The organism is Geomicrobium halophilum (genome assembly GCF_014207655.1).
Lineage (GTDB): Bacteria > Bacillota > Bacilli > Bacillales > Marinococcaceae > Geomicrobium > Geomicrobium halophilum.
The window spans coordinates 57,672-173,014 of record NZ_JACHHJ010000001.1; the positions used below are offsets into that span (position 1 = coordinate 57,672).

Sequence of the window (115,343 nt, forward strand, 5' to 3'; positions counted from 1 at the left end):
TGCGCAGTGATCCTCTCATTATTAACCCCTTTGATTCTGCTTTTATTGTAAGAGGGGGGCAAAAGTCTGGGAGGCTTCCTTGGTACTTTCTTGTGCGAGGGGGTGCTTATGAATAAATGAGCTTGGTGGTCTAGACTTAGTTTTCCCGAATGACTCTACTCTTTTTGTCCTCTTAATTGAGCACGTACTGTAATGAACTGGAGAGGAAGAAGCTCTATGGCCCATCTCGTGAAATTAGAAGACTACATCTCTCGCTATGAGGTTGATATTCAGCGGTACCCGAGTCAACTTACCCGTTTGAAACGACGGCGCTGGACCAGGTTGCAAAAATCATGGATTGAAGTGAATCAAAGCGTTGACCATGATTTTCATGAGGAAGAAGACTGGTTTGCGGATGCAAATAAAAGTCTTTTTAGACGTGCGTTTGAGAGAGTGTATAAACGCAAGACCTCTTCTGTTCAGGTTGTGAACCTACGAGATCAGCATTTGATTGGGAAAAGTCGCGAATCTTTACGTGCCTTTTTTTACTATGAATGGCTTCAGACCCAGCTAAAATGGGCCTCTTCTTCACTGTCCGAAGAGTCTGCTCTTGATAGCAAATATCGCTATGACAGTCGTTTGCGTGAAATTTTACAGGTGTTTCCGGATAATTATATGGTTTTTTATTACCCGATTTTTAAAATTCAGAAGGCAGATATACAATTGGATGTTCTTTTGTTATCCCCGTCTGATATTTATTGTGTCACTTTCATAGAAACGCCGCTACATACGCTGCTTGAAGTTGGCTCTAAACGATTTTGGGGTGAATGTAGAGGGGAAAGTGAACGTAAACGTTTGAATCCTTTATTATCTGTGAATAGAATGGAAGATGTTGTTCGATCTGTTCTTAAGAGCAATGATCTATCGTTTTCGACGAAACGTGTAATTCTTGCACCTGATGCCATCATTGATGACATTCATTACGCTCATAATGTTACAATGGTAGATCAGCGTAATTATAAGCAGTGGATCGATCAAGTAAGGAGGCATTCATCACCGATGAAGAAACGTCAATTCCAGGTAGCGGACGTATTGCTGCGGCAGGGAAAAACGAAGGCCTATAAAAGAATAAGGGAAGTGGACAATCGTCTGATTGATAAGGAATATATTGACTAGTGTGTCATTCCTTGGCCCTTTGGGTTTGCATTGACTGTACTTTCATCCATCTGCTATGATAGTTCAAGATTATAAGAGACGGAGATAAACACCGCTGGATGTTTCTATTCACGGAGCGGGTTACAGAATTGATGAACTTCATTACAAGGTGCACATGTTGTTGGAATAGGTGCACCTATTTTAATTAAAACACCTTTAGGAGCAATCATTTATATCTAGCGGAACGGCGCGTATTCTACAAATGCATGTTCAAATAGAAGGACTAAAAAGGTTGGCTAGAATCGGACATCCTGTTACTACGTCGACCCTGGAACGTCTTTTCGTCGAGTGCAAAGAGGTGGAGCTTAGACCGTAGGATATCCCTTGTACGAAGAAAAGCGTTCTGTTTTTTCGAGCACAGAACATGAGGGCATTTAGGGGCTTTTTGAACATCCTCTTTTACTTCGAATGTTCTGCTCATATGACCCAAGCATTTTTATTTTCATCTACAATCGCAGCTAGAGTAATATCTCAACTGATATTGTTACGAGCGTTAGAATCGACCAGTGATTGAATGGATGAGCTTCGTAACGTATGGCTCAAATTTTTAAAAGGATACCGCCCATGAAACATTTGGATATTCACAAAAAGGTAAAACGGAAAAAGTGGCTGGAAATGCTTTTGGGGAGTGATTGGGATTTAAAACCGGCCGGAGGTGCAACCGGTGAGGCCTTTTCGGCTCGAGATGGTGACCGCAAATTGTTTCTAAAATGCAATTCGTCTCCGTTTTTAGCCGTCCTATCAGCCGAGGGGATCGTACCCAAACTTCTCTGGACGAAACGACTGACAAATGGTGATGTCATTACTGCCCAACAATGGGTAAATGGACGCAGACTGCGATATACGGAAATGAATCAACCGAAAGTAGCCTCTCTCCTAAGTCAAATTCACCGATCCGCAGAGCTGTTAGAAATGTTGAAGCGCATTGAAAACGAAATTCTAACTCCAGAACGATTGTTGCAACAACTACGGCATAAGGCCATGTTTTTTGAAGAGCACTATCCGTTGATCTACAAAGCATTTACGTTTTTAGAATCATGGAAGGCAGCCGTTTACCATGACGAATTTGTCGTATGTCACTGTGATCTAAATCATAACAACTGGATTATTGACGAGAATGAACGATTATATCTTGTTGATTGGGATGGCGCTTCGGTTGCTGATCCAGCGTTGGATATAAGTATTCTTCTTCATTGGTATGTTCCGAAGGAAGATTGGAAGGCATGGTTGGAGGAGTATCATCTAACCCTTGATAACTCCTTATTGAGAAGAATGCATTGGTATATTGTTATGCACACACTGGACTGGATTTTAAATGAAAGCAATCATGAACATGGAGAGCAACTAGAAGGATGGTTAAGTTATTTGGAGACATTAATTACAGAAGACCGTTCTTCCTATTGTTAGCCGTGAATGAATGGGGGCAGACGCTTTCTGGTCTGCTCTTTTTTTGGATAAAAGCACTTGGAGGAAAAGAAATGAGATTAAGAAAGCGCTCTGATGCATTAGATGTGCTGCGGGCTCAACCTGAGTTGGTACCGCAACAACCGGAAACAACTTGTGGACAATGGAGTAAAGGATCGCCGCTGCACGTGGAGTTAGGCACAGGGAAAGGTCAGTTTTTGAATCAATTAGCTGAAAAATATCCATCGATACAGTTTGTGGGGATGGAAAAATATGAAAGTGTCCTTGCAACCGCAGTTGAACGAAATGATGGCCACGAGCAAAATCTTCGTTTCATTCATGGAGATGTCGCGCATGTTGAGGATTACTTCTCAGAAGGTGAAATCGATCGTATTTATTTAAATTTTACCGACCCCTGGCCGAAAAAAAAGCATGCAAAACGTCGCCTTACATTTCCAACATTTTTATACCTGTACAAAAGGGTTTTATCTCCCACGGGTGATATTCATCTGAAAACGGATAATGAGGATTTCTTTACCTATTCTTTGATGAGTTTCTCACAACATGGGTACCATCTAAGAAACCTCACATTCAATCTCCACGAAAATGAGCCTGAGGATAATGTTCGGACGGAATATGAACAAAAATTCGCGGCTCGCGGACAACGAATTTTTCGGGTAGAGGCTTATCCAGCAAATGAATGCTAGCGAAAAAACGGATCCATGCAGCGATGGATCCGTTTTTTTTATTGCTTATCCAATTCTAGAATCGTGCCGGTTTTTGCGTCTACGACGAAGTCCAATTGTTTGGTTTGTCCTTCTTCAGTGCTGGAAAGTCCTCCGCGATACACATCATATTGGAGGTGGTTTTTCTCGAGGTGTTCAGGGTTCATATGAATCCAGGATCCGCTGACAGGAATCTGGTTTTGCACATTTGACTTGACATGTTTCAGTGCTTTCTCTGGGGAGACGGTTTTGACTGCGCATGCTTCCTTGACCGCATAGCCTGCTGCAAAACCGACAGCAGCACCGATGATTAAGTCTCTAATTTTCATCGTCATCCCTCCGTCCTCTTCATAAAATATACCTCTAGTATAGCGGATATTACTAATTTGTCCAATCGTTCTTTCGGTGATTCAATGTAGAAATTGATGATGGGATCCGCTACAATTGAGGGATGAGGATGAGAGGAGAAAGGGGAATCTTATGGACAAGCAAACAGAGAACATGTTTCGTACATTGACGGAGATGCCAGGACCTCCAGGTCATGAACATCAGGTGCGTGCGTTTATGAAGGGGGAGCTTGAACAATATGCCGATGAAATCCTTCAGGATAAACTAGGCAGCGTATTCGGGGTGAAAAAGGGAAAAGCTAAGGATCCCAAAGTGATGGTGGCCGGCCATATGGATGAAGTCGGTTTCATGGTGAAGTCTATCAATAAAAAAGGTTTGCTTAAGTTTCAAACCCTCGGGGGCTGGTGGAGTCAAGTATTGCTCGCTCAGCAAGTAACAGTCCTCACTGACAATGGACCGATCCCCGGAGTTGTTGGTTCAACGCCTCCCCATTTGCTAGATGAAAATACGCGAAAAAAACCGATGGCGATTGAAAAAATGTACATTGATATCGGCGCTGATGATGAAAAAGATGCTAAACGGATGGGGGTTCACCCCGGTACGCCTATTGTTCCGGTATGTTCGTTCACACCTATGGGTAACGAGAAGAAAATCATGGCAAAATCTTGGGACAACCGTTACGGGGTAGGTTTATCAATGGAACTATTAAAAGAAGTGAAAGACGAGACGTTACCCAATACATTGTATTCAGGAGCAACGGTACAGGAAGAGGTTGGCCTTCGAGGGGCTCAGACGGCTGCAAATATGATCCAGCCGGATATTTTCTTTGCTCTGGATGCCAGTCCGGCAAGTGATACAATTAAGAGTCAGGCTGAATTTGGGCAGCTTGGCAGCGGAGCTCTCTTACGTATATTTGATGGTACCATGATTACTCATCGCGGTATGCGTGAATTTGTGTTAGATACAGCGGAGAGCGGGGATATTCCCTATCAGTATTTTGTCTCACCAGGGGGGACGGATGCAGGTAAAGTTCATATCTCAGGAGATGGCGTTCCCTCGGCCGTTGTAGGCGTATGTGCACGTTACATTCATACAGGCGCTTCCATTCTGCATGTCGATGATTATGAAGCGGCGAAGGAACTGATCACCACATTGGTTCGCAAAGCTGATCGTCAAACCGTCGAGGCGATCCACAACCAAAGTTAATAAAAAACCGATCAGTGGATGAGGGGTGCCTCTCTCTGATCGGTTCAGATTTATTTTTTTTGGAAGATATAAGCAATCGCTTCCATGGCTTGATCCAGATTTTCAACGACGACTTGCGCTTGATTGGCCATTTCTTTTGCTGGATGATGTAATGATTCAGGTCGAACTAAAATTAGCGGCTTATTGAGCGCTGTTGCTGCACCTACATCCATGGCTGCGTTCCACTGTTTGTATTGATCGCCGAATAAGGCAATAACAATATCCGACTTATGCATCAATACATTCGTGCGTAAGTTGTTTAAGGCGGAAGCAGCTTCGTCTTTAAAAATCGCATTCGGTTGTTCTCCGAGAATTTCTTCGCCAATATGATCGGATCGATCATGATTAGTCATTGGCTCGAAAAACTGAATGGGGAGCTCCTTTTCCATTGCTTTCTTCTTGGCTGTTTCTCTCCAGTCATCATGAATTTGTCCGGCTAAATACACGGTAAGTTCCATCTGATCACCTCATGTTTGATTGTCCTTTATGTTATATCCCCTAGCACGTTGAAATTTAAACGGATTTTTGAAAATAGAGAGGTTGGTGATGGGATGCGGACTTTTCTTGCAAAAAAAGGGATTGAGTTATCTTGGCGTACATATGTGCTGACGGCTTTAAGTTATATGGCTCTGGGGTTGTTTTCTTCACTGATCGTTGGACTCATTATCGAAACGATAGGAGACCAGGTGGGTGTTCTTTTTCTTGAAGAGATGGGAGCACTTGCCATGAGTCTCCTTGGCCCTGCCATTGGTGTGGCTGTTGCGTATGCCTTGGGGGCACCACCGTTAGTGATGTTTTCAGCGGTGGTTAGCGGCGCCGCCGGTGAAAGTATGGGCGGTCCAGCTGGGGCGTTTATTGCTGTCTTAGTTTCTGTAGAATTTGGAAAACTGGTCTCAAAGGAAACGAAATTTGACATTCTCTTAACGCCTTTTGTTACGATCGTTATAGGATATATAATGGCAACGTCTGTCGGACCGGTTATTGCTAATGGATTACAGGCATTTGGTACGCTCATTAACTGGGCAACCGAACAAGAGCCTTTAACGATGAGCATTCTCGTGTCTGCCCTGATGGGGATCGCACTTACGACTCCTTTTTCTAGCGCGGCGATCGCGATCATGCTTGATCTCGATGGCTTGGCTGCCGGTGCTGCAACTATCGGGTGCAGCGCACAGATGGTCGGCTTTGCCATCAGTAGTTTTCGTGATAACCGCTTTAGTGGCCTTGTATCTCTTGGAATTGGAACGTCCATGTTACAAGTTCCAAACATTATTCGTAACCCATGGATATTGATTCCTCCTACCGTCGCGGGAATGATATTAGCCCCTATAGGTACAATCTTTTTTCAGATGTCCAGCAATGCAGAAGGGGCTGGGATGGGAACAAGTGGATTTGTCGGGCAGATCATGACGTTGACGACAATGGGATTTACGACGCAAGTTCTGCTTTTAATACTCGTATTTCATATCGTTCTACCAGGAATATTGTCATATGTGATCGCTGAAGCCTTACGCAAAATGGGTCGGATTCACGATGATGATATGACGGTTAAACAAGGATAATTTTAGGAGGAGAGCCAATATGAAAAATATAGAAAATCAGGAAACATTTGAGCAAGCGATTCAGGGTGACAGGGTTGTCGTGATGTTTAGCGCCGATTGGTGCCCGGATTGCCGTGTCATCGAACCTGTCCTTCCGCGTATTGAAGCAGATTACCCCGAAGTGGAATTTCTATATGCGGATCGGGATCAATTCATAGACGTTTGCAAGCAGTATGACATATTTGGTATACCGAGTTTCATCGGATTTAAAGACGGTGAAGAAATCGAACGTTTTGCTGATCGAAATCGAAAAACCGAAGAAGAAATCACGGAATTTCTCGATCGTTATTTAGCAAAATAATAATGTTTCTCTTAAAAAGGAGGACAGCCCTGTGGCTAAGAAATCGAAAGTACTCGAACGAATCAAACAACAGTTTTCGGATCATAAAGTAAGCTTCGATGAAGATAACCAGCAGATCCGTATTGAACACGAGCAGCTGGGAAAAGGATTAACCCTTGACCTCCCGCGCCTTGAATCAAAATATGAGAACAAGGGGGAGGATGGTTTTAAAGAAACGGTCAACTATATTCAAGAAACATTTCGGGCGATGGAAAAACAAAAATCACTTTCAGGCAAAGAACAGATGATATTTCCGGTCGTTCGCTCTACCTCTTTTCCAAAGGAAACCGAGGACGGGCGTGCTTTAATATCTGAGGAGCATACTGCAGAAACACGGATTTATTATGCCCTTGATCAAGGAGAGACGTATGCGCTCATCGATGAAGACCTGCTTGAGCGTGAAGGAATGAGCGAGCAAAGAATGAAGGAAGCCGCTCGTTTTAACATTCGCTCATTACCAGCCCCCCTCAAAGCTGATGACGTGGCAGGCAATCGATTTTACTTCGTCAATACGAATGATGGCTATGATGCCAGTCGAATTTTAAATGAAGCATGGTTAAAGGAGATGTCAGCAAGCATTGATGGCGAGCTAGCACTTGCTGTTCCCCACCAAGATGTTCTCATCCTTGCAGATGTTCAAAATGAACATGGCTACGACGTATTAGGACAGATGACCTTTCGTTTTTTCGGGGACGGACGAGTACCTATAACCGCATTACCGTTTATGTATGAGGAAGGCAAACTCGACCCCATTTTTATTCTTGCCCGCAAGAAACCTAAGCAAGATCGAAAATCATAATTAAGGAGCATATCCATGAACGTTTTCTATAATCAGGAAGGTTTAGGTGATACATTACTTGTCACCTTTCGAGAGATCAACACGAGTAAACGTAAGTTAGAGACAAAGGGAGATATTGTACGGCTGCTTGATATTGATAGCGGAGAGACAGCAGGATTTCATATTTTTAACGTCAGCAAGTATGGAACCGTCACAGGGACAGGGATGTTAGCAGTGACGGAGGATTTGATTGACGTGATTAATCAAGCGCTCAAAGCCAATGATTGGGAAACGCAATTAAATCTTCCAGAGGAATCCCCGTTTGTCGTTGGGTACGTTCAAAGTGTAGAAGCCCATCCGGATGCCGATAAACTGCGGGTATGCCAGGTGGATGTAGGTCCTGATACTGAACAACTGCAAATCGTTTGTGGAGCTAAAAATGTTCAAGAAGGACTACGAGTAGTTGTGGCCCGAGAAGGTGCCTTTATGCCAAGTGGGATGGAAATTCGTGTATCAAAATTAAGGGGAGTGCCATCAAACGGAATGATATGTTCGATCAAAGAACTAGCTATCCCTGAAAAACAGGAAATGCCAGGCATTCTGTCCCTTGATGAGGGCTACCAGGTGGGCGAAGATTTTTTAAAGCAATACCATTCTGAGTGACAAAGAAAAGGACCATAGGGTTTAGAGGCCCTATGGTTTTTTGTTGCTCGTTATTTTACCGAAAACCAAGTCTTTCTAAAAAATACAAGACCATTGCAGGAGTTGTTCGTTTGAAAAAGAATTTTGCCTGAAAATGCTAGTTGTTTTTTCAGTGCTTCTGTACAATAGAAAATGGTCAAGCATTAAAAGAAAAGAAGGGGATTGCTGATGTCCAGAAAGTGGAGCAATATATTTAGAAAGCTCAACCGTTACTTTTTCGGCGAGCAATCAGAAAAAGAAGATTTATACGATCCACCTGTAAACCATAATCAAAGAAGGAAGCGGGAGATTACGAGTCTTCAGGAGGACTCCGGTCCCAGGGTGATTCACCGATACCCTAAAGGCGGCAATTTTCACTTCCCAATGGATATACAAGCTACGCCAAGAAGGCGACGTGAGTATAAAGAGCGGAAAATGGATCAAGTGGAAGAAAAAAGGGAGTCTTACGGTAACTACCGGCAGTCTCATGGTAATTACACACAGAAAGAGGATTCTCCAAGACAAGAAGAGGAAAGGCAGTACTTTTCGAATTCATACTTTTCACCAGAACACATCCCATCTCCGGTTTACGGCTTTCAGACGCAACGTTCCTTAATCAAACAGGAAGAGGACGAAAGTGAAACCCAGTCGGAAGAAAATTCTTATGGAATGATCTCGGAATCATTGACTATTGTTGGTGAAAACGAACCTCAGTGGGATGAGGATGGGGAGGAAAAAGAAGAGGAGACAAAAAGATCCACGGATATTGAGGAGACTAACTCTTTTTCCATACCTGAAACAGATACTGCCAGTGAGCAGCATAAGGAAGAGCAGAATACGACTAATCCCCAACCCCAAGCTTCCAATCATGTACGTGAGCAGTCTCAAGCGTCCCAACACCAACAGATGAAGCACTCGTCCACGGAAGATAAAAGACGCGAGAAAAAGCAGCGTCGTGCCATGCGCTCCCAGTCTAGGGATAAGAAACGAACCGTAACGCCCTATAATGTTATGATGACTCCTTTCGATCGCTTAAACTATGAGCGTAGAAAGGCACGTGAGAAGGAGCAAGCTGAAAGGATCGAGCGGGAGCAGCAGGAAAGCGAATGGAACGGAAAAGGGGAGGGAAACGAACCAACCTCACACATTCCCGAAGACAACCGGGAAAGTAGAACGGAAACCTCAACGCCTGCCGTACAACCATCGAAGAATAGCACCTATGAATTACCGCCGCTAGATTTATTAGCGAAAACCAATGAAACTACGAATACGCATGATGGTATGCTGCAAGAACAGCAGGAGCAGCTGGAAGCCACTCTTCATCAGTTTCATGTGGATGCTAAAGTAACGAACGTGACGGAAGGACCTTCGATTATCCGTTTTGAAGTACAGCCGGCCCCGGGTGTTAAGGTGAATAAGATCACGAATTTAAATGACGATATAAAACTAGCAATGGCAGCAACGGATTTGCGGATTGAAGCACCCATTCCTGGTAAGAACGCGATTGGAATTGAAGTTCCAAAGCAAAACCGGGCCCCTGTCGCTTTGCGGGACCTTCTTGAAACGGAGGCTTTTCAAAGCCATACAAGCCCTCTTGCTGTCGCCTTGGGACTTGATATCACCGGCGACCCAAGTATTATAGATCTCGGGAGTATGCCACATGGTTTAATTGCAGGTGCGACAGGTTCTGGGAAAAGTGTCTGTATTAACTCCATCTTGTTAAGTCTATTGTATAAAGCGGATCCTGAAGAAGTAAAATTATTACTGATTGATCCTAAGGTTGTAGAACTTGCGTTTTACAAAGATATCCCTCACCTTGCCGCGCCAGTCGTCACCGACCCGAAAGAAGCAACCATGTCATTAAAATGGAGCGTTGCAGAGATGGAACGGCGATACCAAGCATTTGCGGAGGCCGGGGTAAGGGATATTCGCGGGTATAATAAAAAGGCCGATGAACCCATGCCTTATCTCGTGATTGTGATTGATGAATTGGCCGACCTTATGATGGTGGCTCCCCAAGATGTAGAATCATCGATTAGCCGAATTGCTCAAAAAGCAAGGGCATGCGGCATCCATTTACTCGTTGCTACCCAGCGGCCATCTGTTGATGTCATCACAGGCCTGATAAAAGCCAATATCCCGACACGTGCTGCTTTTGCGGTTTCCTCCATGGTGGATTCGAGAACCATTTTGGATACTGGGGGAGCTGAGCGCCTCATCGGAAAAGGCGATATGTTATTGAGTGAAAACGGCGCTTCAAAAGTCGTCCGTTTGCAAGGAACCTTTGTTTCTGACCAGGAGATTGACGATGTTGCTTCTTTTGTTCGTCAACAAAAAGCACCAAAGTATCTATTTACAAAAGAAGAAGTTTCTAAAGACATTTCGCGTTCGGAAGAAGATGATTTAATTGAGGAAGTTTCCTATTTTGTTGTACAGCAAGGAAATGCGTCTACATCACTGATTCAACGACGTTTTCATATTGGCTACAACCGTGCGGCTAGGTTAATGGACATGATGGAATCGAAAGGGATTGTATCGGAAGCTGTGGGTACAAAGTCCCGGCATGTACTTATGAATGCCGAACAACTTTCCGAGCTTTTTGGAAAATGACGGTGATTTTTCAAATTAAACACGCGGTCTTTACTTGTGAAAATTCACACGATCTAATATGATAATTCATAACCTTACTCTAAATTGTACGAGGAGCATTGACATGAAGGAAATCGATTTAAAATTACAAGGGAAGATCAAACGACTAACCAATCAAACGTTTAAATTTGATAAGCGTGTAGGAGAAGGTTGGTTTTCAGCGGTTTATTTTTTAAAAACAAAAGAAATCATTAAGAAATATAAACCGGACGACATTGTTACCATGCAATTTTTCCAAAAAAAGAATGCGGTATTATGCGGCACGGATGAAGTCATTGCGCTCTTGAAGACATTTGCTGATTACCCAGATGAACTGGAAATCCATTCATTGGAGGATGGAGATAAGATTGAGCCTTATGAGACAGTGTTGACGATTACAGGTCCTTATCAGCACTTTGGCTATTTAGAAGGCGTCATTGATGGAATCCTTGCTCGTCGGTCTTCAGTAGCCACGAATGTTTATGAAGTTGTCAAGGCGGCAGGAAGCTCGGGCGTGGAAAAGCCGGTGATTTTTATGGGGGATCGTGATGATCATTTTACCCAGCAGGCAGGAGATGGGTACTCTGCCTATATCGGTGGTTCGAAGGCGCAATCTACCCATGCGATGAACGAATGGTGGGGAAGGGAAGGTATGGGCACGATGCCTCATGCACTCATTCAAATGTATCACGGTGATCTCGTGGCTGCCAGCCATGCTTATCTGGATATGTATCCTGATGATCGTTTAATGGCATTGGTGGATTATAATAATGATGTTATTACCGATTCACTGCGTGTGGCTCGCGAATTTAATCAACAGCTGGATTCTGTAAGAGTGGATACGTCAGGTAGCATGGTCGATCAATACTTTTGTCGAAACCCGGAAAAAATGGGAGACTTTGACCCTACGGGTGTGAATGCTCCTTTAATTAAAGCTCTGAGGAGGGCGCTCGATGCCGAAGGCTTTCAACATGTTAAAATTACAGTAAGCGGTGGTTTTAATGCTGAAAGGATCGAAGCTTATGAGGATGCGAATGTTCCCGTTGATTCCTATGGAGTGGGTAGCAGTTTGTTGGAAAAAACCATTAGCTTTACAGGCGATAATGTCCTATTGAATGGTCACCATGAAGCAAAAGCAGGGCGTGAATATCGTCACAACCCAAGATTAGAACGTATTGATCAAATGTAGATCAATCAGGTATAAAGGAAACATAAGGAAACTTGGAAAGACAATCTCTTTTCATTATCATTCGCATAGAATATTGTTAGGCGACCCCCCTAACTTCATTTCTTTGTAAAATGATTGATATTTTGTTTCATTGACGTATTTGGTATAATAAGGCAGCATGAATTGATGGCTTGCCCCAGAAAGCGTCCGGATGAGGGGCAATTTAATTTTGGAGGTCCGGCGGAATGACTAGTTACCACTTTATAGGTATAAAAGGATCCGGGATGAGTGCATTGGCACAGATTCTTCATGATATGGATGAACCAGTTCAAGGTTCAGACGTCGAAAAGTATTTTTTTACACAAAAACCTCTCGAAGAACGAAACATCCCGATTTATTCGTTTAATAAAAGGAATATAACGCCTGAGCATACGATTGTTGCTTCGGCAGCCTACAATTCCGACAATGAAGAAATTAAAGAAGCGGAGTCAGAGGATCTAACGGTGAAGCCTTATCCTACTTTTCTTGGAGAGTTCGCTTCTCAATTTACATCCATTGCTGTAACAGGGAGCCATGGAAAAACCTCAACGACTGGTTTGCTTTCCCATGTACTAGGCTCTTACCGCCCAACATCTTATCTTATTGGTGATGGGACTGGAAAAGGAGAAAAAAATAGCACATTTTTCGTTTTTGAAGCATGTGAATATCGAAGACATTTTCTTAACTATCATCCTGACTACGCGATTATAACGAATATTGATTACGATCATCCCGATTACTTCAAGGATATTAATGATGTTGTGGATGCTTTCGATGAGATGGCCTCACAAGTGAATAAAGCCATTATTGCTTGTGGGGATGATGAATATTTGCAAACTCTTAATGCCCCTGTACCTATTGTTTATTATGGAATTGAAGGAAAATACGACTTTAACGCCGAAAATATCGAAAGCGGAGAAAATGGCACCAGTTTTGATGTCACCATTCGGGGCGATTTTTACGACAACTTTACGGTTCCCGGATTTGGGGAGCACAATGTACTAAATGCACTGGCAGTGATTGCACTCGCTCACTATGAGCAGGTTCCATCAGGGACGATAAAGGAACGGTTGGCTGACTTCCCTGGTGTGAAAAGACGTTTTACTGACAAAGAGTGGAGGTCGCAAATCCTCATCGATGATTATGCCCATCATCCCACTGAGATAAAGGCAACGATTGAAGCTGCAAGATCGAAGTATCCTGATCGGGAAATCGTTGCTGTTTTTCAGCCCCATACGTTTACCAGGACGGTGACATTTCTTCAGGAATTTGCGGCTGTCTTAAAGCTTGCTGACCAAGTGTATCTGTGTGACATTTTTGGTTCCACAAGAGAACAGGAAGGGCAGCTGACCATCGACGATTTGCTTGATTTAATCCCAGATGCTCGCTTACTTCAAGAGCCTGATGTTGGTATACTCGCCGGTCATAAAGATAGTGTGTTGCTGTTTATGGGGGCAGGGGATATTCAGAAATACCAAAAAGCGTACGAAGAACGTTTTACAGGGCTTTAGCGAGAAAGCCCCTTCCCATAGGGGGGTGAAGGCTGTTTTTTTACTTCCCCTAGTGTATACTAACGCTAAGAGGAAGAAAGAACGTTGGTATTTTGCGGTTTCCATCTCCTATAGTTAGGTAAAGGGACCCTTCTGCTCAAAGTGCAATGGACGTCGATGCCGGCCTAAACAATGTTGCTGTTCATCAGTAGGAAGGAGGCCGCTTTTCGACGTCGCACATTCGCTTCCTGCCGAAGAAGCATATGCAAAGCGGCTCACTTAAAGAAAGACGCTGGGCGAAACCTTTACAGTTGCTCCCCTTATCAACTGCAGTAATTGATTGAGAACGTTCATCCTAAAACACCTCAAAGCAGTGGAGGTGCGGAGATGTACACAAGAAAAACCGCTGCCGTCATCTCTTTCGCTTTACATTCTACTACTATACGGCTCACTCATGCCATGAGCGGGCTCCCGCCGAAAAAGAGGAAAGAAGCATCGAATGCAGAAGCTGCCCTTTTGGGACAGCCCCTTGTCAAACCCAATACGTAAAGAGATGAATAAGGCACTCGTGTAAGTTGGTCGTCCCTTAAACCTTGGACAAGACCTCTTCTTCATTAAAATGGCTAAAAATTTGGTAAAAACACTCGGTCTGCGCTCGTATTTTTACTCCTTGGAGTTTTAAGTTTAGGCCTTCTCGAATGGTTCGGCTTTTGGTCCTCCTTTTTCAACTCGTACGGATAAATGTTTGAAAGAATATGGTTTCGGGAATAATGTGAATTATATTAGGAGGTGATGTTCGTGGTTATTGTATACATAAGCGTAGCGATTGTGGCTATAGCAATCGTTGTACTTATCTTTTATATTATCCAAACGCTTAAGTCTGCACAGGGGGTGGTTACACAGTTGGGAAACACAGCAGAAGCTGTGGAAAAACAACTGCAAGGTATCACTACTGAAACTGAGCATCTCGTCAAAACGACGAATCGGCTTGCTGAGGATTTTGAGTCTAAGTCAGGATCACTGGATGGGCTTTTTTCAACCGCTGAGGAGTTAAGTGAAGCTACCGAACGGGTAACAGGCTCCATTCAAAATATATCCACAACTGTATCTGAGGAAACAGAGCGCAATGCTGGGCAAGTTGCAAAAGCTGTCCAATGGGGCAGTGCATGCCTGGAGCTTTATGACAAGTGGAAGAGCCGGAGAAATCAAGAAGAGCATGAAGAGCGTAACTAAAATAAGGAGGTTTTAACATGGGAGACATGAATACAAAAGATCTTTTAATTGGAACATTTATTGGTGGAATTGTAGGTGCATCAACTGCACTCTTATTGGCGCCTAAGTCCGGTAAGGAATTACGAGGAGATATTAGTGAAGGGGCATCCACGGCTAAAGACAAGACGTACGAACTGTCAAATAAAGCTTATGACAAAGGCAACCATTTTGCCAATACAGCTATGGATAAAACCCAGAATGTAGCTAAAACTGTATCGGATCAATCGACCCAAATGGTTGACCGCATCAAAGACGCTGCTGAGCAAATCAAGACGGATACTGACGATGCAAAGAAATCGGCTCAAGAACTTGCGGATGACTTATCTGATGAATTTCAATCTTCAAGTGAACAAGTCAAGGATTCGGTCAAACAAGAAGTCACAGATCTAAAAGATGAATCCAAAAATCAATAAATTCCCGAGCATTAAAGGAATTGTAGGGAGGGAAGGGAGCATTGCAACACGTATATGAGCAAAAGGAACTAATGGATGCCATCGAAGAACATGGGGAAATCCTCTTGTTCAAAAACAGTACAACCTGCCCGATTAGTGCGAATGCGTTTGATGAGTTAAAGGCATTTGCAACCGAGCATCCAGAAGTTCCTGTTTATTATTTAAATGTACAAGATGAAAGGCCACTGTCTGAATATGTTGCAACCTTTTGGGATGTAAAACATGAAAGCCCTCAAGCATTGCTTTTAACTTCTTCGGAGGCAAAATGGCACACTTCACATAGTAAAATTACTGAACAAGTACTGGAGAAAGCTTTAGTATAATGTTCAAAAAGCCATCACGATGTTTTAAGCGGCGTGATGGCTTTTTACTATAGGATGTTTAAATAAGGTCAGTGTTCTAATATAGAAACAGCTGCTGTTTCCTCGCAGCTCCCAAAAATTCTTTAACACTTAAAAGCGTTTAAGAATTAAAGAAAAAGGCGTGACATAACGTATAGGATCAGTTATAATGGCTCTACTCATAATAGAAGGTTAGAGAAATACGAAACAGAATAGGAGTGGATGATCGGTGAGTAATGAAGAATTAGAGCAGTTACGTGCATCCCTTGATGAAAAAAACAAGGATTTATTAAAGCTCATTAACGAGCGCGCAGAAATTGTTCAAAAAATCGGTAACGTAAAAAGTAAGTCAGGCACAAAACGTTATGACCCGGTGCGTGAGCGGAGGATGCTTGACTTGATTGCAGATGAGAATGAAGGACCATTTGAAACGAGCACGCTGCAACATCTCTTCAAACAAATTTTCAAGGCAAGTTTGGAGCTTATGGGAGATGATGAGCAAAAAGCATTACTCGTTTCAAGGAAAAAGCACCCGGATAATACCGTGGTCGATGTAAAAGGGGAAAAAATTGGCGATGGTTTACAGCGTCTTATTGCAGGTCCTTGTTCTGTGGAAAGTGAAGAACAAGTCTTCGCCGTTGCCGAAGCTTTAAAGAAACGCGGTGTCAATCTGCTTCGCGGTGGTGCTTACAAGCCAAGATCATCTCCATATGATTTCCAGGGGCTGGGCGTTGAAGGCTTAGAGATTCTTAAAAAAGCTGGCGACCGTTACGATATGGCTGTTATTAGTGAAATTGTGACACCTACAGATGTGGAAAAAGCTGTTGATTATCTCGATGTCATTCAAATTGGGGCCCGTAATATGCAAAACTTTGAATTATTGAAAGAAGTTGGGTCTACAAAAAAACCTATCCTGCTTAAACGCGGGCTATCAGCCTCCATTTCTGAGTTTATACATGCTGCTGAATACGTAATGTCCAGAGGAAACACAAATCTCATGCTTTGTGAACGCGGCATTCGCACGTACGAAACGGCGACACGGAATACCCTAGACATTTCTGCAGTTCCCATATTAAAACAGGAGACACACCTCCCTGTACTTGCAGATGTTACCCATTCCACCGGTAGAAGAGATTTGCTGTTACCGGCTGCTAAAGCTGCTCTTGCCATTGGTGCAGACGCCGTAATGGCAGAAGTGCACCCTGACCCAGCAGTTGCACTTTCAGACTCCGCCCAACAAATGGATATTGAACAATTCAACACCTTCATTAGCACCTTACGTGATGCGCAATTGCTAAAAGACGGTGTAGAAGATAAAACAACGTTATAGGAGATCATAACCCAAACGTCACCCTTTGATGGTGGCGTTTTTATAAGCACGGCTTCCACGGCTTTATGGATATCGATAGATCTATTGGTATTCGTTAAGATGGAGACAGGCGCCTAAAAAATAGGAACAATGGAAGGGATGCCCTCTGTCTGGTATCCTTTCCATTCGTTGTCCCTAAATCCACCCACGAGCTTTTATAGCTTGATCGATATTTTGCAGGGCAAAAATAATAGCTGCATTTCGGTGCGTGGTCTGATATTGTTGAAGTTTGATGTTAATTTCTTTTTCTTCAAAGTAATGGTGAGTATGATTTTGTACAGATTCTAAATAGGAAACGATGACACCACCGGCATTAACCAGGATATCTGGGAAAACGTGTTGGTGATTTTGCGCAAGAATATCATCTGCCTCTGGAGCTGTTGGTCCGTTTGCGATTTCCATAATATGGTGCGCTCGAATCTTCGTGGCGTTTTCTTTTGTGATGACATTCCCAAGAGCCGCTGGAATTAAAAAATCCACCTCTATATAGAGGACATCCTCGTTATTCTCCAGCTTCTCTTTTTCGCCATAGGAGGACAGATTTCTATCCTTTTTAGCCAAAATTGCACAATCAATGTCCAAACCTTCTTTATCGTGTAACGCAACTTTAGAGTCACTAACCGCGACCACCTTGCAGCCGATATCAGATAGAAGCTCGCTGCGGTGAGGCCGCACTACCAAAACCCTGAATAGCGATAGAGACATCTTTCTCTTCTCTTTCGATACTTTCTAAGATTTGCTGAATAATATATACACACCCTCTGGCGGTTCCCTCTTGCCTTCCTTTTGATCCTCCAATAACCGGTGGTTTTCCAGTTATAGAACCGGGAGTATACATACCTTCCATTTCCGAATATGTGCCCATCATATCTCCCATCAAGGCAGCGTCTGTATGAACATCCGGGGCCATGACATCTTTGGCAGGCCCAACAATGTGATATAGCGCTTTCATATATTCGCGGCTTATGCGCACCTTTTCCTTTTTTGATAAGCGGCTGGCATCACTTCAGGGTCATCCATTTGGCAAGTGCCTTTATCTCATCCGCAGTCACATCTGGATGATAACGAATTCCTCCCTTGTAAGGGCCGAGAGCATCCAAGTGTTGGGCTCGATATCCTTCAAAAATGTGAGTAGTGCCATCTTCCATCTTCACTGGAAAAGCAACCTCTACCATTCGCTTGTGTGCTTTAATAAGTTTAAAGTGGAGGTTTCAAGGTCAATATAGGATGCAGCAGCTTGCATTTGCTGGTGAACACTGTCTAATGCAGGTGATACTTGTTTTTGGCTCATTGATGATACCTCCATAAATACTGAAGAATATATTAATAGATGATGTTCAAAAAAGAATCCAAAATGACTCAAGCTCTCAGCTTGTTACGTCTTAACGTATAAACTCCTCACGGTGGAAAAGAGGTTTTTTTCCGAGGAGTCATAGAAGCCGACGTCGTTGCCACAGGATGCAGCGGTATTCGTCGGCTTTCACGGGGTTATGCCTGTTGTTTTCCGGGTTTTTTGAACAACCTTAATAAAATTTTCGAATAAAAGCTGATAACTGGATTCCTGCCATCATTGTTATTAAATAAATTGCAAAGTAAAGCCAGGTTTGCCAAGTGTCAAAGCTTAAATGATTAATCATGACAATGAATAAGAAAAATAAAACGGTCACAATGATCCCCGCTACCCATTTGTAAGGTTTCGTTTGCATTAGATTGCCGATAATAAAACCAAGCATGAGAGTAATGATGGGATTAAAAAAAGCTATTAAAACGAATACGTCGATGTTGATCACCTCAATTTCCGTATTTTTTTTATATCGTTCATAGGCATGAATGTCAAATTTTGGGGAGGTTTGTAACCAAGAAAGAACGGGGATAATAATAAAGGTGTACGTTTCGGTCCTCCGAAAAGTGAGTGCTTCCATGGTGCAAGCAAGTCCTTTTTGTACATGCACGTGATGAACAATGTTTTACAAAAACTAAACAATAATGGTCATCTGTCGATATTAAGGGTAGGAATGATTTGCGGACCTCCCTCAGTTATCGTATGATGGCGATATATCATATGAAAATAAATGAAAGCCAATATAAGGGAGGAACATTTCAATGAGTACCACCATTTATGACGTTGCCGAGGAAGCTAGTGTATCTATGGCAACGGTATCAAGGGTTGTTAATGGTAACCCGAATGTAAAGCCGGCTACCCGTAAAAAAGTGTTAGACGCAATCGAGAGGTTGGAATACCGTCCAAATGCCGTTGCACGGGGGTTAGCTAGTAAAAAGACGACAACCGTAGGCGTGATTATCCCTGATATTTCCAGCATTTTCTTCTCGGAGCTTGCTCGCGGTATTGAAGATATTGCGACGATGTACAACTATAATATCATTCTCTGTAACTCCGACAAGAACAAAGATAAAGAAATTCATCTGCTCAATACATTATTGGAAAAACAGGTGGATGGAATCTTATTCTTAGGAGGGGAAATTACAGAAGAACATGCTGAGCATCTCCGGCGTTCCTCTGTGCCTGTGGTCCTTGCGGCCACGTTCCATGAAGAGGGTGAGTTTCCAGCGATTAATATTGATTATGCTCAGGCTGCATTTGATGCGGTCGATCATTTGTTGAAAAAAGATCACAAACACGTTGGGATGTTAACGGGAACATTAGAGGATCCTGTGAACGGATATCAGAAATTCAAAGGGTATAAGGAAGCGCTGGAAAACAACAATGTGGCCTTTGATGAATCATTGGTGGCGGTGTGTGATTATACCTATGACTCTGCGATTGAATCGTTAGAAGGGCTGCTACAATCCAACAACAAGCCAACAGCGATCTTTTCAGCAACCGATGAGATGGCGCTTGGTGCTATTCATGGTTTGCAAGATCGGGGGATTCGTGTTCCGGAGGATGTTGAAGTGATCGGCTTTGACAATACGAGGTTGGCAACGATGGTTCGCCCTACCCTAACAACGGTTGTACAACCCATGTATGACATTGGTGCTGTTTCTATGAGACTGCTTACGAAATATATGGATAATGAAGATATTGATGAGCAAAACGTTGTGCTCCCTCACCGTATCGCATATCGAAACACAACCAAATGATAAGAAAATGGTAGCTTGGCTAACTCAACGGCTTACGCCTCGTGGCGTAAAGCCATGAGTTATGGCCAATGGAAAAACAAAGAACAAGAATGTGTACAGGAGGAGGCGTTTTAGGTGAAAAAATTAGATATGTTAACTCCTGTAGGACTCATACTTGGGCTTGTCGTTGTAGGATTAGCTATATATTTTAATGCCGGTATAGACGCTGTCGTATTATTTATACAACTCTCTTCCGTTTTTATTGTCATTGGCGGCGTTGCAGCAGCGTTACTTATTAATTTTTCAACAAAGGAATTAAGACGTCTCCCAACCATTATCAGAACGGCTTTTCAGGATACGGATTATGATTTAGAGGAGCTTAATAAAACCTTTGTGAATCTTTCAAAAAAAGCAAGAAGAGATGGGTTGTTAGCCTTAGATACACAATTGGATGAGGAAGTTAAAGATCCCTTTATTCGAAAGGGTGTCCGTTTGGCTGTCGACGGCATCGAACGGGAATTGATCCAGGATATACTGATGGCAGAAGTTGTATCCATGGAAGAGCGCCATAAACGGGGGCGGCAGATGATTGAACGGGCAGGGGATTATGCACCGGCGTGGGGGATGGTTGGAACGATCATCGCGCTTGTGATTATGCTTAATGATTTGAACGACCCTGCTACTCTCGGACCGAGCATGGCACTTGCGATGTTAACGACATTATATGGTGCACTAATGGCGAATTTATTTTTTAATCCAATGGCAAGCAAATTAGAAAATAAAACCGAAACTGAAACCTTTGTCAATCAAATGATGATTGAAGGTGTCATTGGTATTCAGTCTGGACAGAGTCCGAAAGTATTAGAAGAAAAATTGGGGGCTTTTGTACGTAAAGAACGAAAACCAAAGCACGAGGGACGTGAAGCAGGGGAACTTGCCAATGAGGCTTAGGAGGTCTTCAGGCAACACACGTAATGAAAAGAAGTGGCTTGTGACTTTCTCGGATATGATCCTTATTATGCTCGTTTTCTTTATTATGCTCTTTTCGATGTCGGTCGTTGATGCTGCCCGATTTCAAGCACTGATGGATTCATTTCAAGGCCAGAACCTATTTAATCATTCTTCAGCAGACGTCGTCGAAGATATGGAAAAATTAAGCGTGAATGATGATTTTCGTCTTGAACAGGAAAAACAAATCCTAAAGGAAGACGAGCTTGAAACCCTTATGGCAGAGGTGCAAGGGTACATAGAAGAAAATGATCTTGGAGATATGATTACAGCCACACGAAAAGAGCGTGGGGTTGAACTGGTTTTGCAAGATCAATTGTTGTTTGATAGCGGAGAAGCTTACATCGTGGATGAGGCTGAAGCATTTCTAGACGAAATGATTATTATCCTTGGTAAATTGCCCAATCATGTCGAGGTAGAAGGCCATACCGATGACCGACCGATTGATACCTATCGATATCCTTCCAATTGGGAGTTATCCAGTGCCCGTGCAAGCAGTGTTATTCGTTATCTTATTGAAGAGGGTGACCTGGAAAGCTCTCGGTTTTTGGCAACGGGCTATGGAGATACAAGACCGATCGTTTCAAATGATACTACCGAAAATATGCAGCAGAATCGCCGTGTTGTTGTATTGATTACTGATCCAGGATATAACGGCGAGGGATCATAATATGTAAAAAAGGCAGGCCCGATGAGGGGCTTGCCTTTTTCTAGGATTGTCAATGGGTCAACGTTTACCATAGTTTAGCTCCAGCGAGTCGCTTCTTCCCCCTGGACTTAGAACGCCTCTTAACTTCGGCGTACGTGGGAATACCTCAATTCACGCTGTATATAATAGAGTGATTTTTCCAATGTCTGAGCATTTTTTTCGTTAATTTCTGGCCGGCGTGGAACACAAGGTACAAGATCCTTTCGTTCTTCCCAGTATTCAGGGAGTGGATCACTCGCCTTGGTCATCCAATGATTGCGCCATTCTTGCGGCAATGCGCCTTGTGCTAATTCCGAACAGCCGCTCATCTCCAGCCAAACATAAGACCATGCAAGAGGAACGACACGCCAGATGTCGTAACCACCGCCACCAACTGCGACCCACCTACCCTCACAATAAGTATGCGCCATCTGATGAGCAAGTTTAGGAATCATTTTAAAAGTGTGAAGTGTGGAGGCTAAATGGGTGAGCGGGTCTAAATAGTGAGCATCGGCGCCATTTTGCGTAACGATTACGTCTGGTTGAAAGAATGCACACGCTTCCTCGACAGCGATTTTATAACATTCTAGAAAAGATTCATCTTCAGTAAAGGCATCAAGTGGTATATTGAGCGTATACCCATACCCAGCCCCTGTTCCTTTCTCAGTAATGGCTCCTGTCCCTGGGAATAAATACCGCCCGGTTTCGTGAATCGATAGCGTCATCACGCTTGGATCATCATAGAAGGCCCATTGTACCCCGTCCCCGTGATGAGCATCTGTATCGATATAAAGGACACGTGCGTCATAATATTTACGAAGATACTGGATGGCAATGGCACTGTCGTTATAGATACAAAACCCGGAGGCTTTTCCGCGAAACCCATGGTGAAGTCCGCCTCCTAAGTTTGCTGCATGTTTGTAACGGCCTTCCATTACCTCTTCTACCGCTTGAATCGTGCCGCCAACGAGAAGAGATGAGGCCTCATGCATATTTGCAAAGATCGGGGTATCATCTGTTCCAAGACCATAGTTATCGGCGGTTCCTGGTGGCAGTTCTCCACGGCCTCCTTTTTTGACAGCTTCAACATAATTTTTTTCGTGAAACAAACAGATTTCCTGATCTACTGCCTTTCGGGGGGCAATCATTTCTTCACTCGGCAATGCTCCTAATGTTTGCAACAAATCAACGGTTAATTCCAGCCTTGTTGGGTTAAAGGGATGCGTATCGCTGAACTTGTAGGCTAACTGCTCTTGGTTAAAAATAAAGGCTGCGTTCTTCTTTGTCATGTTCCCCACTCCGGAATTGACGGGCCCGCAAGCTCATAGCCTTTCTCCTTGAGTGAAGCGATTGCTGGTCGGGCATCCATCGTCTGTATTCGAAATGCGAGGATCTTGCTGCTCGACTTTTTGTCAGGATAGATAAGCATGCTCGTTACATTGATCCGGTGATCTTTGAAAACCGTTGCTACATCCGCTAGTTGACCGCTGACATCGGAAACTTTCACTTCCAGCTGGGTGCTTGGTTGATCAGCACCTGTGAGTTGTACGAGTGTATCAAGCAAATCACGGCCTGTAATCATCCCTACTAGCTTGCGGTCAACGGTTACAGGGGCCCCGTTGATTCTTTTTTCGCTTAGCATAGAAGCTACATCAGAGACAAATTCAAGCGGGTGCGTTGTAAAGACTTCTGTCTTCATAATGAGCTTAACCGGCTTTTGCAGTACGTCGGGAAGGGGGTTATCGCTAAAAATCGAGTATCTTGCATCACGGACATCCCGGTCAGAAATGATACCAATCAAGGTGTCATCATTCTCGACGATCGGAATATGACGAAGACGTTCTTTCTCCATCATATGGACGGCTTGTTCAATCGTGTCTGCGGGTGTTAGCTTATAAATGTTTGTTCTCATCATATCTTCTACAATCATTACGACAATGCCACCTCCTTGATTTAAAACATGAATCGGTTGCTAAAACGGACGTTGTCAAAGGTTTGTATATCTTCCATCGTTACACGGCTTCCAATTCTCACCATCAAACAGTTAGCTGGGTGGGCACTGATTTCAGGATCATCTGTTGCCATCCACTGTAAGCCGCCCTTATTCATCATTTTTTCCATCACTTTACGGTACTCCCAAACAGAAAGTCCGCTATTTTTCAAGTCCCAATGCCAATAATATTCAGTTGTGATGATGATATAATCTTCCATTGCATCATCATACATCGACAGCTCTAATAGGTGGCTGCCAATTTTACTGCTTCGGTATTCATGAGCGACTTCAATCGCACCGAGCTCAAGCAAGTTCTCTAATGGGCTTTCCGACCAACGTTCAAGTGGATCAGGGTAAACAAACGTAATGTAGCCAATGATCATTCCGTCTTCGACGGCAACGTTAATTCGTCCTTCCGGTAGATCTGCGATCCCCATCAACGCCTTTTTTTGATCTTTTGGCTGGCGAAATGCTGTAAGTCCTGGGTGGTAATCATAGCGATCGATTTGTTCACTTGAAATCGGTCCTTCAAGCAAAAGTTTTCTCCCATTAATGTGAATTTCCTCGCTATAATACGTTTGGATATGCTTCATCAAGGACCACCTTTACATTGAATGCGTTAACATCAGTATACATGAAGAGCTGGGGAAACGGGAAACGTTTTTTGTCACGAAAGAGTGAAGAAAGGGAATTGAATGAAATTCTTATACGTCTTGTGTTGGTAAGAACGTTGAGGAATCACTGAGATTTTTTCAGCGAAAGATAGGATATAAGAGGACGTTCAAAAAGTCCGGGAAAAATAGCCGTCGTACCCCTTCGTCGTTTGCTTCTGTGCTCATCACGTATGAAACCATATCCTCGAAAAAGAAACGATTCATTCTCATACATAGTGGGAGCCGCGAAGCGTCTTGAGTGTTTTTGTGCCCACGTTTTGAACATCTTTCTATAAATGGAAAATTTAATAAATTATCTAACCATAATAAATTGATTCATTTTTCATAAACTAGTATACTATCTTTAGCGTTAATTTTGGAGGTGAAGAGATTTGTCTATCGAATTGCAACCGCTTCCGCCCAAGGGTGGAGATTATAACCTTGAAAACTATGAAGAAACAGCAAAACATTTTGATTGGTCAGAGGTCGAGAAAGCATTTACGTTCCACAAAACTGGGAAAGTGAACTTGGCTTATGAAGCAATCGATCGATTTGCTGAAGATGAAAACAAAAAAGATCAAATTGCTCTCTATTACAGCGATGCAAGCCGGGATGAATCTTATACGTTTGCAGAAATGAAGAAAATGTCAGATAAGTCTGCGAACGTATTGAAAGAGGCAGGTATTGAAAAAGGGGATCGCGTCTTTATTTTCATGCCGCGTTCACCTGAATTATATTTTGCGGCGCTCGGTGCTATTAAGATTGGCGCCATTATTGGTCCGTTATTTGAAGCCTTTATGGAGGGGGCAGTAAAAGATCGTCTGGAAAATAGTGAGGCTAAGGCGATCGTAACGACGCCAGCTCTATTGGAGCGCGTCCCTGTATCGGATTTGCCTGCCTTGGAAAAGGTGTTTATTCAAGGAGACGATGTGAAAGAAGATGGAGTGTACCTCGATTTTCAATCACGTTTGGAGCAGGCATCAGAGACGCACGATATTACGTGGGTCGATCGCGAGGACGGACTGATTTTGCACTATACTTCCGGATCCACAGGCATGCCGAAAGGGGTGCTTCACGTACATGGGGCAATGCTTCAGCATTATCAAACGGGTAAATGGGCCCTTGATTTGAAGGAAGGTGACGTTTACTGGTGTACAGCCGACCCAGGGTGGGTCACCGGGACTTCCTATGGGATCTTCGCTCCTTGGTTAAATGGTGTCACAAATGTCGTGCGCGGTGGGCGGTTCAGCCCTGAGGATTGGTACGCCACGTTGGAAAAATATAAAGTATCCGTTTGGTATAGTGCCCCGACAGCATTTAGAATGCTGGCGAGTGCAGGGGATGAAGTCGTAAAAAATTATGATCTTTCTAACTTAAGACATATATTAAGCGTCGGTGAACCGCTAAATCCTGAAGTCGTGCGTTGGGGTGAACAAGTGTATGGATTGCGTATTCACGATTCATGGTGGATGACAGAAACGGGCGCAATCATGATTACAAACTTTCCAACCATGACCGTGAAGCCCGGATCCATGGGGAAACCATTCCCGGGAATTACAGCAGCCATTCTTGATGACCAAGGGAACGAATTACCTCCAAATCGCATGGGGAACCTGGCATTACGTGAAGGCTGGCCTTCTATGATGCGCTCGATCTGGAATAACGAGGAAAAGTATAAAGGCTATTTTGAATTTCCAGGCTGGTATGTATCCGGAGATTCTGCGTATAAAGACGAGGACGGATATTACTGGTTCCAAGGCCGGGTCGATGATGTCATTATGACTTCCGGTGAACGTGTTGGACCATTTGAAGTAGAAAGCAAGCTTGTGGAACACCCGGCCGTAGGAGAAGCTGGTGTGATCGGTAAACCGGATCCGGTACGCGGGGAAATTATTAAAGCCTTTGTCTCCCTTCGTGAAGGATATGAAGTTTCCGATGAATTGAAAGAAGATATACGAGTATTTGTCAAAAACGGCTTGGCTGCCCATGCAGCTCCGCGAGAGATAGACTTCCGCGATAAGCTGCCGAAGACAAGAAGTGGAAAGATTATGCGCCGTGTTCTCAAAGCATGGGAGCTTGATTTACCGACAGGTGATTTATCAACCATGGATGATGATTAAGGGTGAATTGACCGATAGAGCTATATTCAAGCTTTATCGGTTATTTCATTGGGTACAACGTAAAGAACCGTTGTACCAAAACATTAGGGAATTTTTCGTTATTCATAAGTGAAAAGGCAAATGGGTAAATGTCCGCAGTTGACACTTTGTTTCTTCTTATGGTATAAAAAAACCATTCATAAATATACAACGTTGAAGGTAACGAAGTAGCTATTTTGACTAGGCTCAGAGAATCGACGGTTGCTGCGAGTCGATCCGGTCATCAGCGGCGAATTACATTACTGGAGTTTTCTGCATGATAAACGGACGTATACTCTGCGTTAAAGAGCCGAGTGGAAGACTTATGTCTTCAACAAGGGTGGTACCGCGACAAAGCTCGTCCCTTACGGGGCGAGCTTTTTTGCGTCCAAAAATAGAGGAGGAATTCAAATGTCAGAGGAATTAAAGGCAACACCTGAACAGGAAAAAGAAATTGATCGGCAAGTTGAGGCGTTGCAACGAGGAATCGTAGAAATCGTTCCAGAGGAGGCATTTCGCGAAAAAATTAAAAAAGCGGTAGTGACTGATCAGCCGCTTAAAATTAAGCTGGGAATGGATCCGTCAGCGCCAGACGTACACGTTGGCCATACAGTTGTCCTTCACAAGCTGCGCCAATTCCAGGAATTCGGTCATGAAATTCAAATGCTTATCGGAGACTTCACGGGTAAAATTGGAGATCCTAGCGGGAAGAGTGAAACGCGCAAGCCTTTGTCTACAGAAGAAGTGGAAGCGAACGCGCGGACGTACGTGGAGCAATATGGAAAAGTGTTAGATATGGATAAAGCGACCCTTTATTACAATTCGGAATGGCTTAGTGAGTTAACATTCGAGGATGTTATTAAATTAGCCGGGAATCTTACGGTTGCCCGTATGCTCGAACGGGAAGATTTTCATAACCGCTATACGTCGAATAAACCGATCTCTGTTCATGAATTTTTCTATCCATTGATGCAAGGGTACGATTCCATAGCGATGGATAGCGATATCGAGGTAGGCGGTACAGACCAAACCTTTAACTTAATGATGGGACGCCAGCTCCAGGAAGCTTATGGAAAAGAAAAGCAAGTGGCCCTTACACTACCGCTTATTGAAGGTTTGGACGGCGTACGTAAGATGTCGAAGTCCTTGAATAATTACATTGGTGTTGATGAAGATCCAAATGAAATTTTTGGAAAATCAATGTCGATTCCAGACGAACTAATGATCAAGTACTACAAACTCGCAACAGATGTCCCGCTTACAGAGATTAACAAATTGGAAAAAGATATTGCTGATGGTTCCGTTCATCCCCGTGATGCGAAACAAGCGTTGGGACGTAAGTTTGTGTCCATGTATCATGGTGAGGAAGCCGCAGACGAGGCCCAGCGTTACTTTCAAACCGTCTTTCAGAAACGGGCGCTGCCTGAGGATATTCCAGAGGTTGAATGGAAGGGCGAAGCAACGGCTTCTATCATTGACCTCCTCGTTGAATTAGGCATGCAGCCTTCCAAAGGAGAAGCCCGCAAAATGATTAAAAATGGCGGAGTAAAAATAAACGAAGAGAAAGTGAGTGACATTAAAACGGAGGTCACCATTGAGGATGGGATGATTGTCCAAGTTGGTAAGCGGAAGTTTACGAAACTAAGCGTATAAAAGGAACCGCGTTTTTTTGATCCCTATATGGCAAAGGGCCCATATGGGGATTTTATATGGAGAATCGTAAAGAGGGCGAAGGAAATGACAACCCAAAATGAAATACGGCGCCTATTACATAGGGCTTTGATGATGGAAGGGAAGCTGGTGTGAAGGGGAGAGCATTAAAAAAACAACCCCCAAAAGGAGGTTGTTCGCCCCGCTGATATTAACGGGAATACCACTCAACGATGAGGGCTTCAGTAACTTCGGATGGGAGCTCGGAACGTTCTGGTAAACGTGTATAAGTCCCTTCCAATTGGTCACCATCGAAGTTGATATACTCAGGTGTAAAAGCCAATGCTTCACGAGCATCTGCGATGACATCCAAGTTGCGGGATTTTTCACGTACACCAAAGATTTGGCCCGGCTTTAGGGTATAAGATGGAATGTCTACACGGCCACCGTCTACAGTGATGTGGCCATGATTAACCAATTGACGGGCACCACGACGGGTACGTGCAAGACCAGCACGGTAAACGAGGTTGTCCAAGCGACTTTCAAGCAAGATCATAAAGTTCTCACCGTGAACACCTTTCATTTTACCGGCTTTTTCAAATGTGCGTACGAATTGACGCTCATTTAAACCGTACATATATCGAAGTTTTTGCTTCTCTTGAAGTTGTGCACCATATTCTGATAGTTTCTTACGTTGTGTTGGGCCGTGCTCACCCGGCGGGTAAGGGCGCTTTTCTAATTCTTTTCCCGTTCCGCTAAGTGAAACACCAAGACGGCGGGACTTTTTCCAGGTTGGACCTGTATAGCGAGCCATTATAGCTCCTCCTTTATCACGTTTATTGCGTGAAAAAGAACAACGGTAGGCAATCTCCTATAACGCTCATTTTGCTTTCACACATCTTCGCTCCGACAGCAGGGAGTTACGGGATGCACCTCGAAGTTTCAGCCGCGGTCGAGGAACAAAATGATAGAGTGCACGCTATAAGTTCACCATTGCTGTCTTTTAACACAACCTACATTGTATAGTGAAAAAGAGGGAAAGTCAACTGACGGTTTGTCTTGAACATGGTAAAATACTCTAAAAGGAAAAGAAAGGTTGAGATCATCTATGAATAAACAGGAGCTAGCTTCCTATATTGATCATACACTGTTAAAACCGGAAGCTACAAAAGAGGATATACTGATCCTTTGCCAAGAGGCGAAAGAGCATCAATTTGCGACGGTCTGTATTCACCCATATTGGATGACAGCCGCTGTACAAGCCTTAGAAGGTAGTGGTGTCGGTGTAACAACGGTTATTGGTTTCCCGCATGGGATGAACACGTCAGCTGTAAAAGCGCATGAGACAGAGAAAGCGATTGCAGAAGGTGTAGCTGATGTTGACATGGTAATAAACGCTGGGGCGTTGAAATCAGGAGATGATGAAGCTGTACAAGAAGACATTGCCGAGGTCGTTAAGGCAAGCGGGGGACGAGCCCTCGTTAAAGTCATTATTGAAACGAGCAGGCTTACCGATGAGGAAAAAAGAAAAGCCAGTCAACTCGCTGTTGCAGCAGGTGCTGACTATGTAAAAACATCAACTGGTTTTCACACCGGCGGCGCGACTCTTGAGGATATCAAATTAATGAAGGAAGCCGTAGCGGGAAATACCAAGCTAAAAGCGGCCGGCGGTGTAAAGAACGAAGAAGACGCCAAAGCCTATATCGAAGCAGGAACCGATCGAATTGGCACCAGTTCAGGTATTGCCATTGTTACAGGGGCCGATGGAGGAAACGCTTATTAATTCGTATGTATCAAAGACCGGTACGTGATCCGCACCGGTCTTTATCTTTATCGAACGGTAGAAGGCGGCTCGGTTTTAAGCATTTCGACAATACGGTTCTCTTCATTCAAGATGGCTACTCTGGGTTGATGCCTTCTTGCCTCTTCATCTTCTAATTGAACAAAAGATAAAATAATGATCACATCATCTGGCTGAACGAGCCGGGCGGCTGCACCATTTAGGCAGATATCGCGCTTCCCCCGTTCCCCCTTGATGACATAGGTTTCAAAACGTTCACCATTGTTATTATTGACGATCTGAACTTTCTCATTTTCCAACAGATCCACAGCATCCATTAAGTCTTCATCAATAGTGATGCTGCCCACGTATTCAAGATTTGATTCGGTGACACGTGCCCGGTGAAGCTTGGCTTTCATCATCGTACGCTCCATCAATTTCCCTCCCCAACGAAGCGACCGCTATATAGCTCTTGCAGCTGATCTTCTTTCATTGTGTACGTGTGCTTTTGTTGTGGAAACGCGCATTCTTTTACGTCATTTACATATCTTGCTAGGCCTTGCTCAATTAAAGAGGAAATATTCGTATATTGGTGAACGAACTTAGGGACGTTTTCAGATTCATAGCCAATCACATCATGATAAACAAGGACTTGACCGTCTGTATCTGCCCCTGCACCGATTCCAATGACTGGGATGTTCAACCTCTCTGTCATTACCTGGCCAAGCTGGCGTGGCACGCATTCAATTACAATAGCAAAAGCTCCTGCATCTTCAAGTGCTTGAGCTTCACGGATGAGCTTCTCAGCGTCAGGAGACTGTTTGCCTTGTACTTTGTATCCTCCAAGTACACCTACAGATTGCGGCGTTAAGCCGAGATGCCCCATAACAGGAACACCCGCTTGTACGAGCTTCTTCACTGTTTCTGTAACTTCCATTCCGCCTTCCAGTTTTACAGCATCAGCCCCGGCTTCCTGGGTCAAACGTTTGACATATCCTGCTGTCTCAGAAAAATCTGAATGGTAGGAAAGGAAGGGGAGATCAGTGACGACAAAGGTTTCACGAGCACCCCTTTTGACTGCTTTCGTATGAAGCACCATATCGTCGACGGTAACAGGAATGGTAGAATCATAGCCAAGGACAACCATTCCTAAGGAGTCTCCGACTAAAAGCAAGTCGACACCTGCCCGCTCAGCTAAACGTGCAGACGGAGCATCATAAGCAGTGAGCATAGCAATCGGGTCATTGTCTCGTTTCATTTTCCTGAAATTCGCTGTTGTTTTCACATTCTTTCCCTCCAGTTTCATGTGTTCGAAGAACTGCATGAAACGGCAAAAAACCTTCTTCCAAGGGAATGAAGGCAGAAAAATAGCGCATGCGGAAAAAAGCGTTATTGTGCTGTCCTGGTTCATGGCAGAATCCAGGCTGCTTAGCTTTTTTTGCATAGTTCACTACAATTGGTGCCGTTCTTAAAGATACAGCCCTTGTGACATAAGTATAGCACAAAGTGAAAAAACAGAAAACGATGGAGGATGGCCATCACTTTCTGTTCCTAATCCCATTTAGCCTTGGATATATGGTTTGATTCCATTTACAAACGTCTCCAGTAATGCTCCTTCCTCTTGAGAAAAACGACCTTTCTCCGGAGAGTCAATGTCGAGCACCCCAAAAAGTTGATCATTGACCACAATGGGGACTACCACTTCAGATTCGGACTGGGCATCACACGCAATGTGTCCTGGAAATTGATGAACGTCTTCAACGACTTGGGTTTCCCTTGTTTCGGCTGCTGTTCCACAAACCCCTTTACCCAGCGGGATACGGATGCATGCAGGTAATCCCTGGAAAGGGCCGAGAACGAGTTCACCTTCTTTATAAATGTAAAAGCCGACCCAATTCGTACGGTCGAGAAACTGATTCAAAAGAGCCGCTACGTTAGACAAATTGGCGACCTGATCACTTTCGTCGGCAAGCAATGCTTCTGCTTGTTTCAATAACAGTTCGTATTTTTCCTGCAAATTACCTTTATAACTGACAGGTTCAAACATCTATATTCGCTCTCCTTTTTTAGTCACTGTCTGCTTTTATTATAACATGCCGAATCTCCTTATTAGTAGTCGAGAAGTATTTGCAGGAAAGTAAAAGATCGAGAAGAATCATAGAAATATACCCTAATAGAAACAAGGAGGCGACGAAGATGGCAAAGAATCAAGGAACCAAAGACAGGGTCGCCGAAGCAGCTATTGATTTGTTTATGACGAAAGGATTTAGTGGAACTTCTGTACGTGCAGTTGCGGATCGCGCGGGTGTGAACGTTGCCCTTATCTCCTATTATTTTGGCGGAAAAAAGGGACTGCTTGAGCACTTGCTCAATCGTTATCTCGAAGGGTATTTAGCCGAACTTGAAAAAGCGTATAACACGATGGGAGGTAGCCTGCAGCGCTTGCTGAACATCGTGGAATCAGCGTTAGTTTATCAGCAAGAACAGCATCGAATGGCCCGGCTTGTTTTACGGGAATTAACGCTTGATTCAGTCCTCGTTCGTGAAGTGATGGCGAGCTATTATATGAAGGAAAAACATCTATTTACACAAATATTAGAAACCGGTAGAAAAGAAGGTGAATTTAAGGGGATACGTAAAGAATGGGCGATTCTCCATTTACGTGGGATGATTACGATGCCATACCTGCATGCACAATACATCCGGGAAGTTTTTCATCTGGAGCCTCGTAATTCAGCATTTCTAAACCATTATATGAAACATGTGCGGCAATTTGTAGAGGTGCAAATATGTGAGCCCCAGACGCCGCCCCAGCCCATGCCATTAACCATTTCCTCATGAGAACTATAAACCAACTAGGTTTACTGGTTGGTTTTTTCTGTTAAAAATAACCCCGGAAGTGGCTGGGGGATCGCAGGGGTGATTCTGGGAAATCCCGCCAGGAATAACGTAACGCAACCGGTAATCGAACAGAAAATAATCTAAGGTTGATCAAGGAGAAGAAAAAGCCACCTGCGGTAATGCTTCGCTTCCTTGTCCTAATCCATCTGGATGATGGGCGTCGGAACCATATACGAGAGGGATTCCCAGGTCGTGTGCTTTTTGAATGAAATGTAGCGGCGGGTAAGTCTCACCGCACAATGGTTTCACTACGCCTGCTCCGTTAATATCTAATGATAATCCTGATTTTTTAACTGCATGTAAAACCTTTTCGAGCCATTGTTCATCCGAAGGGAGGTTAAATTCCTTCTGAAATTTTCGTACAAGACTCATGTGACCGAGACGGCGGGGTTTATATTTTCCGAGATCAGCTTCTATCGATTGGAGCAACGTTTCGTAGTAGCGATGGACCAATGGCTCAATTCCTCCTATTTTTTGTGCTAACGTTTGGAAGGCATCGACACTATAATCAAGAAGTCCAAAGCTTCCCTCCGCTTTGATGAAATGAACAGAAAGAATGGAATCGTCGAGGTAAGGGCCATAATGGTTGAGAAGTTGTTGTGTTTCACTTTCATACCCTTCTATGAAATCAACTTCTAAGCCGATTCGAATGGTAATGTCATTCTTATAACTCTTCCGAACATCTCGGATTGTTTTGATATACGCTTCTAATTCAGACAGGGCCATGCTGCTGTCTTTTTTTGGTGTTGGATCGGGGAAAGAGTTCGGAAGCGGAGCATGTTCGCAAAAGCTTACTCCCTTATATCCATGTTGAATCGCTGTTTCAATATATTGTTTAAAGGGAGCCTGACTCCCATGCGGGCAAAAGGGAGTATGGACATGGCCGTCATATTCTATGATTTTCATAATCTGACCTCCAATATTATCACATTCATACGTCTTTCCATGTTATCATAGAATAGATGACAGTTTTTCTTATGAACATAAAGGATTTTGCTTTTTTATGACGAAAAAAATTATAGTGCGTGTTCAAAAAGAAGGACAAAAAGAGCCGAGAAGTTTTAGAAAAGGTTAGCTTGTCGCCAAGGTGGCGAGTCTAGACACCCCGCAAGCTGACGAAGAAATTCGACGGCTCTAGAATCCCCTCCCTTGAATTATCCTCGCACGAAGAAAAAGTGACGTTCTTTTTCGAGGAAGTTTTCCTGGACTTTTTGAACATCCTCTTATACATGAAATGCACGGATAACTGGAGTGAAAGAAATGGTATATGTCTTTTTAGGAATCGTGGTAATCATCGCTCTGGTGGTTGCCTATGGGATTTATAAACGACGACAAATTTATAAAAGTGTAGATGAACTGGATCAACGAAAAGATAAGGCATTGAATGAGCCTGTAGCTGATGAAATTAGCCGCGTAAAAGGATTGACGATTTCTGGTGAAACAGAAGAAAAGTTTGAGAAATGGCGTGAGGCATGGGATGAGCTCGTAGAGGACCGCTTACCTGAAATTGAAATGTATTTACTTGACATTGAGGACACCGCTAATAAATACCAATTTCGACGGGCGAAAGAGAAAATAGCTGCTGCAAAAGAGCACATGGACTCTATTGAAAAGGAAATTTCAGCCATCCGTCAGGAAGTAGATCAGCTCATCAATAGCGAGGAGAAGAATCGTGAGGAAATTGACACAGTCACACAAGCGTATAAAGATGTCCGTGCTTTGTTATCACGTCAATGGCAAGCGTTAGACGAAGCGGGGCCTGCCCTAGAAAAGGAATTGGATAACTGCCAGGAAGAGCTGGAAGCTTATCATTCTGAAATGGAAACTGGAAACTATATGAGTGCCCGTGAGCGTTTACTGGCTTTACAGGAAACGTTAGAACGATTACAAACGCAAATCACAAAAGTACCGCAGCTTCTGGTCGACATTGATGTTGATATACCAGAACGATCGAAAGAATTGCGCCAGGGCTTACAAGAGATGAGGGAGCAGGGATTCTCTTTTGTACATTACAAGGTTCAAGAAGATCTCAATGAAATTGAATCGGAGTTAGAACTACTCAAAAAAGGTGTATCGGAATTAATGCTCGACGACGTAAGTGAACAGGTTGAGCAAAATAAGGAAACGATCGAGCAAATTTATGATTCATTAGAGGAAGAAGTAGAAGCAAAACAATGGGTGGAAAAACAAATTTCCCAGATCCACAACCGTCATGCACAATTGGATGATCTGCTTGAAACACTAGCTGAGGAACGTAGTCGTATAGAGGAAAGTTACCAGCTGCCGGAGGAAGACAAAAACTTGCATGAGGACGTGGAAAAAGAGTTAGAAGAGGTCGATAAAGACCGTCGTGTGTTCAAAGACCTTCATACCCATCGAAAGCAATCATTTGTTGATTTAAGAAAAATGTTGGAAAATCTGGGTGACCGGATGGACGCAACCGAAGAAAAGATACGCCGATCACTAGAACGTCTCCAGGAGCTTCGAGGGGAGGAAACGCGGGCGATCGAGCAACTAAAGGACTTACGAACATGGTTAATGGAAACGCAATTAAAACTCCAAAAAAGCCAATTGCCCGCTGTTCCTGAAATCCTTATTGAGCAGCTGGACGATGCTCGCAAAGAACTTGAAAAAGCGACGGCGTTGCTTGAAATGACACCTTTAGAAATGACGCGGGTACATGATGCCCTCCAGCAAAGCCACCATCAGGTAGAGAAAGCGTCTCATACCCTCAACGAAACGATGGATCGCTCTGAATGGGCAGAACGCTTATTGCAATTTGGGAATCGTTATCGAACGGAATATACGGAATTAATTCCTGTGTTAAACGATGCGGAATGGCAATTTAGAAATGGGTACTATGAAGACTCCATTCAAAATACGTCTAAAGCGTTTCAACGACTAGTCCCCTATGCATTCAGTAGCCTGGAAGAAGAATGGTACAATCAGAGTGAACAGCAGACAGTAAAAACCTAGGGCAGAGCATCTGACATGAAAGATCACCATTGGAAGGGGCCCCCTTGTAGATTAATGAGTAGCTTGAGATGCCTAGATATGAATTATTTTGACAATAGTGGTATGTAAAAGGTTTATGGCACTACTTAGAGGAATTATTGATCAAAAAGAGGTGTCATGGACGGACGGCAAAGCATCGGAACATCCGGTGCTTTTTTTGTGGAGTTTGGAGGGTTGCACAACCGCTCGTGCCTTCACACTGCATAAGCCCAACGTTGTCAGATTCTCGACGAAAATGCCCGTACATGACTTGCTCCACAAAGCGTCCCCCCCATTCCACATCGGCTTCCTGAAAACGCAGAATTCCAAATGATGTTGACTTTATGCTATAATCTAAGGTCGGGTCAACATGAAACACCAACTATAGGTTCATCATTTTTTGAACGAGGTGAACAACAATGATCTATTTGGACAATAGTGCAACGACTGTCCCTTATCCCGAAGCACTTGACACGTATCAAAAAGTAGCCACCCGCTATTTTGGTAATCCTTCTTCACTACATGATTACGGCTCCGAAACGGAGCATTTGTTACGACAAGCTCGACAGTCGATAGCGGATATTTTAGAAATAAAAACAAATGAAATTACGTTCACTTCAGGGGGAACTGAAGGGAATAACCTCGCGATTAAAGGTGTTGCCTTTGCCCGGCGGCATCGTGGCAATCACATCATTACATCTGCAATCGAACATCCATCAGTGCTGGAAACGTGCCGTTATTTGGAAAAACAAGGATTCGAGGTCACGTATCTCCCTGTGGATCATAAAGGGTGTATTAGTCTTCAGAGTGTAAAAGACGCGTGCCGAGAAGGAACAATTCTCGTCTCGATTATGCATGTGAATCACGAAACTGGAGCGATTCAGCCTGTGGAAGAGGTCGGTGAGTGCTTAAAATATCATGAAAAGATTCGTTTTCATGTGGATCATGTCCAAGGAGCCACAAAAGTGCCGTTAGATCTTAAGAATAGCGGTGTAGATCTTTGCACTTTTTCCGGTCATAAATTCCACGGCCTTAAAGGAACGGGGATGTTATATGTTCGTGAAGGGGTTCAGCTGGATCCGTTAATTCATGGCGGCGGTCAAGAGCAAAACCTTCGCTCAGGCACTGAGAACCTCCCAGGGATCGTAGCACTCGCGAAGGCATTTCGGCTTTCCAATCAGAACTACTCGAAGGCAAAAAACGACTTAGCTGCTCTTAAAACCGAACTGATTCAGGAGTTGCAGCAACGTGAAGGCTTTCATATAAATACACCGGAAAACAGTAGTGCACCGCATATTATCAACGTCTCAATTTTAGGAGTACGACCCGAAATTGTCATTCAAGCGCTTACGAAAAAAAATATACACGTTTCATCGAAATCGGCCTGCTCCTCCCGTTTACAGTCGGCCAGTGAAGTGCTCGTCGCTCAGCATGGCCCAAAGGAACGTGCAGAAACAGGTTTACGTTTTAGCTTCGACTACGATACCGATAAATCGGACATTGATCCATTGATAGAAGCACTAGACGAAATTGTGCCGAACATTCGCAAGATAAAAGAGGTGAAATCATGAACGTTGATCATATCCTTGTCCGTTATGCAGAGCTGGCCCTTAAGGGAAAGAACCGTGCTGAATTTGAACGCACCCTTAAAGGAAATATCAATCGTGCTCTTGCGCCTTTTCCTTCTGCAAAAGCAAAGCGTACCTTTGGCCGCTTAATCGTAGAAATTCATGATGAAGATGCAGAAGCGATTATGGAAAAACTACAGCGCATTTTTGGGATTGCTTCCCTTTCGTATGCATTAAAAACCAATCATGAACTCGTTAATATTCAAGCGACTGCGTTGGAATTGATGAATCAGCATGAATCTGCAAAGACGTTCAAAGTTAGTGCTCGTCGCTCCTATAAATCATTTCCTATCCGCTCGCAGCAGTTAAATCATGAAATCGGAAGTTACGTCTTAACAAATACGGAGAATATAAGCGTTGATGTCCATACTCCTGACGTTGAGTTAAGCGTGGAAGTACGAGAACAAGGTGCGTATATTAGTGCCGGCAAAATTCCAGGACCTGGGGGATTACCGGTCGGGACTTCTGGGAAGGTAATGCTTATGCTCTCTGGTGGAATCGATAGCCCGGTGGCTGGTTATTTGGCGTTAAAACGCGGGGCACAGGTGGAAGCCATTCATTTCCACAGTCCTCCATTTACAAATGAACGAGCGAAGCAAAAAGTGGTTGATTTGAGTCATATAATCGCAGAGTATGGTGGATCTATTCGCTTGCATGTGATTCCATTCACTGAAATCCAGCAGCACATTCACGCTCAGGTACCAGCAAGTTATGAAATGACGATCATGCGACGGATGATGATGCGTATTAGTGAACAGGTAGCTGCAGAACAGGAAGCACTCGCACTTGTAAACGGGGAAAATTTAGGGCAAGTGGCATCCCAGACGCTGGAAAGTATGAACACGACTGAAGAAGTTGTGAATACGCCGGTGTTCCGACCGTTAATAACGATGGACAAGATCGAAGTCATGGATATCGCAAAGCAAATCGGGACTTATGAAACCTCAATTTTACCGTATGAAGATTGCTGCACCATTTTCTTGCCTGCTGAATCGACAACGAAACCTTCACGGAAAAAAGCGAATCACTTCGAATCGTATTTGGAAGTAGAAGAAATGGTTACAAAAGCGGTTTCCAACCGGGAATCGTTTACGGTTCAAGCGAATGACCGCTCAGACGAAGAATTTTCCGACTTGTTATAAAGGATATTTAAAACCTGAAAAAAGGCTTTTTTGTCTTTCTGTTAGCGCTTGTGCTATGAACGACATTCATTGCATTTTAAAGGTGGTTTTGGGAAAATAGTATTTTAGAACATCACAAAAGAATGGGGATAGGCAATGGGAATTCTATGGTATAACGGAGTGGTCTGCACGATGGAGCATAAGCATGAACGTGCGGAAGCCGTTTTTACAGAAGAAGGTTTCATTGTTGCTGTAGGTCATGTGCAGGAGCTTGAGAAAGATTATGGCCACAGGATTTCATCGCGAAAAAATTTAAATAAAGGCGTAATGTTTCCGGGGTTCATTGACAGCCACGCGCATATGTTGGGATTTGGCCAAAACTTGCTGCGGCTGGACATATCTGAAGCCAGAACCCCCCTTTCCCTTCTTCGTCAGTTGGAAGATAAAGAGAAGACATTAGATGATGAATGGTTGATCGGTGAAGGGTGGAATGAGAATAATTTCCAAGATCAACATATCATTCATAAACGGGAGTTAGATGATCGTTTTCCCGATCGCCCCGTAATGCTTACGCGTATCTGTCGTCATGCGATCATCGTAAATAGTAAGGCCCTTAAGATGGCCGGTATTGATGATACCACTCCCAACCCAGAAGGAGGGGTGATCGTTAAAGACGAAGAAGGAAAAACGACAGGTCTTTTGCTGGAAAATGCCCAAGATTTGATTTACGATGTCAGTCCTGCTCTTACGGAAAATGCCATGAAGCGCGCATTATCCGTAGCCTTTAACCATATGGTTGAGAGAGGACTTACAGGCGTACATACTGAGGATCTTGCGTATTACGGAAATTTTGAGCGAGTTCTGCATGCTTATAAGGAAACCATCGATGGGAAAAAAAGAAAATTCCGGATCCATCATCTTGTTAATCACCATGTACTTGATGCATTCATGGATTCAAGTCAAAAAGCAATGGAGTTTCAAACATTCGGGGCAGTTAAAATTTTTGCTGATGGCTCATTAGGGGGACATTCTGCCTGGTTAATCGAGCCCTATTTAGATAACCCAGAAACAAAAGGAGTAGCTATACATTCTGAGGAAGGTTTAAAAGCGCTCGTGAAACACGCGCGCGCTCAGGGGCTGCCAGTTGCCGTACATGTGATTGGCGATGCAGCATTGATGCAGACCCTTGATGTGATTGAAGCGTATCCCCCGCCTGAAGGAAAAAAAGATCGATTAATACACGTACAAATTGCAAATCATGAACTGATCGAACGGATGCAAAAACTCCCCGTAGTTCTCGATGTACAGCCACAGTTCACTGTTTCGGATTTCCCCTGGGTTGAACATCTTGTCGGTAAGGAGCGTCTAACGTATTCGTACGCATGGAAAACGTTGTTGGAAAAAGGTATCGATTGCGCTGGAGGATCGGATGCACCGATTGAACCTCCCGACCCGTTATTAGGGTTGCACGCGGCTATTACACGCCGTAAGCCCGGTGAGACGCACGCGGGCTTTTTACCGGATCAGAAGTTGACCGCTTTTGAAGCTGTACAACTGTATACAGAGGGAAGCGCAAAAGCGAGTGGTGAAGAAAGCCAATATGGACGAATTCAACCGGGTTATCGTGCAGATTTTACAGTATTAAATAAAGATCCGCTGACGATGGAAGATCCGGATGAACTTCTACGTACGAGGATTCTAATGACAATTATAGATGAAAGTATCATGTACGAAGGATAAGTGCAGGTTTATCATGATTTGTAGTGAATTGAATAAGGAGGATTTACATGACGGTCAAACGTTGGGTAGCTTTGGCGATTGCTGCTGCTGTTTTAGGGGTTTCTTTGATCTTTAACATGTTTGCGACAATCGCGACTGCGGATTTCGAGGAACTATTTGATGGTGCAGCAGGAAACGATACCTATGTTGAGGAAGTGGAAGAGACGGGGACAGACGGCAACATTGTTGTTTTAGAAATTGATGGTCAATTGATCGATACTGGTACAGATGATGTGTTCGGCGGTGCCGGCTACAATCATCGGGAAACTCTTGATATGTTGGATAATGCTGTGGAGGATCCTACTGTGGATGGAATCATTCTTGAAGTGGATACCCCAGGCGGCGGCCTTATTGAAAGTGCAGATATTCATAAGAGAATTGTGGAGGCCCAAGAAGATTATGGTAAGGACGTGTATGTATCAATGGGAGAGATGGCCGCATCCGGAGGTTATTATATCTCGGCACCGGCAGATTACATAGCCGCCCATCCATCGACATTAACGGGGTCTATTGGCGTCATAATGCCAGCGTTTAATTTCTCAGAGCTTGCAGACAATCTGGGGATTGAGGATAACTCAATTACAACCGGACCTTATAAGGATATTATGAGCATGACAAGTGAGATGGATGATGAGGAAGCAGAGATCCTGCAAACCATCGCAGATGAAATGTTGGATGAATTTGTTGAAGTGATTGTTGAAGGCCGGGATATGTCAGAAAGCACTGTTCGGGAGCTGGCAGACGGCCGTATCTTTACCGGAAATCAGGCTCTTGATGTTGGACTCGTTGATGGGGTAGGCGATCTTGATCAAACGATTGACACGATGGCTGATAATATGGGACTCAGTGACCCTACGGTTATACGTTATCAAAGTCAGCAGAGCTTTGGTTCATTATGGGGAATGACGTTAGAAACGTTATCAGGACAACAGCCTGGCCTGGCAGACCTTAGAACAATGATCGAAGAAGGAAGCTCACCAAGGTTTATGTATTTATATCAACAATAAAGGAGGGGTGATTCTTGGACATTTCATATGATGAAGAAGAGGAACTTACAAGACGCAGGTTGGATCAAGAAGACGAAAAGCCGAAAAAAGAGTCGTCCAATACAGTGGAAATCAGTATGTATGCGGGGTTTTGGATGCGTCTTTGGGCCTATGCCGTTGACTGGATCCTTGTTGTTGCATTAAATGCATTGTTAATCTCACCGATTTTTATGTTCCTGGACGCCTCTCCAGAATTGTTCGGGATCATAACCATTCACTCCATTTTAACGTCCGTGGTCGCCTACGTTTATTTCGCGATCATGACAAAGCTCACAGGGCAAACGCTCGGAAAAATGATCTTTGGCATACGCGTGCTAAGAGCAGATGGCTATCAGCTAACATGGGGAGACACATTTTTTAGAGAAGTGGCAGGGCGGATTCTTCACCGTACGCTTGTCATTACAAATGTGATGTATATCGTTGTTGGGGTTCACCCCCAAAAAGCAGGTGTCCATGACTTGCTGGCCGATACACGCGTCATTCTCGATCGTCGTAAAAAGAGTGTAATGGAAGGAGAATAAGAAAGGGAACTTTACAAAAGTCATTTTCGAAATGTAAATCTCTGCTTTGTTCGTTAAAATCATCTCAAAATAAAGGTCCCGTAACACTTTTCAAGTGATACGGGATTTTTTGTAAGGATTAAGTCAACGGTGTACACCCGCTTGACATTCGTTTCTTGAAGCAATTTTTTTGCGAAAGAAGTCTCGCAGCCTAAAAAAATTCTTCCTCCCATCCCTCTTCTATGATAAGGCAGACGAGGAAAGCGGTGAATCCGTTAAAAATCCTAAACAATGATGAATTTCGTGTAATAAAAAAGATGCGCTGGTGCAGCACATCTTCCCTCTGTTAATAACCCTGGTTTTCCGAACCATAGCTGCCGGTCCCATTTTGGGGGTACGACTTATTTTGGGAATTTTGCTCGGAATCTTGGGTTAAAAAATTCTCGCTATCTACATTGAATAAGTCTAAAAGCGGGCAGTATTTTGTAATCCCTTCCCCTACTTTCATTGCTGAATACATGGTAACGACTAAAGGCATCAGCTGCTCAGAATGCTTAACCATTTTTGAGGTTCCCCAAGCTACCCCTGTTAAACCACACGTGATGCGCATGATCGCATCGAATGTTCCTACATTTTGTTTCATGAATAAACCTCCTGCATCTAAAGTAAGTGCTGCATGTAGTATGGCTTAACATAACAATGAACACGCTGGTAAGTAGTGTAAAACCACCACTTAAAGATCTTTTTACAAACAACAAGAGGTTTCACTGAAGCCTTTCTGGAACGTTAGAGGAATTGTTGTCAATGGTTTCTGAAAAAATGTTCTTCTGAGATGAAGAAGACGAGGTTTGTTGCGGTGGCATTTGGCCGTTTTGAATCAATTGGATCAGGATTTGAATGTCTTCTTTCGTTGCAGGTTGTTTTTCTTGTTTTAAAGTATAGCCTAATTGTCCGCTCGACTCGATCGTTGCATACTGAACATCTTGAATAGAAGCTATACCTGCTTCCCGAAGACGTGCTTCCACTTTATCCGCGGGCAGCATAAGTTTCTTTAAGTTTTTTTCATTTAACTGACCGTTTTCAATCACCGCTACTGCTTTTCCAGAAAGAAAAGACTCTGCAAGGTCAACTTTTAATTGAAGAATTTCGGTTACTATAAGACATAGAATTAAAACGAAAGCTATGATTAAAGTGATCCATGTACCATTGCCCGTGAGTGGCTGAATAATTAATGAGCCGATCCCAATCATAATAGCGGTTTGAGGGATCGTCATTTGGGAGATTGATCTTCTTCCGCTAATTCGTAAGATCAATACACCGCCGATATAAATCACAATCGCTTGTATTATCAAGGTGAGATCCATCTTGCAAATTCCTTTCTGTATATGAGGAAGTGACTAGGTATAAGTTTATCCGTATTGTGACGTGACTATACTGATGAAGAATGTTCAAAAAGCCGGGGAAATATAGCCTTGTAATAAAGGATTGAAATCCGGGGAGTCCTGTAATAAACGCCGGCTCTGCCGTAAATTCGTGCAGCATGTATTGAGGGGACAACCTTTCTCTTTTAGTCCGTCTTTTTGAACACTACTATAATAAGTTAAAGCGGAGATGCTTATGTACTGGGTAGTCATTGGCCTTATCATTATTGTAATTTTATTGATGTTGCTATTTATTCGCGTGACGGTACATCTTAGCTATATTCATCAGGATCAAGATGATGAAGGAAGCCTTACGGTCTCTATTTTTGGCGGACTAATTAAGAAGAAATGGACAGTCCCAACTATAAAAATAGATGATGACTCCTTTTCCGTTGATTATGAAGTCTATTCATCGAGTGTAGTACGTCACAAAGAGGAGACAAATAAAAAGCAAGAAAAGAAAGGAACACCCCATGATGCGGAAAACCAGAAAGATAAGGCACAATCCGCCCTTACCCATGTTGTCGGGTTGACGAAAATTATCCATCGGTTTCTAAAAAAGATTCATGTACGGGAATTCCAATGGGAGACCGCTCTTGGAACGGGAGATGCTGCATCGACAGGCACCGTTTCAGGTCTTGTATGGTCTGGGAAATCAGCGGTGTTTGCGCTCATTGCTACATTGATGAAGGTGAAACATTTGCCCCATTTACAAGTTACACCTGTGTTTCAGGCTTCTTTTTTTCGAACCTCTCTTTCCTGTATAGTATCATTTTCACTTGGAAATGCTATACGTGCGCTGATCCAGGTTTTGATGCATACCCGAAAAACAGGCAATCGTCCTGTTAAAAACAACCTTAAGGATCGAAACGTTTCGAAGGAGGCATAGGTTCATGTCTGAGCACCCAATTCAAGGTTTGATGAAAACAGCCATGGAAAACATTAAAGAAATGGTTGATGTGAACACGATTATCGGAGACCCAGTGGAAACGCCGGATGGGAGTGTGATTATCCCTGTTTCAAAAGTGGGTTTTGGTTTTGCGGCCGGAGGAAGTCAAATTGTAACTGATAAACTCAGTTCCTATGAAGAAGAGGACGCTTATCCATTTGGGGGTGGAAGCGGCGGAGGTGTATCAATCACCCCGATTGCTTTTCTCGTTGTGGGTACGCAGGGAATTAAAATGATTCACCTTGATAATCAAACACACTTTTATGAGAAGTTGCTTGAGTTTGCGCCACAAGTGGTGGAGAAGATTAAGCAGCTAGTGCAAGGGGATCATGATACACAAGGTCCTAGCGATCATCATTATCCTCATATCGATTAAAAAAGTAGAAACAGCAAAAAATAGTCTCCAAATCGTTTAAGGAGCGGTAAGATCGGGAATATAGCTCATGGAGAGAAAGAACGATTTTTTGGAGGAGGCAGCTGTTTTATGGCAAAAGTAACATTCAAAGGAAGTCCGGTAACATTAATTGGAAGTGAACTAAATAAAGGGGATCAAGCCCCGAACTTTACTGCGCTCGATACCGATTTACAGGAGAACTCCTTGGGTCACTATCAAGGAAGTGTCCGTGTGATCAGTGTCGTCCCTTCTGTGGATACAGGTGTATGTGCACAGCAGACACGTCGTTTTAATGAGGAAGCAGCGAATTTGGATAATGTCCAAGTTTTAACGATTAGTGCGGATTTGCCTTTTGCCCAAAAACGTTGGTGTGCGGCAGAAGGAATCGAAAATTTAACGATGTTGTCTGATCATCGGGACTTCTCATTTGCTGAAGCGTTTGGCATTGGCATTCAAGAAATGCGCTTACTGGCAAGAGGTGTTTTTGTGCTGGATAGTAATGGAAGAGTCACCTATGCTGAGTATGTACCTGAAGCGACTGAGCACCCAGACTATGATGCAGCCATTGCTGCTGCCAAAGAAACGGAATAAACGAATCCCCTGCTGCGCCTCAGCCTATTGCTGGGGCATTTTTTGTGTATACCTCATGTGGAGTTTGCGGCTTCACCATGATAAACTTGAGAGAGCGAGGTGAACGAATTGACAGAACAAAACGATGTAGAGCAGCTATTTTATTCACTAGATGGGATGGCTGCGTCGATCAGTAAAGAAAGTGAAGTTACATATTTAGACGCGCTGGCAGATGCCGGTGACATGGTATTTCAAGGGCATGTCGATCAAACTCTATCTGAAGCTCTTCAAGGGCAAGTGAAAGCTTTTTTAAATGAAGCACCTAAAGGTGATTTAGAACGTGAAACCGTTCGTAAAGCTTTTCAACTCGCGATCATAAAAGGGATGAAGAAAAACGTTCAGCCCCATCACGCGATGACACCTGACGGGGTGGCGCTATTTGTCTCTTATTTAATGAATAAAATGATCGGGGATGAAGAGAATATTCGTTTATTTGACCCCGCGATGGGTACGGCGAACCTACTGACAGCGATTTTAAATGAAACCGATCAAGTGGAGGCTGCCATTGGGGCAGAGGTCGACGATTCTTTGGTAAGGATCGCTTTTTCAATGGCAAACTTACAACGGTATTCATTGCAGCTGTTACAAATGGACAGTGTCAAACAAACCGGAGTCCCAGAGGTTGATGTGATTGTTTCTGATTTGCCTGTCGGCTATTATACCTATGATGAAGTAATAGCAAATTTCCGGACGAAACCGGACCAGGGGAGAATGCCTGCGGAATACGCAGTCTTTGAAAATGCGTGGAAGGCCCTGAAACCAGGAGGATATGCGCTTTTCCTGATTCCGAATACGATGTTTACGCGGGAAGGATCTGATCATCTTCATGCCTTTGTAAAATCAGAGGCGGTTACACTTGGGCTTTTACAATTACCAGAGACAATGTTTAAATCCAATCAGCATGCAAAAAGCATTTGGATGCTGCAAAAAAATGGACCAGGCGTGCAAGCTCCACCACAGGCATTGTTTGCTGAACTCCCGTCTTTTTCGCGTGCTGAAGCTCTCAGCGATATGGTCTCAAGAATCAATGATTGGTTTGAGCAGTTTTTCAACCGAGGTTAGGTGAAAGGAGGAAGAGGCTCATGTCTTCACCCGAGCAAATTCAGCGGCGTTTAGAAGCGCTTCAGGAATGGGAGGAACATTATTTCCAGACTAGGGACACTCATTTCCGGTCGCTGGAAGCTTTACAAGCGGAGACGATATCCCGGATCCCACGGAGATGGAATCAGAAGTTGATGGATGCTGTGGACCGTTTCCTATTTTATACACAAAGTATGATTTTAAATACTGGGGTACAGCGGGAGATCGAAGAACGGATCCTCACGACAGCGCGTGTATTTCGTGATGATATTGAAGGCATTGCAGATGTAGGGAAGCTAAGGGTTGAAGAAAATAAATTTATTCTCTCTCAAGTCATGGCCAAGCAGCGCTTGCTAGCTTTTGGTCAAGGAGGGATCACAGGGTTTGGCGGACCGTTTTTGTTAGCTTCTGATATTCCTCTTCTTATGGCGATAAATTTAAGAACCGTACAATTGTCTGCACTCTCTTTTGGGTACGACTTGCGGCATCCAGCGGAAATGATGATTGCTTTAAAAGTGTTTCAAGTGGGCTCAACACCTCATTCCCTGCAATATCAAGGCTGGCAGGAACTCGAATGGGAAAAGGGAAACATCGTTAAAGAGTTCCCTGGGCTATACGAGGGAGATGAACAAATCATTGATGAGGATTGGCTTCAGCAGCCACTTCGCCAAGTCGGAAAGCTAACGATGATTATGTTGTTGCGCAAAAAGCTCATTCAAGGTGTTCCGTTGATTGGGATTGCATACGGAGCGTATAGTAATTATCGATTCGCAAGACAGGTTTCGGAAATAGCAAGTGGATACTATGAGAAGCGTAATTTACTGGAGCGCTGGAACAACAGCGGATTTGCATGAATAATGGTTGTTATAAAGCCCTTTTATTTACGGAGAACAAAGATAAATAACATACATTTTTATAAAAACTTATGTATAAGTATTGAGTTTCAGCCATAAGGATGATAAAGTAAAAGCATAGCAAAATCAAAGAGGAGCTCTTCCTCTTTTTTTAACAACAATTGTATAAAAATAACCATAAAAGAATTTTTATTCGAAAATAAATCACATTCATAGGAGGTGGACGGTGAGTAAAAACACTCACCGGTATGATATGAATAAACAAAAGGTTGTATTAGCCTATTCTGGTGGATTGGATACATCCGTTGCTGTGCGTTGGTTGATCGATCAAGGGTATGAAGTCGTTGCTGTTGGATTGGATGTTGGTGAAGGAAAAGATTTGGAGACGATCAAACAAAAAGCTCTAGACGTTGGGGCGAGCCAGTCATATACGATTGATGCAAAGAAGGAGTTCGCTGATGAGTTTGTCTTGCCGGCTCTTCAGGCGCAAGCCATGTATGAACAGAAGTACCCCCTTGTCTCAGCACTTTCCCGTCCTCTGATTGCGAAAAAGCTCGTTGAAATCGCTCAGCAGACTGGAGCAGGTACGATCGCTCATGGCTGTACTGGAAAGGGAAATGATCAAGTCCGTTTTGAAGTTTCTATCCAAGCCTTAAATCCGGAGTTTGATGTGATAGCACCGGTACGTGAGTGGGGCTGGTCGCGTGACGAGGAAATTGAATATGCAAAGCAGCATAACATCCCGGTCCCAGTAGATCTCGACAACCCGTATTCTATAGATCAAAACCTTTGGGGACGCAGTAATGAGTGTGGGGTTCTTGAAGACCCTTGGGCTACACCGCCTGAAGGTGCCTATGATTTGACTACCGCTCTCGAAGAAACGCCTGACACACCAGATGTTGTGGAAATCGACTTTGTAGAGGGAAAACCTGTTGCTGTCGATGGAGTGGGTTATGATCTTGACCAGTTAATTCTTTATTTGAATGAAAAAGCAGGAAAGCATGGCATTGGACGTATTGATCATGTGGAAAACCGTCTCGTAGGCATTAAATCGCGTGAAGTTTACGAATGTCCAGGTGCAATGACGTTGCTTACAGCGCATAAAGAATTGGAAGATTTAACGCTGCCTCGCGAGATGGCCCATTTTAAACCGGTCGTATCCAAGGAACTAACAGAACTTATTTATAAAGGACTCTGGTTCTCATCTTTAAGACCAGCACTTGAGGCATTTTTGAAAGAGTCACAGAAAAGCGTAACCGGAAAGGTTCGTGTAAAACTGTTTAAAGGGCATGCGATTGTTGAAGGTCGTACATCTCCTTATTCTCTCTATGATGAGAAGCTGGCTACGTATACGACGGAAGATGAATTTGATCACAGCGCAGCCGTCGGTTTTACCCAATTATGGGGACTTCCAACGAAAGTGCACAGTAAAGTGAACAAGAATGGTGTAGAAGTATGACAAAGCTATGGGGCGGTCGATTTACAAAAGAGGCAGAAGCGTGGGTGGATGAATTCGGTGCGTCGATTTCATTCGATCAAAAGCTTGTTGCCTATGACATTAAGGGGAGCATGGCACATGCGGCCATGCTTCGTTCTTGCAATATTATCAGTGAAGAAGAAGGGCAAAAGATTCATGACGGTCTCGTTAGGTTAGAAAAGAAAGCGAAAAATGGAGAACTCGATTTTGATGTAAAATATGAAGATATTCATATGAACATTGAAAAGTTATTAACCGAAGAAATTGGGGAGGTTGCCGGCAAACTTCATACCGCACGCAGTCGAAATGACCAAGTGGCTACGGATATGCACTTATATATGCGTGAAGAGACGAAGGAAATCATTTCAATCATTCGTGATCTACAGCGTGTGATTGTGAGCCGTGCCGAGGAGCATGTGGAGACGATAATCCCTGGTTACACCCATTTGCAACGAGCGCAGCCGGTTTCGATGGGTCATCATTTACTCGCCTATGACGCAATGCTTGACCGTGATGCGGACAGACTCACGGATAGCTTAAAAAGGATCAATATTTCTCCGCTTGGGGCCGGTGCGCTCGCGGGGACGACGTTTTCGATCGATCGTCGTCAAACGGCCGAAGGTCTTGGGTTTGACGGCATCTATGAAAACAGTTTAGATGCCGTCAGTGATCGTGATTATGTAATTGAATTTTTAAGTGTCGCCTCGACGATTATGATGCATTTATCGCGTTTAGCAGAAGAATTGATTCTTTGGTCCAGTCATGAGTTTGGTTTTATTGAACTCGATGACACGTTCGCAACAGGCAGCAGTATTATGCCGCAGAAGAAAAATCCTGATATGGCTGAGTTGGTCAGGGGAAAAACGGGTCGTGTATATGGAAGTCTTTTTAGTTTATTAACTACTTTAAAGAGCTTACCTCTGGCTTATAATAAAGATATGCAGGAGGATAAAGAGGGCGTTTTTGACGCGGTTATAACTGTAAAAGGTTCTTTAAAGATTTTTACTGGAATGATAGATTCTATGATTATTCACGAAGACGTCACAGAGAGGTCAATTGCATCGGATTTCTCCAATGCAACTGAAATCGCTGATTATCTTGCCGCCAAAGGGATGCCTTTCAGAGAAGCCCATGAAATCGTCGGTAAACTTGTTCTCTATTGCATAGACAATGACATTGTGCTCACCCAATGCCCGTTCTCAAAATTTGAAGAATCTAGTTCTTTATTTGAAAAAGACATTTACCAGACACTGGATCCCCGTGAAGGGGTGGCTCGCCGCAATAGCGAGGGGGGCACAGGGTTTACACAAGTTGGGAAGGCAGTTCAAAAACGCAAAAAACAATTGGATATGTTGAATTAAGATGCGAAAAACGGTCGCTCTGCCAAACCGCTACATCGTGTAACACCGCGTTACTAGCGCTTTATGCGCCTTGGGTCTATGCTTACGTATTTCCATCTTCTGCTCTTTTTGTCCTCTTTTAAACACCCTCTCAAGGACAGCCGTCTACGATTCCGTAGGCGGTTCTTCTTCTGCACTTGGTAGTGAACGATTCCATCTGACGATAAGCACGTCACAAGCTGCTTGTCGGACAATGGCTTCGGAAACACTGCCAATCACCATTCGTTCCACTCGATTCGCTCCTGTTGCACCGGCCATAATTAAATCGATGTCATATTTTGGTGCAATATGACGGGTAATCCTCACCTTCGGAGACCCAAAATCAAGAATGGTTTCGACGTTCTCTACTCCTTGATCCAACGCTTTCTGTTTAAAGTTTTTAAGTGTTTCGTGGCCTTGTTCTTCTGCTCGTTTCACAATTTGACGATCAAAACGTTCGATCGTTGCAAACGTTTTTGTATCAATGACAGTCGTAATAAAAAGGGTCGCTCCTTGATCAATGGCGAATTCACAAGCCTGTTCAAATGTGTAGCTTGACTCATTTGAACCATCGACCCCCACAAGAATTCGATTGTAACGGCGCATAGAGGTTCCTCCTTCAAATGTATAAAATATTGGGTTAAGAACAAACTACAAAAGCATTGCAAGAAAAATATATACCTCTAGGTAGGTGTTTCCTTTGAAGGATGATTTTAAACCTAAAAATGGCGCAAAAGCAAATAATGAGGGTGTAGATGTGACCCACGATCAAGTGATGAGAAGCTATCAGATTGCAAGCGATGAACAAAAGATAGCAGAGCAGAACAAGGAAGAGAAGAAGGATTAGATGTAGATGATACTCCCGCGTTCGAAGAAGTTATGGGAACATGTCCTCTATCCTCCTCTCACTCAAAAGGGTCTGAGAACTTTTTTTCCATTGGAAAACGTAGTAAAATCTAAGGAAAGAAAGCAGGAGGACGACAAAATGAAGCACGCAATTGTAACTGCGGGGGCAAAAGGGCTTGGGCGTAAAGTAACCGAAGCCCTTTTGTATGAAGGCTATAGCGTGACGGTGAGTTACCGGAATGACTATCAGTCAGTCATTCGACTTCGCGAGGAATTGGGGCTCGATGAACATCGCCTACATGCCTTACAGGTAGATGTGACGGATCAGGAGGAGATTAAAAATTTATTTACCGAAACGATTCGGCGTTTTGGACGTTTGGACGTTCTTGTCAACAACGCAGGTCCATACATATTTGAACGGAAAAAAATCAATGATTATGAATTTGATGAATGGGGAGAGATGGTTGACGGGAATTTAACCGCAATGTTTACGATGCTAAAGTACGCCTTGCCGCAAATGCGGAAGCAGCAATTTGGCCGTATCATTGCCTATGGCTATCAAGGAGTGGGGAGTGCTCCCGGGTGGTTGTATCGCGGCGCGTATGGGGCGGCAAAAGCAGGACTTGCTTCTCTGATCAAAACGGTATCCTTGGAAGAAGCGGAGTATGGGATTACTGCGAATATGGTCTGTCCAGGGATGATCGTGGGTGAATGGAAAGAAAGTACGATTGCGGAGAGTCGAAAACAACATGATCCGAAAACTCCTGTGGGCCGCCCTGGTACAGGGGAGGACATTGCGCGTACTGTTCTTTATTTTGCAAGTGAAGACGCGGATATGGTAACAGGAACCATCCTTGAAGTAACTGGTGGGGTCGACGTGATTCATCGTCGTCGTCATGAATAAAAAGCTTATGAATGGTCACCTTATACACTGAGGTGATGAGTGTGAAAAGAGTTATTTTTATCATGATGGTTGTTTTGCTTTTGCTAACATCGATCGTCGGTCAAGCGAATGCCGATGAATTAATGGAGATGTTTTCTTTAAGGATTACCATTGAAGCGGATGAAGAAGTTTACCAATGGAAGTACGATAGCCCCGATTATTATGAATTTCAGCATCAAGATCGGGTCTTGCGTGAAGGGGAAGCTGAAGACCAGGTGAACAATATGAATGAACTTGTGAATGTTCATGAGGAGGCTTCTTCAGAAACATTGGCGAAAAGAATTAAAGAAGAATTCCCGAAACTTGAAAGCATGGATATCCGTTGGCGTAACGGAGATAGCGAGTTGTATACATGGAGATGGAAGAAAAACGAGCCGTCCGTTGAATAATTTCTATGAATCGGCTATGGTGGAAGTAAGAGTTAATAAACCGTAAAGGGGCGTGGGGAAATGCAAATTGGCGTACCCAAAGAAGTCAAAAATCAAGAAAATCGAGTGGCCTTGACACCAGCAGCCATCGTTTCCTTGCAACAAAAAGGGCATACCGTTTTCGTTGAAACAGGGGCAGGAGAAGGCTCAAATTTTACAGATGAACAATATGAAGAAGCAGGGGCACAGATTGTAAAGACAGCCGCAGAGGTATGGGAAGCAGAGATGGTTGTCAAGGTGAAAGAGCCAGTGCAATCGGAGTATGAATATTTTAGAAAAGGTCAGTTGCTGTTTACATATTTACACCTTGCCGCTGAACCAGAGTTAACGCGAGCGCTTATGAAACATGAAGTGACGGCTGTGGCTTATGAAACGGTTCAATCTTCTGATGGGTCATTGCCGTTATTAACACCGATGAGTGAAGTCGCCGGTCGAATGTCTACGCAAATGGGAATTCAATATCTCGAAAAAACAAAAGGCGGTAAAGGAATTCTAATTGCTGGTGTTCCGGGCGTTGAACGCGGGAAAGTAACCATTATCGGTGGAGGCGTGGCAGGAACAAATGCAGCGAAGATCGCACTGGGTATTGGGGCAAATGTTACGATTCTCGATCTTAGCCCGCAAAGGTTACGTGAGCTAGATGATTTGTTCGGTTCAGACGTTAACTTGCTGATGTCCGATCCTGTATCGATTGAACAGTCGGTAAAGGAAGCGGACCTTGTTATCGGGGCGGTTCTTATCCCTGGTGCGAAAGCTCCTAAACTGGTCAGTGAAGAGGTTGTCAAAGGGATGCAGCCAGGTTCAGTATTGGTAGATATCGCCATCGACCAAGGTGGAATTTTCGAAACGACTGACCACATTACTACCCATGATGATCCGGTATATATCAAACACAATGTTGTTCATTACGCAGTTGCGAACATGCCAGGGGCCGTTCCGCGGACAGCAACGATGGCATTGACGAATGTTACCTTGCCCTATGTAGAAGCCCTTGCAAGCAAAGGGGTAGTTCAAGCTATGAATGACGATCCTTATTTGAAAAAAGGGTTGAATACCATCGCAGGCAAGTTGACCTATCAAGCAGTTGGACAGGCGCAGAATATTGAAGCTGCAGATGTGGATGACAGCTTGACTGCTTATTAAAAACAAGTTTAAATACCAACGAAAGTGGTAATAGAACATAGAATAGAATGATAAAAGGGTGATGCTAGAATGAAATTAACGTTTCATGGCCAATCCTTTGTCGAAATTGAGACACCGGATGCCAATGTTTTAATCGATCCATTTATTACTGGAAACGGTACGTGTGATATTTCGCCAGAAGATGTAGAGCCTGATGCGATTTTACTTACTCACGGTCACCAAGATCACCTCGGCGATACCGTTGATATTGCTAAAAGAACGAATGCACTTGTGGTTGCCCCCCATGAACTTGCAGGTTATCTTGGCTCGAAAGGGCTTGAAACCCACCCGATGAACATCGGGGGAAGCTACCAATTTAATTTTGGGCATGTTAAATTTACACAGGCATTTCACAGCTCTTCTTATGCGGAAGAGGACGGTCAGATTATTTATACCGGTATGCCTACAGGTATTTTGTTCACTGCTGACAATAAGACCATTTATCATGCCGGAGACACCAACCTTTTCTCTGACATGAAACTCATTGGTGAGCACAATGATTTAAGCGTTGCTTTATTGCCGATTGGGGACAACTTTACGATGGGGCCGGATGATGCGAAAATTGCTGCTGAATGGATTAATCCTGAACTCGTCATCCCTATCCACTACAATACGTTCCCGCTCATTGAGCAAGACGGGCAAAAATTCGTCGATGAATTATCCCCAATTAAAGGACGCGCACTTCAGCCGGGAGAAAGCGTGGACTTTTAAAAGAAAATGCAAGGGCTCGAGACAACCCATAAGGTTGGTTCTCGAGCTTTTTTACAATATTATTGGGTCTAAGTCTGGAGCAAAAATCACTGAGGGTAGAAATTTTGGAGAATGTGAATCTACATATATTCAGAATTGTACCCGCTGCTCGCAACTGTGTATTGAGCAGATGAGACCTGCTTCCCCCTGAGAACCCAACTTACTGGGATAATGATTAAAACAATGGTAACCGTTTCATGTCCCCATGTTTATTTTTGTAGAACCATTTTCCACTGTTGGCATGTTTGTAGATCTCTACGCCTAGCATGTTAAGTTTATGGATATAGTTCAACACTCTTTTTCCTCCCTTATGAACCTTTTGACGATGAATGTCTAGTATGCTTACACAGAAATATTTTATTCATTCATTGTTTCCTTGCTCAGTCTATTCGTCCTGGTTGTTCAACTTTTTTATAAAAAAGGGAAGTAGGTGGGGGATGCAGGATTTGTAGAAGAGGGGTTTCTAAGACACGGATGGATGGCGTGGAGGTTATCAAATGAAAAATCTCTCGGTTGAGCTTATATTAAGAGGATGTCCAAAAAGTCCGTGTGCTCTCACGTATGAAACCATATCCTCGAAAAAGATCCCCCTTCGAATACGCTCTAAAAAAGGCTCCGCACAAAAAGGTGCGGAGCCTATATGCTATTAGAGGTTGCTCAGACAGCTTTCGGTTATTGTCCAGACTGATTTTGAGCCTGTTGTAGTTGTTGGCTTGCTTGCTGCAACTGTTGCTGGGCTTTTTGGATTTGTGGTTGTTGAGTGGGCTGAGCATTGGTTCCTGCTTGCTGCAATTGTTGCTCAGCCTGTTGCAGCTGCTGTTGAGCCTGCTGCATAGATTGAGGATCTGCCTGTTGAACGGCTTGTTGAACCGTTTGATCAGCTTGTTGAGCAGCCTGTTGAGCTTGTTGTAATGCTTGATCTTGCTGTTGTTGCGGGTTTTGTTGCTGTTGTGGATTTTGCTGATTTTGCTGAGGCATAAGTGACCTAGCTCCTTTCATATAGATCCCGCCTCTGTTTCCTCTTTTATGCCCACCTTGAGAGAAGACAGAAGCTGTATGAGTAAATTACCAAAGTTAAATGGAAGTTATTCATTCCAACGTTTTTTCTAAGACCTTTATTATATGGATGTCGTTCATTGTGACATTAACTTGGGTGAAGACTGCAGATCTTTTGTTAACCTGCTATTCCATTAATTGGAGAAAAAGTAAAAAAAGAAGGGTTTTTAGGATGCAACTAGAATGATATAGGGGAGATGAAATGGAAAAAGGCGTGGGAAACGAAGGTGACTCCAGGGTTAAGAAATATATGTAACAGGATGTTCACCAAGTCCGGGAAAAATGTCATGAATTGTAACAAAAGAAGGCACTTCAATTCTCGGGCTGAAATCATTGAATTATCAGTAAAATACAACTAAGAAATATCCCGTGTCAAAAATCATTTAATATCCAAGAATAAGCATAGTGTCCAAAACAATAGCTAAAAAAGGGGGAGGAGAAAAACGATGTTTAAAAATCAGGTGTCCCCACGGTGGGTACTCGTATCACTATTGCTCGGGGGCGTGGTTAGTTTTCAAATACAGCAAACCGTCGATTCAGAATCTGAACCCACAGCAAAGCAGGAGCTTGAGGCGGATTTACATGAAATTCTTAATGATCCCCGTTTGGAAAGTGCAGTATCGAGCGTACATGTCCGTTCTGCAGAATCCGGAGAGGAGATTTATGATTATCAAGGTCAAACGAGTCTCGGCCCCGCATCAGGGCAAAAAATATTGAGCGGTACTGCCGCCCTTGACGTGTTAGGACCGGAGTATACGTTCAATACAGGCGTCTACACAGAAGGACATCAAGTTGGAAGTATCCTAAGGGGGGATCTCTATCTAAAAGGAGAAGGGGATCCTACAATGCTTCCATCCGATTATGAGGACTTTGCAAAAGAACTTGCCGATCAAAATATTAAGCTCGTACAAGGCGATATTATCGCTGATGATACATTCTTTGATGATACACGTTTATCTCTTGACCTTTCCTGGTATAACCAAAGAAGACATACAGGTGCACAAGTTTCGGCATTGAGCGTGGCCCCTGACGCTTCACTTCTTTCCTCCGATGCGCTTGATCGTTACAATACAGGTTCGGTCTACATTGAAATTCATCCTGGAGATCATCCGGGGGATCAAGCTGAAATCGAAGTAACGCCTGATTCTGATTATTTCACCATCCATAATGAAGTGGAAACGGTTCAAGCGGATGATACGAGAAGTTTAACGGATTGGGGGCGTGAGCATGGGAGCAATGAGATTTTCTTTGAAGGTACAATACCGGTGGGTGATAACCCTCTCACCCAATATGTTGCGATTTGGGAGCCTACAGAATTAGCGCAGCAGATTTTTTATGATGCGTTGGAGGAGCATGGAATTCTGGTAACAGGTGATGCAGTGACGGGGATAACCCCCGACAATGCGAATGCTCTTGTGGAGAGAGAGTCCATGCCTTTAGAAGAGCTGTATTTTCCATTCATGAAATTGAGTCAAAACAATCATGCTGAACATTTAACCAAAACATTGGGCCGAGAGGTTCATGATGAAGGGAGTTGGGATGAAGGGCTTGAAGTCGTAGAGAATTACTTGGATGAAGCGGGCGTTGACACAGATATTCTCCAGTTGCGTGACGGTTCGGGAATGTCCCATCTAAATATGATTCCTGCCCAAGAAATGACGCATTTGCTCCATCATGTCCAGGAGGAAGACTGGTACGAAGTGTTTTATGAGTCGTTACCTTTGGTTGGGGAGGATGATGAAATGATAGGAGGTACACTGAACACGCGCATGCAGGGGACAGAAGCAGAAGGAAACGTGCGCGCGAAAACAGGGACGACAACTTCTAAAAGTTCACTTTCTGGTTATGTGACGACCCAGGATGACGAGGAATTCATATTTTCTGTCATTATTAATAACTTCACTGGTCATTCACCTAAAGATATTGAGGATGATATAGCGATTCGATTAGCAGAATTCTCTCGGGACTAGGTGTTCGCTTTCTAACGTGGACGGGTCATACAATGGTCAGCCTCGCATACGATAGATAAAAAAGGGGGGGTATGATGCGGTTCCGCTTAATTCTTTCACTGATGATCGCCGGTTTTCTCCTTTGGCATGCCTTTGACCAGTTTTCGATACAGGCAGGAGGACTAGGAGGCATTTTTGCTACTGCTTGGTTTGTATTTGCGCTGCTTGTCGTGGGCGGGAACCTCTCTGCCTTGTTACATGAGCGGCATAGGAAGAAAAGCGCTGCGATCGATACACGGACGATTCTTGAAAGTCGTCAGTCTGTGCAAACGCGCGAGCGTGTTCGAGCTTGATCCCATGCACTCTCCACCTTTATAATAGAAACAATAGGCGATTCGTGCGAAAACTTGGTGGTTAGCCAAGTTTTTTCATTGGCTGAAAATATTTTAAGGAGGTGACAAAATGTCAACGAAACACGAACAAATTCTGCAGCATATTACTCATCTAGGGATCGGTGAGAAAATCTCCGTCCGCCGGATTGCTAAATCCTTAAATGTGAGCGAAGGTACCGCTTATCGCGCCATCAAGGAGGCGGAAAACCAAGGGCTCGTTACGACGATCGAGCGTGTCGGAACGATCCGGGTTGAGAAGAAAAAAGAAAACTTCGAACATCTTACATTTGCTGAAGTGGTGAATATCGTGGATGGACAAGTCCTCGGCGGACGGGATGGCTTACATAAAACATTGCAGCGATTCGTCATCGGGGCAATGAAAATGGAAGCGATGATGCGCTACGTAGAACCCGGCAACTTACTTATAGTGGGAAATCGTTATCAAGTACACCAGCTGGCATTGGAGGCAGGAGCGGCAGTTTTAATTACGGGCGGCTTTGATACGAATGAAGAAACCATTGCATATGCCAATGAATATTCTCTTCCGGTCATTACCACAAGCTATGATACGTTTACTGTTGCCAGCATGATTAACCGTGCGATCTACGATCAATTGATTAAAAAAGAGATTGTCCTTGTCGAGGACATATTGATTCCACTTCAGGAAACGTATTTTCTAACGACCGAACATATGGTTGAACGCTGGCATCAACTAAATAGCGATACGAGTCACAGCCGTTTTCCAGTTGTAAGCAATGATATGAAGGTAAAAGGGATGGTTGCAGCAAAAGACATTTTGTCCATGAAAGAAAGTGCTCCGGTTGAGAAAGTCATGACGAAAGAACCCATTACAGTTAACGCTCATACCTCATTAGCATCAGCAGTACATGTGATGGTGTGGGAGGGGATTGAATTGCTCCCCGTTGTTGATGACCAGAGCCATCTGATCGGGGTTATTAGCCGGCAGGATGTATTAAAGGCACTACAGGTTGCTCATCGGCAGCCACATGTCGGGGATACGCTTGATGATGTGATCACCGGGCGTGTGGAAGAAGCGCCAATGGGATCGGTATATGACTATGTTTGCCATTTGTCGCCGCAAATGACGAATCCAATTGGAATGATTTCCTATGGGGTATTGTCGACGTTGGTAACAGAAGTAGGCAGCCGTCTGCTCCGCCGCCATCGAAAGGGAGATCTTGTCGTAGAAAATCTATCTCTTTATTTTTTGAAGCCAGTACAAATTGAGAGTAAAATTGAGATGAGAGGCAAAATCCTGGAAGTCAGCCGCAAGAGCGGAAAAGTCGACGTTGAATTGTTCTTTGAAGACGAACTTGTAGGCAAAGGGTTAATGATGGCGCAATTGTTAGAAAGATAATAGAAAAAAGCATGACCTAGGGATAGGACATGCTGCATTTTCATTCCGCACGTAGTGTTTCAGCTTCTTCTTTCGCAGCAGGGAGGATCATTCGGTACGATTTAATCCCGAATATCACGTAAACGAGCCCGAGTGCTGCGAAAATAAGCCCTACGATGAACTCAACGACACTAAATGGCGGGAGGACAAATAAGATCCCCGGAGCCAGAATAAATGCCCCGAGAGAGGTCATCGCTTTTGTTTGATACCATTGTTTAACAGCTTGACCAGAAACGCGGAATCTCTTAAATTTATAAAAAACATAAAGCGCTAATGCGATCGTCATGATTATAATCGCAACGACACCCATCACCATTCCTCCTTACAAGTCTAGTGTACCGTTTTTACAGCCTTAAAGAAAGCGTAAAGCAAAAGATGACAACAAAAAAGAGGAGCTAAAAAATGCAACAGGAACTATTTGATACAATAGCTGCCCATGAGCGTATTATTATTTGCCGTCACGAACGACCGGACCCGGACGCTATCGGTTCACAAGCCGGTCTTGCCAGGTTAATCGAAATCAATACTGGGAAAAAGGTAATGCTTGCCGGAGAAGAGGAACCTTCCCTTCGCTTTTTAGCGAGGATGGATCATATCGAGGATGCTGATTTTACGGAGTCGCTTGTTATCGTTTGTGACACAGCGAATACGGGACGGATTGATGATCAACGATACAAACTTGCGAAGGAGTTGTTTAAAGTTGATCATCACCCAGAAACTGATCTTTATTCCAAACTTGCCTGGGTAGATCAGTCCTTTAGTTCAACATCGGAGATGATTGTCCAGTGGTATATGCAAGTGGCAGCTGAACACGACTGGAAGCTCGATGACGAATGCGCCCGCCTTTTATACGCGGGGATCGTTGGAGATACGGGGCGTTTTATGCACCCGAATACGACCGCTCGCACGTTCGAAGCCGTTCAACTCCTATTTGAACGGACGTTTGACATCCGGGAGTTATTCAATGAAATGTATAAAAAACCCCTTTCGCTTTTACGTCTTGAGGGAGAGGTGCTCTCGAATTTTACGTTAAGTGAAAACGGGGTTGGAGTCATTACGTTGCATCAAGACCAACTTCAGCGATATCAAATCAGTGTGAATGAATCATCGGCACTTGTCCATTCCGTTTCCTCGGTTGAAGGGGTCGTTGCCTGGGTTACTTTTGTTGAACTGGAAGACGGGAGCTATCGGGTGAGGTTACGGTCAAAAGGGCCTGTAATTAACGAACTTGCCGCCCGTTTTCAAGGAGGCGGACATCCGCTCGCTGCGGGTGCTTCTGTGAAAAATGAAGAGGAGCAAAAGCAAGTCATAGAACAACTTGAGCAAATTTGTGCCGCTTATCATTCATAGAATTCAATCCTCCGAAACAGGTACAATCTCTACATGGAGTTCAAGCGTTCGATAGAGCGTCACTTGCTTGACAAGAAGATTATATTCATAGTCATTAGAAGGAAAGCGTTTATTTTCTATTGTACTGAGGAGAAGTTCACGATTTTCAGCAACGCTATCGACTTCTTGTTCTAATAGGTGTTCAAGCTCTTCGATCGCTTGTTGTTCGAGATCATAGAGCGCAAGCTCACTAAGGCGGCTCTCGTTTTCATTTTCGAAGATAATTGAGATCTCTTCAATAATAAAGGGGGATTCCCCTTCTTCGTTTGTTTCATTATTTTCCTCTTCCCGTTCCCTGAGCAGTTCAAGGTTGCCCTCCAGTTGATTAATGGTTAATTCATTTTTCCGAAGCTCAACTACCATATCTTCCTGGGTTTTGCCAAACTGATAAAGGAAGACGCACCAACCAATGAGGGCGCCAATGATTACACCTGCTAAAAATCTTTGCCAGCCGGGGCGGCGATAATAGGGCGGGATTCTCATGGATACATCTGTTCCTGTGTAATCCATTGAATAATCAGCGTTCCGGCGTTTGCTCCTGATAATGCGGCCAAAAGCATGCATACCGTTTTATAAATATCGATGTGTGTACCGTAAAATAGCCCGCGTTCCAGGCTGGTAATCGCATCAAAAGTCCCGCCAATTGCAGCAACAAGCGCCCAAATTTTTAAGCTGCCAGCTAGATCGTGGATCGTTGTGAGTGGCGGTTTCCCTATGATGAAAGCCCCAATTCCGCCGATAAGCGCCCCCCCTAAAACGACGCCAAAGGCAACGAAAAAATCAACAACCAATGTGGCAGCAAAATCCCGGTTAAACATAATGAATGCCCCTTTCTGTTGAAGCCAGCAAATTGCTCAACTGAGCAAGGACCGTCTTCTTTCATGTATAATCTACATTAGGCCAAGTTATGCTTATCTACTTTTAGAGGATGTTTAAAATACATGACGTGTGAGACCCGGTGCTAGCACTCTCTGAACGTCACACATACGTATGAGAAAGATCAGCTTTTTCCGTCGTGCGAGAATTTTACTTTCGAAATAACTTATGTCCTCCAATTTGCATAAACACTTTTAATCAAGGTGGGTTCCCCGTGGATGATTTTATTCATGTACAAGTGCGAAGTGAGTATAGTTTACTGACGAGCACGTGCCGCATTGACGAACTCATTGACCAAGCGGCTTCTCTCGGTTTTTCTGCGCTTGCGCTCACAGATCGAAATGTCATGTACGGCACTCACAAGTTTTTCGAACGCTGCAAACAAAAAGGGATCAAGCCGCTCCTTGGCTTGGAATTAGATGTCCAATTTCAAAACGGAACCACTGGGTTGTTTCTTTTACAAGCCATCAATCTTAAGGGATATCAACAATTGCTGAGGTTGTCGTCGCATGCCCAATCTACGCCGGCATCTGGTGTACAGGCTGACTTTTTTTACCAACATTGCAGTGATGTGATGATCATTCTCCCGGAGAAAACCAGCTTTCTTGCGCATGTGCTGCAAAAAGAGGGAAGGGAAGCAGCGAGGGAAGCGGTCCGTGAGCTGAAGGAGAAGTTGGGGGATGAAGAACGGTTGTATGCCGGCTGCCTACCGCCCTATGTACTGGAGGATGCAGAGCATCGGGATTGGGTGACGTTTATCGAGGATGTCAATATAAAACGTGTGGCTTGCGGCAATGTTGCTTTTTTAAAAGAGGAGGATGAAAAGTGGAGGCGTTGTTTAGAAGCGATTCGCTCTAATCGTCCTATTGAAAAGGTAAGTCCGTTGGAATGGCAAGAAGAAAATCATCTTTTTTCCAAATCCTTTGCGAGCGAGGCATGGGCAAAGGATGAAAAAGCACGCTTAAATACAGTCGATATTGCCCGTCGATGTACCGTTGATCTCCATCAATTAAAAACAACGCTTCCATCATTTGAGGAGAATGCAAAAGATAAATTAAGGTCGCTATGTTTTCAAGGTGCCACCGAACGCTATGGGAAAATGACCGACGAAGTGGCCCAGCGTTTACATCATGAACTTGGTGTTATTTCAAAAATTGGTTTTGAGGATTATTTTCTTATCGTTTGGGATTTTATGGATTATGCCAGAAAGGCGGGAATATTAACGGGGCCTGGAAGAGGGTCGGCAGCTGGATCGATCGTTGCTTACTGTCTTTACATAACCGATGTTGATCCACTTGCTTTCGGCCTTTTGTTTGAACGATTTTTAAACGAATCGCGTTCCTCTTCATTGCCGGATATTGATATTGACTTTCCTGACCACCGCCGTGAAGAAATCATTTCGTATGTCCGTAATAAATACGGCTCTCAACACGTGGGTCAAATTATCACCTTTGGTACATTTGGAGGACGTGCAGCACTGAGGGATGCTGGAAAGGCGTTGGGGACACCGCAAAAGCTTCTTGAGAGAATTCTGCGCATGCTTCCCCCATCCAGTCAATTTTCATCACTAACAGAATATCGAAAGAAAGATGAAAAGCTGCTGGAATTGTTAGGTGAAAACGACCTTGCGTATACACTCTTTCAATATGCTGAAGCCATCGAAGGTCTCCCCCGGCATACGTCATTGCATGCGGCTGGGGTGGTCTTTAGTAAGAAGCCGATATCAGAGCTGATCCCTACGGTTCAGGGACAATTAACTGAAGTCACACAATTTCCCATGGGTGATTTAGAAGCCTATGGTTTGTTAAAAATCGATTTTCTTGGTTTGAGAAACCTGACACTATTGGAACATCTTCGTGATCGAATCAAAGATAAATATAACGTAAACGTTAACCCGAAGTTCATTCCTATTAAAGATCCGAAAACGTTCCGCATGCTCGCAGCGGGTGAAACGACCGGAATTTTCCAATTTGAATCGACGGGAATGCAACAAGTGTTGAAAAAATTGCAACCGACGACATTTGAAGATTTAGTAGCGGTAAATGCCCTCTATCGACCGGGGCCGATGCGGCAAATCGATGTGTATATTGATGGCAAGCATGGACGTAGGATGATTCAATATGTTCATCCCGATCTAAAACCGATTCTTTCATCCACCTATGGAGTTATGGTGTATCAAGAACAAATTATGCAAGTAGCTGCTCAAATCGCCGGGTATTCGCTTTCGCAAGCCGATTTACTCCGTAGAGCCGTAAGTAAGAAGGATCGAGCAGAGCTGGAAAAAGAAAAATCCACGTTCATTGCGGGGGCCTTGAAAAATGGTTACCATCAGGCGACGGCGGAACAAATTTATTCCTGGATTTTACGTTTCGCCGAATATGGATTTAATCGCAGCCACGCGGTGGCCTACAGTTTTATTGCTTATCAGTTGGCGTATGTCAAAGCGCATTACCCACTTGTTTTTTTCTCTGCCTATATGAATATGGTAGAGAATGACAACGAACGATTGAATCGAGCCATGAGAGAAATCAAGCAGCAAGACTTTAAGATGTATCCACCATCGATTAACAAGAGTACTGATCACTTTGGGATTGAGGAAAATGGCTTGCGATTTCCCTTGCAAATCATCGCTGGTGTCGGCCGCCAAATGACAAAACAGATCATCAAGGAAAGAAAGAATGAGGCTTTTACAAGTTTTATCCAATTCTGTGAACGTACCGCACATTTATCGATTCATCACCGTATGCTCACGAATCTCGTTAAAGCAGGTACGTTTGATGAGCTTCATAGCGACCGGGCAATGCTGCTCGCTTCTATCGACCGTGCCCTTGAGTTTGTCGATTTTCATAAAGATTTAGGACAACTATTTCAGCAGGGCACTGGTGATTTCCGCTATGCTGACGCGACCCCTTTGCGTTTGGAAGAACGTTATTCCTTCGAGAAAGAAGTGACGAACTTTTACATGAGTGGCCACCCGCTTGATCAATACACAGATATTATAAACATGCGTGACGCTCTTGCTATCGTCGATGTAGAGAGTGCTCCTGTTAACCAACACATTTGGATCATCGGCTTTATTGACTATGTTAAGCAAATCCGTACGAAAAACGGGCAAACGATGGCCTTCCTGCAACTAAGCGATGAGAGTGCTGTGTGCGAGGTCGTCTTATTCCCGGACGTTTATCGAAAAGTAAACCCATTATTGCAAGAACACTATTATGCATTTGTATGCGGGAAACGAACGGTCGATCAGTATGGGAATAAAGTGATCGCAGAAACTTTGCACCCTGTGGAAAGGGCTCAAGAAGACGCAAAAACCGCCCTCTATATTAAATTAGAAGATACCTCTGATACAGCTGTACAAGTTAGGAAGCTGAAAGGTATGCTTCAGAAACAGCCCGGTTTTTCCCAAGTACGAGTGTTTAACGAAACAAAACAACGATTATACGCGTTAGATGACCACTACCGCGTACACATTAACGATGAGCTTCGTGCTAACTTAAAGCGGTTTTTCGGTGAAGAAAATGTGGCTGAACAAGCGATTTGAGCATACCCAGGTTGATGTTTGGAGCTCTGTAATGTAATCCTAATAAGAATAAATAGACAATAGAATTGTGAATCTGAGACGAAAAAGGGTGAATGGCTTGGTCGTCTTTGTTATACTATCAGAAAGTACAAACGATCTTGATAGTTGAAAACGAACTGGAAACTGCACAAACCATGGATTGAATCAAAAGGAGCGTGGACATATTGGCTACTACACGAGAAGAAGCGTTACATCTCCATAGACTTAAAAAAGGGAAACTAGAATCTAAAGCAAAAATTCCAGTTCGGAATACTCGTGATCTCAGTCTGGCTTATTCACCCGGGGTTGCTGAACCATGTAAAGAAATTTTTGATGATCCCCAAAAAGTATTTGACTATACAATGAAAAGTAATATGGTGGCTGTCGTATCAAATGGGAGCGCTGTGTTAGGATTAGGCAACATAGGGGCAGATGCATCTTTACCTGTTATGGAAGGGAAGGCGGTTCTATTTAAATCTTTCGCTGGTGTTGATGCATTCCCCATTTGTTTAGATACATCTGATAACGAGAAAATCATTGAAACCGTTAAATTAATGGAGCCATCATTTGGCGGGGTGAACCTTGAAGATATCGCTGCCCCGCATTGCTTCATCATTGAAGAACGTTTGAAGAAAGAGACGAACATCCCTGTGTTCCACGATGATCAACATGGCACGGCAATTGTTACCCTCGCCGGACTGATCAACGCTTTGAAGGAAACAGGTAAAAACCTTTCTGATATTAAAGTCGTTTTAAATGGTGCAGGCGCTGCGGGGATTGCGATTATTAAACTTCTAAAGAGCATGGGTGTACGCGAAATGATTATGTGTGATACCCGTGGTGCTATTTATGAAGGAAGACAAACTGGGATGAACGATGTTAAGGAAAACGTAGCAAAAGTCACCAACCTTGCGAAAAAAGAGGGGTCATTATCGGAAGTGATCGAAGGAGCCGATGTCTTTATCGGGGTTTCTGTAGAAGGAGCTTTGACCAAAGAAATGGTTGCGTCTATGAGTGATAATCCGATTATTTTCGCAATGGCAAACCCAGTTCCGGAAATTATGCCTGAAGATGCCAAGGCAGTCGGCGCAAGTGTGATCGGAACTGGACGTTCAGATTTTCCAAATCAGGTTAATAATGTGCTTGCCTTTCCGGGAATCTTCAGGGGGGCGCTCGATGTCAATGCTACACATATTAATGAAGAAATGAAACGGGCGGCCGTGTACGCGATTGCAGACCTGATTGCTGACGAGGAGAGGTCCGCCGATTACGTCATCCCCGCTCCGTTCGATCCGCGAGTAGCCCCTGCAGTGGCAGCCGCAGTGGCGAAAACGGCGATGGAAACGGGCGTGGCCCGAAAAAATGCCGACCCCGCTGAAATTGCTGAGCGTACACGTAGAGAAGCTTTAATTGAAGAAGAATAAACATCGCTCGATAGCGATCGTCGGTGAAGGCGATCGCTTTTTCAAGGGATAGATGCCACGTTTTGTGAAAAAAGAGGTGAGGATTTTGTTTAGGGACTTGTTTTCCAAAAAAAGGAAGTATGCAACAATTCCTTCAGAACGTACGCAGCCAACGAAGATGAACGAGGGAGTCATGACAAAATGTCCCAACTGTAAGACCATCGTGTATTCCCGTGAGCTGAAGAAGCAGTTAAACGTTTGTTCTGAATGTGGACATCATTTTCGTATGACGGCCCACGAGCGTATTCAAAGTATCGTTGACTTCGGTACATTCAAGGAAATGGATGCGGCTATGTTCTCAGGCAACCCTTTAGATTTTCCTGAGTATGAGGAAAAGCTGAACCGAGACCAACAGAAAACCGGTTTAAATGAAGCGGTTGTGACGGGTGAAGGGGAGATCGAAGGTTATCCAGTCGTTCTCGGAGTGATGGACGCCCGTTTTCGGATGGGAAGTATGGGGGCTGTCGTTGGGGAGAAAATATCAAAGGCTATTTTGCAGGCTGAGGAAAAGAGAGCACCCCTGATCTTATTTAGTGCTTCGGGTGGGGCGCGGATGCAAGAAGGTGTGATCAGTCTTATGCAAATGGCGAAAACAAGTGTTGCTTTGGAACGATTAGATGAAGCGAGGGTTCCATTTATCTCGATCATGACCCACCCAACTACGGGCGGGGTGTCGGCGAGCTTTGCATCCCTCGGAGATTATAATTTTGCAGAACCGGGAGCCCTGATTGGTTTTGCTGGGAGAAGGATTATTGAACAAACGATTCGGGAAGAACTCCCTGATGATTTCCAGACTGCAGAATTTCTATTAAAGCATGGACAGCTGGATCGTGTCATTCACCGCTCGGAGTTAAAAGCTACGCTTATTAAGGTTCTAAAAATGCATGCCCGTACACCGGATGAGGAAGGAGGCCAACGATGAGCCAAAACCTCCCTTTCGAAAAACCAGTAGTAGAACTGCAAAATAAAATTAATGAATTGAAGAATTTTACAGAGGAAAAGGATATCAATCTTGAAGAAGAAATCACCCATCTTGAGACGCGTCTGCAAGAGTTAGAGGAACAAATTTACGATCAATTAAATCCGTGGGAACGTGTGCAAATCGCCCGGCATGCTGAACGTCCAACAACATTAGATTATATTGATTACTTGTTCACCGATTTTATTGAACTCCACGGAGATCGTCTGTACGGGGATGACGAAGCCATCGTCGGCGGGATTGCAAATTATAAAGGGCGACCGGTGACAGTCATTGGTCATCAAAGAGGGCGAAATACGAAAGAAAATATTCGCCGGAGCTTTGGAAGTCCTCATCCGGAAGGATACAGAAAAGCTTTACGTTTAATGAAGCAGGCGGATAAATTTGGGCGCCCTATCATTTGTTTGATTGATACGAAAGGAGCATTTCCTGGGAAAGCGGCGGAAGAACGGGGTCAAAGTGAAGCGATTGCCCGTAACTTATTGGAAATGGCAAGTTTTCGTGTACCGTCTATAGGCGTTGTTATTGGAGAGGGCGGGAGTGGTGGTGCGCTTGCTCTTGGCCTTTGTAACCATATGTACATGCTTGAGAACTCGACGTACTCTGTCATTTCTCCGGAAGGGGCGGCTGCTATTCTTTGGAAAGATGCTTCCCAAGCTAAGCATGCTGCTGAGACGATGCGCATTACTGCACCTGACTTGAACGAATTAGGTATTATTGACGGGGTTATCCCGGAAATTCGCGGGGGCGCTCATTATGATATAGAAAAACAGGCTGGATTTATTGACCAAACGCTTGAAAGCAGCCTTAAAACGCTTGAACGTTTAACAGCAGAGGAATTAAAACAACAGCGTTTTAAGAAGTATAATGCTATCGGCAATCTAGAAATATAAGCGGGATGTGGAGGGATCACCATATGAAAAACATAGGTATCTTAACAAGCGGGGGCGACTCTCCGGGAATGAATGCGGCGATTCGTGCGGTTGTGCGAAAAGCGATTTATCATGACTTGCGGGTTTGGGGGATTAACTACGGCTACGCCGGGCTCCTTGGGAATGATATTCATCCTTTGGAAATTGGTGATGTAGGTGATATCATCCATCGCGGGGGTACGAAGCTTTACACGGCTAGGTGTGAGGAATTCAAGACAAAGGAAGGACAAGCGAAAGCTGTGGAGAATTTGGAGGCAGCTGGTATTGAAGCACTTATCGTTGTTGGCGGAGACGGTTCTTTTCGGGGAGCTCAAGAGCTAACGAAACTGGGGTATCCAACCATTGGCGTTCCGGGGACGATTGATAATGACGTACCGGGCACTGAATTTACAATTGGATTTGACACTGCCTTGAATACAGTCATCGATGCCATCGATAAAATACGTGACACAGCGACTTCCCATGAAAGGACATACGTGATAGAAGTAATGGGACGGGATGCGGGTGATCTTGCCCTCTGGTCTGGTCTTGCAGATGGTGCGGAAACGATTCTCATCCCTGAGCAGCCTCATGATATGGAAGATATCGTTCACCGACTCAAAAGAGGAAGTAAGCGAGGGAAAAAGCATAGTATTATCATTGTAGCAGAAGGAGCTGCAAACGGGGTCGAATTCGGCCGCGAGGTTCAGGAAAAGACAGGTTTTGAAACAAGGGTCACGGTCCTCGGGCACATTCAGCGAGGAGGATCCCCTACGGCTTTTGATCGTGTTCTTGCTAGTCGCCTTGCTGCGCGAGCGGTGGAATTGTTAATTGATGGGAATGCCGGGCGGATGGTCGGAATTGTAAATAACCAAATTATCCATAAACCGATTGATGAAGCACTACAAGAACCACACCGTGTTGATGAAACCATGTACCATTTGTCTCAAGAACTGTCAATATAACTCTCAGAGGAGGTCAATCATGAGAAAAACAAAAATCGTTGCTACCATTGGGCCAGCTTCGGAGGACAAAGAGACGCTCACAAAATTGATTGATGCAGGCATGAACGTGGCTCGCCTAAATTTTTCCCATGGAGATCATGATGAACACCGGGCGAGGATCCAGTCCATACGTGAAGCAGCCGCTGAATCGGGGAAAGAAGTGTCCATCCTACTCGATACGAAGGGCCCTGAGATCCGCACATATGAAATGGAAAATGGAGAAATAGAATTACGTAAGGGAGCGTCTCTAAGGGTTACTGGAGAAGATATGCTTGGCAATGAAGAGCGAATTGGCGTTACATACCAAGACCTAGCAAACGATTTGGAGCCTGGAAATGTCATCCTGCTTGATGATGGGTTAATCGGTTTACAAGTGGAATCTATTAAAGGCAAAGATGTTTTAACGACGGTGATGAATGATGGCAAGCTGAAAAATAAAAAAGGCGTCAACCTGCCGAAAGTAAAGGTGAACCTGCCGGGGATGACGGATAAAGACGCTGCGGATATTCGTTTTGGTATTGAAGAAGATATCGATTTTATCGCAGCATCTTTCGTTCGCAGGGCGTCAGATGTATTTGAAATTCGGGAATTGCTGGAAGCCCATGATGCTGGTGATATTCAAATTATCCCTAAAATCGAAAATGAAGAAGGGGTCGAGAATATCGCGGAAATTCTGGAAGTATCCGATGGGTTAATGGTCGCAAGAGGCGATTTGGGTGTTGAAATCCCGCCCGAAGAAGTGCCTCTTGTCCAAAAGACACTCATTGGCCATAGCAATACGCTTGCAAAACCGGTGATTACAGCCACACAAATGCTGGAATCGATGACACGTAATCCACGCCCGACACGAGCAGAAGCAAGCGATGTGGCCAATGCCATCTTTGATGGCACAGATGCCATTATGCTATCGGGAGAGACAGCTGCCGGAGATTACCCGGATGAAGCCGTTAAGACAATGAGCCGGATTGCATTGAAGGCAGAATCGGCGTTAAACTATGAGGAAATGCTAAATAATCGTACGCGGGAAAGTCGAACGACGATTACCAATTCGATTAGCCAATCCGTCTCCCGAACTGCTTTAAGCTTAAATACCTCTGCAATTCTTTCAGCGACTGAAAGCGGGTATACCGCTCGCCTTGTCTCCAAATATCGCCCTAAATCAAAAATCATTGCTGTTACAAGTGATATACGAGTGCTCAGGCGCTTGAACCTTGTGTGGGGCGTGCTTCCACTTTTGGGAGATAAAGCCTCAACGACAGATGAGATGTTCGATATCACTGTAAGTGAGGCACTAAAAAGCGGCGAAACGGAACACGGTGATCTTGTTGTCATTACAGCAGGTGTACCTGTAGGTGAATCTGGAACAACAAACATTATGAAGGTTCATGTCATTGGAGAAGTAGCCGCTAAAGGACAAGGGATTGGAAGGGCCACAGCATCTGGGAATGTAGTGGTTGCTCACTCTGCTCAAGAGGCAGATGATAAGATGAAAGCTGGAGATATTTTGGTTGCTCCTAGCACAGATAAGGATATGATGGATGCATTTGAACAAGCATCAGCGGTCATTACTGAAGAAGGTGGATTGACTTGTCATGCCGCTGTTGTCGGTTTGACACTTGGTATCCCTGTCGTTGTTGGAGTAGAGAACGCGATTGAACTCTTTGAAGATGGGGAAGAAGTAACGGTAGATAGCTCACGTGGTGATATCTATAAAGGACATGCCAGCGTCCTTTAGAAATGAGAAGAGGAGGGCGAAATGTTGGCAAGATTACTCGTATTACTCTTGCTCGCTGTCCCGATTATTGAGATTGCAGTTATTTGGTTGGTCGGAAGAGCCATTGGCTTCTGGCCAACTATGCTCCTCATGCTGCTTACAAGTGTGATTGGTGTTTGGTTAACGAGAAGAGAAGGGAGACAAACGTGGCAAGTCTTGCAGCTACAATTGCAGAACCGGCAAACACCTACAGGGGTTGCGCTTGATGGAATATGTATTCTGTTTGGCGGCTTTTTACTCGTGGCTCCGGGTTTTATTTCTGACGTTATTGGGTTTCTATTAATTTTACCGTTTACGCGAACGTACATTAAAGGATTTGTTCGTTATTTTTTCAATAAAGTTTTGATCAATAAAAACATCATGATCATCCGCCGTTAGATCGGTGGAGATCCGCGAATATAGCGACGCAAGAGACAAAATATCATGGATCCTTATCATTTACCATTCATGCCTGTAAAACAGGTGATTACCAGTATTTTAAAGAAAAGAAATATAGGTATTCGTTCACAAAAGCTAAAAAAATGTTTATAATAGAAGATGTTGAAAAAACCGGAAAACCGTTGAGCATTGTGACTCTTGGATGATTGAATGCTTTTCACAAGTGACGGGTAGGGTAGTGGAAAGTTCCGGCATTCCCCTTTGACAGCACGGTTAATTTCGGTCATAACAGCTACAGAAGTTTGTCCCTGAAATTGGGACAGGCCGTTACAGTCAGTAGATACTTTTTAAGGAGCACAAGGTTTACACAAAAAAACCTTGTCAACGGATTCGCTGTTGAAAAGGAGAGGTTGTAATGAGTAATACTCGAGGCTTAGAAGGTGTAGTTGCTACGACATCGAGTGTGAGTTCAATTATTGATGATGTCCTCACCTATCAGGGTTATCAAATTGATGATCTTGCCAATTATTCATCTTTTGAAGAAGTTGTTTATCTGCTATGGAATAGTAAACTCCCGAACAAGGCAGAGCTTGAGGAATTTTCTACAAACTTAATCAAAAATATGACAGTACCAAATGAGATTTTTGATTACATGAAATTGTATCCGATTGCTGATGTTCATCCCATGGCTGCGTTGAGAACAGCGATTTCCCAACTTGGTCTTTATGATCATGAAGCCAATGAAGTGGATGCCGATACAGCTAAACGAATTGCTTTACGGCTGCAGGCAAAAATCGCAACGATTGTCACCGGCTTTGCAAGAATTCGCAACGGTAAAGAACCGGTTGAGCCGAAAGAAGGCTTAAGTTTCGCCGCTAACTTCCTTTACATGCTAAATGGGGAAGAACCAAAGGATACGGAAATTGATGCGATTAATAAAGCGCTCGTGTTGCATGCTGACCATGAGTTAAATGCATCTACATTTACAGCACGTGTTTGTGTAGCAACGCTTTCTGATTTCTATTCAGGAATTACATCTGCTATCGGCGCCTTAAAAGGGCCACTGCACGGCGGTGCAAATGAACGCGTAATGGCAATGTTAAGTGAGATCGGGGAAGTCAGCAATGTTGACGAGTATATCCAAAAAATGTTCGACAAAAAAGAAAAAATCATGGGATTTGGACACCGAGTCTACAAGAGTGGAGATCCGCGAGCTAAACATCTTCGTGATATGTCCTACAAGTTAACAAACATTACAGGTGAAACGAAATGGTATGATATTTCCGTTGCTGTCGAAGAAAAAGTGACCAAGGAAAAGGGATTACCGCCAAATGTAGATTTCTATTCAGCATCCGTCTATCACAGCCTAGGGATTGATCATGATCTATTTACTCCGATTTTTGCTGTGAGCCGAGTGTCAGGTTGGAACGCACATATTTTGGAACAATATGCAGACAATCGCCTGATTCGTCCGCGTGCTGAATATGTTGGCCCGAATACACAAAAGTATATTCCACTCAACGACCGTGACTAATTTTATCTAGGAGGAATTGATGATGTCTAACAAGATTACTGTAAACAACGGAGCATTGAACGTACCGGATAACCCTGTGATTCCTTATATTGAAGGAGATGGCACGGGCCCTGACATTTGGGCAGCTGCTTCTCGTGTGATTGATGCAGCGGTAGAAAAAGCTTATGACGGCAAGAAAAAGATCGATTGGAAAGAAATTCTTGTTGGAGGTAAGTCTTACGACAAAACAGGAGAATGGCTGCCTGATGAGTCGTTAGAAACAATTCGTGAATACTTAATTGCCATTAAAGGGCCGCTTACTACCCCTATTGGCGGCGGCATTCGCTCCCTTAACGTGGCGCTTCGTCAAAAGCTTGATCTTTATACGTGTCTACGCCCAGTACGTCATTATACAGGGGTGCCTTCCCCGGTTAAACGCCCTGAAGAAGTCGACATGGCCATTTTCCGTGAGAATACTGAAGACATTTATGCTGGTATCGAGTTCCAGGAAGGAACAGATGAAGCGAAGAAAGTGATTGACTTCATTCAAAATGAAATGGGATCCGAAAATATCCGCTTCCCGGAAACATCTGGAATTGGCATTAAGCCTATTTCAAAAGAAGGAACGGAGCGTCTCGTTCGCTCTGCGATTCAGTATGCCATTAATGAAAATCGAAAAAGCGTAACACTTGTTCACAAAGGAAACATCATGAAATTTACAGAAGGCTCGTTCAAGGCTTGGGGCTATGACCTTGCCCACCGTGAATTCGGCGATAAAGTGTTTACCTGGCATCAATACGATGAAATCGTCGAAAAAGAGGGTAAGGAAGCAGCGAACAAAGCTCAAGACGAAGCTGAAGCCGCGGGTAAAATTATCGTGAAAGATTCGATTGCTGATATTTTCCTTCAGCAAATTCTCACCCGTCCAAAAGAACATGAAGTGGTCGCTACAATGAACTTAAACGGGGACTATATTTCGGATGCCCTAGCTGCCCAAGTTGGCGGGATCGGAATCGCCCCTGGCGCGAACATTAATTATGATACTGGACATGCCATTTTCGAAGCAACGCATGGAACAGCTCCTAAATATGCAGGACAAGACAAAGTGAATCCATCATCTCTTATTCTTTCCGGAGAGCTTTTGCTTCGTCACCTCGGGTGGCATGAAGCGGCTGAACTAATTACTCAATCCATGGATGCTACCATCGGAAGCAAAGTTGTAACGTATGATTTTGCACGTCTCATGGACAATTCCCAAGAAGTAAAATGCTCCGGATTCGCTGATGAACTCATCAAGAACATGTAAGAAATTCTAGGAGGCAGATGAATGGCTATTAAACGTAGAAAAGTATCTGTGATTGGTGGGGGATTTACGGGCGCAACAACAGCACTAATGGTCGCTCAAAAAGAACTTGCAGATGTTGTACTCGTTGATATTCCTGACCAGGAAGGACCTGTACAAGGAAAAGCCCTTGACATGCTGGAAGCAACCCCTGTCGAAGGTTCAGACGTAAATGTAGTTGGTACAGCCGATTATAGTGATACAAAAGATTCGGATGTCGTTGTTATAACGGCAGGCATTGCCAGAAAGCCTGGAATGAGCCGTGATGATCTCGTCAATACAAACGCGGGGATTATGAAGTCCGTGACAGAACAAATTGTAAAATATTCACCGGACACCTACATCATCGTTCTTACAAATCCTGCTGATGCGATGACTTATGCGGTTTATCAAGCGTCTGGATTACCGAAAAATCGCGTCATCGGACAATCAGGCGTATTAGATACGGCACGTTTCCGTGCATTTGTAGCTCAAGAGTTGCAGGTTTCTGTTGAGGATGTCCAAGGTTTTGTCCTCGGTGGTCATGGTGACGATATGGTACCGTTGATCCGTTATTCAAGCGTCGGAGGCGTTCCACTAACAAAACTATTGTCTCAAGATCGGATTGATTCAATCGTTGAACGTACACGAAAAGGCGGGGGCGAAATCGTTTCATTGCTCGGTAACGGCAGCGCCTATTATGCACCAGCGGCCGCTTTAACACAGATGGTCGAAGCAATTGTAAAAGATAAAAAACGAATTCTTCCTACGATTGCTTATCTCGAAGGCGAATACGGCTACAATGATATTTATGTAGGCGTCCCTACCATTCTTGGCGGAGATGGGATTGAGAAAGTCATTGAACTTGATTTGACAGAGGATGAGAAAAGTGATCTGTCTACATCTGTAGATTCCGTAAAAAGTGTTATGAAATTGCTGCCGCAAAATTAATTAAAAGCTGAACGCGTCCTACACGCGTTCAGCTTTTTGATTATAGGTATGGCATCTCTCCCCCTGGAACTTGGCAAAAACGATGATTGATCTAACAAAAAAATTGAATAAGCTATCCCTAAGGGGAGAACAATAGGAATGTCCAACCCCAGGTGAGTATGGTATGATAAAGATAATAAATGTATAGTCTATTGCCTATGGGTCATACTAAAGCTTAAAGACGAGGAAACATCCGCTTGTTGATTTTAAATATTTGTAGTGCAAAAAGGAGGAACCCCCCATGAGTCCATTTAATATAGGGATCCCGAGTCTCATCCTCATTCTATTGTTGGCACTTTTGATTTTCGGTCCGAAGAAGTTACCAGAAATCGGAAGTGCGTTCGGAAAGACTTTAACGGAGTTCAAGAAATCCACAACGCAAATGATGGAAGATGAACCCACATCAGAGAATAAAGAAATAAGCGAGGAAACGACCACTCCTGAGTCTCAGAAACAGTCATAACCGTTCAACATACTTATGTTGATTCATAAATAACCGGCGCTTACAGGCGTTGGTTTTTTTGTTTTATAAATTCAATGTAAGGGTTTACAAATTTTCATATACTCTATATAATAAAAACAAAGTTAATCATTAAGCTGATGAGTACATGAGGAACAGCTTTTTATGGGTTTGTGTAAGATACCAACCTGTAAAAAGTTGTTCCTTTTTTATGGCTAATGAGAACTGGCAGAGTGTCTAAGGAAGGGAGCATTCATATGTATGAAATGTTAGCCGAATTTATTGGCACGATGATTCTGATCTTATTTGGAGCGGGGGTCGTAGGTGGAAACGTATTAAAACATACGAAGTCTGAAGGAATGGGCTGGCTAGCGATTTCTTTTGGGTGGGGATTTGCTGTTGCACTTGGTGTTTATGTTTCCGGTACAATCAGTGAAGGGCATATTAATCCAGCTGTAACGCTGGGGTTTGCAGCTATTGGTGATTTTCCATGGGCGCAAGTGCCCGCATATATTATCGGGCAAGTCGCCGGGGCATTTACTGGTGCGGTCATTGTCTATTTTCATTACCTGCCGCATTGGAAAGAGACACAGGATCAGGGAGCAAAATTGGGGACATTTGCAACGGATCCGGCCATCAAGCATTATCCGTCCAATTTTTTGAGTGAAGTGATCGGCACTGCTGCTTTATTGTTTGGACTGCTTGGAATTGGGGCAAATACATTTACAGATGGATTGGATCCGATTGCAACTGGGGTCTTGATTGTCGCCATCGGTTTGTCGCTCGGAGGAACAACAGGATATGCCATTAACCCGGCACGTGATTTTGGCCCGCGTCTTGCGCATTTTTTGCTTCCGATTCATGGGAAAGGCCCTTCAAATTGGGAGTACGCTTGGGTTCCGATTCTCGGCCCCATCGTTGGTGGTGTTCTTGGCGCTGTTTTGTATGCACTACTTTTAGGTTAGATATGTAAATGATTGGGAGGGTGTAAATATGACGAAAACACATATATTGGCCATTGATCAAGGTACGACGAGCACGAGAGCGATTCTTTTCGATGGGGAAGGAAAAATTGTTCATACGGTGCAAAGAGAGTTCACCCAGCACTTCCCTAAACCGGGGTGGGTTGAACATGATGCCAATGAAATCTGGGGGTCGGTGCTTGCCGTCATTGCCGGGCTTTTTACGGAAGTTGAAATTAGTCCAGAGGAAATCGCAGGAATTGGGATTACCAATCAACGTGAAACAACCATTGTTTGGGATAAATATACAGGTAGACCGATTTACAACGCACTTGTGTGGCAATCTCGGCAAACGGAACCGATTTGCGATCAACTGAAAGATCAAGGTTACACTGAAACATTTAGACAGAAAACCGGCCTCTTAATTGACCCTTATTTTTCAGGAAGCAAAGTGAAGTGGATTTTGGATAATGTCGAGGGAGCGAGGGAAAAAGCGGAGAATGGGGATTTATTGTTTGGCACGATAGATACTTGGTTGATTTGGAAGTTAAGCGGCAGAACGGCACATGTGACGGATTATACGAATGCCAGCCGTACGCTTATGTTTAATATCCATGAGTTGGAATGGGACCAAGAACTTCTTGATATTTTAGGTGTACCAAAAGAAATGCTGCCGGAAGTGAAATCTTCTTCAGAGATTTATGCAGAAACGGTTGAATATCATTTCTTCGGTGTGAAAACCCCCATTGCCGGGGTGGCTGGGGATCAGCAAGCTGCCTTATTTGGTCAGGCTTGCTTTGAAGAAGGGATGGTTAAGAACACGTATGGAACAGGTTGCTTCATCTTAATGAACACTGGAGAACATGCGGTTACCTCCGAAAATGGATTATTAACAACGATCGCTTGGGGTATTGATGGAAAAGTAGAATATGCACTGGAAGGAAGTATCTTCGTAGCGGGCTCGGCTATTCAATGGCTGCGCGATGGTATTCATATGATTGAGCAATCATCGCATAGCGAGGAATTCGCGAGGCGGGTAACATCATCTGAAGGGGTGTATGTTGTGCCTGCTTTCGTCGGATTAGGTACTCCTTATTGGGATAGTACCGCAAGGGGGGCCATATTTGGCCTTACAAGGGGAACTGAAAAAGAGCATATTGTCCGTGCGACACTTGAGTCATTGGCTTATCAAACGAAAGATGTGATGAAAGCGATGGAAAAGGATGCAGGTATCCCATCGAAGAAATTGCGTGTAGACGGTGGCGCTGTTGAAAACCGTTTCCTCATGCAATTCCAGAGTGATCTTCTCCATGCACCAGTTGAACGTCCAATGGTTAATGAGACTACGGCTCTCGGGGCCGCTTATTTGGCTGGCTTGGCCGTTGGGGTCTGGAATCATAAAGAAGAGATTGCGGAGAAATGGAACGTCAAACAATCATTCGAACCAGAAATGGAAGAAAAAGAACGGGAAAGTTTATATAATGGTTGGAAAAAAGCCGTTGAGGCAACAATGGTGTTTAAACCAGAGTAAAAGTCGTCTCTCTTTACCTGATATAAGATTTGCCGTATACTAGAGTTAAGTTAATAAATAATGATCTGAGTCGATGAGAGGATCACAGCATTCAAAAAGATGTAGGAAACGTCTGTTTGAAGTAGCTGTGGTCCTTTTTTATTGAATAATGAAGACGAAGCATCCAGGAGGAATGACATGAGTTTTTCAGCTTCATCAAGAAATGTCGCAATTGAGAATATGAGGGAGACAAACCTCGATTTGTTAATTATAGGGGGGGGGATCACAGGTGCAGGAACTGCTCTTGATGCCCAAACTCGAGGAATACAAACAGGACTTATAGAGATGCAAGATTTTGCCGCTGGGACGTCGAGCCGTTCCACCAAACTCGTGCATGGCGGGTTACGGTACCTGAAAAATTTTGAAGTGAAAATGGTGGCAGAAGTTGGGAAGGAAAGAGCCATTGTATATGAAAATGCTCCCCATGTGACTACACCGATGCGCATGATGCTTCCTTTTTATAAAGGGGGGACATTTGGCTCACTAACGACTTCAATCGGTTTAGCGGTCTATGATCGCTTAGCTGGCGTCAAAAAAGCAGAACGGCGCACAATGATGAGTGTAAAAGATGCAAAGAAACAAGAGCCGATTCTAGCTGATAATCGCCTTCGTGGGGCAGGGATGTACGTTGAATATCGCACAGATGATGCCCGCTTAACGTTGGAAATCGCAAAAACAGCAGCAGATAAAGGGGCTCATCTCGCTAACTATGTAAAAGCAGAGTCGTTTATTTACGACAATAATCATGTGATTGGTGTCGTTGCCCGTGATTTAATGACTGGTGAAGCTATTAAGATTTACGCGAAAAAAGTTGTGAACGCCACAGGCCCTTGGGTGGATCACTTACGGGAGCAGGATCGTTCGAAAAAAGGCAAAACGATTCACTTATCCAAAGGGGTTCACTTGGTTCTTTCCAATAGACGTTTACCACTGCAACAAGCGGTTTATTTTGATACACCATTTAAGGATGGACGCATGATGTTTGCAATTCCACGCGGGGAAAAGGTTTATGTAGGGACGACTGAAACCGATTATGAAGGTGATCAGCGTGAACCAGGAGTGACAAGTGAAGATGTTGATTATATTATAAAAGCTGCGAATGCAATGTTTCCGGGTTATCATATTGCCGCAGATGATGTGGAGTCTAGCTGGTCAGGTTTGCGTCCGCTCATTCACGAGGAGGGCAAAGACACTACCAACATATCCCGCAAAGATGAAATCTTTCATTCCGAAAGCGGCTTGATCACGATTGCTGGAGGAAAATTAACTGGATATCGGAAAATGGCTGATTCCATCGTTTCAATGGTAGCGGATGAGTTATCAGCGGAAACATGGACAGAATATCCATCATGCCAAACGAAGAACCTTGTTATTTCCGGCGGCGATGTTGGGGGATCACAGGAACTATCTTCTTTTAACGAGACTTTCACTCATGCAGGCGTAAAACTTGGTTTAGATGAGAAAACATCACGGGAACTGGTCGAACGTTACGGCTCGAACGTTTCACAGGTATTCATGTACCTCGAAGATAAAGAGGCAGATGATTTTCAGCTTCCAAGAGCAGTATGGGCATCATTGCGTTACGCGTTAGAGCATGAGATGGCGCTAACACCTGTTGATTTCTTACTACGCCGCACTTCGTATCTATTGTTTGATATTGATGCTGCCAGGGAAAATAAAGATGCGATTGTTGAAGCGATGGCAGCAAAGCTGAATTGGTCAACGGAAGAAAAAGAAAGACACAACACTGAAATTGAAAACACGTGGGAAATCCATACACTTACAAAATTCTAATGATAAGGGGTTTTTGCGTGTTTCAAGGACAAGAAGTTATTCCGGCTGTTAAAGATATGAAGGACTTTGAGCGTATTTTGAAAAGAAATGAAGAATTCTTTGTGGTGCTGGAAGTCCATATTTCTCAACTAGCAAGGATGAGAAAGCTAGCCAAAGAAGTAAATAAAAGAATGATCTTGCATGCGGATCTCATTCAAGGATTAAGAAGTGACCGATATGCTGCGGAGTTCCTCTGTCAGACGATTAAACCTGCCGGTATTATTTCCACACGTTCGGATATGCTTCGAATTGCCAAGAAAAATCATATCATGGCGATTCAACGGCTATTTTTGTTAGATACACTCGCATTGCACACGAGTTTCCAACTCGCGCGAACCGTGGAGCCTGATGTGATCGAATTGCTTCCAGGCATCATCCCTTCTTATATTCATAAGGTCCAAGAAGAAACAGGAATAGACGTCATTGCCGGAGGCTTAATCGAAACGGAAGATGACGTTAGAAAAGCATTAAAGGGTGGGGCGCAAGCGGTCACGACGTCGCGGCGTGACCTTTGGAATATGTAATTTGTAAGCAGCCTCGAGTCAAAAAGTGGACTCGGGGCTGCTTTTATGTAATGGCTACGAATCGCAACGATAAGATAAGTCTTGAGAAACTTCAAATGGCGTGTACAAGCAATCCATACCTATACAGACGATTGGGAACTAACCTTCGTCTTCATTTCCATCAACATTCTGATATTTCCTCTTCGATCGTGTTTATGGATCCCTCTGGTAGACGCTCATCCCTTCACCCAACACGTTGATTTCACGGCAGTTTTCCGATTTTCTTCTTTCCATCAATGATATTCATCTGAATAAAACGTATGAATCTTGGACAATATCTCTATAGACATGTTTCTAGGGGGATCAAGGTGATGCTAACACTAGCGATATTAGTAAAGAGATATTCGGCATTAATTGGCGGCTATTTTCTGTTTTATTACCTGTATTCAGGAGAACTTTACATCGATGTATTCGATGTCTCGATTCCCATATTCTTGATCATCGGTCTATCCTTCCTTAATGCATTGGGCGTACCTTACCTGAAAAAATTAGCCACTGCAGAGTAAATCAACGCGCCGAGGATATGTTAGGAAAAATAACAAATCATGTTTAAACGAACAATACACCATGAAAGCAATAAGGAATGAATCATACATAGTCATTCTCCAAAAATACTTAAAAGCAACCGTGACTAAATATAGGGGGTAAACGAACGTGATATATGAAGGTCCATCAACACGTCAAAAAAACGTCCTTTGGGACTGGCTGACGACCGTCGATCATAAAAAAATTGCCATTTTATATTTGATTACAGGTACCCTATTCTTACTGAAGGCAGGATTACTCGCTGTATTGATGAGAATCCAGCTCATAGCTCCGGCCATGACGTTTCTAAGTGGACAAACCTATAATGAGCTTGTGACCATGCACGGTACGCTCATGTTATTCCTTGCCGTCGTACCCATTTCTTTTGGATTTATGAACTTTGTCATACCGCTGCAAATTGGTGCACGCGATGTGGCATTCCCGTTTGTAAATGCCCTGGGGTTCTGGCTCTTTTTCTTTGGGGGGGTTCTTCTTAGTCTGAGTTGGTTTTTCGGGGGAGCGCCGGACGCCGGATGGACCTCCTATGTTCCGCTTGCCAGCAGGGGTTTTGGGGGCGTTGGTATTGACTTCTACGTGCTTGGTCTGCAGGTTTCCGGCATTGGTACCCTCGTATCTGCCATTAACTTTATCGTAACGATTATTAATATGCGTGCGCCGGGCATGAGCATGATGCGTATACCCTTATTTACCTGGACGACGCTCGTTACATCCATTCTTGTCGTATTTGCTTTCACACCTCTTGCCGCTGGCCTTGCTCTCTTAATGCTGGACCGAATATTTGATGGTCAGTTCTTTATAACGGGAGAAGGTGGAAATGTTGTCATATGGCAGCATATTTTCTGGATTTTTGGTCACCCGGAAGTATACATTCTGGTCCTCCCTGCTTTTGGAATCATATCGGAGGTCATTCCTGCTTTCTCAAGAAAACGACTCTTCGGATATACAGCAATGGTATTTGCAGTCATTATCATTGGTTTTTTAGGATTTATGGTTTGGGCCCACCACATGTTCACCGTCGGTTTAGGTCCCATTTCGAACACGGTTTTCGCGCTTACATCGATGGCCATTGCGATTCCAACGGGGATCAAGATTTTTAACTGGCTGTTTACTATGTGGGGGGGGAAGCTAACGTTTAATACAGCTATGTTATTTGCAGCTTCCTTTGTACCCACGTTTGTCCTTGGAGGTGTGACCGGCGTGATGACAGCGATGGCTCCGGTGACTTCCCTTTACCATGATACGTATTTTGTCGTTGCCCACTTTCACTATATTATTGTTGGCGGGATTGTTCTCGGGTTATTGGCAGGGTTATTCTATTGGTACCCCAAAATGTTTGGCCATAAATTGAATGAAACGCTTGGGATCATTACATTTGTCTTTTTCTATATTGGGTTCCACCTTACCTTCTTTATCCAACACCTCCTCGGATTGATGGGCATGCAACGAAGGGTATATACGTTTTTAGAAGGCGAGGGGCTGAGTACCATGAATTTCATTTCATCCATTGGTGCTTTTCTCATGTTGGGGGCATTCATTCTCTTAATGATCAACATCATCTTCTCAGCTTATAAAGGTAAAAGGGCTGAAAGTGATCCATGGGACGGGCGGACACTGGAATGGTCCATACATACGCCTATTCCGGAGTACAATTTTGCTCAAACTCCTCAGGTCCGATCCCTTGATCCTTTATTTTATGAGAAGGTTCATGGTGTGAGTAAGATGAAGCCGGCAGAACCGATGGATGAGATCCACATGCCAAATGGAACGATTATCCCGTTCTTGATTAGTTTGGGGCTGTTTATAGCAGGTTTCGGCTTTATCAGTTTTCATTTGGACGTCTTCGTGTCCCCTTATATCTACATTACTATCGGAGGCCTTCTCACCTTTGGTTCAATGGCTGTACGTTCCATTAAAGATGATCATGGGTATCATATCTCAAAAGAAGATGTCGAAGATATGGAAAAGCATTTAAGCGAATGAGATAAACGCATACAAGAGGATGTTCAAAAAGTCCGGGAAAACTTCCTCGAAAAAGAACATCACCTTTTCTTCGTGCGAGGAGGATTCGAGGAAGAGGATGCTAGAGCCGTCGAATTTCTGCGTCAGCTTGCGGGGTGAAGGAGGCCAGCGTTTTCACTTTCAGTGACAAGCTGGCACTAGCGCCTCCAGCGCGTCGCATGTACCCAAAACGTATCCTCGAAAAAAGAAAACCGCTTTTTCATCGTGCGAAGGAACGCTTACGAGGCAGCCAGCTGGCGCCTCGCTCCGCTCCGTGAGCGATTTTTTGCCCTTTTGTAAGCCTTGACCTGTCATCATCTCGGAGCTGTAAGTAGGATGATGTCTTGGAGGGGACGTCTTATAGAGACTCGTTTTCAATAATATTTGGGTACGTACGGAGAATTGCTTGGGGATTCTGTCCTTCATCTTTGACCGAGCAGTTGTTGAGAAGGTACTGGGGAATAAGTGTTTCGTGTCATTATTGTATGCCTGGAACCTCCTATATGGATCATTCTGTCACGATTATTAAGGATGAAAAAAGCCATTCTTCCTAAGTGATTAGAAAGAACAGCAGTTTTTCTACTCCATAAACTGATCGATACATGCTTGAACAAGTGTTGCCCCTTGACTCAAGGCTGCACCTCCACCCATTGCTGTTGCTACGCCGATGATCTCAGAAATTTCTTCTTTCGTACATCCTTGATCCAGGCACCCTTTAGTGTGGTAGATGATGCAATATTCGTCTTGGGCATGAACACTAATGGCCAAACCCGCCAATTGTTTATACTTCTGAGGGACATCGCCTTCCTGGAAACAAATGTCTGTAAATGTATGATAGGCGTGAACAAGTTCAGGCATCCTTTCCCGATACTTGCCAATACCCTCTTTGTATTGCATGAGCTGCTCTTCGATAGCGTGTCCTTTTTGGTGATCCATCCTAACACTTCCTTTTTATAGACTAAAAACTTCAAACGATCAGGTGAAATACTCGAGCCTAGCTTCTGGAAAATACGTTTCAATAAAATGTCCAAGGGTATCCTTGATGTCCTCCTGCTCTTGATCGGTATAAATATACTTACCAATGCCGTAGCGGCCCCATTTCCATTTACGCTTGGATTCATCCAGTTCGAGCTTGGTCATCGGGTAGTTCTTTTGAATCACCCGTTTGGCCGGCTTGGTAAACCGATGTTGAATCATTTCAAACGTTAAATCTTTCTTCGCAAATGCTGGCAATGCTTGTTCCAATTTCTCCATCATTTCTTGATAGCCTTCTCTCCATCCTTCATGTAAATAAATCGGCGCAATAATAAAACCTAAAGGATAACCAGCCTCTGCTACCTTAACGGCGGCCTGAATACGATCCTGGAGCTTGGATGTTCCTGGTTCAAAGTATTTGATAATATGGTTGTTATTAATGCTAAAGCGAAAGCGTGTCCGGCCATTATGATTCGCATCGAGCAGGTGATCGACGTGGGCAAATTTCGTCACAAACCGAAGTTTTCCATGTTCCGATTGACCAAAATACTCAATTGCCCGTTTTAACGTGTGCGTTAAATGATCTACCCCCACAATATCAGAGGTACAGGACGCCTCAAATCGCGTCGGTTCCGGCGCCCGATCGTTGATGTAATGGTCAGCGGATGCAAAGATATCATCGAGATTCACATACGTTCGGATGTAGGGTTTATCGCCCATCGTGGTTTGCAAGTAGCAATAATGGCAGTGACCCATACATCCTGTTACAAAGGGAATCGCGTATTCTGCTGAAGGCTTGGACGTATCGAATTTAAGCGTTTTTCGAATCCCCAACACCAATGTTGATTTCGCGTTGCGGTATCTCTGAAAATGATTATCGCCCGGAATATTCCGCACTTGGTTATGAGATGTCGTTTCCCTGATTTCAATGCCCATGTTTTCGAATTTGGACGTTAATTCCTTAGCCAGTGGGTATTCCATAGCTCGAGGTTCAACATATACAAGTTCGGGGACAAATGGTTTAACCATAGTATTCCTCGAACTCTGTTCCACCGAAGGCATCCCGATAAGCCCTCTCTGCTTCATGAGATGTACGATACACAGCCACCTCTTCGGTGAACGGATAATAGGTCTCATATAAAAAAAGAGATAACTTTTCCGGGTTTTCAGGGTTTTCAACTACAGCTGCCTCTTGAACATTGGCTACATCTTGGGCATGGGGATTACGAATAATCACATAAACAATCTCGCCTGGATGGAAAGATTCGTTTAGATCCATGTTTTCACCTAGCTTTCTTGTTGTATTTAAGGATGAGCATGGTGTACGAGCTCCACTAGCTAAAATGACTGGAACCTTCATGAACGATCTCAATCCGTTGCGTACCGTTTCCACCATTCTGGTCGTACATAAAGGATAAACGCGGCTACGTGAGCCACAAGTACATTAAACGTCACAATAATCATGAAGATGGCATGGGTCATGGGTGTGAGCATATCCATCACATAAAATCCAGACATTATCCACATCACGATCAAAAAGGGCAGACTCACTATGGCTAGCCAACGTTTTTCGATCCACATAAAGACCGGTGTGGCGCTGGCAATGAATAAATATAAAAAGAAAATGTCCATTGCAACCTCCTTATAGTACTATGATGTCAATTCAGAGCGAGACTAAACACACTTTGGTATGTTTCCAGTAATCCTGTTTTTTAGAAAGATTTGGATGTATACAGAGGTGAACCTATTTCTTGATATTCTTTGCATGAATGGATTTATTCGAGGGAGAGTAATACTGCCACTTTTTAAAGGAGCGGTGTATTTCTCGAAGGGGGCCATGTTGTTATGTATGAATTACAATCACGAATCAATGGGTTAGAAATGCCGATTCAACAATTAGAGCGTAAGTTGAAACCTCTTGGCTATGATACGGGGGGTGGTTGGGAATACGACCATGGTTATATGGATTATAAAATGGCCGAGGACCATAAAGGGTATCAATTTTTACGTATTCCTTTTTTCGCAACAGATGGGGACATTGGAAGTGAAAATGCAACGGTCGTTTTGGGAACACCGTTTCTGTTAGCCCACAGATATGAAGCAGGCATTGACCATGAGGCCAACACGGCGTATAGCGCTTTATGGAATCAATTTTCCTCACCAGAAGAAAAAGACGCCTATGTTGAAGAAAACGATGTGCAGGAAGGGACGAAGCTCGTTCGTGAGCTGGAACAAGCACTTTTAACTTGAGCACTCTGACCTTTCCGGTTGAGCGATATTGAGGATGATTGGTTAAGATGAATCGATGTAGGGAGGGCGTATGAACCACATACCAGAAGGTTTCATTCAACTGTGCTCGGCTCTGCATTGACCATCACGGGTTACGCCCGTTCGTAACAATAAAAACGATACACCCAAAAAAGGGGTCCGTTCAATAAAAGCTTACGGACAGCCTCTTACTGCAGGATCGTGCAAAAGATTTTAACTGCTGAAAAGATGGACGGAATAGAGGTGGAAAGGATGACCATGGTACGTCTCGGTTATGTTGCTATGAGTATGGAATTAACGAACGCATCCCCATCAAAAGCGATGACGTATGCCCAATTTCAGAAGATCAGCGATCGGAATGCTGCCATTCGCAAATTGGAACGCATTGCTCATTCAAATATCCAAACGACACTGAGGATACTCAAGCATAATGCGGCTTCTGAGATTCATTTTTATCGTTTAACCTCTCGTTTAATCCCGCTAGCTAACCATGAAGAGCTTCTCGATTGGAATTATATGAACCCCTTACGTGGGGCCCTAGGTGAGGTAGGAGATTATGCCAAAAAACAAGAAATGCGAATGGATTTTCATCCTGACCACTTTGTCGTTATAAACTCTCCAAATAAACAAACGGTCAAACAGTCCATAAAGACGTTACACTTGCATCTTTTGTTATTACGGGCCATGGGTATTGACCCGATTCATCGTTGTGTGATGCATGTTGGTGGAAACTATAAGGACAAAGAAAAGTCATTGGAGCGATTTATCGATAATTGGATGCTCGTTCCAACATCAATTCAAAAGATGATTATGCTTGAAAATGACGATACTTCATTTACTTTGGACGATACCCTTTACTTATGTGAAAAGCTTGGGATACCGCTCGTATTCGATTACCATCATCACCTTGCCCATCATCGCCATGCAAATTGGAGCGACAGCTGGGATCGAGTCGTGCAAACCTGGGAAAATTCGCCTTTACCAATCAAAATGCACATATCAAGTCCTAAAAGTGCAAATGCCTTTCGTCATCATGCGGATGATATCGACACTGCCATGTTTTTCAGATTTTTAAAAGAGATCAAGGGAAGCGTACCGCAAATTGACTGTATGATTGAGGCCAAAAGAAAGGATGAAGCACTCTTCAAAGTAATGGAAGACGTTAAAAAAAGAGAAGACGTTGACATCATTGATGGCTCTTCCTTTCTCTTGAAATAAACCGTCCTGGGTTTACTCTTTTTAAAGATACATATGCATAATTTCTTCATTGAACGTGGATTATACGAATATCTCACAAAGGGGGTGTAATCTTAATGAGTGCAATACAGCGCACAGCCTTAGTTCTCGTTATTATTGGAGCTATTAACTGGGGGTTTATTGGATTTTTACAATTTGATTTGGTAGCGACAATTTTCGGTGGTCAAGAATCCGTATTAGCAAGAATCATTTATGGACTTGTTGGCATCAGTGGATTGTATGCTATAACCTTGCTTCTTAAGCCTTCTTCAGACCTGGAGGGTGATGATAACCCCCAGCCGACTCCATAGCATAACGGAGTAAATCCAATGGTCTACTGACGGTTGGGCTTTACTCACGATGAAGAATCTATTATAGAGGATGTTCAAAAATTCCGGGAAAACTTCCTCGAAAAAGAACATCACTTTTTCTTCGTTCGAGGATGTTTCGAGGAAGAGGATGCTAGGGCCGCCAAATTTCTGCGTCAGCTTGCGGGGTGAAGGAGGCCAGCGTTGTCACTTTCAGTGACACGCTGGCACTAGTACCTTCGGCGCGTCGCACGTACAAAAAACGTATCCTCGAAAAAGAAAACCGCTTTTTCATCTCACGAAGGAACGCTTACGAAGCAGCAGCCAGCTGGCGCTTCGCTCCTCGGAAAAGAACCCTCCTTTTCCTTCGTGAGAGGGATGCTTTCGTGGTGCAAGCAGGATGCTCGAGACGGGCTTCCTTGCATCCCGAGAATAAGAAAATCTAGACTCGCCATTTTGGGGTAAGTTAACATTTTCTAAAACTTTTCGGCTCTTTTTGTCTTCCTTTTTGACACGCACTTATAGGGCATCGACGAACCAGATATAATGTTCCCAATGGGCATGCAAGCCATTATCTGCGGTAATAGAGAAGGAGTGTTTATATGAAAAATGAAGAAATTGTTGTTGAGGAATTAAATACGTTATTAAGAGGTACATATATGGGGGTACATTCTCTTGAACACTATATTCAAAAGGTAGATGATGCTGAGTTAAAGAAAAAGTTTCAATCTATGCAACAAGAGGTTAAGCAAAATGCCCAAAAGGTAGCAGAACGAATACAAAATTTAGAGGGGGTTCCTGCCGACAATGAAGGTGTATCTGGAAGAATGCACACCTTTATGCACAATAAGATGGTACCCGATAATACAAGAGAAATGATTGAAGAAGCTTTAAAAGGAACAGATAACTACGGCGTTCACTATGCAGAAGAGGTTGTCAAAGGTGATCTAGACCCAAAGAGTAAACGAATGGTCGAGGAAGTTATTGATACGAACCGCAAGCACGCTGAAGAACTGAGACAATTATTGCATTAAATGAAATGAAGGTCATCCTTTTTTATGAAAGCCCCTTAATGTAGTAAACTCCTTCGGTTTGCTTCCCCCCTCCGGCTTAAACATCAACTCATGATCAGCTTTTTTCTGTTAAAAAGGATCATGGGAGTAAACGTTAATAACAATCGCCCTTACTTCCCCTTTCGTTGTTTGAATGATATAAATCGACGTGCTAGAGGTAAACAAACGGACATTGCTAGCTTTCGGACAAAAACATTTGCAAATCTTCGTTGCCATACAAGAGGGGGACGTGCTTCTTCAACTGCTCGAGGAGCATATTCAAGCATGAAAGATTGATATTTCTGAAGTGCAATAGTAGAACGATCATTTTGTAAGAGCTGAGCCGCTAAGTTTACCGCATCAATGATGGCTGTACTAGCACCTAACCCTCCAGTAGGTGGCATCGGATGAACAGCATCTCCTATAAGTGTTATTCTTTTATTCTCCCAAGGAGATAAATGACTTGGAAACCAAAAGTGAAAGGATGCTGTCTCTTCACTAACCGAACCCTTAATCAAGTCTAGAAACCTTATATCCCATTTTCTTATTAATTGGATAGCTTCAATTTCTAGCTGCTTTGAATCCAACTCTTTAGAAGTGGTATGAAATTTATCATCAGCTGCACCTACAGACCAAATGACATAAGGTTCCTCTATTGCATCTAACGACTTTATCAATGCGTTATCATCCCCAGTAGATTTAGGGTCATGTAAAGTTAGAAACATTCCTATCCCACCTGGTCCAATTGCAAATGAAGGTCCCTTGAATAAATCAGAATAAAGAACAGATCTGACATGTTCAGTTAACATTGTTTTTCCCGCAATAGCGGTTACCCCAGCAGTCTGTGCAGTTTCCCGTCCTAATAACTGGCGGGCTACTGAAGAATGTACGCCATCCGCACCAACTAAGATATCTACCTCTTCGCTTTTTGCATTTGAAAAGTGGATCACGACACCTGATTCTAAATTTTCATAGTAAGAAAATTTAGCCCCCCAACGAATGATGCCTTCTAACTCTGCAGCTAAGATTTTACGTAAGGGAAGCCTGCCGATCATAAGGAGGTCTTCTTCATCTGTTTGACGAAAATGAAACTTAGTCTTTCCTCGGTGGTCAAGAATTGAAAACTGTTGGAATGATTCTGGCCCTGTACCACTTGCCTTTAGCGCTTGTATAAATTTACTTGGAAGTCCCTTATGAATAGCTTTAAGAGCTTCCTCACTAAGATGCAACCGATAACCACCCGTTTTTAAAGGTGATGGGTCTTGATCGAAAAGGACAACTTCTATATTTTGAGCACAAAGTGCTTGAGCCGTGTAAGTCCACCTATCCCCGCTCCGATAATTCCTACCCGCATGCCCATTCTCCTTCACACCATATTTGAATCTTTTTGAATAACTTATTCTACAATAGACTCATTTAATGAACCTTTTCGTCTGTCCAAAATCACTATGGGGCAGTAGAGAGTATAAATTCCCTTCGTCTTTCCATATTGGACTATCACCTGCAGTAAAACGGTGATACCAATTACCCCAGGTCAGCAGTGTAAACATAATAGCAACCTACAACCAGGATCATGAGCATGATAACGGCCAGCCTAATGTAACTCCCCAATCCCTAAGAATAGTGTCGCGTCCTTTCGAGTAAAAAACGTATCGAAAAAGGGATACGATCAAAAACATCTCTATTTTCATTTCGCTTTATTGTTCGATAAAGAACGATGAGGGAGAATAATAAGAGAACATGAAGATATATTATTCGGTAAATGTTATAATCCAAGCACTGTTTAGAAGAAAGTTGATAGGAATGAATATCTGAGTGTTAGGATATATGCTCGCTTTTTTACCACGTACAAATAGACCTTTCCCAGATAAACAGGAATGCATAAATGAGCCCCCTGGTGGCAAGACCTTCACTTCTCCATATTCGTCTATAATGATACATATGTTAAAACCCAAGGATAAAATGATTTCCTTGAGGCCCTCGAGAAATTGTTTCATCACTTCAATCGTTTTTCATTCGAAGGAATGATTTTAAAAAACGCTCTTTCTTGGGATGCAGAGATACACTCTCTTTTGTAGTGAAATGATCGTTCAGGGGACCCCCCGAGAAATTTTGAATGGGACATTCTCAGACATCTGGACACTCATAATTGCCGGCGAGATACAAACCATCGTCATCCGAAACCATAGTAATTATGATAAAATAAAGGTAAGACATTGAGCGAGCGATGTGAAAGGAGCTCTACTTATGAATAAACTTGTACTCGTAGATGGGAATAGTGTGGCGTATCGCGCTTTCTATGCATTGCCCCTTCTTTCGAATGATAAAGGAGTTTACACAAATGCTGTCTACGGTTTTACGACGATGCTGTTAAAAATTTTACAAGATGAGCAGCCTACCCATATGCTGATTGCTTTTGACGCTGGGAAAACCACGTTTCGGCATGAACAATTCGAAGACTACAAAAGTGATCGCCAGAAGACACCGCCGGAGCTGTCTGAACAACTTCCGGTGATTCGGGAAGTATTAGAATCATTTACCATTTCGGCTGTTCAAGTCGAATTATATGAAGCTGACGATATTATCGGAACGCTTGCTAAGCGCGCTGAAGAAAAGGATTGGCAAGTTCGTATTTATACCGGGGATAAAGATTTACTTCAACTTGTGAGTGATCAAACGAGCGTCGCCATTACCCGCAAGGGGATTACAAATGTTGATTGGTATGATCTTGCTGCGATCCAAGAACGATACGGTATACCGGCGACACACATTCCCGATATGAAGGGGCTTGCTGGGGATTCGTCGGATAATATCCCTGGTGTTCCGAAGATTGGAGAGAAAACGGCACTGAAATTGTTAACCACCTATGGCGGGATTGATGAGGTTCTCGCCCATGCGGATGATGTTTCCGGACCGAAGATGCGGGAGCGGCTCAAGGAGTATCGGGAACAGGCACTCATAAGCAAACAATTAGCAGTTATTCACCGAGAAGCGCCTGTTGAAATAGAATTGGACACCCTTTCTTATACCGGATATAGCAGTACAAAGGTGCGCCAGCTTTTTAAAGAGTACGGTTTTAACTCCTTAATGAATCAAATCGCAACGGATGAAGATAGCTTAGAGGAAGAAGAAGCAGGATTAGAAGACTTTGAGTTTTATCACAAAGATGAGGTAGTTGAAGACATGCTTACTTCACCTGCTGCGTTAACCGTTGAAGTGCCTGCTGAGAACTGCCATAACGCTGATATATGGGGCATTAGCATCGTGAATCAAAACGGAGCTTTTACCATTCCTGTAGAGACAGCTTTACGATCCGAAGCTTTTCAAAACTGGCTAGCCGACGAAGAAGAAGAAAAGTACGTATTTGATGCAAAGAAGATGATCGTAGCTTTAGGTTGGAAAGACATTGAGGTGAAAGGAGTTTCGTTTGATACACTCATTGCTTCCTACCTTTTGGATCCTTCTTTATCGGCTCATGATATTGCGGATATTGCCGGGCGCAGGGATCTACAGACCGTATTGACTGATGAAAGTGTTTATGGAAAGGGAGCAAAGTTTGCAAAGCCTGATGCACCTGCACTTAACGATCACCTCGCGCGTAAGGCTGCAACCATATGGAAATTGAAAGATCAACTTGCTTCTGAGCTGGAGGAGAATGAACAAAGTGAATTATTTACGACGTTAGAGCTGCCATTGACACTCGTACTCGCGAATATGGAACTCCAGGGAGTCGCCACAGATGAGAAGCAATTGCTTAATATGGGGGAGGAGCTTGACGAGCGCTTGAGTACTCTTGAAAGTGAGATTCATTCACTTGCCGGGGAAACCTTTAATATTAACTCACCGAAACAACTAGGACCTATTCTGTTCGAGAAACTTGAACTTCCGGTTATTAAAAAAACGAAAACGGGATACTCCACCGCTGCAGACGTTCTTGAGAAGCTTGCAGACAAGCACGAGATCATCCCGAAACTCTTACATTACCGGCAAGTCATGAAATTGAAGTCAACGTATATCGAAGGCTTACTCAAAGTTATCCATAAGGATACGAAAAAAATTCACACCCGTTTTAACCAGGCTCTTACGCAAACGGGGCGTTTGAGTTCTGCAGAGCCGAATTTGCAAAACATCCCGATTCGGCTTGAAGAAGGCCGAAAAATCCGTAAAGCTTTTGTTCCTTCTGAACCTGATTGGGTCATGCTTGCCGCAGATTATTCCCAAATTGAATTGCGCGTGCTTGCTCATATGTCCGGAGATGAAAAGTTAAAAACGGCTTTTCATGAAGGGAAGGATATTCACACACAAACGGCGATGGATGTGTTCGGAGTTGATATAGGTGACATTACCGATACGATGCGCCGTCACGCAAAAGCAGTGAACTTTGGGATCGTTTATGGCATTAGCGATTATGGATTGTCGCAAAGCCTTGGGATTACACGAAAGGAAGCCCAATCATTTATTGATGCTTATTTCGAGAGTTATCCAAAGGTGAGGGCGTATATGGATGAAGCGATTCTTCAGGCTCGAGATGAAGGGTACGTTACAACGCTGCTTAAACGCCGCCGTTATCTTCCCGATATCAACAATCGCAATTTTAATCTACGAAGCTTTGCGGAGCGAACAGCGATGAATACACCCATTCAAGGGACAGCTGCCGATATCATTAAAAAAGCGATGGTTGATGTTGCTGATGCATTAAAAGATAAAGACTTACAAAGCCGTTTACTTTTGCAAGTCCATGACGAACTTATTTTCGAAGTTCCGCCAAGTGAAGTCGAACAAATGCAGAAGCTTGTAGCTGATAAAATGACAGAAACGATTAACCTGAATGTACCTCTTCTTGTTGATGTCGAACAGGGAAGTACATGGTATGAAGCGAAATAAGGAGAAACATCAGTTATGCCAGAGTTACCAGAAGTTGAAACGGTAAGAAAAACGTTAACCAGTCTCGTGAAAGATAAACAAATTGTGAATGTCGAAGTCGGCTGGCCAAAGATGATTAAAGAACCGGGCGATGTGGATGCCTTTCGGTTTTTACTCGGGGGGCAATCGATCCAAAGCATTGATCGCAAAGGGAAGTTCCTGATTTTCAAACTAGATGATTACGCGCTCGTGTCCCATCTTCGTATGGAAGGGAAGTATCAGGTAGGGAATAGTGAACCGCCGTGCAAACATACCCATGTTCGTTTTTTCTTCAGTGATGATAGTGAACTGCGTTATCGGGATGTACGCAAATTCGGGACGATGCATCTGTTTCCGAAAGGAACGGAATTTAACGTCGCGCCATTAGCGAAGTTAGGGCCAGAACCCCTGGAACATTCCTTTACGCCGGATTATTTACAGCAAAAATTTGCAAAGACGACTCGTAATGTGAAAGCGGTCTTGCTCGATCAATCTATCGTTTCAGGACTTGGAAACATTTATGTTGATGAGGCTTTATTCCGGGCAGGGGTTTATCCAGGGAAAAAGGCTGCTGATCTGGATATGGTATCTACGGCACTTATTCACCAGGAAACAAAGGAAACGCTTTCTGCTGCTATCGAAGCGGGAGGTTCTTCCATTCGCTCGTATTTAAATGGAAATGGTGAAATGGGATATTTTCAACAACAGCTGTTTGTTTACGGGCGTAAGGGAGAAGTTTGCAAGAGGTGTAAGAGTGAAATCGAGCGCACAGTCGTTGCTGGGCGAGGTACGCATTATTGCCCAAGTTGTCAAACATAGAAATGATGTACATTGGATAGGCTCTTGTCATAGGCTATTTTAAATAGATAGCTGGAGGGAGCCTGTTACAATGGAAGGCTGGATTGCTTTGCTCGTCATTGCTTTTGCAGTAAGTATCGATGCCTTCGGTGTCGGGATGACTTATGGGATGCGCAAGCTTAAAATCTCGGCTTTACCGATTATTATCATTGGATTATGTTCGTTCATATCCGCGTTATTGGCAGGATTGTTTGCGGAAGCTGTTTTTCAATATATACCTATTCAATTCGGTGATTATTTAGGCGGTATCATTCTCATCGTGATCGGGATTTGGGCAGTTTTCCAAGCGATGCGTCCGAAGGAACAGGCCGGCCCGGTCGCCGTACGAAAAAAAGTAAAAACCGAAGGTACCATGTTTAATTGGGAAATCAAGAAGTTGGGACTCGTTATTCAAGTGTTACGGAAGCCAACGACTGCTGATATGGATGGCTCAGGAACCATTTCCATAAAGGAAGCGATGCTTCTCGGATTGGCCCTTGCATTGGATGCGTTTGGGGCAGGGTTTGGAGCGGCAATGCTTGGCTACTCGATTGTATCTTTTGCCATCCTCGTCTTTATCATGTGTTCGCTGTTTTTAATTCTTGGCAAAAACGGCGGTTTCAAGCTTGCAGATAAGAAGGCATTTGAAAAACTGGCCTTTGTGCCAGGTTTGCTACTTCTTTGTATCGGTGTATTTAATATGATGTAAAAAAAGAGGGATCGTATGATTATTGGCCTGACGGGCGGAATTGCTAGTGGAAAAAGTTTACTTGCACAGTATTTAAACGACTGGGGGTTTCCGATTGTAGATGCTGATGTTATCGCTCGTGAGGTCGTGGAACCTGGAAAACCTGTCTATAAGCAGCTGCAATCCTTTTTTGGAGAGGAAATTTTTCATGGAGACGGAACTTTGGATCGTAAAGCCCTTGGTCGTATTGTCTTTTCTGATCAAGAGAAGCGAGATCAGCTTAACCAAATGATGCATCCAGCGATTAATGAAGAAATGATGAGGCAAAAAGAAGATCTTATAGCACAAGGGCATAAGACGCTCGTTTTCGACATCCCTCTTCTTGTAGAAAATGGAAGGACGAACATCGTCGATTACGTCTTACTCGCTTATGTGGAAGAAGATGTTCAACTCAAACGCTTAATGGAACGGGACAGGAGTTCGGAGGAAGAAGCCCTTAGCCGCATCCGTTCGCAAATGCCATTGGAAAAGAAAAGGAATCATGCGGATGCGATCGTGGATAATAGTGGTCATCGGAAAACTTCAAAGGAACAACTGGCGCACATTCTGGCTGAGTGGGGTATCGATGTAAATGTTTAAGCAACAACACCATTGTGTTGTTGTTTTTTTATTTGTATGGAAAAACATCGTACAAGCGAAAATTATATGATATACTAATGACAACAACAGCGCTAATTAGTATATCATAATTAGGGGGCAATCGAATATGAGCGCAAAAGTAGCCATTAATGGCTTTGGTCGTATCGGCAGAATGGCATTTCGAAAGGCTTTTTTAGATCATCAGCTAGAGATTGTTGCTGTGAATGCGACCTATCCTCCACAAACGCTCGCACATTTACTCAAACATGATAGTATTCATGGACGTTTTAATGCGACGGTCGAGGCGACAGAAGAAGCCATGATCGTAAATGGGAAAGAAGTAAAGGTATTACAATCCAGAGACCCGGTAGCTTTACCTTGGAATGAATTGGGCATCGATATCGTCATCGAAGCTACGGGTAAGTTCAATACAAGAGAGGGTGCAGGTTCCCATATCGAGGCAGGGGCTAAGAAAGTGGTCATTACAGCTCCGGGGAAAGACGAAGATGTGACAATCGTTATGGGGGTGAATGATGAGGATTATGATGATGAAAAGCACCATATTATTTCTAATGCTTCATGTACGACGAACTGTCTTGCACCTGTCGTTAAAACATTGGATAAAGCATTTGGCATTGAAAGCGGTTTGATGACGACCGTTCATTCATACACAAACGATCAAAAAAATATTGATAATCCTCATAAAGATTTACGGCGGGCCCGTGCATGTGGCCAATCGATAATTCCAACATCAACGGGGGCAGCAAAAGCCATCGGTATCGTTCTTCCTCATCTAAAAGGGAAGTTGAATGGTTCTGCTTTGCGGGTGCCGACCCCCAACGTGTCTCTCGTTGATCTTGTCTGTGATCTTGACGAGGAGGTCACTGAAACGGAGGTGAACGACGCTCTGCGTTCAGCATCAAACCAGGATTTAAAAGGGATTCTCGGCTGTTCTGATGAACCTTTCGTTTCCATCGATTACAACGGGGACGAACGTTCCTCCATTATCGATACATTATCAACAATGGTGATTAATAAAAAACAGGTAAAAGTCCTTGCTTGGTATGACAATGAATGGGGCTACGCCTGCCGAGTCGTTGACCTTGTTCAGATGATCGCTGAAAAGGTATCACGAAGATCTACGGTGAAAGGATAGAATTTCCAATAACAAGCATGTAAAACCTCTATTTCTTTGGCGATAGAGGTTTTTTAAGATGGTTTCAAAAAGGACAAACAAAGCCGGGTATTGCTCGAGTTCAGGTTATCGCCGCTCTCAAAAGAGTGTTAATTTATGCTTGAAAGCTGAAGAATAACTCCTTTGCCCTTCAATCGTATGTGGCCATCAAAGTAAAGGCTTTTAAAAATAAATACAAGTTTCCTCCATATAAAAAGGCCTGTTTCATTTTCTAAATAGGAATGAAGAGTCATATAATGACACAAACCGAGAGAGGGGCTGGTATGATTGAAACTGAAATACGTACGTTTTAAACGAAAATCTCAAGTTACGATTCCGCCTGATATAGCTGAAACGTTAAATCTTCAAGAAGGGGACGAATTACAGTGTCGATTGGAAGATGGAAAAATTGTTATGATACCTATGTTTTCATCCAGTGTGATTAAGCGTGGCTTGGGAGGGAAAAATGGCAAAAAGAACAAGTTGAAAATCAAAACATTCTCATGAAACAGTCTTTTGTAAACCATCTTTTTGAAAACTAAGGCCTAGGACTGACGCCTTCTCTATGGATTATGTTACCTCAGCCCTGCTGCGCACCTACATTCAGCGCGGGGCTCCATTTTTTCGGCGGAATCATAGCGGAATTCGGCGCACAGGTACAATAATTCGGCGTTTCGGCCTGGGAATTCGGCGCACAGGTACAATAATTCGGCGTTTCGGCCTGGGAATTCGGCGCACAGGTACAATAATTCGGCGTTTTGGCCTGGGAATTCGGCGCACAGGTACAATAATTCGGCGTTTCGGCTTGGAATTCGGCGCACAGGCACAATAATTCGGCGTTTCGACCGCGGAATTCGGCGCAAGAACAGCTTTTCGTGAAGAAATTATTTCCGTTAAGGTAAAGATTTCCGATGAAGAAATGAAATAATCTAGTTCAATCAGCCATGACTGATTACTAAAAAAATTTTGACGGCCCGCATCGGAAATATGCGGGCTTTAGGTGTTGGGGGCAAAGCACCAGGAAGTGTTCGAACCGTTGTAGTGTAAAATATCTTCATGGAAGATAAAGAGATTCAACGAAAATTCCAACGTCTTTTCATCACTTTCAAATAGGGTGGGTGGAATGGTATGATATAAGCAATAAGCTGTAAAGGTTCGTTAATGTTAAGAAAGAAGTGGAGATGATTCGATGCGTTGTCCGGCCTGTCAATACAATGGCACCCGCGTACTCGATTCGAGACCGCACGAAGATTCCAAGTCCATTCGCCGCCGCCGGGAATGCGAAAATTGTGCTCATCGTTTTACGACATTCGAGGAGGTAGAAGTCACCCCGTTAATTGTCGTGAAAAAAGATGGAAATCGTGAAGAATTTAGCCGGGAAAAAATGCTTCGGGGATTGATACGAGCGTGCGAAAAGCGCCCGGTCGCCCTTGAGACTTTGGAAGCTGTGGTTCATCAAGTAGAAAGCGAGTTGAGAAGTGACGGCGAACGAGAAGTGTCAAGCGATGTTGTAGGTGAGCGGGTAATGGCGCATTTGGCAAAGATCGATGATGTGGCATACGTTCGTTTTGCATCTGTTTATCGGCAGTTTAAAGATATAAATGTTTTTATTAGTGAACTAGAAGAACTAATGAACCAAAATAACGGAAACGGTACAAAAGAATAGAATCAGGGGAGAGGAAGTTGGACAAGCTGGATTTTGTCCATTTTAAGTGTGTATTCAAAAAGGAGGACAAAAAGAGCCGAAAAGTTTTCGAAAATGTTAGCTTATCGCCGATGGCGTTCTAGACGTGCTTATGCTCTTGAGTGCAAGGAAGCTCGTCTCGAGTACTGGCCTCCTGCAGTTTTCCCGGACGTTTTGAACAACCGCTTTAACCTCTCTTTTTACTCACATCAAAGAAAGCAGGTGTCGCGCATGGGATGGTCATGGAAACAACTCCTGCCTGTGGATGGTTTTTGTGTGCGCATGACACATTATAGTGCAGATACAGATAAAAAGGTTCTGATGCAACTCTATCAACCTCTGATTGGGGCCCAGGCGATCAATCTCTATCAGACGTTCTACTATCGACTTGCCCGAGATACCTATCAATGTGAAGGATCTACGCATCATGAACTTATGATGACTACGGGGGAAGAATTGACCAACATTTTGGAAGCACGGCGCAAACTGGAAGGAATCGGTCTATTAAAAACGTATGTAGCGAAAAGAAACGAAAATGAGGATCGCCAATTTACGTATGAGCTTCTCCCGCCTATGTCTCCCCAACAGTTTTTTGAAGATGATGTACTGAGCGTTTTTTTATATAATCGAATCGGGAAACAAAAGTACCGCCAGATCCGAAAACAATTTCTCATACCCAAAATGTCAGGGGAATGGGGTGAAGTGACGGCCTCATTCAATGAAGTGTTCACTTCCTTGCATCCTTCTGAGCTTATTCCCACTTCTGAGCAAATGGAAGAAAGGGCGAATGGGCAAATGGTGACAAGAGCCGGGGGAAGTGGAGTTTCTGTTGAGGAAGGCGATTTTGATTTTGAGTTGCTGTATTATAGTTTACCATCGTTTTTTAATCGGGATCAGATTCTTAGCGAGCAAGTGAAAGAAGCCATCAGACGACTTGCTTTTGTATACCGTGTGGACCCGGCATCGATGAGTCAACTGCTTCAGCAAGCATTAGTAGGTGATGAAGAGGTTGATATTAAGCAATTGCGGAAAAAGGTTCAAGAATGGTACAGGATGTCTTTCGGTCAAACCCCGCCTGCCCTTGGCTTAAGATCGGATCAGCCTAACCCCCCTAACAAGGAAAAGGAAACAGTTCCGGAGGGACCGATTGATAAAGAGGAATCAGCGATTCAATATTATGAAACGATTCCGCCTTTAAATCTTCTGGAAAGTTTCTCTGACGGGGCTGTGGTTTCACTCTCTGATGCAAGGCTAGCGGAATCGCTCCTTTTTGATCATCAATTGCCTCCGGGTGTGGCAAATGTGTTGATTGATTATATGATGCGTGTCAATGATCGAAAGCTCGATGCAGCTCTCGTTCATAAAATTGCCAGTCATTGGTCTCGAAAAAAATTGAAGACTGTAGAAGATGCCATGGAATTAGCAAGACGTGAACATAAAGAAAGACAGCAGGCAAAACAACCTAAGGATAAGCGCCAAAATCAAACAGCGGCAAAACAGAAAAACCAAACGAAACATCGTTCTCAGCATAAGGAACGGTTACCGAAGTGGTTAACCGGTGAGGTTACAGAAGTAAGTGATGAAGAGAAGCGCGAGCGCGCAAATGAAGCACGTGAAAAATTTCAGGCACTCTTGCAGCAGGAGCGAAAGGGATGACGAATAGATGGAACCAATACAGTCGTCATTAAAAAAATATATGGAGGATGCTGGCTGGGAAGGTCGATTGCAGCAGCTTCAGGATTCGGTTCTCTCTGAAAAACGGGTTCACGACTGGTTGCATAGACACCAGGAGGAACTCGTCGACGGAGCTGTTCAGCAAGGGATGGCAGCACTCTATGAATACAAAAATTCCTGGAAGAACTGTGATCAATGCCCTGGGCTTGAGAAATGTCCGAATCCGATGCCGGGATATCAGCCCGAGCTGTACCCCGAACATGGCCAAATTCAAATGCGCTATCACCCTTGTTCCTTAAAAATCGCCGCAGATCGTCAAAAAAAGCAGGAAGCTCTCGTGAAAAGTATGTATGTATCAGCAGAATTTAAAAAAGCTTCCTTTGAAAATGTTGAGACGGATGAAACCGATGGAAGAGCCATTGCTGCGCATCAAGCTTTTGAGTTCGCTCGTGAAGCCAACCCCGGAGAGGATGGGCAAGGGCTTTACTTACACGGGATGTTTGGTGTCGGAAAAACGTATATGATGGCCGCGATCGCAAACAAACTAGCAGACCGTCACATTCAATCTTTGCTCGTGTACGCACCTGAATTTTTTCGGGAAATGCGCCAGGCCATCGGGGAGGGTACCGTTAACGAAAAAATCGATGCTGTGAAAACAGCTCCAATACTCATGCTTGATGATTTAGGGGCAGAAACGATGTCGAACTGGATTCGAGATGACGTGCTTGGTGCCATTTTGCAATATCGAATGACGGAAAAGCTGCCCACGGTTTATACGTCAAATTGGGATTACGAAGAGCTGGAAGAACATCTCGCGTATTCAAACAAGGGTGGAGAAGAGAGAATGAAGGCGAAACGTATCATGGAACGCATTCGTCCATTTACGAGCGAACTTTATCTAGCTGGTCGGAATCGCCGAGAGACGTAATTTTTTCTACCAATCTTTGAATCATTCGTCAATCATTGAGGTCATGTGATACGATAAGAGAGTAAGTCGATTCAGGAATCGTGTATGAAGGAGGATGCATCATGAGTGTCGACGCGATATTAGATAAAGCCGTCGCAGGTGAACGACTCACGATGGATGATGCTGTTGAGTTATATGAAAGTGATGAGAGCGAGCTGGAGAAAATTGGAGCAGCCGCCGATCAGGTCATGAAGAAATGGCATCCAGAGCCGATAACAACCTTTGTGATCGGTCGTAATGTCAACCATACAAATTTATGTGATACTTATTGCAGGTTTTGTGCTTTTTACCGTCCTCCTGGTCATGAAGAAGGATATGTCCTTTCTGATGAAGAGATATTAAGCAAAATCCAGGATACTGTAGACGTGGGCGGAACAGAGATTTTAATGCAGGGAGGAACGAACCCCGATCTTCCTTTTAGCTACTATACGAATCTTTTACGAAAGATCAAGCAGCATTTTCCAAATATAACGATGCATTCATTTTCTCCGACAGAGATCTACAAGATGGTTGAAGTCTCTGGATTATCATTGGAAGAAGTGCTTCAGGAATTAAAGGATGCAGGACTTGATTCTTTGCCTGGCGGTGGTGCGGAAATTTTAACTGAATCCAACCGCAAAAAAGTGAGCCGATTGAAAGATACCTGGACCGAGTGGATTGATTGCATGAAAAAGGCAAAAAAAGTGGGGATGCATGGAACAGCCACAATGGTGATTGGTTTTGGGGAATCCTACCGGGAGCGGGCTTTGCACTTACAACGTGTACGTGATGCTCAAGATGAGGCCAATCCATTTCTTGCCTTTATTTCTTGGACATTCCAGCCGGATAATACACGTATGAAAGGCGAAAAAATCTCGTCGAACGGATATTTGAAAAACGTAGCGATTTCTCGTTTGTTCCTCGATAATATCCCGAACTTCCAATCTTCCTGGGTAACGATGGGGCCGGAAACAGGTAAACGCTCGCTACACTTCGGTTGCAATGATTTTGGCAGCACAATGATTGAAGAAAACGTTGTATCTTCTGCTGGTGCTACGTATAAAGTGAATAATAACCGTGCACTTGACATCATTCGCGAAGCAGGTAAAACCCCGGCGGTTAGGGATACGAAGTATAATACGCTGCACGTGTTTGCGGAAGATGAACGGGCGAAGAAGGATTTCGTTATGCAAAATTAAATGAAATGATGATTATGAAAAACCCCGTGAGTGGTGCTCGCGGGGTTTTTTATGCGCGATAGGAGATCATGAGCGGTGTTGAGGGGTGAGCAAGCGAAATTGAACGCTTCCAAGCAATACTTCCCTGTATCAGAAAAATGAGACATGAAATGGGTGGCTTGCCCATACACATGTTAGCAGACTGAATGACGTACATAGATGCGGCATCAATTTCGGTAGAGTTTGAGGAGGGAATGCGCTTGCTAGCGATTGAGTTTATGCACGGACAAGATTGTGCACGTGTGTATAATCGTGTGAAAAAAGAGCTTTCGATGTTAACAGCAGTTTCGTCCTTTTCACTAAAGATGTACAAAGCAAAAGACGTAATTCATTGTGAATATGAAGGTTCAGATTTGGAATGGGAACATGGAGTACGGCCTTATATGGCAGCGGTTTTAACCGATGATATTGTTCAAAGATATGAGGTTACTCTAATTGAAAAGCTTATCAAGGAGCGTTACCATTTCCGGGACCCCAATGAGCGCGAGCAGATTATGGAGCTGGCTCGAAGTCTGCTTGCGGGCGAACGGCCGGAGGTTCCAGAAGCACGAAAATCCAGCGAAAGAAAGACGGTATTGTATCATGCAATTTATGACCACTTGAGCCACCGGTCGGTTTTTTATTGGAACCCGTTTCTGACATTTTGTACCGGAAATTATGAGCGGTATTTGAAACGACTTGCTGAAATTGTGATTGAAGAATATCAAATGGAACAGGAATACCAAACAGTAGTAGATTCACTACGATCACATGTGGAAAAAGCATCCGCGATCACAAGTGAGCTTCATCTATGGTATGAAAGCCGGGACTACTTTTTGCTTGTGGACCAAGATGGCGATGAATGGGGCCCTCCCTCACGACTGCAATATATTAAGGCGGAGCTGGTGTTTGAGGAAGGTTTACAACCTTCGGAGATGATCATAAGCCCGATTGCAAGCATTGCTCCAAAACGCCTTTATATCTATACAGCTCAGGATGACGGAGTGATTCAGACACTCCGGACTATCTTTCAAGAGCGTATCCATGTTCGTTCATTTGAGCATTGGTTACAATAAAGGAAAAAGGGTACTACGGGACACGGGACGTAGTGCTCTTTTTGTTTTTCTTCGGTGCCTGCCACTATAATTTTTTATATAAAAATTTTAAAAGGAATGATCCAAATAACCTTCAATTACGTAGTACTAGGTGAATAAATCAAAAGGCATCGTGCCCAAAGGAGTGTATAATCATGAAATTTAAGCAGGTCTTTGTGTTGGCCATGAGCTTGCTGTTACTGGTACCGTCCTTTGCTATGGCGGCCGATCATGAGAATGAGGAGCAAGATGGTTCTGAGCATGAAGGAGAGCACACAGATGTAGCAACACCTGCTGGCGATTTAAGAGCAGAATTGGATTACCTGTTTTCTGAGCACGCGTATTTAGCGATTGTTGTCATGCAAAAAGGCATTGATGAGTCGGAAGATTTCGAATCCACTGTTAATGCCCTTGATGCAAACACTGAGGATTTGACTGAAGCCATTACAGACGTTTATGGCGAAGAAGCCGGTCAAACGTTTCATGAAATGTGGAGCGATCACATCGGATTTTTTGTTAATTATGTAGAAGCAACGGCCGAGGATGATGAAGAGGGTCGTCAGGAAGCGTTAAATCATCTTGAACAGTATCGCGATGATTTCTCTGCATTTCTTTCTGAAGCTACAGAAGGAGATCTTCCTGAGGATGAGCTCGCTGAAGGATTGCAAATGCACGTCGATGATCTGATTGAGGCGTTTGATCATTATGTTGAAGGTGATTACGAAACGGCCTACCAAAGCGTAAGAGATGCATATATTCACATGTTTGATGTAAGTGAAAACCTATCACGAGCGATTACAGAACAATTTCCGGAAGACTTTGAACACACAACGGTTGATACACCTGCCGTGGAACTTCGCTCTGAATTGAACCATGTCTTTTCAGAACATGCAGCTTTGGCCATCTTGACGATGCAAAAAGGCATTGACGGTGCGGAGGACTTTGATACGGCAGCTTGGGCCTTGGATGAGAATACAGCTGATCTAACTGCAGCTGTTGAATCAGTTTACGGACCTGAAGCGGGAGCGGCTTTCCAGGAGATGTGGGATGAACACATCGGTTTCTTCGTCGATTACGTCAATGCCACTGCAGAGGATGACGAACAAGGGCGCGAAGAAGCTTTAAACCATCTTGAAAACTACCGGGACGACTTCTCAGCATTTCTTTCTGAAGCGACTGAAGGAAACTTGCCTCAGGAAGATTTGGCTAATGGACTGCAAGCACACGTGGATCAACTCATTGGTGCATTTGACGCCTATGTAGAAGGGGATTTTGAAACCACTTACGATCAGGTACGCGAAGGCATTCACCATATGTATATGCCCGCTGAAGGGTTATCGGCGGCCATTGTAGCCCAGTTCCCTGAAGACTTTGCTGGTGAAGAGATGCATGAAGATGGAGAAACTATGCCTGATGAAATGCCGCAAACGGGCATGGGCGGAGCAGCCTCTGGTGACTCTGGAACAGCTATGATCTGGATCACCCTTGGAGCGTTACTCGCGGTAACAGCAGGATTCTTCGTTCGTCATAGACTCGGGAAAGAACAGTAAGAAGGAATGAAGAAGGTCTCCCCTTCTTCATTCTTCTTTAAGGTAGGTACAAATTTTTATATGATAAGAGAGGAGGGGCATTCATGATACGATTGAAAAAAAGAATTTTAACCATTTTATCGATCAGTATGTTCGCTCTTCTGCTCATTGGTTTAAGTACGGGTCCATGGAGTCAAATGCTTCCCTTTGGGAGCGTATTTAACACGGAACAGGAGGTCGATGGTCCTTCACAAGATGATCGCTCCGGCGTTTCTTTTGAAGATCGTAACCTATCCGGGGAATTTCATCGGTTAGATGAGATCACCAACGCTATTCAAGCTCAAGAACCGGACCAAGAGGATGATGGAATCATTCCGGCATCGATTGAAATTCCAGCTATTGATGTAAAAGCCGAGATTGAACCTGTGGGCATCCTAGATAACGGGCAAATGGGCGTACCTTCAGAAGCTGAAGGGGTAGCATGGTTTGAGCCTGGCGCAAACCCTGGAGAAATAGGGAATGCTGTTATGGCAGGACATGTAGACAGCACAACGGGGCCAGCGATCTTCTTTGATCTAGATGAATTAGAATCGGGAGATGAGATCATCATTACCGATGAGGATGACAGAAGCTTCATATTTACGGTTCAAAATCAGGAAAGCTATCCTCATGAAAATGCTCCTATGGAAAATATATTCGGAACTTCCGAAACACGAAATTTAAACTTGATAACATGTACGGGAACCTTTAATCAGGAGGAAGGAACGCACGACGAACGACTTGTTGTCTATACGGAATTAAATGAAGCTCAAAGCGATATCGAACAGAAAAATGATTCATCAAATCCTCCAGATTCACCGACAAATGTAGAAGTCGACGGTTCATTTATTACCTGGCATGCCGTGGATGAAGAAGACATTGTTGGTTATCGGGTCTATCAAGGGGACTCCATTGAAGAAAGCGAATTTGAACATGTGGAGAGTGTCTCACCCCATGAACGAAAAAGATCCCCTGCCAATCACGGAGATTCTACCGATAGTATCTATTATGTCACTGCCGTTGACGTCTACGGTCAAGAGTCGGACCCTTCCGAACTTATTCAAATTGAAAGATAAATTCTACAGGCCCTATGACGTGCTGCAGGGCCTTTTTTCTGCTGATATAGTGAAATGTTAACGATTTCTGTCATTGATAGTATGAATTTACTGATATAGTATAGTTGTAGATTTATTCTTGCAGAATGGTCACCCTATGAGGTGTCCACATTTTTGTATGTATCTCTTTGAATTTATTACAACAAACAAGGAGTCACGTCTATGGGGAAACCTACGGATAAGGAGCTGTACGAACGCATTCAAATGAAGGACAAAGCAGCGTTGGAATTGATGTATGATCGGTATGAAAAGTTGTTGTACTCTTTGGCCTACCGAATTACAAAAGATCCTCATTTCTCGGAAGAAGTGATGCAAGATGTTTTTATGAAACTTTGGAACGGAAAAGGAGCAGGGCAGTACAATGAGGATAAAGGAAAATTCTCAAGCTGGTTGTTAACTGTTACACGAAACACTTCTATTGATTTGCTTCGTAAAAAGAAAGAAGTTGAATATCAATGGGATGAACGTGATTCGTTACAAGAAGAGATACCAAGTGTTGAAAAAGAAGTTGAAGATCAAGAAAAAAGGGATGAGCTTACTGAAGCGATGGACACACTCCCTGATGAGCAGCAGCGTATGATTTACTTATTTTATTTTCAAGGTCTTTCCCAGCAAAACATATCAAAAGTATGTGAACTTCCAGTAGGAACGGTAAAAGGAAGAATTCGCTTGGCATTAAAAAAGCTTCGGGAAAACCTTGCAACAGAAAGGAGGGTCGACCATGGAAAATAAACGGTGTGATTATCTGATTGATTATTTTAATGGCCTTCTCTCCGAAAATGATAGCCGTCAATTTGAACAACATTTGCAGCAATGTGAGGATTGTCAGAAGGAACTACAAGAGTTTAAAGCGTTAACGGAAGATCTCCCGCTTCATATGAAACAGGTCGATCCTCCTGAAGGGATGAAAGATCGAGTTCTGGATCATGTGATGACGAACGATCCTGTACCATCAAACCAGTTCATCAAAAAGAAAAATTCAAAGCTACCGATATGGTCTGGGGTGTTGGCAGCTGCATTGCTTTTGTCTGTTGGTGTTAATATCTATACTACAGTAGAGATGCAGCAATTGTCGTCGGAAAATGAAAATTTAAATGCCCAACTTTCAGATGCTCAACTGGCTATATCTGAATTGCAAGAGGAACAAGAAGACGAGGAAGACACTGGTGTAGCTTCACCAGAACAGACAGCTAGCCTTGTGCCGTTAGAGGAAAACGGATTTACAGGTATGGCAACAGTTACTGATAACGGAGAGGGTCCTGAATTGCTTGTACAAGTGCAAAATATGGAAGCGTTGCATGGAGATGAGGTTTACCAAGTTTGGTTAATTGAAGAGGAAACGCCAGTAGCGTCCGGATCTTTTGTGATCGATGAACATGGAGTCGGAGGCGTCTCTTATCATATGAGTGGAGAAATGGAACAAAACTGGGAATCTGTGGCTGTTTCAAAAGAACCTCAACCTGGAAACGAACAACCAGAGGGTGAAATCTTGTTGGAGTCTGAACTATAAGCAAGCCGCATCCTTGTTTGGTTAATCCGGTGTACCTGAGGAATCATCCAATACTTCCGCAAGCTACTGCTTAAATGAGGTCAATCGTACTACAAGGTAACATGTAGTATTGATTGACCTTTTTAGGCAGGTTAAGAAAGTATAACTCAACTTTCTTATCTGCATAAGTGCAACTAAGGCTTTCTAATGATTATCGTATTTCGAGCATGATGTTTACCGCATCAATGAAATCATTTGTTACAATTTAGATTATTGAATAGCTCACTTAAGCAAAAGGAGATGGACATGGATACTTTAACGATTACGGAACTTTACACTGAAAAAGAAATCATCGAAGCTTTTCCAATTATGCGTCAACTACGCACTCATCTTGACGAAAAAGAATACATGGAATTGGTGTCTGAGGCTAGAGAAAAAGATATGTACAGAATGTTTGCTTTATACGATCAAGGAGATATCGTTGCTGTTATTGGATTTAAGCCTATGATCACCCTGTACTATGGACGATTTGTTTGGGTTTGTGATTTAGTTACGGATACTCAAAGGCGTTCAAAGGGGTATGGGGAAAAGCTTCTATCGTTCGTTCATGACTGGGCAGTAGAGCATAATTATGAAAGTGTTGCTCTTTCATCAGGTTTACAACGTCATGATGCGCATCGCTTTTATGAAGAGAAGATGAAGTATGGAAAAGCCAGTTATGTTTTTAAAAGATCATTGAATGAATGAGGCCGAGAGAGCCTAGAAAGGGCCGAACCACATGGGGATAAAAATTGTTCCGAATGACTAAGATCATTATCTCGAAGAGGATGGAGTATGATATCGTTATTTCGAAGGGACGAGCTTACGATGTCAGGTCAAGTATGGATTTCAATATACAATCCTCCGTAACACGACCGGTGCAAAAGTGGAACAACGGACAAATCATAATAACAAACCAAAATAATGGCATAAGTAAGTTCATTAAAGGTAGGGGAAAACCGTTGTAAACAGTTAACATCATTAATGCGTGTTATCGAAGTCTAAAGAAGTAGGAGGATTTGCTAATGAATGTAAAAGCTGGTCAAGTCATTACATTTGAAAGAAGTTTTACAAACGAAGATGTCGCAATGTTCACAAAGGTGTCTTTGGACGAAGGCAATCACCATACCACGCCAGATGAATTAGGAAAGCTTGTTGTTCAAGGATTACTGACTGCTACACTACCAACAAAAGTTGGTGGGGATTATAATGTAATGGCTCGTACGATGAATTTTGAGTTTATGAGACCTGTGTTTACTGGAGATCAAATATTATGTGAAGTGACCATTCAAGAACTTGAAAAGAACGAAAAGGATAGAATTTCTATTAAGTCAACATTTCTATGTACCAATCAAAATAATAAGCAGGTGTTAAGTGGAAACTTTGCAGGTGTTATATTATAAGCATAATGATGATAAGCGAAGAAGGAAATGAATGACTACGTTAGCATTACCACCTAAGTATAAGACGGAGGGGGATCAATATGAACGACAACTTCACAATGATCAATGAACCGCCGAATCCAATTGAATATAACGATTTGCGTTTGGAGGGTGGTATAAGTGGGAAGTCACAAGAAGCTGCAACAGTCGGTTTAGAAAATTCATTGTATGCAGTGTGTATCTACGACGAAGAAACATTAATTGGGATGGGTCGTGTTATCGGTGATGGTGGGGCTTTTTTTCAGATCGTCGATATCGTCGTAAAACCAAGCTATCAAGGACAAGGACTAGCAAAGGTGATTATGGGAGAACTCATGAATTTTCTAGACCAAAACACGTATCCCGGTTCTTATGTAAGTCTGATAGCTGATGGTGCAGCTGACAAACTTTATGAACAATTTGGATTTAACTATACTTATCCTAGGTCACAGGGGATGTTTAGAAAATATTAGATATGGGTCTTCTTCAACCGTGCGCTTTTATCAACGAATGATATCTTCCATAATTTAGGTAAGGTTCATGAAGAAAACCAAGAATCAATGCAACGTCGTGCGGTTGATCACGATTTTGGCCGAGACCACGTCACTCCCTGTGGTATTCTGAGTGTGACGAATGATCACGTCGACGTCACGTTTACAGACACGAAGGTAACCGTGTATGGTTGACTGTTTCAAAGCCTATTGCTGAAACAAGATTTTCAATACGTCGATACCTTGATCATTCACGCGGATAACGGACCGGAGAATCATAGCCGCTGTACACAGTTCATGACGCGAATCATAGAATTTGCGGTCGAGTATCTGGCCTACGATCCTCCCTATCACAGCAAGTACAATTCGGTTATGACAAGGAGCCCCATTGATATGAACAACCTCCACAGCAAACATATAAAAAAGAATCTCGCTAAACCAAATGTGACCATCAATTTAAAATTAAAAATGATCTTGCTCATTTGCGCATTGATTCTAGGAATGTTTGCGATCGTAGGGCTTTTTGTCCATTATTTTTTTACCGACTCTTTAGAAGATCAAATGGGAGAACGTGTGTTAAATGTGGCGCGAAGTGTTGCGCATATACCGGAACTGCGGGAAGCGTTTGCTGAAGAAGATCCTGCCTCGATCATTCAACCCATTGTTGAGCCTATCAGAGAAGACACGGGGGCTGAATTCATCGTCGTAGGGAATACGGATGAGATTCGTTACGCCCACCCTCTCCCGGATCGAATCGGGGAAAAAATGGTTGGGGATGATAATGATCGTGCGTTAATTCATGGAGAAACCTATGTCTCTAAAGCCGTTGGTTCCCTGGGTCCGTCAATGCGAGGGAAGGTGCCCGTTTTTTCAGACGATGGAGAGATTATCGGCGTGGTTTCCGTCGGTTTTTTGGTCGATGACATTCAAGGCATTATTGGAAATTATACGGAAGGATTATGGTATATTTTGTTAGCGACCGTTACCGTCGGGATTTTGGGGGCTGTGATGATTGCCCATTATATCAAAAAAACACTATTTGACTTGGAACCTGAAGAGATTTCCCACTTGTTTTTGCAAAAAGAAAGCATTCTACAATCCACCCATGAAGGCATCATCGCTGTCAATCAAAAAGGGCTAATCACGTTAATGAATCAGACCGCGCAACGTCTGTTTTTGTCAAACAAAAAACAGACGGAATCGTATATTGGCAAACACATACGGGACGTTCTCCCGGATACGAGGATGCCGGAAGTGCTCGATAGTGGTGAAAGTCAATACGACCAGGAAATGTTGATCGGGAACCATAGCGTTTATGTTAACCGCATTCCGATCTTTTATGAAGATAAGATCATTGGCGCGGTGTCTTCTTTTCGTGACAAAACTGAAATTGAACGATTAACAAAAGAACTGAGGAGAATCAAACAGTATACCGACGCTCTTCGGGCGCAAACACATGAGTTCTCGAATAAATTGTACACGATTTCGGGGCTTTTACAGTTGGATCAAAAAGAAGAAGCGATCGCGTTAATTCAGAAAGAAAGCTGTACGCAACAAGAGTGGATCCAATTTCTGATTCAAAAAGTGCCCGATCCGATGATCAGTGCTGTGTTGCTCGGCAAACTGAATCAAGCGAATGAACTGGGAATCGACATGACCTTCCACCCGGAAAGCAAATTAACGTATCGCTTATCAAAAAAGAAAAAAGATGCGCTTTTAACGGTATTGGGCAATTTGCTGGAAAATGCATTGGAAGCGGTAAAAAAGGAACCGGAGCCAAAACGGAAAGTAAGCATCTTCTTTACGGATTTGGGCAACGACCTCGTGTTTGAAATTGAAGACTCAGGTCCCGGCATTCCGCCAGCATTGTGGGATCAAATTTTCAATCAAGGTTTTTCGACAAAAGAAGGTTCGCATAGAGGCATTGGACTCGCTTTAAGCAAACAGATGATATCGGAAATCGGCGGCACGGTTTTGCTTGAAGATGGCGAGTTGGGAGGAGCCTGCTTTGTCGTCACCATACCTAAACAGGAAAACACAGAACATGTTCCAGGTGGGATAAAATGAATGAGAGTTACAAGGTTCTTATCGTGGAAGATGATTTCCGGGTAGCGGAAATCAACCGACAGTTTATAGAAAAGATGGACGGATTTACAGTGACGGGAATGGCAAAAACCGGAGAAGAGACGATCGAGCAACTAAATAACAGTCAAACATTACCCGATCTCATCTTGCTCGATGTGTACATCCCCGATGTTGAAGGGCTGGAACTATTATGGACCATCCGCAATCACTATCACGAAGTGGATGTGATTATGATGACCGCTGCAAAAGAAGTGTCCACAATTGAAGAATCATTACGGGGCGGAGCCTTCGATTACATCGTGAAACCCATCGAGTTTGAACGTTTTGCATGGACACTTGGGCGTTATGATCGGCAGCGAAGGATGCTCACCGAAAAAGAAGAGATGGATCAAGCAGAGATCGACCATTTAATCGGATCAGCCGCTGCCAAACAGACGTCAGTGCCTTCCGATCATGAGCTGCCTAAAGGCATTGATGAAATTACTTTAACTACCATTAAAGATATATTGAAGAAAACGAAAGATGAGGGCATAACAGCTGCAAACCTGGGTGAGAAAATAGGGGCGAGCCGGTCAACGGCGAGACGCTATCTCGAGTATTTGGTATCGATCAATGCGGTGAAAACCGAGCTTAAATATGGGGATGTAGGCAGGCCGGAGCGGCGTTACATTTTTTCATAAAGTGTAACTTCCATCAGAGAGGGGGGTTCATCATCCCCCTCTGATGGTTCGTTGAACAAATGGGGGATTACCACCGGGATAAAAAATGTGTAGCACACCTTTGCCTGTAGCCTTAACTGTGAGATGTGTTTTTGGGCACGTCATCGGATCTCCTTCTTTACATTGTAGTGGTAACATACCCATCAACATTAACTCTGGTGTTCATGGCTGTGAACAATCCGCTTGTTCTTATAAACGTTAACTATACCCATTTAAAAAGGAGAAGAGATGATGACGGAAACGTTAATCAATGCCACCAATGGTTTAACTGCATTAGCATTCTTCGCTTTCGTAATATTAGTAATTCTGATAAAGAAAGAAGGTAAAGATGAAAGAGCTCAATATTTAGGCTATAGACTGTTTAGTTTCTTATTTACATTTTTACTCGGAGGGTTGGCCTTAATCCTCTTCGTCACAGCTTGGAATCCGTTGGATTATATTTCACTAAGAATGTCGATTACTACATTGATGTCATTGAATATATTCGTTGGTTTGGGTTATTGGATATATATGAGCAAAAAGGTATAGGGTGCTTAGATCAATCAGGGTAGTGTGTCACAATATGTATTACCCTTCGAGTTGATCGTTTTCCACACCAGGGTTTCCATGATTTCCTTCATCTCCGGTGTATAGCGGCTTAAGGCAAAGGTTTTTGCTTCTACTTTTTTTCTTTATGCTCGTAACCGTTAATCACCTGCTTGCTGTTGCGTAATGTCGGTGGTGAATTTGTTGATGAATACTACATGTCAAAGTTGTTATGATCAGTTAAGCATCTACAATTGTTGAATATCACAAGCAGAAAATGATAATTATTCGAACTAAATTTTTGAGAGCCTGTTTTGATCAATTTTTTCAAATGAAGGCTCTTATTTTTTGCTGAAAATAATTCGGCGGTCGAGCTTTTCGACTATGTTTTCTCGTGAAGGAAGATGGTGATGTAAATAAAACTTAAGCCAATAAACAAAATGAACAAAATCAACAAAATAAACATTACGAGGATTATGTAGCTAATATTTATATCTTGTATATAGATATGCTAGATTTGTATTTATTGATAGTAGATATAGCAAAAGCAGTGCATAATTTCTTTTTTTTAATCGAGGTTGTATCCGCTTTCATAATGTTATTGAGGGAGTGAATGAGAAATGGAGCAAGATTTTTCAGTTGCACTGACAATCGTAGGTTTATTGATTATTTTCACGATCGTCGGGCTCCTTATTTGGGGAAAGATCAGTCCAATTGTAGGAATGACGCTCATCCCGGTTCTTGGTGCATTGGTTCTCGGATTCGGATTTGAGGATTTGCGAGAATTCTTTGCTTCTGGTGCCGATCAGGTGATGAGCGTTGTGATCATGTTTATTTTCGCTATTATTTTCTTCGGCATCATGCAGGATAGTGGATTATTTAATCCGCTTGTACGGGGAATGATTCTCCTCACGAGAGGGAATGTCGTTATCGTCGCGGTAGGAACAGCGGTGATCGGAACCTTTGCACACCTTGACGGCGCCGGTGCCACCACGTTTCTATTGACGATCCCGGCACTCCTCCCTTTATATAAAGAGCTCAACATGAGCAAGTATTTGCTGCTACTTATCGTCTCGTTAAGTGCGGCAATCATGAACATGGTTCCCTGGGGAGGGCCAATGGCCCGTACGGCTTCTGTTCTTGACGCCGACCTTAATCAATTGTGGTATCCATTGATCCCTTTGCAAATCGTCGGCTTTATCCTCGCCCTTGGATTGGCCGCCTTCCTGGGAATGCGAGAAAAGAAAAGGATTGCCAAGCGAGTGGAGAACGGGGAAATAGATCAGAGCGACGGTGTTGATGTGAGAGCCGTTGCTGATGACTTTTCCAGAAGGAAAGCAGAAGAGGCAGCAGCAGCTGAAGAAAAACCCGCCAAGCATCCGGCGATGATTTGGGTAAACCTCGCACTTACCATTGCCGTCGTAGCTCTTATGCTTTTCGATATTGCTCCTCCTGAATTTGCTTTTATGCTTGGTGTAGCGATTGCTTTACCCATTAACTATCCAAGAGTCAGCGATCAAATGGGACGCGTGCGCGCACATGCGCCTGCTGCCTTAATGATGGCCGCTGTCATTCTAGCTGCCGGTGTATTTCTCGGGGTTATGAATGAATCGGGAATGTTGGATTCCATCGCACTGGCTATGGTCAGCGTTCTTCCTGCCGCTGTCGGTCCTTTTATACACGTCATTGTTGGCGTCCTTGGTGTACCGATGGATTTACTAACGAGTACAGATGCCTACTATTTCGCGATATTACCGATCGTGGAATCGACCGCTGCCGAATTCGGGGTTCCGGCTTCTTCAACCGCTTACGCGCTGATGATCGGAAATGTTATCGGTACATTCGTCAGTCCGTTTGCTCCAGCCGTATGGCTTGCCATAGGCCTTGCCGGCGCTAATATGGGGCAGCACATTAAGTATT

Annotated in this window: 116 protein-coding genes, 1 pseudogene and 1 other annotated feature (2 of these 118 cut by a window edge); of the genes and pseudogenes, 90 read left to right on the forward strand and 27 right to left on the reverse strand. The window is 43.6% G+C overall.

The features are described 5' to 3' along the window. The 4 genes from HNR44_RS00285 to trmB form a co-directional block, all read left to right on the forward strand. Positions 1-51, forward strand: the end of a protein-coding gene (locus tag HNR44_RS00285; protein ID WP_184402143.1) for an LrgB family protein. The gene continues 633 nt to the left of window position 1, outside the view; only the last 51 of its 684 coding nucleotides appear in the window; the start codon falls outside the window, past its left edge; the stop codon is at positions 49-51. Between the two features lie 165 nt (positions 52-216). Further along, entirely contained in the window at positions 217-1,155 is a 939-nt protein-coding gene (locus HNR44_RS00290) for a hypothetical protein (protein ID WP_184402144.1), read from the forward strand. 603 nt (positions 1,156-1,758) lie between these two features. Then, positions 1,759-2,601: a phosphotransferase family protein gene (locus HNR44_RS00295; RefSeq protein ID WP_246406866.1), complete on the forward strand. Its 843-nt coding sequence runs from the start codon at positions 1,759-1,761 to the stop codon at positions 2,599-2,601. Between the two features lie 71 nt (positions 2,602-2,672). After that, complete coding sequence (gene trmB / locus HNR44_RS00300) at positions 2,673-3,305, forward strand: tRNA (guanosine(46)-N7)-methyltransferase TrmB (protein ID WP_184402145.1); 633 nt, start codon at positions 2,673-2,675, stop codon at positions 3,303-3,305. Between the two features lie 38 nt (positions 3,306-3,343). Here the strand turns inward: trmB and HNR44_RS00305 are convergent, their stop codons facing one another. Continuing rightward, positions 3,344-3,652, reverse strand: a complete 309-nt coding sequence (locus HNR44_RS00305; RefSeq protein WP_184402146.1) for a PepSY domain-containing protein — start codon at positions 3,650-3,652, stop codon at positions 3,344-3,346. A 151-nt stretch (positions 3,653-3,803) separates the two neighbouring features. Here HNR44_RS00305 and HNR44_RS00310 point away from each other — a divergent pair, with 151 nt between their 5' ends. After that, entirely contained in the window at positions 3,804-4,877 is a 1,074-nt protein-coding gene (locus tag HNR44_RS00310; RefSeq protein WP_184402147.1) for a M42 family metallopeptidase, read from the forward strand. Positions 4,878-4,927: 50 nt separating this feature from the next. On the opposite strand, the gene HNR44_RS00315 is transcribed toward HNR44_RS00310, so the two are convergent. Beyond that, positions 4,928-5,374: a YtoQ family protein gene (locus HNR44_RS00315; protein WP_184402148.1), complete on the reverse strand. Its 447-nt coding sequence runs from the start codon at positions 5,372-5,374 to the stop codon at positions 4,928-4,930. Between the two features lie 93 nt (positions 5,375-5,467). Here HNR44_RS00315 and HNR44_RS00320 point away from each other — a divergent pair, with 93 nt between their 5' ends. From HNR44_RS00320 to HNR44_RS00375, 12 genes are all read left to right on the forward strand, one after another. Continuing rightward, complete coding sequence (locus tag HNR44_RS00320; RefSeq protein WP_184402149.1) at positions 5,468-6,478, forward strand: PTS sugar transporter subunit IIC; 1,011 nt, start codon at positions 5,468-5,470, stop codon at positions 6,476-6,478. Positions 6,479-6,497: 19 nt separating this feature from the next. Then, a complete protein-coding gene (locus HNR44_RS00325) occupies positions 6,498-6,818 on the forward strand; it encodes a thioredoxin family protein (protein ID WP_184402150.1) in 321 nt (106 codons plus the stop codon). A 31-nt stretch (positions 6,819-6,849) separates the two neighbouring features. After that, positions 6,850-7,656 (forward strand): DUF1444 family protein, encoded by an 807-nt coding sequence (locus HNR44_RS00330; RefSeq protein WP_184402151.1) that lies wholly within the window; start codon positions 6,850-6,852, stop codon positions 7,654-7,656. Between the two features lie 15 nt (positions 7,657-7,671). Beyond that, entirely contained in the window at positions 7,672-8,298 is a 627-nt protein-coding gene (gene ytpR / locus HNR44_RS00335; protein ID WP_184402152.1) for a YtpR family tRNA-binding protein, read from the forward strand. A gap of 207 nt (positions 8,299-8,505) precedes the next feature. Then, positions 8,506-10,926 (forward strand): DNA translocase FtsK, encoded by a 2,421-nt coding sequence (locus HNR44_RS00340; protein WP_246406869.1) that lies wholly within the window; start codon positions 8,506-8,508, stop codon positions 10,924-10,926. A gap of 103 nt (positions 10,927-11,029) precedes the next feature. Further along, on the forward strand, positions 11,030-12,133 hold the full coding sequence (locus HNR44_RS00345; protein ID WP_184402153.1) for a nicotinate phosphoribosyltransferase: 1,104 nt from the start codon (positions 11,030-11,032) through the stop codon (positions 12,131-12,133). A 224-nt stretch (positions 12,134-12,357) separates the two neighbouring features. Then, a complete protein-coding gene (gene murC / locus HNR44_RS00350) occupies positions 12,358-13,662 on the forward strand; it encodes a UDP-N-acetylmuramate--L-alanine ligase (protein ID WP_184402154.1) in 1,305 nt (434 codons plus the stop codon). 366 nt (positions 13,663-14,028) lie between these two features. Next, positions 14,029-14,190, forward strand: a complete 162-nt coding sequence (locus tag HNR44_RS00355; protein ID WP_184402155.1) for a hypothetical protein — start codon at positions 14,029-14,031, stop codon at positions 14,188-14,190. 249 nt (positions 14,191-14,439) lie between these two features. Then, complete coding sequence (locus HNR44_RS00360) at positions 14,440-14,874, forward strand: DUF948 domain-containing protein (RefSeq protein ID WP_184402156.1); 435 nt, start codon at positions 14,440-14,442, stop codon at positions 14,872-14,874. 17 nt (positions 14,875-14,891) lie between these two features. After that, a complete protein-coding gene (locus HNR44_RS00365; RefSeq protein WP_184402157.1) occupies positions 14,892-15,326 on the forward strand; it encodes a YtxH domain-containing protein in 435 nt (144 codons plus the stop codon). A 41-nt stretch (positions 15,327-15,367) separates the two neighbouring features. Beyond that, positions 15,368-15,688, forward strand: coding sequence for a bacillithiol system redox-active protein YtxJ (gene ytxJ / locus HNR44_RS00370; protein WP_246406875.1), 321 nt, complete (start codon positions 15,368-15,370; stop codon positions 15,686-15,688). Positions 15,689-15,935: 247 nt separating this feature from the next. Then, complete coding sequence (locus HNR44_RS00375) at positions 15,936-17,036, forward strand: bifunctional 3-deoxy-7-phosphoheptulonate synthase/chorismate mutase (protein WP_184402158.1); 1,101 nt, start codon at positions 15,936-15,938, stop codon at positions 17,034-17,036. 174 nt (positions 17,037-17,210) lie between these two features. On the opposite strand, the gene HNR44_RS17770 is transcribed toward HNR44_RS00375, so the two are convergent. From HNR44_RS17770 to HNR44_RS00385, 5 genes are all read right to left on the reverse strand, one after another. Continuing rightward, complete coding sequence (locus HNR44_RS17770) at positions 17,211-17,750, reverse strand: Glu/Leu/Phe/Val dehydrogenase (protein ID WP_343069310.1); 540 nt, start codon at positions 17,748-17,750, stop codon at positions 17,211-17,213. Beyond that, complete coding sequence (locus HNR44_RS17775; protein WP_281381326.1) at positions 17,719-18,027, reverse strand: Glu/Leu/Phe/Val dehydrogenase; 309 nt, start codon at positions 18,025-18,027, stop codon at positions 17,719-17,721. The genes HNR44_RS17770 and HNR44_RS17775 overlap by 32 nt, the downstream gene beginning before the upstream one ends. Positions 18,028-18,076: 49 nt before the next feature. Further along, positions 18,077-18,223 carry a Glu/Leu/Phe/Val dehydrogenase dimerization domain-containing protein gene (locus HNR44_RS17780; RefSeq protein WP_281381364.1) on the reverse strand — a complete coding sequence of 49 codons (147 nt, stop codon included), beginning with the start codon at positions 18,221-18,223 and terminating at the stop codon, positions 18,077-18,079. Positions 18,224-18,243: 20 nt separating this feature from the next. Then, positions 18,244-18,366, reverse strand: coding sequence for a hypothetical protein (locus HNR44_RS17785; RefSeq protein ID WP_281381327.1), 123 nt, complete (start codon positions 18,364-18,366; stop codon positions 18,244-18,246). 232 nt (positions 18,367-18,598) lie between these two features. After that, positions 18,599-18,997 carry a hypothetical protein gene (locus HNR44_RS00385; protein WP_184402159.1) on the reverse strand — a complete coding sequence of 133 codons (399 nt, stop codon included), beginning with the start codon at positions 18,995-18,997 and terminating at the stop codon, positions 18,599-18,601. A 181-nt stretch (positions 18,998-19,178) separates the two neighbouring features. Between HNR44_RS00385 and ccpA the strand changes: the two genes are divergently transcribed. The 3 genes from ccpA to motS all read left to right on the forward strand — a co-directional run bounded on the left by ccpA (position 19,179) and on the right by motS (position 21,834). Next, positions 19,179-20,177: a catabolite control protein A gene (gene ccpA / locus HNR44_RS00390; protein ID WP_184402160.1), complete on the forward strand. Its 999-nt coding sequence runs from the start codon at positions 19,179-19,181 to the stop codon at positions 20,175-20,177. 114 nt (positions 20,178-20,291) lie between these two features. Further along, positions 20,292-21,107, forward strand: a complete 816-nt coding sequence (motP, locus tag HNR44_RS00395; protein WP_184402161.1) for a flagellar motor protein MotP — start codon at positions 20,292-20,294, stop codon at positions 21,105-21,107. Beyond that, on the forward strand, positions 21,097-21,834 hold the full coding sequence (gene motS, locus HNR44_RS00400; RefSeq protein ID WP_184402162.1) for a flagellar motor protein MotS: 738 nt from the start codon (positions 21,097-21,099) through the stop codon (positions 21,832-21,834). Before motP ends, motS begins: the two co-directional genes overlap by 11 nt. Before the next feature lie 119 nt (positions 21,835-21,953). Here the strand turns inward: motS and HNR44_RS00405 are convergent, their stop codons facing one another. Genes HNR44_RS00405 through HNR44_RS00415 form a run of 3 tightly spaced genes read right to left on the reverse strand, consistent with a single transcriptional unit; the run spans position 21,954 to position 24,438 of the window. Next, complete coding sequence (locus tag HNR44_RS00405; RefSeq protein WP_184402163.1) at positions 21,954-23,141, reverse strand: acetoin utilization protein AcuC; 1,188 nt, start codon at positions 23,139-23,141, stop codon at positions 21,954-21,956. Further along, a complete protein-coding gene (locus HNR44_RS00410; protein WP_184402164.1) occupies positions 23,138-23,782 on the reverse strand; it encodes an acetoin utilization AcuB family protein in 645 nt (214 codons plus the stop codon). The genes HNR44_RS00405 and HNR44_RS00410 overlap by 4 nt, the downstream gene beginning before the upstream one ends. A 23-nt stretch (positions 23,783-23,805) precedes the next feature. Then, complete coding sequence (locus HNR44_RS00415) at positions 23,806-24,438, reverse strand: GNAT family N-acetyltransferase (RefSeq protein ID WP_184402165.1); 633 nt, start codon at positions 24,436-24,438, stop codon at positions 23,806-23,808. Between the two features lie 458 nt (positions 24,439-24,896). On the opposite strand from HNR44_RS00415, the gene acsA reads away from it, so the two are divergent. Beyond that, the gene (gene acsA, locus HNR44_RS00420) at positions 24,897-26,618 is read left to right on the forward strand and encodes an acetate--CoA ligase (RefSeq protein ID WP_184403484.1); all 1,722 of its coding nucleotides are present in this window, start codon (positions 24,897-24,899) and stop codon (positions 26,616-26,618) included. A 183-nt stretch (positions 26,619-26,801) separates the two neighbouring features. Further along, positions 26,802-27,005, forward strand: a binding site (T-box leader). Between the two features lie 42 nt (positions 27,006-27,047). After that, positions 27,048-28,289 carry a tyrosine--tRNA ligase gene (tyrS, locus tag HNR44_RS00425; RefSeq protein WP_184402166.1) on the forward strand — a complete coding sequence of 414 codons (1,242 nt, stop codon included), beginning with the start codon at positions 27,048-27,050 and terminating at the stop codon, positions 28,287-28,289. A gap of 208 nt (positions 28,290-28,497) precedes the next feature. Here tyrS and rpsD read toward each other — a convergent pair whose 3' ends face one another. Beyond that, entirely contained in the window at positions 28,498-29,100 is a 603-nt protein-coding gene (rpsD, locus tag HNR44_RS00430; protein WP_184402167.1) for a 30S ribosomal protein S4, read from the reverse strand. 294 nt (positions 29,101-29,394) lie between these two features. On the opposite strand from rpsD, the gene deoC reads away from it, so the two are divergent. Beyond that, a complete protein-coding gene (gene deoC / locus HNR44_RS00435; protein WP_184402168.1) occupies positions 29,395-30,069 on the forward strand; it encodes a deoxyribose-phosphate aldolase in 675 nt (224 codons plus the stop codon). 47 nt (positions 30,070-30,116) lie between these two features. Here the strand turns inward: deoC and panD are convergent, their stop codons facing one another. From panD to HNR44_RS00450, 3 genes are all read right to left on the reverse strand, one after another. Beyond that, positions 30,117-30,500, reverse strand: a complete 384-nt coding sequence (gene panD, locus HNR44_RS00440) for an aspartate 1-decarboxylase (RefSeq protein WP_184402169.1) — start codon at positions 30,498-30,500, stop codon at positions 30,117-30,119. Beyond that, complete coding sequence (gene panB / locus HNR44_RS00445) at positions 30,500-31,351, reverse strand: 3-methyl-2-oxobutanoate hydroxymethyltransferase (protein WP_184402170.1); 852 nt, start codon at positions 31,349-31,351, stop codon at positions 30,500-30,502. The genes panD and panB overlap by 1 nt, the downstream gene beginning before the upstream one ends. Before the next feature lie 276 nt (positions 31,352-31,627). Beyond that, positions 31,628-32,113: a GAF domain-containing protein gene (locus HNR44_RS00450; protein WP_184402171.1), complete on the reverse strand. Its 486-nt coding sequence runs from the start codon at positions 32,111-32,113 to the stop codon at positions 31,628-31,630. Positions 32,114-32,262: 149 nt separating this feature from the next. On the opposite strand from HNR44_RS00450, the gene refZ reads away from it, so the two are divergent. Further along, positions 32,263-32,907 carry a forespore capture DNA-binding protein RefZ gene (gene refZ / locus HNR44_RS00455; RefSeq protein ID WP_184402172.1) on the forward strand — a complete coding sequence of 215 codons (645 nt, stop codon included), beginning with the start codon at positions 32,263-32,265 and terminating at the stop codon, positions 32,905-32,907. A gap of 150 nt (positions 32,908-33,057) precedes the next feature. Here the strand turns inward: refZ and hisJ are convergent, their stop codons facing one another. Beyond that, positions 33,058-33,873 carry a histidinol-phosphatase HisJ gene (hisJ, locus tag HNR44_RS00460; RefSeq protein ID WP_184402173.1) on the reverse strand — a complete coding sequence of 272 codons (816 nt, stop codon included), beginning with the start codon at positions 33,871-33,873 and terminating at the stop codon, positions 33,058-33,060. Between the two features lie 354 nt (positions 33,874-34,227). On the opposite strand from hisJ, the gene HNR44_RS00465 reads away from it, so the two are divergent. The 6 genes from HNR44_RS00465 to HNR44_RS00490 all read left to right on the forward strand — a co-directional run bounded on the left by HNR44_RS00465 (position 34,228) and on the right by HNR44_RS00490 (position 42,056). After that, positions 34,228-35,943 carry a septation ring formation regulator EzrA gene (locus HNR44_RS00465; protein WP_184402174.1) on the forward strand — a complete coding sequence of 572 codons (1,716 nt, stop codon included), beginning with the start codon at positions 34,228-34,230 and terminating at the stop codon, positions 35,941-35,943. Positions 35,944-36,380: 437 nt separating this feature from the next. Next, positions 36,381-37,532, forward strand: a complete 1,152-nt coding sequence (locus tag HNR44_RS00470; protein ID WP_184402175.1) for a cysteine desulfurase family protein — start codon at positions 36,381-36,383, stop codon at positions 37,530-37,532. Then, a complete protein-coding gene (thiI, locus tag HNR44_RS00475; RefSeq protein ID WP_184402176.1) occupies positions 37,529-38,731 on the forward strand; it encodes a tRNA uracil 4-sulfurtransferase ThiI in 1,203 nt (400 codons plus the stop codon). The genes HNR44_RS00470 and thiI overlap by 4 nt, the downstream gene beginning before the upstream one ends. 135 nt (positions 38,732-38,866) lie before the next feature. After that, positions 38,867-40,450, forward strand: a complete 1,584-nt coding sequence (locus HNR44_RS00480; RefSeq protein WP_184402177.1) for an amidohydrolase — start codon at positions 38,867-38,869, stop codon at positions 40,448-40,450. A gap of 47 nt (positions 40,451-40,497) precedes the next feature. Further along, positions 40,498-41,496: a signal peptide peptidase SppA gene (sppA, locus tag HNR44_RS00485; protein WP_184402178.1), complete on the forward strand. Its 999-nt coding sequence runs from the start codon at positions 40,498-40,500 to the stop codon at positions 41,494-41,496. Between the two features lie 14 nt (positions 41,497-41,510). Next, positions 41,511-42,056, forward strand: coding sequence for an RDD family protein (locus HNR44_RS00490; RefSeq protein WP_246406881.1), 546 nt, complete (start codon positions 41,511-41,513; stop codon positions 42,054-42,056). Between the two features lie 325 nt (positions 42,057-42,381). On the opposite strand, the gene HNR44_RS00495 is transcribed toward HNR44_RS00490, so the two are convergent. Then, positions 42,382-42,678: a YgaP family membrane protein gene (locus HNR44_RS00495; protein WP_184402179.1), complete on the reverse strand. Its 297-nt coding sequence runs from the start codon at positions 42,676-42,678 to the stop codon at positions 42,382-42,384. Between the two features lie 121 nt (positions 42,679-42,799). Next, on the reverse strand, positions 42,800-43,399 hold the full coding sequence (locus HNR44_RS00500; RefSeq protein WP_184402180.1) for a DUF421 domain-containing protein: 600 nt from the start codon (positions 43,397-43,399) through the stop codon (positions 42,800-42,802). 253 nt (positions 43,400-43,652) lie between these two features. On the opposite strand from HNR44_RS00500, the gene HNR44_RS00505 reads away from it, so the two are divergent. From HNR44_RS00505 to argH, 7 genes are all read left to right on the forward strand, one after another. Then, positions 43,653-44,345 carry a DUF2953 domain-containing protein gene (locus HNR44_RS00505; protein WP_184402181.1) on the forward strand — a complete coding sequence of 231 codons (693 nt, stop codon included), beginning with the start codon at positions 43,653-43,655 and terminating at the stop codon, positions 44,343-44,345. A gap of 4 nt (positions 44,346-44,349) precedes the next feature. Next, a complete protein-coding gene (gene ytfJ, locus HNR44_RS00510) occupies positions 44,350-44,781 on the forward strand; it encodes a GerW family sporulation protein (protein ID WP_184402182.1) in 432 nt (143 codons plus the stop codon). Positions 44,782-44,889: 108 nt separating this feature from the next. Next, positions 44,890-45,390, forward strand: coding sequence for a thiol peroxidase (gene tpx, locus HNR44_RS00515; protein ID WP_184402183.1), 501 nt, complete (start codon positions 44,890-44,892; stop codon positions 45,388-45,390). A 108-nt stretch (positions 45,391-45,498) separates the two neighbouring features. Then, positions 45,499-46,491 (forward strand): class I SAM-dependent methyltransferase, encoded by a 993-nt coding sequence (locus HNR44_RS00520; protein ID WP_184402184.1) that lies wholly within the window; start codon positions 45,499-45,501, stop codon positions 46,489-46,491. Between the two features lie 20 nt (positions 46,492-46,511). Continuing rightward, positions 46,512-47,363: an EcsC family protein gene (locus tag HNR44_RS00525; RefSeq protein WP_184402185.1), complete on the forward strand. Its 852-nt coding sequence runs from the start codon at positions 46,512-46,514 to the stop codon at positions 47,361-47,363. A 253-nt stretch (positions 47,364-47,616) separates the two neighbouring features. Next, positions 47,617-48,822, forward strand: a complete 1,206-nt coding sequence (locus tag HNR44_RS00530; RefSeq protein ID WP_184403486.1) for an argininosuccinate synthase — start codon at positions 47,617-47,619, stop codon at positions 48,820-48,822. Beyond that, complete coding sequence (gene argH / locus HNR44_RS00535; RefSeq protein ID WP_184402186.1) at positions 48,819-50,201, forward strand: argininosuccinate lyase; 1,383 nt, start codon at positions 48,819-48,821, stop codon at positions 50,199-50,201. Before HNR44_RS00530 ends, argH begins: the two co-directional genes overlap by 4 nt. A 144-nt stretch (positions 50,202-50,345) precedes the next feature. Here the strand turns inward: argH and HNR44_RS00540 are convergent, their stop codons facing one another. Continuing rightward, positions 50,346-50,825, reverse strand: a complete 480-nt coding sequence (locus tag HNR44_RS00540) for a universal stress protein (RefSeq protein WP_184402187.1) — start codon at positions 50,823-50,825, stop codon at positions 50,346-50,348. A gap of 94 nt (positions 50,826-50,919) precedes the next feature. On the opposite strand from HNR44_RS00540, the gene HNR44_RS00545 reads away from it, so the two are divergent. The 5 genes from HNR44_RS00545 to HNR44_RS00565 all read left to right on the forward strand — a co-directional run bounded on the left by HNR44_RS00545 (position 50,920) and on the right by HNR44_RS00565 (position 54,329). Next, positions 50,920-51,066 (forward strand): hypothetical protein, encoded by a 147-nt coding sequence (locus HNR44_RS00545; protein ID WP_184402188.1) that lies wholly within the window; start codon positions 50,920-50,922, stop codon positions 51,064-51,066. 138 nt (positions 51,067-51,204) lie between these two features. Beyond that, positions 51,205-51,969 (forward strand): SDR family oxidoreductase, encoded by a 765-nt coding sequence (locus HNR44_RS00550; RefSeq protein ID WP_184402189.1) that lies wholly within the window; start codon positions 51,205-51,207, stop codon positions 51,967-51,969. A gap of 41 nt (positions 51,970-52,010) precedes the next feature. After that, positions 52,011-52,397, forward strand: coding sequence for a hypothetical protein (locus HNR44_RS00555; RefSeq protein ID WP_184402190.1), 387 nt, complete (start codon positions 52,011-52,013; stop codon positions 52,395-52,397). A gap of 60 nt (positions 52,398-52,457) precedes the next feature. After that, positions 52,458-53,579: an alanine dehydrogenase gene (ald, locus tag HNR44_RS00560; protein WP_184402191.1), complete on the forward strand. Its 1,122-nt coding sequence runs from the start codon at positions 52,458-52,460 to the stop codon at positions 53,577-53,579. Positions 53,580-53,648: 69 nt separating this feature from the next. Next, complete coding sequence (locus HNR44_RS00565; protein WP_184402192.1) at positions 53,649-54,329, forward strand: metal-dependent hydrolase; 681 nt, start codon at positions 53,649-53,651, stop codon at positions 54,327-54,329. A 711-nt stretch (positions 54,330-55,040) separates the two neighbouring features. Here the strand turns inward: HNR44_RS00565 and HNR44_RS00570 are convergent. Further along, positions 55,041-55,346 (reverse strand): hypothetical protein, encoded by a 306-nt coding sequence (locus HNR44_RS00570; RefSeq protein ID WP_184402193.1) that lies wholly within the window; start codon positions 55,344-55,346, stop codon positions 55,041-55,043. A gap of 524 nt (positions 55,347-55,870) precedes the next feature. Between HNR44_RS00570 and dacB the strand changes: the two genes are divergently transcribed. From dacB to HNR44_RS00585, 3 genes are all read left to right on the forward strand, one after another. Then, positions 55,871-57,394, forward strand: a complete 1,524-nt coding sequence (dacB, locus tag HNR44_RS00575) for a D-alanyl-D-alanine carboxypeptidase/D-alanyl-D-alanine endopeptidase (RefSeq protein WP_184402194.1) — start codon at positions 55,871-55,873, stop codon at positions 57,392-57,394. A 71-nt stretch (positions 57,395-57,465) separates the two neighbouring features. After that, complete coding sequence (locus HNR44_RS00580) at positions 57,466-57,726, forward strand: hypothetical protein (RefSeq protein WP_184402195.1); 261 nt, start codon at positions 57,466-57,468, stop codon at positions 57,724-57,726. Positions 57,727-57,835: 109 nt separating this feature from the next. Further along, on the forward strand, positions 57,836-59,143 hold the full coding sequence (locus HNR44_RS00585) for a DRTGG domain-containing protein (protein ID WP_184402196.1): 1,308 nt from the start codon (positions 57,836-57,838) through the stop codon (positions 59,141-59,143). A 40-nt stretch (positions 59,144-59,183) separates the two neighbouring features. Here HNR44_RS00585 and HNR44_RS00590 read toward each other — a convergent pair whose 3' ends face one another. After that, a complete protein-coding gene (locus HNR44_RS00590) occupies positions 59,184-59,492 on the reverse strand; it encodes a YtpI family protein (protein ID WP_184402197.1) in 309 nt (102 codons plus the stop codon). Positions 59,493-59,584: 92 nt separating this feature from the next. Between HNR44_RS00590 and HNR44_RS00595 the strand changes: the two genes are divergently transcribed. Further along, entirely contained in the window at positions 59,585-60,532 is a 948-nt protein-coding gene (locus HNR44_RS00595) for a DHH family phosphoesterase (protein ID WP_184402198.1), read from the forward strand. Between the two features lie 3 nt (positions 60,533-60,535). On the opposite strand, the gene ytrI is transcribed toward HNR44_RS00595, so the two are convergent. After that, complete coding sequence (gene ytrI, locus HNR44_RS00600; RefSeq protein ID WP_246406884.1) at positions 60,536-61,081, reverse strand: sporulation membrane protein YtrI; 546 nt, start codon at positions 61,079-61,081, stop codon at positions 60,536-60,538. Further along, positions 61,051-61,389, reverse strand: a complete 339-nt coding sequence (gene ytrH / locus HNR44_RS00605) for a sporulation membrane protein YtrH (RefSeq protein WP_184402199.1) — start codon at positions 61,387-61,389, stop codon at positions 61,051-61,053. Before ytrH ends, ytrI begins: the two co-directional genes overlap by 31 nt. A 272-nt stretch (positions 61,390-61,661) precedes the next feature. Here ytrH and dnaE point away from each other — a divergent pair, with 272 nt between their 5' ends. The 17 genes from dnaE to HNR44_RS00690 all read left to right on the forward strand — a co-directional run bounded on the left by dnaE (position 61,662) and on the right by HNR44_RS00690 (position 83,259). After that, on the forward strand, positions 61,662-64,994 hold the full coding sequence (dnaE, locus tag HNR44_RS00610; RefSeq protein ID WP_184402200.1) for a DNA polymerase III subunit alpha: 3,333 nt from the start codon (positions 61,662-61,664) through the stop codon (positions 64,992-64,994). 203 nt (positions 64,995-65,197) lie between these two features. After that, on the forward strand, positions 65,198-66,436 hold the full coding sequence (ystJ, locus tag HNR44_RS00615) for an NADP-dependent malic enzyme (RefSeq protein WP_184402201.1): 1,239 nt from the start codon (positions 65,198-65,200) through the stop codon (positions 66,434-66,436). Positions 66,437-66,521: 85 nt separating this feature from the next. Continuing rightward, a complete protein-coding gene (gene accD / locus HNR44_RS00620) occupies positions 66,522-67,397 on the forward strand; it encodes an acetyl-CoA carboxylase, carboxyltransferase subunit beta (RefSeq protein ID WP_184402202.1) in 876 nt (291 codons plus the stop codon). After that, positions 67,394-68,347: an acetyl-CoA carboxylase carboxyl transferase subunit alpha gene (gene accA / locus HNR44_RS00625; RefSeq protein WP_184402203.1), complete on the forward strand. Its 954-nt coding sequence runs from the start codon at positions 67,394-67,396 to the stop codon at positions 68,345-68,347. Before accD ends, accA begins: the two co-directional genes overlap by 4 nt. A 23-nt stretch (positions 68,348-68,370) precedes the next feature. Next, positions 68,371-69,330, forward strand: coding sequence for a 6-phosphofructokinase (pfkA, locus tag HNR44_RS00630; RefSeq protein WP_184402204.1), 960 nt, complete (start codon positions 68,371-68,373; stop codon positions 69,328-69,330). Positions 69,331-69,349: 19 nt separating this feature from the next. Further along, positions 69,350-71,104: a pyruvate kinase gene (pyk, locus tag HNR44_RS00635; protein WP_184402205.1), complete on the forward strand. Its 1,755-nt coding sequence runs from the start codon at positions 69,350-69,352 to the stop codon at positions 71,102-71,104. Between the two features lie 21 nt (positions 71,105-71,125). Then, positions 71,126-71,521, forward strand: a complete 396-nt coding sequence (locus tag HNR44_RS00640) for an FxsA family protein (RefSeq protein WP_246406886.1) — start codon at positions 71,126-71,128, stop codon at positions 71,519-71,521. A gap of 415 nt (positions 71,522-71,936) precedes the next feature. Then, positions 71,937-73,055, forward strand: coding sequence for a citrate synthase (citZ, locus tag HNR44_RS00645; protein WP_184402206.1), 1,119 nt, complete (start codon positions 71,937-71,939; stop codon positions 73,053-73,055). Between the two features lie 19 nt (positions 73,056-73,074). Continuing rightward, positions 73,075-74,340, forward strand: coding sequence for an NADP-dependent isocitrate dehydrogenase (gene icd / locus HNR44_RS00650; protein WP_184402207.1), 1,266 nt, complete (start codon positions 73,075-73,077; stop codon positions 74,338-74,340). 21 nt (positions 74,341-74,361) lie between these two features. Further along, positions 74,362-75,306 carry a malate dehydrogenase gene (mdh, locus tag HNR44_RS00655; RefSeq protein ID WP_184402208.1) on the forward strand — a complete coding sequence of 315 codons (945 nt, stop codon included), beginning with the start codon at positions 74,362-74,364 and terminating at the stop codon, positions 75,304-75,306. A gap of 280 nt (positions 75,307-75,586) precedes the next feature. Further along, positions 75,587-75,808 (forward strand): twin-arginine translocase TatA/TatE family subunit, encoded by a 222-nt coding sequence (tatA, locus tag HNR44_RS00660; RefSeq protein ID WP_184402209.1) that lies wholly within the window; start codon positions 75,587-75,589, stop codon positions 75,806-75,808. A gap of 254 nt (positions 75,809-76,062) precedes the next feature. Then, positions 76,063-76,770 (forward strand): MIP/aquaporin family protein, encoded by a 708-nt coding sequence (locus HNR44_RS00665; RefSeq protein WP_184402210.1) that lies wholly within the window; start codon positions 76,063-76,065, stop codon positions 76,768-76,770. Between the two features lie 28 nt (positions 76,771-76,798). After that, positions 76,799-78,298, forward strand: coding sequence for a glycerol kinase GlpK (gene glpK / locus HNR44_RS00670; protein WP_184402211.1), 1,500 nt, complete (start codon positions 76,799-76,801; stop codon positions 78,296-78,298). Positions 78,299-78,475: 177 nt separating this feature from the next. Next, complete coding sequence (locus tag HNR44_RS00675) at positions 78,476-80,131, forward strand: glycerol-3-phosphate dehydrogenase/oxidase (RefSeq protein ID WP_184402212.1); 1,656 nt, start codon at positions 78,476-78,478, stop codon at positions 80,129-80,131. Continuing rightward, on the forward strand, positions 80,131-80,694 hold the full coding sequence (locus tag HNR44_RS00680) for a glycerol-3-phosphate responsive antiterminator (protein WP_184403489.1): 564 nt from the start codon (positions 80,131-80,133) through the stop codon (positions 80,692-80,694). Before HNR44_RS00675 ends, HNR44_RS00680 begins: the two co-directional genes overlap by 1 nt. 347 nt (positions 80,695-81,041) lie before the next feature. Continuing rightward, positions 81,042-81,239 carry a hypothetical protein gene (locus tag HNR44_RS00685; protein ID WP_184402213.1) on the forward strand — a complete coding sequence of 66 codons (198 nt, stop codon included), beginning with the start codon at positions 81,042-81,044 and terminating at the stop codon, positions 81,237-81,239. 148 nt (positions 81,240-81,387) lie between these two features. After that, a complete protein-coding gene (locus HNR44_RS00690) occupies positions 81,388-83,259 on the forward strand; it encodes a cytochrome c oxidase subunit I (protein WP_343069314.1) in 1,872 nt (623 codons plus the stop codon). A gap of 597 nt (positions 83,260-83,856) precedes the next feature. Here the strand turns inward: HNR44_RS00690 and HNR44_RS00695 are convergent. The 4 genes from HNR44_RS00695 to HNR44_RS00710 form a co-directional block, all read right to left on the reverse strand. Next, the gene (locus tag HNR44_RS00695; RefSeq protein WP_184402214.1) at positions 83,857-84,213 is read right to left on the reverse strand and encodes a carboxymuconolactone decarboxylase family protein; all 357 of its coding nucleotides are present in this window, start codon (positions 84,211-84,213) and stop codon (positions 83,857-83,859) included. Positions 84,214-84,252: 39 nt separating this feature from the next. After that, positions 84,253-85,281, reverse strand: coding sequence for a spore photoproduct lyase (gene splB, locus HNR44_RS00700; protein ID WP_184402215.1), 1,029 nt, complete (start codon positions 85,279-85,281; stop codon positions 84,253-84,255). Continuing rightward, positions 85,274-85,531, reverse strand: coding sequence for a transcriptional regulator SplA domain-containing protein (locus tag HNR44_RS00705; protein WP_184402216.1), 258 nt, complete (start codon positions 85,529-85,531; stop codon positions 85,274-85,276). The genes splB and HNR44_RS00705 overlap by 8 nt, the downstream gene beginning before the upstream one ends. Positions 85,532-85,620: 89 nt before the next feature. Further along, positions 85,621-85,884 carry a spore morphogenesis/germination protein YwcE gene (locus tag HNR44_RS00710; RefSeq protein WP_184402217.1) on the reverse strand — a complete coding sequence of 88 codons (264 nt, stop codon included), beginning with the start codon at positions 85,882-85,884 and terminating at the stop codon, positions 85,621-85,623. A 213-nt stretch (positions 85,885-86,097) separates the two neighbouring features. Between HNR44_RS00710 and HNR44_RS00715 the strand changes: the two genes are divergently transcribed. The 4 genes from HNR44_RS00715 to HNR44_RS00730 all read left to right on the forward strand — a co-directional run bounded on the left by HNR44_RS00715 (position 86,098) and on the right by HNR44_RS00730 (position 89,098). Then, positions 86,098-86,502, forward strand: coding sequence for a YugN family protein (locus HNR44_RS00715; protein WP_184402218.1), 405 nt, complete (start codon positions 86,098-86,100; stop codon positions 86,500-86,502). A 270-nt stretch (positions 86,503-86,772) separates the two neighbouring features. Beyond that, positions 86,773-87,738: a UV DNA damage repair endonuclease UvsE gene (gene uvsE / locus HNR44_RS00720; protein ID WP_184402219.1), complete on the forward strand. Its 966-nt coding sequence runs from the start codon at positions 86,773-86,775 to the stop codon at positions 87,736-87,738. Positions 87,739-87,833: 95 nt separating this feature from the next. Continuing rightward, positions 87,834-88,067, forward strand: coding sequence for a DUF378 domain-containing protein (locus HNR44_RS00725; RefSeq protein ID WP_184402220.1), 234 nt, complete (start codon positions 87,834-87,836; stop codon positions 88,065-88,067). A gap of 599 nt (positions 88,068-88,666) precedes the next feature. Further along, positions 88,667-89,098 (forward strand): DUF2383 domain-containing protein, encoded by a 432-nt coding sequence (locus tag HNR44_RS00730; RefSeq protein ID WP_184402221.1) that lies wholly within the window; start codon positions 88,667-88,669, stop codon positions 89,096-89,098. Positions 89,099-89,247: 149 nt separating this feature from the next. Here the strand turns inward: HNR44_RS00730 and HNR44_RS00735 are convergent, their stop codons facing one another. Continuing rightward, positions 89,248-90,345, reverse strand: coding sequence for an FAD-dependent oxidoreductase (locus HNR44_RS00735; protein WP_184402222.1), 1,098 nt, complete (start codon positions 90,343-90,345; stop codon positions 89,248-89,250). Between the two features lie 1,018 nt (positions 90,346-91,363). On the opposite strand from HNR44_RS00735, the gene polA reads away from it, so the two are divergent. From polA to HNR44_RS00845, 23 genes and pseudogenes are all read left to right on the forward strand, one after another. Continuing rightward, on the forward strand, positions 91,364-94,000 hold the full coding sequence (polA, locus tag HNR44_RS00740; RefSeq protein ID WP_184402223.1) for a DNA polymerase I: 2,637 nt from the start codon (positions 91,364-91,366) through the stop codon (positions 93,998-94,000). 15 nt (positions 94,001-94,015) lie between these two features. Next, positions 94,016-94,837, forward strand: a complete 822-nt coding sequence (gene mutM / locus HNR44_RS00745; RefSeq protein WP_184402224.1) for a DNA-formamidopyrimidine glycosylase — start codon at positions 94,016-94,018, stop codon at positions 94,835-94,837. Positions 94,838-94,907: 70 nt separating this feature from the next. Beyond that, positions 94,908-95,564, forward strand: a complete 657-nt coding sequence (gene ytaF / locus HNR44_RS00750) for a sporulation membrane protein YtaF (protein WP_184402225.1) — start codon at positions 94,908-94,910, stop codon at positions 95,562-95,564. 15 nt (positions 95,565-95,579) lie between these two features. Continuing rightward, complete coding sequence (gene coaE, locus HNR44_RS00755; RefSeq protein ID WP_184402226.1) at positions 95,580-96,182, forward strand: dephospho-CoA kinase; 603 nt, start codon at positions 95,580-95,582, stop codon at positions 96,180-96,182. Positions 96,183-96,309: 127 nt separating this feature from the next. Beyond that, positions 96,310-97,338 carry a glyceraldehyde-3-phosphate dehydrogenase gene (locus HNR44_RS00760; protein WP_184402227.1) on the forward strand — a complete coding sequence of 343 codons (1,029 nt, stop codon included), beginning with the start codon at positions 96,310-96,312 and terminating at the stop codon, positions 97,336-97,338. A gap of 306 nt (positions 97,339-97,644) precedes the next feature. Further along, positions 97,645-97,863 (forward strand): AbrB/MazE/SpoVT family DNA-binding domain-containing protein, encoded by a 219-nt coding sequence (locus tag HNR44_RS00765; RefSeq protein ID WP_184402228.1) that lies wholly within the window; start codon positions 97,645-97,647, stop codon positions 97,861-97,863. A gap of 682 nt (positions 97,864-98,545) precedes the next feature. Beyond that, the gene (gene nrdR, locus HNR44_RS00770; RefSeq protein WP_184402229.1) at positions 98,546-99,022 is read left to right on the forward strand and encodes a transcriptional regulator NrdR; all 477 of its coding nucleotides are present in this window, start codon (positions 98,546-98,548) and stop codon (positions 99,020-99,022) included. A 249-nt stretch (positions 99,023-99,271) separates the two neighbouring features. Then, complete coding sequence (locus HNR44_RS00775) at positions 99,272-100,696, forward strand: replication initiation and membrane attachment family protein (RefSeq protein ID WP_184402230.1); 1,425 nt, start codon at positions 99,272-99,274, stop codon at positions 100,694-100,696. A 7-nt stretch (positions 100,697-100,703) separates the two neighbouring features. After that, entirely contained in the window at positions 100,704-101,642 is a 939-nt protein-coding gene (gene dnaI, locus HNR44_RS00780) for a primosomal protein DnaI (RefSeq protein WP_184402231.1), read from the forward strand. A gap of 101 nt (positions 101,643-101,743) precedes the next feature. Further along, entirely contained in the window at positions 101,744-102,859 is a 1,116-nt protein-coding gene (mqnC, locus tag HNR44_RS00785) for a cyclic dehypoxanthinyl futalosine synthase (protein WP_184402232.1), read from the forward strand. A 239-nt stretch (positions 102,860-103,098) separates the two neighbouring features. Next, positions 103,099-103,953, forward strand: a complete 855-nt coding sequence (locus HNR44_RS00790; protein ID WP_184402233.1) for a putative sporulation protein YtxC — start codon at positions 103,099-103,101, stop codon at positions 103,951-103,953. Between the two features lie 173 nt (positions 103,954-104,126). Then, positions 104,127-105,521 (forward strand): copper amine oxidase, encoded by a 1,395-nt coding sequence (locus HNR44_RS00795; RefSeq protein WP_184402234.1) that lies wholly within the window; start codon positions 104,127-104,129, stop codon positions 105,519-105,521. 83 nt (positions 105,522-105,604) lie between these two features. Further along, on the forward strand, positions 105,605-106,615 hold the full coding sequence (locus tag HNR44_RS00800; RefSeq protein ID WP_184402235.1) for a class F sortase: 1,011 nt from the start codon (positions 105,605-105,607) through the stop codon (positions 106,613-106,615). Between the two features lie 201 nt (positions 106,616-106,816). After that, entirely contained in the window at positions 106,817-107,386 is a 570-nt protein-coding gene (locus HNR44_RS00805; protein ID WP_184402236.1) for an RNA polymerase sigma factor, read from the forward strand. Further along, the gene (locus tag HNR44_RS00810; protein ID WP_184402237.1) at positions 107,376-108,164 is read left to right on the forward strand and encodes an anti-sigma factor; all 789 of its coding nucleotides are present in this window, start codon (positions 107,376-107,378) and stop codon (positions 108,162-108,164) included. Before HNR44_RS00805 ends, HNR44_RS00810 begins: the two co-directional genes overlap by 11 nt. A gap of 285 nt (positions 108,165-108,449) precedes the next feature. Then, positions 108,450-108,890, forward strand: coding sequence for a GNAT family N-acetyltransferase (locus HNR44_RS00815; RefSeq protein ID WP_184402238.1), 441 nt, complete (start codon positions 108,450-108,452; stop codon positions 108,888-108,890). A gap of 317 nt (positions 108,891-109,207) precedes the next feature. Further along, positions 109,208-109,585, forward strand: a complete 378-nt coding sequence (locus HNR44_RS00820; RefSeq protein WP_184402239.1) for a hotdog family protein — start codon at positions 109,208-109,210, stop codon at positions 109,583-109,585. 80 nt (positions 109,586-109,665) lie between these two features. Next, positions 109,666-110,076, forward strand: a complete 411-nt coding sequence (locus HNR44_RS00825; protein WP_184402240.1) for a GNAT family N-acetyltransferase — start codon at positions 109,666-109,668, stop codon at positions 110,074-110,076. A gap of 234 nt (positions 110,077-110,310) precedes the next feature. Beyond that, positions 110,311-110,466 (forward strand): annotated as a pseudogene (locus HNR44_RS17970) (ISAzo13-like element transposase-related protein); the annotation flags it as partial. Positions 110,467-110,487: 21 nt separating this feature from the next. After that, positions 110,488-112,161 (forward strand): ATP-binding protein, encoded by a 1,674-nt coding sequence (locus tag HNR44_RS00830; RefSeq protein WP_246406891.1) that lies wholly within the window; start codon positions 110,488-110,490, stop codon positions 112,159-112,161. Then, complete coding sequence (locus HNR44_RS00835; protein WP_184402242.1) at positions 112,158-112,859, forward strand: response regulator; 702 nt, start codon at positions 112,158-112,160, stop codon at positions 112,857-112,859. Before HNR44_RS00830 ends, HNR44_RS00835 begins: the two co-directional genes overlap by 4 nt. Before the next feature lie 267 nt (positions 112,860-113,126). Continuing rightward, positions 113,127-113,426 carry a hypothetical protein gene (locus HNR44_RS00840; RefSeq protein WP_184402243.1) on the forward strand — a complete coding sequence of 100 codons (300 nt, stop codon included), beginning with the start codon at positions 113,127-113,129 and terminating at the stop codon, positions 113,424-113,426. 617 nt (positions 113,427-114,043) lie between these two features. Further along, on the forward strand, positions 114,044-115,343 hold the 5' portion of the coding sequence (locus tag HNR44_RS00845) for a CitMHS family transporter (RefSeq protein WP_184402244.1). It continues 74 nt past the right edge of the window; 1,300 of the gene's 1,374 nt are visible here — the first part of the coding sequence; it begins with the start codon at positions 114,044-114,046; its stop codon lies beyond the right edge, outside the window.

What these genes read in the sequence shown, in the direction of transcription:
- ytfJ (WP_184402182.1), top strand. Translation starts at nt 44,350, where the DNA reads ATGTCTGAGCACCCAATTCAAGGTTTGATGAAAACAGCCATGGAAAAC.
- HNR44_RS00305 (WP_184402146.1), bottom strand. Translation starts at nt 3,652, where the DNA reads ATGAAAATTAGAGACTTAATCATCGGTGCTGCTGTCGGTTTTGCAGCA.
- HNR44_RS00810 (WP_184402237.1), top strand. Translation starts at nt 107,376, where the DNA reads ATGGAAAATAAACGGTGTGATTATCTGATTGATTATTTTAATGGCCTT.
- HNR44_RS00565 (WP_184402192.1), top strand. Translation starts at nt 53,649, where the DNA reads ATGAAATTAACGTTTCATGGCCAATCCTTTGTCGAAATTGAGACACCG.
- HNR44_RS17775 (WP_281381326.1), bottom strand. Translation starts at nt 18,027, where the DNA reads ATGAAAGCGCTATATCACATTGTTGGGCCTGCCAAAGATGTCATGGCC.
- HNR44_RS00410 (WP_184402164.1), bottom strand. Translation starts at nt 23,782, where the DNA reads ATGATTGTAGAAGATATGATGAGAACAAACATTTATAAGCTAACACCC.
- argH (WP_184402186.1), top strand. Translation starts at nt 48,819, where the DNA reads ATGACAAAGCTATGGGGCGGTCGATTTACAAAAGAGGCAGAAGCGTGG.
- HNR44_RS00835 (WP_184402242.1), top strand. Translation starts at nt 112,158, where the DNA reads ATGAATGAGAGTTACAAGGTTCTTATCGTGGAAGATGATTTCCGGGTA.
- murC (WP_184402154.1), top strand. Translation starts at nt 12,358, where the DNA reads ATGACTAGTTACCACTTTATAGGTATAAAAGGATCCGGGATGAGTGCA.
- icd (WP_184402207.1), top strand. Translation starts at nt 73,075, where the DNA reads ATGATGTCTAACAAGATTACTGTAAACAACGGAGCATTGAACGTACCG.
- HNR44_RS00405 (WP_184402163.1), bottom strand. Translation starts at nt 23,141, where the DNA reads ATGACAAAGAAGAACGCAGCCTTTATTTTTAACCAAGAGCAGTTAGCC.
- dnaI (WP_184402231.1), top strand. Translation starts at nt 100,704, where the DNA reads ATGGAACCAATACAGTCGTCATTAAAAAAATATATGGAGGATGCTGGC.
- mutM (WP_184402224.1), top strand. Translation starts at nt 94,016, where the DNA reads ATGCCAGAGTTACCAGAAGTTGAAACGGTAAGAAAAACGTTAACCAGT.
- pfkA (WP_184402204.1), top strand. Translation starts at nt 68,371, where the DNA reads ATGAAAAACATAGGTATCTTAACAAGCGGGGGCGACTCTCCGGGAATG.
- HNR44_RS00465 (WP_184402174.1), top strand. Translation starts at nt 34,228, where the DNA reads ATGGTATATGTCTTTTTAGGAATCGTGGTAATCATCGCTCTGGTGGTT.
- HNR44_RS00570 (WP_184402193.1), bottom strand. Translation starts at nt 55,346, where the DNA reads ATGCCTCAGCAAAATCAGCAAAATCCACAACAGCAACAAAACCCGCAA.
- mqnC (WP_184402232.1), top strand. Translation starts at nt 101,744, where the DNA reads ATGAGTGTCGACGCGATATTAGATAAAGCCGTCGCAGGTGAACGACTC.
- HNR44_RS00345 (WP_184402153.1), top strand. Translation starts at nt 11,030, where the DNA reads ATGAAGGAAATCGATTTAAAATTACAAGGGAAGATCAAACGACTAACC.
- HNR44_RS00550 (WP_184402189.1), top strand. Translation starts at nt 51,205, where the DNA reads ATGAAGCACGCAATTGTAACTGCGGGGGCAAAAGGGCTTGGGCGTAAA.
- HNR44_RS00525 (WP_184402185.1), top strand. Translation starts at nt 46,512, where the DNA reads ATGTCTTCACCCGAGCAAATTCAGCGGCGTTTAGAAGCGCTTCAGGAA.
- HNR44_RS00540 (WP_184402187.1), bottom strand. Translation starts at nt 50,825, where the DNA reads ATGCGCCGTTACAATCGAATTCTTGTGGGGGTCGATGGTTCAAATGAG.
- HNR44_RS00730 (WP_184402221.1), top strand. Translation starts at nt 88,667, where the DNA reads ATGAAAAATGAAGAAATTGTTGTTGAGGAATTAAATACGTTATTAAGA.
- HNR44_RS00715 (WP_184402218.1), top strand. Translation starts at nt 86,098, where the DNA reads ATGTATGAATTACAATCACGAATCAATGGGTTAGAAATGCCGATTCAA.
- HNR44_RS00505 (WP_184402181.1), top strand. Translation starts at nt 43,653, where the DNA reads ATGTACTGGGTAGTCATTGGCCTTATCATTATTGTAATTTTATTGATG.
- ccpA (WP_184402160.1), top strand. Translation starts at nt 19,179, where the DNA reads ATGAGTACCACCATTTATGACGTTGCCGAGGAAGCTAGTGTATCTATG.
- coaE (WP_184402226.1), top strand. Translation starts at nt 95,580, where the DNA reads ATGATTATTGGCCTGACGGGCGGAATTGCTAGTGGAAAAAGTTTACTT.
- accA (WP_184402203.1), top strand. Translation starts at nt 67,394, where the DNA reads ATGAGCCAAAACCTCCCTTTCGAAAAACCAGTAGTAGAACTGCAAAAT.
- HNR44_RS00705 (WP_184402216.1), bottom strand. Translation starts at nt 85,531, where the DNA reads ATGGATCTAAACGAATCTTTCCATCCAGGCGAGATTGTTTATGTGATT.
- HNR44_RS00580 (WP_184402195.1), top strand. Translation starts at nt 57,466, where the DNA reads ATGATGCGGTTCCGCTTAATTCTTTCACTGATGATCGCCGGTTTTCTC.
- HNR44_RS00385 (WP_184402159.1), bottom strand. Translation starts at nt 18,997, where the DNA reads ATGGAAGCACTCACTTTTCGGAGGACCGAAACGTACACCTTTATTATT.
- HNR44_RS00480 (WP_184402177.1), top strand. Translation starts at nt 38,867, where the DNA reads ATGGGAATTCTATGGTATAACGGAGTGGTCTGCACGATGGAGCATAAG.
- ald (WP_184402191.1), top strand. Translation starts at nt 52,458, where the DNA reads ATGCAAATTGGCGTACCCAAAGAAGTCAAAAATCAAGAAAATCGAGTG.
- polA (WP_184402223.1), top strand. Translation starts at nt 91,364, where the DNA reads ATGAATAAACTTGTACTCGTAGATGGGAATAGTGTGGCGTATCGCGCT.
- glpK (WP_184402211.1), top strand. Translation starts at nt 76,799, where the DNA reads ATGACGAAAACACATATATTGGCCATTGATCAAGGTACGACGAGCACG.
- HNR44_RS00365 (WP_184402157.1), top strand. Translation starts at nt 14,892, where the DNA reads ATGGGAGACATGAATACAAAAGATCTTTTAATTGGAACATTTATTGGT.
- HNR44_RS00355 (WP_184402155.1), top strand. Translation starts at nt 14,029, where the DNA reads ATGTACACAAGAAAAACCGCTGCCGTCATCTCTTTCGCTTTACATTCT.
- HNR44_RS00795 (WP_184402234.1), top strand. Translation starts at nt 104,127, where the DNA reads ATGAAATTTAAGCAGGTCTTTGTGTTGGCCATGAGCTTGCTGTTACTG.
- HNR44_RS00530 (WP_184403486.1), top strand. Translation starts at nt 47,617, where the DNA reads ATGAATAAACAAAAGGTTGTATTAGCCTATTCTGGTGGATTGGATACA.
- dacB (WP_184402194.1), top strand. Translation starts at nt 55,871, where the DNA reads ATGTTTAAAAATCAGGTGTCCCCACGGTGGGTACTCGTATCACTATTG.
- ytaF (WP_184402225.1), top strand. Translation starts at nt 94,908, where the DNA reads ATGGAAGGCTGGATTGCTTTGCTCGTCATTGCTTTTGCAGTAAGTATC.
- HNR44_RS00320 (WP_184402149.1), top strand. Translation starts at nt 5,468, where the DNA reads ATGCGGACTTTTCTTGCAAAAAAAGGGATTGAGTTATCTTGGCGTACA.
- refZ (WP_184402172.1), top strand. Translation starts at nt 32,263, where the DNA reads ATGGCAAAGAATCAAGGAACCAAAGACAGGGTCGCCGAAGCAGCTATT.
- HNR44_RS00680 (WP_184403489.1), top strand. Translation starts at nt 80,131, where the DNA reads ATGATAAGGGGTTTTTGCGTGTTTCAAGGACAAGAAGTTATTCCGGCT.
- HNR44_RS00585 (WP_184402196.1), top strand. Translation starts at nt 57,836, where the DNA reads ATGTCAACGAAACACGAACAAATTCTGCAGCATATTACTCATCTAGGG.
- tpx (WP_184402183.1), top strand. Translation starts at nt 44,890, where the DNA reads ATGGCAAAAGTAACATTCAAAGGAAGTCCGGTAACATTAATTGGAAGT.
- HNR44_RS00295 (WP_246406866.1), top strand. Translation starts at nt 1,759, where the DNA reads ATGAAACATTTGGATATTCACAAAAAGGTAAAACGGAAAAAGTGGCTG.
- HNR44_RS00840 (WP_184402243.1), top strand. Translation starts at nt 113,127, where the DNA reads ATGATGACGGAAACGTTAATCAATGCCACCAATGGTTTAACTGCATTA.
- HNR44_RS00775 (WP_184402230.1), top strand. Translation starts at nt 99,272, where the DNA reads ATGGGATGGTCATGGAAACAACTCCTGCCTGTGGATGGTTTTTGTGTG.
- HNR44_RS00725 (WP_184402220.1), top strand. Translation starts at nt 87,834, where the DNA reads ATGAGTGCAATACAGCGCACAGCCTTAGTTCTCGTTATTATTGGAGCT.
- ytrH (WP_184402199.1), bottom strand. Translation starts at nt 61,389, where the DNA reads ATGTTTAACCGGGATTTTGCTGCCACATTGGTTGTTGATTTTTTCGTT.
- rpsD (WP_184402167.1), bottom strand. Translation starts at nt 29,100, where the DNA reads ATGGCTCGCTATACAGGTCCAACCTGGAAAAAGTCCCGCCGTCTTGGT.
- panD (WP_184402169.1), bottom strand. Translation starts at nt 30,500, where the DNA reads ATGGAGCGTACGATGATGAAAGCCAAGCTTCACCGGGCACGTGTCACC.
- HNR44_RS00590 (WP_184402197.1), bottom strand. Translation starts at nt 59,492, where the DNA reads ATGGGTGTCGTTGCGATTATAATCATGACGATCGCATTAGCGCTTTAT.
- HNR44_RS00830 (WP_246406891.1), top strand. Translation starts at nt 110,488, where the DNA reads ATGAACAACCTCCACAGCAAACATATAAAAAAGAATCTCGCTAAACCA.
- citZ (WP_184402206.1), top strand. Translation starts at nt 71,937, where the DNA reads ATGAGTAATACTCGAGGCTTAGAAGGTGTAGTTGCTACGACATCGAGT.
- HNR44_RS00315 (WP_184402148.1), bottom strand. Translation starts at nt 5,374, where the DNA reads ATGGAACTTACCGTGTATTTAGCCGGACAAATTCATGATGACTGGAGA.
- HNR44_RS00805 (WP_184402236.1), top strand. Translation starts at nt 106,817, where the DNA reads ATGGGGAAACCTACGGATAAGGAGCTGTACGAACGCATTCAAATGAAG.
- HNR44_RS17780 (WP_281381364.1), bottom strand. Translation starts at nt 18,223, where the DNA reads ATGGAAGATGGCACTACTCACATTTTTGAAGGATATCGAGCCCAACAC.
- motS (WP_184402162.1), top strand. Translation starts at nt 21,097, where the DNA reads ATGAGGCTTAGGAGGTCTTCAGGCAACACACGTAATGAAAAGAAGTGG.
- splB (WP_184402215.1), bottom strand. Translation starts at nt 85,281, where the DNA reads ATGGTTAAACCATTTGTCCCCGAACTTGTATATGTTGAACCTCGAGCT.
- nrdR (WP_184402229.1), top strand. Translation starts at nt 98,546, where the DNA reads ATGCGTTGTCCGGCCTGTCAATACAATGGCACCCGCGTACTCGATTCG.
- HNR44_RS00815 (WP_184402238.1), top strand. Translation starts at nt 108,450, where the DNA reads ATGGATACTTTAACGATTACGGAACTTTACACTGAAAAAGAAATCATC.
- sppA (WP_184402178.1), top strand. Translation starts at nt 40,498, where the DNA reads ATGACGGTCAAACGTTGGGTAGCTTTGGCGATTGCTGCTGCTGTTTTA.
- HNR44_RS00825 (WP_184402240.1), top strand. Translation starts at nt 109,666, where the DNA reads ATGAACGACAACTTCACAATGATCAATGAACCGCCGAATCCAATTGAA.
- pyk (WP_184402205.1), top strand. Translation starts at nt 69,350, where the DNA reads ATGAGAAAAACAAAAATCGTTGCTACCATTGGGCCAGCTTCGGAGGAC.
- HNR44_RS00760 (WP_184402227.1), top strand. Translation starts at nt 96,310, where the DNA reads ATGAGCGCAAAAGTAGCCATTAATGGCTTTGGTCGTATCGGCAGAATG.
- HNR44_RS00665 (WP_184402210.1), top strand. Translation starts at nt 76,063, where the DNA reads ATGTATGAAATGTTAGCCGAATTTATTGGCACGATGATTCTGATCTTA.
- HNR44_RS00695 (WP_184402214.1), bottom strand. Translation starts at nt 84,213, where the DNA reads ATGGATCACCAAAAAGGACACGCTATCGAAGAGCAGCTCATGCAATAC.
- HNR44_RS00325 (WP_184402150.1), top strand. Translation starts at nt 6,498, where the DNA reads ATGAAAAATATAGAAAATCAGGAAACATTTGAGCAAGCGATTCAGGGT.
- HNR44_RS00310 (WP_184402147.1), top strand. Translation starts at nt 3,804, where the DNA reads ATGGACAAGCAAACAGAGAACATGTTTCGTACATTGACGGAGATGCCA.
- HNR44_RS00495 (WP_184402179.1), bottom strand. Translation starts at nt 42,678, where the DNA reads ATGAAACAAAATGTAGGAACATTCGATGCGATCATGCGCATCACGTGT.
- HNR44_RS00290 (WP_184402144.1), top strand. Translation starts at nt 217, where the DNA reads ATGGCCCATCTCGTGAAATTAGAAGACTACATCTCTCGCTATGAGGTT.
- HNR44_RS00640 (WP_246406886.1), top strand. Translation starts at nt 71,126, where the DNA reads ATGTTGGCAAGATTACTCGTATTACTCTTGCTCGCTGTCCCGATTATT.
- uvsE (WP_184402219.1), top strand. Translation starts at nt 86,773, where the DNA reads ATGACCATGGTACGTCTCGGTTATGTTGCTATGAGTATGGAATTAACG.
- HNR44_RS00595 (WP_184402198.1), top strand. Translation starts at nt 59,585, where the DNA reads ATGCAACAGGAACTATTTGATACAATAGCTGCCCATGAGCGTATTATT.
- HNR44_RS17785 (WP_281381327.1), bottom strand. Translation starts at nt 18,366, where the DNA reads ATGAGCCAAAAACAAGTATCACCTGCATTAGACAGTGTTCACCAGCAA.
- trmB (WP_184402145.1), top strand. Translation starts at nt 2,673, where the DNA reads ATGAGATTAAGAAAGCGCTCTGATGCATTAGATGTGCTGCGGGCTCAA.
- HNR44_RS00820 (WP_184402239.1), top strand. Translation starts at nt 109,208, where the DNA reads ATGAATGTAAAAGCTGGTCAAGTCATTACATTTGAAAGAAGTTTTACA.
- HNR44_RS00710 (WP_184402217.1), bottom strand. Translation starts at nt 85,884, where the DNA reads ATGGACATTTTCTTTTTATATTTATTCATTGCCAGCGCCACACCGGTC.
- tatA (WP_184402209.1), top strand. Translation starts at nt 75,587, where the DNA reads ATGAGTCCATTTAATATAGGGATCCCGAGTCTCATCCTCATTCTATTG.
- tyrS (WP_184402166.1), top strand. Translation starts at nt 27,048, where the DNA reads ATGTCAGAGGAATTAAAGGCAACACCTGAACAGGAAAAAGAAATTGAT.
- HNR44_RS00415 (WP_184402165.1), bottom strand. Translation starts at nt 24,438, where the DNA reads ATGAAGCATATCCAAACGTATTATAGCGAGGAAATTCACATTAATGGG.
- HNR44_RS00800 (WP_184402235.1), top strand. Translation starts at nt 105,605, where the DNA reads ATGATACGATTGAAAAAAAGAATTTTAACCATTTTATCGATCAGTATG.
- HNR44_RS00470 (WP_184402175.1), top strand. Translation starts at nt 36,381, where the DNA reads ATGATCTATTTGGACAATAGTGCAACGACTGTCCCTTATCCCGAAGCA.
- HNR44_RS00340 (WP_246406869.1), top strand. Translation starts at nt 8,506, where the DNA reads ATGTCCAGAAAGTGGAGCAATATATTTAGAAAGCTCAACCGTTACTTT.
- hisJ (WP_184402173.1), bottom strand. Translation starts at nt 33,873, where the DNA reads ATGAAAATCATAGAATATGACGGCCATGTCCATACTCCCTTTTGCCCG.
- HNR44_RS00675 (WP_184402212.1), top strand. Translation starts at nt 78,476, where the DNA reads ATGAGTTTTTCAGCTTCATCAAGAAATGTCGCAATTGAGAATATGAGG.
- thiI (WP_184402176.1), top strand. Translation starts at nt 37,529, where the DNA reads ATGAACGTTGATCATATCCTTGTCCGTTATGCAGAGCTGGCCCTTAAG.
- HNR44_RS00500 (WP_184402180.1), bottom strand. Translation starts at nt 43,399, where the DNA reads ATGGATCTCACCTTGATAATACAAGCGATTGTGATTTATATCGGCGGT.
- ytrI (WP_246406884.1), bottom strand. Translation starts at nt 61,081, where the DNA reads ATGGATTACACAGGAACAGATGTATCCATGAGAATCCCGCCCTATTAT.
- ytpR (WP_184402152.1), top strand. Translation starts at nt 7,672, where the DNA reads ATGAACGTTTTCTATAATCAGGAAGGTTTAGGTGATACATTACTTGTC.
- HNR44_RS00450 (WP_184402171.1), bottom strand. Translation starts at nt 32,113, where the DNA reads ATGTTTGAACCTGTCAGTTATAAAGGTAATTTGCAGGAAAAATACGAA.
- mdh (WP_184402208.1), top strand. Translation starts at nt 74,362, where the DNA reads ATGGCTATTAAACGTAGAAAAGTATCTGTGATTGGTGGGGGATTTACG.
- deoC (WP_184402168.1), top strand. Translation starts at nt 29,395, where the DNA reads ATGAATAAACAGGAGCTAGCTTCCTATATTGATCATACACTGTTAAAA.